Annotated in this window: 118 protein-coding genes, 1 tRNA gene and 1 pseudogene (2 of these 120 running past the window's edge); 59 read left to right on the top strand and 61 right to left on the bottom strand. The window is 63.4% G+C overall.

The annotated features are described in order from the left end of the window. On the bottom strand, positions 1-528 hold the start of the coding sequence (locus tag NKH49_RS12550; protein WP_352613075.1) for a caspase family protein. The gene continues 1674 nt to the left of window position 1, outside the view; only the first 528 of its 2202 coding nucleotides appear in the window; its start codon is at positions 526-528; the stop codon falls past the left edge of the window. 211 nt (positions 529-739) lie between these two features. Here NKH49_RS12550 and NKH49_RS12555 point away from each other — a divergent pair, with 211 nt between their 5' ends. Next, a complete protein-coding gene (locus tag NKH49_RS12555) occupies positions 740-1144 on the top strand; it encodes a Fur family transcriptional regulator (protein WP_023675234.1) in 405 nt (134 codons plus the stop codon). A 67-nt stretch (positions 1145-1211) separates the two neighbouring features. Here NKH49_RS12555 and NKH49_RS12560 read toward each other — a convergent pair whose 3' ends face one another. Both NKH49_RS12560 and polA read right to left on the bottom strand, forming a co-directional pair. Continuing rightward, complete coding sequence (locus tag NKH49_RS12560; RefSeq protein WP_352448351.1) at positions 1212-1493, bottom strand: type II toxin-antitoxin system RelE/ParE family toxin; 282 nt, start codon at positions 1491-1493, stop codon at positions 1212-1214. Between the two features lie 292 nt (positions 1494-1785). Further along, entirely contained in the window at positions 1786-4734 is a 2949-nt protein-coding gene (gene polA / locus NKH49_RS12565; RefSeq protein ID WP_352469411.1) for a DNA polymerase I, read from the bottom strand. A 443-nt stretch (positions 4735-5177) separates the two neighbouring features. Between polA and NKH49_RS12570 the strand changes: the two genes are divergently transcribed. The 6 genes from NKH49_RS12570 to NKH49_RS12595 all read left to right on the top strand — a co-directional run bounded on the left by NKH49_RS12570 (position 5178) and on the right by NKH49_RS12595 (position 11466). Beyond that, the gene (locus NKH49_RS12570; RefSeq protein ID WP_352613072.1) at positions 5178-6563 is read left to right on the top strand and encodes a M20/M25/M40 family metallo-hydrolase; all 1386 of its coding nucleotides are present in this window, start codon (positions 5178-5180) and stop codon (positions 6561-6563) included. Positions 6564-6666: 103 nt separating this feature from the next. Beyond that, a complete protein-coding gene (locus NKH49_RS12575; RefSeq protein ID WP_254816792.1) occupies positions 6667-7287 on the top strand; it encodes a ribonuclease D in 621 nt (206 codons plus the stop codon). Between the two features lie 203 nt (positions 7288-7490). Next, positions 7491-7742: a hypothetical protein gene (locus NKH49_RS12580; RefSeq protein WP_352613070.1), complete on the top strand. Its 252-nt coding sequence runs from the start codon at positions 7491-7493 to the stop codon at positions 7740-7742. A gap of 291 nt (positions 7743-8033) precedes the next feature. Further along, complete coding sequence (locus NKH49_RS12585) at positions 8034-10286, top strand: transglycosylase domain-containing protein (protein WP_352613068.1); 2253 nt, start codon at positions 8034-8036, stop codon at positions 10284-10286. Between the two features lie 3 nt (positions 10287-10289). Further along, positions 10290-10628, top strand: a complete 339-nt coding sequence (locus NKH49_RS12590) for a hypothetical protein (RefSeq protein ID WP_352613066.1) — start codon at positions 10290-10292, stop codon at positions 10626-10628. 85 nt (positions 10629-10713) lie between these two features. Further along, a complete protein-coding gene (locus tag NKH49_RS12595) occupies positions 10714-11466 on the top strand; it encodes an SDR family NAD(P)-dependent oxidoreductase (protein ID WP_023718933.1) in 753 nt (250 codons plus the stop codon). A gap of 112 nt (positions 11467-11578) precedes the next feature. Here the strand turns inward: NKH49_RS12595 and NKH49_RS12600 are convergent, their stop codons facing one another. Next, positions 11579-13351, bottom strand: a complete 1773-nt coding sequence (locus tag NKH49_RS12600) for a cation:proton antiporter domain-containing protein (protein WP_352684504.1) — start codon at positions 13349-13351, stop codon at positions 11579-11581. A gap of 227 nt (positions 13352-13578) precedes the next feature. Beyond that, positions 13579-14028 carry a baeRF12 domain-containing protein gene (locus NKH49_RS12605; protein ID WP_352448343.1) on the bottom strand — a complete coding sequence of 150 codons (450 nt, stop codon included), beginning with the start codon at positions 14026-14028 and terminating at the stop codon, positions 13579-13581. Between the two features lie 440 nt (positions 14029-14468). Between NKH49_RS12605 and cysG the strand changes: the two genes are divergently transcribed. From cysG to NKH49_RS12635, 6 genes are all read left to right on the top strand, one after another. Beyond that, a complete protein-coding gene (gene cysG / locus NKH49_RS12610; protein ID WP_352539422.1) occupies positions 14469-15920 on the top strand; it encodes a siroheme synthase CysG in 1452 nt (483 codons plus the stop codon). Next, positions 15917-16222, top strand: a complete 306-nt coding sequence (locus tag NKH49_RS12615) for a DUF2849 domain-containing protein (RefSeq protein ID WP_352613064.1) — start codon at positions 15917-15919, stop codon at positions 16220-16222. The genes cysG and NKH49_RS12615 overlap by 4 nt, the downstream gene beginning before the upstream one ends. A 73-nt stretch (positions 16223-16295) precedes the next feature. Beyond that, positions 16296-17966, top strand: coding sequence for a nitrite/sulfite reductase (locus NKH49_RS12620; RefSeq protein WP_352469418.1), 1671 nt, complete (start codon positions 16296-16298; stop codon positions 17964-17966). Then, positions 17941-18705 (top strand): phosphoadenylyl-sulfate reductase, encoded by a 765-nt coding sequence (locus NKH49_RS12625; RefSeq protein ID WP_352448339.1) that lies wholly within the window; start codon positions 17941-17943, stop codon positions 18703-18705. Before NKH49_RS12620 ends, NKH49_RS12625 begins: the two co-directional genes overlap by 26 nt. Before the next feature lie 202 nt (positions 18706-18907). Continuing rightward, positions 18908-19444: a DUF934 domain-containing protein gene (locus NKH49_RS12630; RefSeq protein WP_352613061.1), complete on the top strand. Its 537-nt coding sequence runs from the start codon at positions 18908-18910 to the stop codon at positions 19442-19444. Positions 19445-19581: 137 nt separating this feature from the next. Beyond that, positions 19582-20202 (top strand): DJ-1/PfpI family protein, encoded by a 621-nt coding sequence (locus NKH49_RS12635; protein WP_352539419.1) that lies wholly within the window; start codon positions 19582-19584, stop codon positions 20200-20202. A 147-nt stretch (positions 20203-20349) separates the two neighbouring features. Here NKH49_RS12635 and NKH49_RS12640 read toward each other — a convergent pair whose 3' ends face one another. Together NKH49_RS12640 and NKH49_RS12645 are read right to left on the bottom strand one after the other, a co-directional pair. Continuing rightward, complete coding sequence (locus NKH49_RS12640) at positions 20350-21372, bottom strand: fatty acid desaturase (protein WP_352469420.1); 1023 nt, start codon at positions 21370-21372, stop codon at positions 20350-20352. A gap of 126 nt (positions 21373-21498) precedes the next feature. Continuing rightward, positions 21499-21702, bottom strand: a complete 204-nt coding sequence (locus NKH49_RS12645) for a hypothetical protein (RefSeq protein WP_023675249.1) — start codon at positions 21700-21702, stop codon at positions 21499-21501. Positions 21703-21938: 236 nt separating this feature from the next. Between NKH49_RS12645 and grpE the strand changes: the two genes are divergently transcribed. Continuing rightward, positions 21939-22574 (top strand): nucleotide exchange factor GrpE, encoded by a 636-nt coding sequence (grpE, locus tag NKH49_RS12650; protein WP_023675250.1) that lies wholly within the window; start codon positions 21939-21941, stop codon positions 22572-22574. Between the two features lie 112 nt (positions 22575-22686). On the opposite strand, the gene olsB is transcribed toward grpE, so the two are convergent. The 7 genes from olsB to NKH49_RS12685 all read right to left on the bottom strand — a co-directional run bounded on the left by olsB (position 22687) and on the right by NKH49_RS12685 (position 30131). Next, positions 22687-23562 (bottom strand): l-ornithine N(alpha)-acyltransferase, encoded by an 876-nt coding sequence (olsB, locus tag NKH49_RS12655; RefSeq protein WP_023675251.1) that lies wholly within the window; start codon positions 23560-23562, stop codon positions 22687-22689. Between the two features lie 149 nt (positions 23563-23711). Continuing rightward, a complete protein-coding gene (locus NKH49_RS12660) occupies positions 23712-26000 on the bottom strand; it encodes a PAS domain-containing hybrid sensor histidine kinase/response regulator (protein WP_352926258.1) in 2289 nt (762 codons plus the stop codon). A gap of 87 nt (positions 26001-26087) precedes the next feature. Next, entirely contained in the window at positions 26088-27077 is a 990-nt protein-coding gene (acuI, locus tag NKH49_RS12665; protein WP_352613056.1) for an acrylyl-CoA reductase (NADPH), read from the bottom strand. 51 nt (positions 27078-27128) lie between these two features. Further along, on the bottom strand, positions 27129-27605 hold the full coding sequence (gene lspA / locus NKH49_RS12670) for a signal peptidase II (protein WP_352454178.1): 477 nt from the start codon (positions 27603-27605) through the stop codon (positions 27129-27131). Between the two features lie 26 nt (positions 27606-27631). Further along, positions 27632-28495 (bottom strand): TrmH family RNA methyltransferase, encoded by an 864-nt coding sequence (locus NKH49_RS12675; protein WP_352613054.1) that lies wholly within the window; start codon positions 28493-28495, stop codon positions 27632-27634. Beyond that, positions 28496-29557 carry an RsmD family RNA methyltransferase gene (locus tag NKH49_RS12680; protein ID WP_352613052.1) on the bottom strand — a complete coding sequence of 354 codons (1062 nt, stop codon included), beginning with the start codon at positions 29555-29557 and terminating at the stop codon, positions 28496-28498. Positions 29558-29645: 88 nt separating this feature from the next. Further along, positions 29646-30131 (bottom strand): DUF1772 domain-containing protein, encoded by a 486-nt coding sequence (locus NKH49_RS12685; RefSeq protein ID WP_352613050.1) that lies wholly within the window; start codon positions 30129-30131, stop codon positions 29646-29648. A 107-nt stretch (positions 30132-30238) separates the two neighbouring features. Here NKH49_RS12685 and NKH49_RS12690 point away from each other — a divergent pair, with 107 nt between their 5' ends. Together NKH49_RS12690 and NKH49_RS12695 are read left to right on the top strand one after the other, a co-directional pair. After that, positions 30239-30922: a helix-turn-helix transcriptional regulator gene (locus NKH49_RS12690; RefSeq protein ID WP_352468341.1), complete on the top strand. Its 684-nt coding sequence runs from the start codon at positions 30239-30241 to the stop codon at positions 30920-30922. An 86-nt stretch (positions 30923-31008) separates the two neighbouring features. Beyond that, positions 31009-31377: a VOC family protein gene (locus NKH49_RS12695; RefSeq protein WP_352469426.1), complete on the top strand. Its 369-nt coding sequence runs from the start codon at positions 31009-31011 to the stop codon at positions 31375-31377. An 88-nt stretch (positions 31378-31465) separates the two neighbouring features. Here the strand turns inward: NKH49_RS12695 and lhpI are convergent, their stop codons facing one another. The 4 genes from lhpI to sppA all read right to left on the bottom strand — a co-directional run bounded on the left by lhpI (position 31466) and on the right by sppA (position 34170). Beyond that, on the bottom strand, positions 31466-32434 hold the full coding sequence (gene lhpI / locus NKH49_RS12700) for a bifunctional Delta(1)-pyrroline-2-carboxylate/Delta(1)-piperideine-2-carboxylate reductase (RefSeq protein ID WP_352502646.1): 969 nt from the start codon (positions 32432-32434) through the stop codon (positions 31466-31468). A gap of 33 nt (positions 32435-32467) precedes the next feature. Next, positions 32468-32800, bottom strand: coding sequence for a LapA family protein (locus NKH49_RS12705; protein ID WP_352613047.1), 333 nt, complete (start codon positions 32798-32800; stop codon positions 32468-32470). 47 nt (positions 32801-32847) lie between these two features. Next, on the bottom strand, positions 32848-33132 hold the full coding sequence (locus tag NKH49_RS12710) for an integration host factor subunit beta (protein WP_023675261.1): 285 nt from the start codon (positions 33130-33132) through the stop codon (positions 32848-32850). An 81-nt stretch (positions 33133-33213) separates the two neighbouring features. After that, entirely contained in the window at positions 33214-34170 is a 957-nt protein-coding gene (gene sppA, locus NKH49_RS12715; RefSeq protein WP_352502648.1) for a signal peptide peptidase SppA, read from the bottom strand. Positions 34171-34476: 306 nt separating this feature from the next. On the opposite strand from sppA, the gene lptC reads away from it, so the two are divergent. From lptC to ptsN, 6 genes are all read left to right on the top strand, one after another. Then, positions 34477-35190 (top strand): LPS export ABC transporter periplasmic protein LptC, encoded by a 714-nt coding sequence (gene lptC / locus NKH49_RS12720; protein ID WP_352502649.1) that lies wholly within the window; start codon positions 34477-34479, stop codon positions 35188-35190. Continuing rightward, on the top strand, positions 35177-35785 hold the full coding sequence (locus tag NKH49_RS12725; RefSeq protein ID WP_292664963.1) for an LptA/OstA family protein: 609 nt from the start codon (positions 35177-35179) through the stop codon (positions 35783-35785). Before lptC ends, NKH49_RS12725 begins: the two co-directional genes overlap by 14 nt. After that, complete coding sequence (gene lptB / locus NKH49_RS12730) at positions 35785-36603, top strand: LPS export ABC transporter ATP-binding protein (protein ID WP_292664962.1); 819 nt, start codon at positions 35785-35787, stop codon at positions 36601-36603. Before NKH49_RS12725 ends, lptB begins: the two co-directional genes overlap by 1 nt. 197 nt (positions 36604-36800) lie before the next feature. Next, positions 36801-38327 carry an RNA polymerase factor sigma-54 gene (gene rpoN / locus NKH49_RS12735; protein WP_352926261.1) on the top strand — a complete coding sequence of 509 codons (1527 nt, stop codon included), beginning with the start codon at positions 36801-36803 and terminating at the stop codon, positions 38325-38327. A gap of 291 nt (positions 38328-38618) precedes the next feature. Continuing rightward, a complete protein-coding gene (gene hpf / locus NKH49_RS12740; protein WP_352613042.1) occupies positions 38619-39203 on the top strand; it encodes a ribosome hibernation-promoting factor, HPF/YfiA family in 585 nt (194 codons plus the stop codon). A gap of 59 nt (positions 39204-39262) precedes the next feature. Beyond that, positions 39263-39727, top strand: coding sequence for a PTS IIA-like nitrogen regulatory protein PtsN (gene ptsN / locus NKH49_RS12745; RefSeq protein WP_023675268.1), 465 nt, complete (start codon positions 39263-39265; stop codon positions 39725-39727). A 92-nt stretch (positions 39728-39819) separates the two neighbouring features. On the opposite strand, the gene NKH49_RS12750 is transcribed toward ptsN, so the two are convergent. Continuing rightward, entirely contained in the window at positions 39820-40077 is a 258-nt protein-coding gene (locus NKH49_RS12750; protein ID WP_023675269.1) for a BQ00720 family protein, read from the bottom strand. Positions 40078-40140: 63 nt separating this feature from the next. Then, positions 40141-40566, bottom strand: a complete 426-nt coding sequence (locus tag NKH49_RS12755) for an Hsp20 family protein (protein ID WP_023675270.1) — start codon at positions 40564-40566, stop codon at positions 40141-40143. Positions 40567-40710: 144 nt separating this feature from the next. Between NKH49_RS12755 and NKH49_RS12760 the strand changes: the two genes are divergently transcribed. Then, a complete protein-coding gene (locus NKH49_RS12760; RefSeq protein WP_352469434.1) occupies positions 40711-41652 on the top strand; it encodes a nucleoside hydrolase in 942 nt (313 codons plus the stop codon). 9 nt (positions 41653-41661) lie between these two features. Here the strand turns inward: NKH49_RS12760 and NKH49_RS12765 are convergent, their stop codons facing one another. The 6 genes from NKH49_RS12765 to NKH49_RS12790 form a co-directional block, all read right to left on the bottom strand. Beyond that, on the bottom strand, positions 41662-42021 hold the full coding sequence (locus NKH49_RS12765; RefSeq protein ID WP_352613039.1) for a hypothetical protein: 360 nt from the start codon (positions 42019-42021) through the stop codon (positions 41662-41664). A gap of 3 nt (positions 42022-42024) precedes the next feature. Next, positions 42025-42393 (bottom strand): hypothetical protein, encoded by a 369-nt coding sequence (locus tag NKH49_RS12770; RefSeq protein ID WP_352613037.1) that lies wholly within the window; start codon positions 42391-42393, stop codon positions 42025-42027. Positions 42394-42445: 52 nt separating this feature from the next. Then, the gene (locus tag NKH49_RS12775; protein ID WP_352613035.1) at positions 42446-43060 is read right to left on the bottom strand and encodes a LysE family translocator; all 615 of its coding nucleotides are present in this window, start codon (positions 43058-43060) and stop codon (positions 42446-42448) included. A gap of 103 nt (positions 43061-43163) precedes the next feature. Next, the gene (locus NKH49_RS12780; protein ID WP_352613033.1) at positions 43164-44624 is read right to left on the bottom strand and encodes an amidase; all 1461 of its coding nucleotides are present in this window, start codon (positions 44622-44624) and stop codon (positions 43164-43166) included. A 6-nt stretch (positions 44625-44630) separates the two neighbouring features. Continuing rightward, positions 44631-45539, bottom strand: coding sequence for a ribokinase (locus NKH49_RS12785; RefSeq protein WP_352926264.1), 909 nt, complete (start codon positions 45537-45539; stop codon positions 44631-44633). A gap of 116 nt (positions 45540-45655) precedes the next feature. Further along, entirely contained in the window at positions 45656-46549 is an 894-nt protein-coding gene (locus NKH49_RS12790) for a methylated-DNA--[protein]-cysteine S-methyltransferase (RefSeq protein ID WP_352453988.1), read from the bottom strand. Between the two features lie 115 nt (positions 46550-46664). Between NKH49_RS12790 and NKH49_RS12795 the strand changes: the two genes are divergently transcribed. Further along, entirely contained in the window at positions 46665-47480 is an 816-nt protein-coding gene (locus NKH49_RS12795) for a class I SAM-dependent methyltransferase (RefSeq protein ID WP_352613029.1), read from the top strand. A gap of 9 nt (positions 47481-47489) precedes the next feature. Here the strand turns inward: NKH49_RS12795 and NKH49_RS12800 are convergent, their stop codons facing one another. After that, entirely contained in the window at positions 47490-47984 is a 495-nt protein-coding gene (locus tag NKH49_RS12800) for a DUF2244 domain-containing protein (RefSeq protein ID WP_023675281.1), read from the bottom strand. Positions 47985-48006: 22 nt separating this feature from the next. On the opposite strand from NKH49_RS12800, the gene nth reads away from it, so the two are divergent. After that, complete coding sequence (nth, locus tag NKH49_RS12805) at positions 48007-48834, top strand: endonuclease III (RefSeq protein ID WP_352926266.1); 828 nt, start codon at positions 48007-48009, stop codon at positions 48832-48834. A gap of 28 nt (positions 48835-48862) precedes the next feature. Here nth and NKH49_RS12810 read toward each other — a convergent pair whose 3' ends face one another. From NKH49_RS12810 to NKH49_RS12825, 4 genes are all read right to left on the bottom strand, one after another. Then, a complete protein-coding gene (locus NKH49_RS12810) occupies positions 48863-50374 on the bottom strand; it encodes a tripartite tricarboxylate transporter permease (protein WP_352502656.1) in 1512 nt (503 codons plus the stop codon). Between the two features lie 9 nt (positions 50375-50383). Next, positions 50384-50851, bottom strand: coding sequence for a tripartite tricarboxylate transporter TctB family protein (locus tag NKH49_RS12815; protein ID WP_352469443.1), 468 nt, complete (start codon positions 50849-50851; stop codon positions 50384-50386). Positions 50852-50930: 79 nt separating this feature from the next. Beyond that, entirely contained in the window at positions 50931-51908 is a 978-nt protein-coding gene (locus tag NKH49_RS12820) for a tripartite tricarboxylate transporter substrate-binding protein (RefSeq protein ID WP_352469444.1), read from the bottom strand. A 185-nt stretch (positions 51909-52093) separates the two neighbouring features. After that, the gene (locus NKH49_RS12825) at positions 52094-52549 is read right to left on the bottom strand and encodes a DUF2214 family protein (protein ID WP_352469445.1); all 456 of its coding nucleotides are present in this window, start codon (positions 52547-52549) and stop codon (positions 52094-52096) included. A 218-nt stretch (positions 52550-52767) separates the two neighbouring features. On the opposite strand from NKH49_RS12825, the gene NKH49_RS12830 reads away from it, so the two are divergent. The 6 genes from NKH49_RS12830 (at position 52768) to NKH49_RS12855 (ending at position 58779) form a co-directional block, all read left to right on the top strand. Continuing rightward, positions 52768-53307: a GNAT family N-acetyltransferase gene (locus NKH49_RS12830; protein WP_352469446.1), complete on the top strand. Its 540-nt coding sequence runs from the start codon at positions 52768-52770 to the stop codon at positions 53305-53307. A gap of 207 nt (positions 53308-53514) precedes the next feature. Then, a complete protein-coding gene (locus NKH49_RS12835) occupies positions 53515-54492 on the top strand; it encodes a Bug family tripartite tricarboxylate transporter substrate binding protein (RefSeq protein WP_352453995.1) in 978 nt (325 codons plus the stop codon). Between the two features lie 154 nt (positions 54493-54646). Further along, complete coding sequence (locus tag NKH49_RS12840) at positions 54647-55180, top strand: tripartite tricarboxylate transporter TctB family protein (RefSeq protein ID WP_352502673.1); 534 nt, start codon at positions 54647-54649, stop codon at positions 55178-55180. A gap of 4 nt (positions 55181-55184) precedes the next feature. Continuing rightward, entirely contained in the window at positions 55185-56708 is a 1524-nt protein-coding gene (locus NKH49_RS12845) for a tripartite tricarboxylate transporter permease (protein WP_352565610.1), read from the top strand. Positions 56709-56723: 15 nt separating this feature from the next. Next, positions 56724-57908: a CaiB/BaiF CoA transferase family protein gene (locus NKH49_RS12850; protein ID WP_352926268.1), complete on the top strand. Its 1185-nt coding sequence runs from the start codon at positions 56724-56726 to the stop codon at positions 57906-57908. Positions 57909-57927: 19 nt separating this feature from the next. Continuing rightward, positions 57928-58779 carry a citryl-CoA lyase gene (locus NKH49_RS12855; protein ID WP_352469450.1) on the top strand — a complete coding sequence of 284 codons (852 nt, stop codon included), beginning with the start codon at positions 57928-57930 and terminating at the stop codon, positions 58777-58779. Between the two features lie 79 nt (positions 58780-58858). Here NKH49_RS12855 and NKH49_RS12860 read toward each other — a convergent pair whose 3' ends face one another. The 13 genes from NKH49_RS12860 to NKH49_RS12920 all read right to left on the bottom strand — a co-directional run bounded on the left by NKH49_RS12860 (position 58859) and on the right by NKH49_RS12920 (position 71680). After that, complete coding sequence (locus tag NKH49_RS12860; RefSeq protein ID WP_352502661.1) at positions 58859-59368, bottom strand: NUDIX hydrolase; 510 nt, start codon at positions 59366-59368, stop codon at positions 58859-58861. Positions 59369-59497: 129 nt separating this feature from the next. Next, positions 59498-59764, bottom strand: coding sequence for a hypothetical protein (locus NKH49_RS12865; protein WP_352502662.1), 267 nt, complete (start codon positions 59762-59764; stop codon positions 59498-59500). Positions 59765-59924: 160 nt separating this feature from the next. After that, positions 59925-60617, bottom strand: coding sequence for a response regulator transcription factor (locus tag NKH49_RS12870; RefSeq protein WP_352613024.1), 693 nt, complete (start codon positions 60615-60617; stop codon positions 59925-59927). Continuing rightward, a complete protein-coding gene (locus NKH49_RS12875) occupies positions 60614-63355 on the bottom strand; it encodes a DUF4118 domain-containing protein (protein WP_352613023.1) in 2742 nt (913 codons plus the stop codon). Before NKH49_RS12875 ends, NKH49_RS12870 begins: the two co-directional genes overlap by 4 nt. A 53-nt stretch (positions 63356-63408) precedes the next feature. After that, positions 63409-63978 carry a potassium-transporting ATPase subunit KdpC gene (gene kdpC / locus NKH49_RS12880; protein ID WP_352469455.1) on the bottom strand — a complete coding sequence of 190 codons (570 nt, stop codon included), beginning with the start codon at positions 63976-63978 and terminating at the stop codon, positions 63409-63411. Between the two features lie 12 nt (positions 63979-63990). Continuing rightward, a complete protein-coding gene (gene kdpB, locus NKH49_RS12885) occupies positions 63991-66084 on the bottom strand; it encodes a potassium-transporting ATPase subunit KdpB (protein ID WP_352613021.1) in 2094 nt (697 codons plus the stop codon). Positions 66085-66297: 213 nt separating this feature from the next. Further along, positions 66298-68001 carry a potassium-transporting ATPase subunit KdpA gene (gene kdpA, locus NKH49_RS12890; protein ID WP_352613019.1) on the bottom strand — a complete coding sequence of 568 codons (1704 nt, stop codon included), beginning with the start codon at positions 67999-68001 and terminating at the stop codon, positions 66298-66300. A gap of 25 nt (positions 68002-68026) precedes the next feature. After that, complete coding sequence (locus NKH49_RS12895; RefSeq protein ID WP_023675300.1) at positions 68027-68116, bottom strand: K(+)-transporting ATPase subunit F; 90 nt, start codon at positions 68114-68116, stop codon at positions 68027-68029. 333 nt (positions 68117-68449) lie between these two features. Further along, entirely contained in the window at positions 68450-69931 is a 1482-nt protein-coding gene (locus NKH49_RS12900) for a hypothetical protein (protein ID WP_352613017.1), read from the bottom strand. A gap of 107 nt (positions 69932-70038) precedes the next feature. Further along, positions 70039-70221: a hypothetical protein gene (locus tag NKH49_RS12905; protein ID WP_352469832.1), complete on the bottom strand. Its 183-nt coding sequence runs from the start codon at positions 70219-70221 to the stop codon at positions 70039-70041. Next, positions 70221-70409 (bottom strand): DUF3606 domain-containing protein, encoded by a 189-nt coding sequence (locus NKH49_RS12910; protein WP_352502669.1) that lies wholly within the window; start codon positions 70407-70409, stop codon positions 70221-70223. Before NKH49_RS12910 ends, NKH49_RS12905 begins: the two co-directional genes overlap by 1 nt. Positions 70410-70642: 233 nt before the next feature. Further along, complete coding sequence (locus tag NKH49_RS12915; protein ID WP_352469460.1) at positions 70643-70873, bottom strand: hypothetical protein; 231 nt, start codon at positions 70871-70873, stop codon at positions 70643-70645. A 372-nt stretch (positions 70874-71245) separates the two neighbouring features. Then, a complete protein-coding gene (locus NKH49_RS12920) occupies positions 71246-71680 on the bottom strand; it encodes a DUF3597 domain-containing protein (RefSeq protein ID WP_352539401.1) in 435 nt (144 codons plus the stop codon). A 392-nt stretch (positions 71681-72072) separates the two neighbouring features. Here NKH49_RS12920 and NKH49_RS12925 point away from each other — a divergent pair, with 392 nt between their 5' ends. From NKH49_RS12925 to NKH49_RS12940, 4 genes are all read left to right on the top strand, one after another. Continuing rightward, a complete protein-coding gene (locus NKH49_RS12925) occupies positions 72073-72426 on the top strand; it encodes a cupin domain-containing protein (protein ID WP_352613013.1) in 354 nt (117 codons plus the stop codon). Between the two features lie 120 nt (positions 72427-72546). Further along, the gene (locus tag NKH49_RS12930; protein WP_352501935.1) at positions 72547-73146 is read left to right on the top strand and encodes a YdeI/OmpD-associated family protein; all 600 of its coding nucleotides are present in this window, start codon (positions 72547-72549) and stop codon (positions 73144-73146) included. A gap of 462 nt (positions 73147-73608) precedes the next feature. Continuing rightward, the gene (locus tag NKH49_RS12935; protein WP_352469463.1) at positions 73609-73881 is read left to right on the top strand and encodes a hypothetical protein; all 273 of its coding nucleotides are present in this window, start codon (positions 73609-73611) and stop codon (positions 73879-73881) included. A gap of 269 nt (positions 73882-74150) precedes the next feature. Continuing rightward, on the top strand, positions 74151-74558 hold the full coding sequence (locus NKH49_RS12940) for a hypothetical protein (RefSeq protein ID WP_352501933.1): 408 nt from the start codon (positions 74151-74153) through the stop codon (positions 74556-74558). Positions 74559-74759: 201 nt separating this feature from the next. Here the strand turns inward: NKH49_RS12940 and NKH49_RS12945 are convergent. After that, positions 74760-74849, bottom strand: a tRNA-Ser gene (locus NKH49_RS12945). Between the two features lie 430 nt (positions 74850-75279). Here NKH49_RS12945 and NKH49_RS12950 point away from each other — a divergent pair. From NKH49_RS12950 to NKH49_RS12965, 4 genes are all read left to right on the top strand, one after another. Then, the gene (locus tag NKH49_RS12950) at positions 75280-75603 is read left to right on the top strand and encodes a hypothetical protein (protein ID WP_352469464.1); all 324 of its coding nucleotides are present in this window, start codon (positions 75280-75282) and stop codon (positions 75601-75603) included. A 66-nt stretch (positions 75604-75669) separates the two neighbouring features. Beyond that, positions 75670-76332, top strand: coding sequence for a peptide-methionine (S)-S-oxide reductase MsrA (gene msrA, locus NKH49_RS12955; RefSeq protein ID WP_352539398.1), 663 nt, complete (start codon positions 75670-75672; stop codon positions 76330-76332). Positions 76333-76547: 215 nt separating this feature from the next. Next, on the top strand, positions 76548-77537 hold the full coding sequence (locus NKH49_RS12960) for a BMP family lipoprotein (protein WP_352612982.1): 990 nt from the start codon (positions 76548-76550) through the stop codon (positions 77535-77537). Between the two features lie 113 nt (positions 77538-77650). Continuing rightward, entirely contained in the window at positions 77651-78091 is a 441-nt protein-coding gene (locus NKH49_RS12965; protein WP_352469467.1) for a GNAT family N-acetyltransferase, read from the top strand. A 12-nt stretch (positions 78092-78103) separates the two neighbouring features. On the opposite strand, the gene NKH49_RS12970 is transcribed toward NKH49_RS12965, so the two are convergent. Then, on the bottom strand, positions 78104-78313 hold the full coding sequence (locus tag NKH49_RS12970; RefSeq protein ID WP_352469468.1) for a SlyX family protein: 210 nt from the start codon (positions 78311-78313) through the stop codon (positions 78104-78106). Positions 78314-78493: 180 nt separating this feature from the next. Here NKH49_RS12970 and NKH49_RS12975 point away from each other — a divergent pair, with 180 nt between their 5' ends. The 6 genes from NKH49_RS12975 to deoA are packed head-to-tail and all read left to right on the top strand — an operon-like array spanning position 78494 to position 84668. After that, positions 78494-80026 (top strand): ABC transporter ATP-binding protein, encoded by a 1533-nt coding sequence (locus tag NKH49_RS12975; RefSeq protein WP_352612979.1) that lies wholly within the window; start codon positions 78494-78496, stop codon positions 80024-80026. Continuing rightward, complete coding sequence (locus NKH49_RS12980; RefSeq protein WP_352612977.1) at positions 80023-81162, top strand: ABC transporter permease; 1140 nt, start codon at positions 80023-80025, stop codon at positions 81160-81162. Before NKH49_RS12975 ends, NKH49_RS12980 begins: the two co-directional genes overlap by 4 nt. A gap of 1 nt (position 81163) precedes the next feature. Continuing rightward, the gene (locus tag NKH49_RS12985; protein ID WP_352469471.1) at positions 81164-82135 is read left to right on the top strand and encodes an ABC transporter permease; all 972 of its coding nucleotides are present in this window, start codon (positions 81164-81166) and stop codon (positions 82133-82135) included. Positions 82136-82141: 6 nt separating this feature from the next. Then, positions 82142-82534, top strand: a complete 393-nt coding sequence (cdd, locus tag NKH49_RS12990) for a cytidine deaminase (RefSeq protein WP_352469472.1) — start codon at positions 82142-82144, stop codon at positions 82532-82534. Next, complete coding sequence (locus NKH49_RS12995; protein ID WP_352612975.1) at positions 82531-83349, top strand: purine-nucleoside phosphorylase; 819 nt, start codon at positions 82531-82533, stop codon at positions 83347-83349. Before cdd ends, NKH49_RS12995 begins: the two co-directional genes overlap by 4 nt. Beyond that, complete coding sequence (deoA, locus tag NKH49_RS13000) at positions 83349-84668, top strand: thymidine phosphorylase (protein WP_352612973.1); 1320 nt, start codon at positions 83349-83351, stop codon at positions 84666-84668. Before NKH49_RS12995 ends, deoA begins: the two co-directional genes overlap by 1 nt. Positions 84669-84778: 110 nt before the next feature. Here deoA and NKH49_RS13005 read toward each other — a convergent pair whose 3' ends face one another. The 3 genes from NKH49_RS13005 to NKH49_RS13015 form a co-directional block, all read right to left on the bottom strand. Then, positions 84779-85339, bottom strand: a complete 561-nt coding sequence (locus NKH49_RS13005) for a TIGR02281 family clan AA aspartic protease (protein ID WP_352612971.1) — start codon at positions 85337-85339, stop codon at positions 84779-84781. A gap of 100 nt (positions 85340-85439) precedes the next feature. Next, the gene (upp, locus tag NKH49_RS13010; protein ID WP_023675320.1) at positions 85440-86069 is read right to left on the bottom strand and encodes a uracil phosphoribosyltransferase; all 630 of its coding nucleotides are present in this window, start codon (positions 86067-86069) and stop codon (positions 85440-85442) included. 128 nt (positions 86070-86197) lie between these two features. Then, positions 86198-87172, bottom strand: a complete 975-nt coding sequence (locus NKH49_RS13015) for an adenosine deaminase (RefSeq protein ID WP_352612969.1) — start codon at positions 87170-87172, stop codon at positions 86198-86200. Between the two features lie 167 nt (positions 87173-87339). On the opposite strand from NKH49_RS13015, the gene ubiE reads away from it, so the two are divergent. The 3 genes from ubiE to coaBC all read left to right on the top strand — a co-directional run bounded on the left by ubiE (position 87340) and on the right by coaBC (position 91278). Then, complete coding sequence (gene ubiE, locus NKH49_RS13020; RefSeq protein WP_352469477.1) at positions 87340-88116, top strand: bifunctional demethylmenaquinone methyltransferase/2-methoxy-6-polyprenyl-1,4-benzoquinol methylase UbiE; 777 nt, start codon at positions 87340-87342, stop codon at positions 88114-88116. Positions 88117-88180: 64 nt separating this feature from the next. Further along, positions 88181-89755, top strand: coding sequence for a 2-polyprenylphenol 6-hydroxylase (ubiB, locus tag NKH49_RS13025; protein WP_352612967.1), 1575 nt, complete (start codon positions 88181-88183; stop codon positions 89753-89755). Positions 89756-89820: 65 nt separating this feature from the next. Continuing rightward, a complete protein-coding gene (gene coaBC / locus NKH49_RS13030; RefSeq protein WP_352539390.1) occupies positions 89821-91278 on the top strand; it encodes a bifunctional phosphopantothenoylcysteine decarboxylase/phosphopantothenate--cysteine ligase CoaBC in 1458 nt (485 codons plus the stop codon). Here the strand turns inward: coaBC and NKH49_RS13035 are convergent. The 4 genes and pseudogenes from NKH49_RS13035 to rpsU form a co-directional block, all read right to left on the bottom strand. Then, a pseudogene (locus tag NKH49_RS13035) lies at positions 91275-92732 on the bottom strand (MFS transporter). The gene coaBC and the pseudogene NKH49_RS13035 sit on opposite strands and share 4 nt — an antisense overlap. Positions 92733-93142: 410 nt before the next feature. Next, on the bottom strand, positions 93143-93616 hold the full coding sequence (locus NKH49_RS13040) for a DUF992 domain-containing protein (RefSeq protein ID WP_352469481.1): 474 nt from the start codon (positions 93614-93616) through the stop codon (positions 93143-93145). 136 nt (positions 93617-93752) lie between these two features. Further along, positions 93753-94598 carry a tetratricopeptide repeat protein gene (locus NKH49_RS13045; RefSeq protein WP_352469482.1) on the bottom strand — a complete coding sequence of 282 codons (846 nt, stop codon included), beginning with the start codon at positions 94596-94598 and terminating at the stop codon, positions 93753-93755. A 161-nt stretch (positions 94599-94759) separates the two neighbouring features. Beyond that, positions 94760-95032, bottom strand: a complete 273-nt coding sequence (rpsU, locus tag NKH49_RS13050) for a 30S ribosomal protein S21 (RefSeq protein WP_023675331.1) — start codon at positions 95030-95032, stop codon at positions 94760-94762. Between the two features lie 207 nt (positions 95033-95239). Here rpsU and NKH49_RS13055 point away from each other — a divergent pair, with 207 nt between their 5' ends. After that, entirely contained in the window at positions 95240-95527 is a 288-nt protein-coding gene (locus NKH49_RS13055; RefSeq protein ID WP_352448269.1) for a type II toxin-antitoxin system RelE/ParE family toxin, read from the top strand. A gap of 1 nt (position 95528) precedes the next feature. Then, positions 95529-95819, top strand: a complete 291-nt coding sequence (locus tag NKH49_RS13060) for an addiction module antidote protein (protein WP_352448268.1) — start codon at positions 95529-95531, stop codon at positions 95817-95819. Between the two features lie 135 nt (positions 95820-95954). Here NKH49_RS13060 and NKH49_RS13065 read toward each other — a convergent pair whose 3' ends face one another. Both NKH49_RS13065 and NKH49_RS13070 read right to left on the bottom strand, forming a co-directional pair. Beyond that, positions 95955-96341 carry an SET domain-containing protein gene (locus tag NKH49_RS13065; protein ID WP_352454023.1) on the bottom strand — a complete coding sequence of 129 codons (387 nt, stop codon included), beginning with the start codon at positions 96339-96341 and terminating at the stop codon, positions 95955-95957. 128 nt (positions 96342-96469) lie between these two features. Beyond that, a complete protein-coding gene (locus NKH49_RS13070) occupies positions 96470-97228 on the bottom strand; it encodes an SDR family oxidoreductase (protein ID WP_352469483.1) in 759 nt (252 codons plus the stop codon). Between the two features lie 195 nt (positions 97229-97423). Here NKH49_RS13070 and NKH49_RS13075 point away from each other — a divergent pair, with 195 nt between their 5' ends. Next, positions 97424-98164 (top strand): hypothetical protein, encoded by a 741-nt coding sequence (locus NKH49_RS13075; protein WP_352612963.1) that lies wholly within the window; start codon positions 97424-97426, stop codon positions 98162-98164. A gap of 47 nt (positions 98165-98211) precedes the next feature. Here the strand turns inward: NKH49_RS13075 and NKH49_RS13080 are convergent, their stop codons facing one another. Further along, a complete protein-coding gene (locus tag NKH49_RS13080) occupies positions 98212-98580 on the bottom strand; it encodes a YrdB family protein (protein ID WP_352926275.1) in 369 nt (122 codons plus the stop codon). Between the two features lie 205 nt (positions 98581-98785). On the opposite strand from NKH49_RS13080, the gene NKH49_RS13085 reads away from it, so the two are divergent. Genes NKH49_RS13085 through NKH49_RS13110 form a run of 6 tightly spaced genes read left to right on the top strand, consistent with a single transcriptional unit; the run spans position 98786 to position 104623 of the window. After that, positions 98786-100039, top strand: a complete 1254-nt coding sequence (locus NKH49_RS13085; protein WP_352469485.1) for a sarcosine oxidase subunit beta — start codon at positions 98786-98788, stop codon at positions 100037-100039. After that, complete coding sequence (locus NKH49_RS13090; protein ID WP_352612959.1) at positions 100039-100461, top strand: hypothetical protein; 423 nt, start codon at positions 100039-100041, stop codon at positions 100459-100461. Before NKH49_RS13085 ends, NKH49_RS13090 begins: the two co-directional genes overlap by 1 nt. Positions 100462-100469: 8 nt before the next feature. Continuing rightward, positions 100470-100766, top strand: a complete 297-nt coding sequence (locus tag NKH49_RS13095) for a sarcosine oxidase subunit delta (RefSeq protein WP_023675338.1) — start codon at positions 100470-100472, stop codon at positions 100764-100766. Continuing rightward, the gene (locus NKH49_RS13100; protein ID WP_352926277.1) at positions 100763-103756 is read left to right on the top strand and encodes a sarcosine oxidase subunit alpha; all 2994 of its coding nucleotides are present in this window, start codon (positions 100763-100765) and stop codon (positions 103754-103756) included. Before NKH49_RS13095 ends, NKH49_RS13100 begins: the two co-directional genes overlap by 4 nt. Beyond that, complete coding sequence (locus NKH49_RS13105; protein WP_352612955.1) at positions 103749-104345, top strand: sarcosine oxidase subunit gamma; 597 nt, start codon at positions 103749-103751, stop codon at positions 104343-104345. The genes NKH49_RS13100 and NKH49_RS13105 overlap by 8 nt, the downstream gene beginning before the upstream one ends. Positions 104346-104398: 53 nt before the next feature. Then, positions 104399-104623: a hypothetical protein gene (locus tag NKH49_RS13110; protein WP_352539383.1), complete on the top strand. Its 225-nt coding sequence runs from the start codon at positions 104399-104401 to the stop codon at positions 104621-104623. 101 nt (positions 104624-104724) lie between these two features. Here the strand turns inward: NKH49_RS13110 and NKH49_RS13115 are convergent, their stop codons facing one another. Both NKH49_RS13115 and NKH49_RS13120 read right to left on the bottom strand, forming a co-directional pair. Next, complete coding sequence (locus NKH49_RS13115; RefSeq protein ID WP_352612953.1) at positions 104725-104964, bottom strand: DUF680 domain-containing protein; 240 nt, start codon at positions 104962-104964, stop codon at positions 104725-104727. Between the two features lie 177 nt (positions 104965-105141). After that, entirely contained in the window at positions 105142-105783 is a 642-nt protein-coding gene (locus NKH49_RS13120; protein WP_352469491.1) for a TetR/AcrR family transcriptional regulator, read from the bottom strand. A 189-nt stretch (positions 105784-105972) separates the two neighbouring features. Between NKH49_RS13120 and NKH49_RS13125 the strand changes: the two genes are divergently transcribed. After that, positions 105973-106674, top strand: coding sequence for a hypothetical protein (locus tag NKH49_RS13125; protein WP_352469493.1), 702 nt, complete (start codon positions 105973-105975; stop codon positions 106672-106674). A gap of 41 nt (positions 106675-106715) precedes the next feature. Here the strand turns inward: NKH49_RS13125 and NKH49_RS13130 are convergent, their stop codons facing one another. From NKH49_RS13130 to NKH49_RS13140, 3 genes are all read right to left on the bottom strand, one after another. After that, positions 106716-107210, bottom strand: a complete 495-nt coding sequence (locus NKH49_RS13130) for a MaoC family dehydratase (protein WP_031211357.1) — start codon at positions 107208-107210, stop codon at positions 106716-106718. A gap of 39 nt (positions 107211-107249) precedes the next feature. Next, positions 107250-108065 (bottom strand): SDR family oxidoreductase, encoded by an 816-nt coding sequence (locus NKH49_RS13135; RefSeq protein ID WP_352612950.1) that lies wholly within the window; start codon positions 108063-108065, stop codon positions 107250-107252. 505 nt (positions 108066-108570) lie between these two features. Next, positions 108571-109398 (bottom strand): MurR/RpiR family transcriptional regulator, encoded by an 828-nt coding sequence (locus NKH49_RS13140; protein WP_352469495.1) that lies wholly within the window; start codon positions 109396-109398, stop codon positions 108571-108573. A 146-nt stretch (positions 109399-109544) separates the two neighbouring features. On the opposite strand from NKH49_RS13140, the gene NKH49_RS13145 reads away from it, so the two are divergent. After that, positions 109545-109993, top strand: partial view of an N-formylglutamate amidohydrolase gene (locus NKH49_RS13145; RefSeq protein ID WP_352612948.1) — the 5' portion only. 376 nt of this gene lie beyond the right edge of the window; the window shows 449 of its 825 coding nt (coding positions 1-449); its start codon is at positions 109545-109547; its stop codon lies off the right edge, out of view.

Below are 109993 nucleotides of genomic sequence, written 5' to 3' on the forward strand. Positions count from 1 at the left end.
GCGGATAGCGTCGAGCGCGGTGCCGATCTCGTTGTCGACCAGCGCATTGGGCACGCCCTTTTCGCGGTTCACCCATTTGTCGATGTCGGACGGCAAGAAAATCTCGTCGAGGCCGTCCGTCTCGTCGCCCTTGTTCGCTGCCGGCTGCTGCGCGCCGTGACCGGACAAATGCAGGTAGACGAAATCGTCGCGCTGGACCTTGGCGGCAAGATCGGCCAACGCCGCCTTGATCGCCGCATGTGTCGGCGGTCCGTTGGCGCCTTCGACATCCTTGGCGAGCAGCGTGACGTTTTCGGCCAGGAATTTTACCGGCGCGGGCGTGTTCCCCAGGAGGTAATCGCGCACCAGGCCGGCATCGTTTTTCGGTCCGATCAGCCAGTTTTTCTTCGGCAGGTTCGGGTAATCGGTGCAGGCAACAAGCAGCGCATGGTAGGTGCGCGCCGCTGCGAATGCCCGAAACGGCACCAGGCCGGCAGCGGCCAGCGCGGACGTGCCGGCAAGCAGCGTCCGCCGCGTCACTTTGATCATGATTGCTTCCCCAAGCCCGATCGAATTTCCAAGCACGGCCAGCCTGGCCGAGGATTTTGTCAGTATTTTGAATATGGCGCCGCCGGCCAGCCGACCACCGGCTGCGAATAGAAACAGTAGCAAAAATGGCAGTTCGTCGCTATCTCAGTGGAAGAGGTCCGACTGCTTGCGAAATGGCAGCGATCGGCACGGAGCGGCTTGGAACAGGATCATGGCGGCAAGGGATGTACTGACGAAGAACCAGCTTTGCGTTCTCGAGAAGCTCGAGGCCGCCAGCGGCCCGCTCAGCGCCTATACGTTGCTCGACCAACTGCGCGAGCGCGGTTTTCGCGCGCCGCTGCAGGTCTACCGGGCGCTCGACACGCTGGTGAAATCCGGCTTCGTGCACAGGCTCGAAAGCCTCAATTCCTTCGTCGCCTGTGCCGAGCCGCACGACCACAGCCATTCGATGACGGCGTTTGCCATCTGCGACACCTGCGGCCAGGTGACCGAGTTCTCCGACCATGATGTCGGCCACCGGCTCGACGAATGGGTGCGCTCGACCGGCTTCGCCGCCAAGAAGGCGGTGATCGAGTTTCGTGGGACATGTGCGAAGTGTTTGGCCGAGGCGGCTTGAGGCCGGAGCAACGCGGCGAAGGCGGAGCAAGGTTTTCCGAGCCCTCGCCGGGTGTTCCCGGATCGGCTCAGTAGGGAAAGGGTCTCCTTGAGGTATGCCGGATGTGCAGGATCTCAATTGCGTCGGCACGGGCACGATAGAAGACCTTATAAGGGTAGCGGCCTATGAAGAGGACGCGAACGCCAGGGATGTCGGTCGCGTGACCGCTTTCGGGAAATTCGGCAAGTCGCGAAATCCCAGCGTGGATCCGAGAAATGACTGAAAGGGCGCCCTGAGGCGCCCGCTCTTCGAGGTAGTTGAAAATCGCCTCGCGTTCGGCAAAGGCTTGCCGCGTAAATCGGACCTTCATAGCCTGCGGCGGGTGTCGGCCGCGCGAACGGTATCCTCATCTACGAAAGTGCCGTGATCGGCCTCTGCTAGGCCCGCTGTGACCGCGCTGCGCTCTGATTCCGACATCGCATACACGCCAGTCCGCCGCGCCTCGATGACGCGGGCGTAATCAGCAAGCTCCTCCTGGTCTTCGCGAGGCCAAGCTTCCGCATGCCTTACCAGATTCTCAAGTGCCTTGGTGATCATACGGGCACTATAGCATACCGCTGCTGCTCGTGAACCTTGAACCGAACATGGCTCTGTGGCCCGCCTTAATGCGCCTCTTCCCAGTTGTTGGCTGCGCGGGCGTCGACGTGCAGCGGCACCGACATCGATACCGCCGGCATGGCGGCGTTCTCCATGACGTGGCAGACGACCGGGATCGTCGCCTCGACCTCGGCTTCGACCGTCTCGAAAACCAGCTCGTCATGCACCTGCAGCAGCATGCGGGCAGAAAGCCTGGCTTTTTCCAGCGCCTCGTCCATACGGATCATGGCGCGACGGATGATGTCGGCGGCGGTGCCCTGCAGGCGGGCGTTGATCGAGGCGCGCTCGTTGAAGGCACGGACCGAAGGGTTCGACGACCGTATCTCCGGATAGTGGATGCGGCGGCCGAAGATGGTCTCGACGAAGCCGTGCTCGCGGGCATAGGCCTTGGTCGCATCGATATAGTCGCGGATGCCGGGGAAGCGCTCGAAATATTTCTTGATGTAGTCGCCGGCTTCCTCGCGCGCGATCGACAGCTGGTTGGCGAGGCCAAAGGCCGAAATGCCGTAGATGATGCCGAAATTGATCGCCTTGGCACGGCGGCGCACTTCCGAAGGCATGCCCTCGACCGGCACGTTGAACATTTCAGACGCGGTGATGGCGTGGATGTCGGCGCCATCGGCGAAGGCCTGCTTGAGCTGCGGGATTTCGGCGACGTGGGCGAGCACGCGCAATTCGATCTGGCTGTAGTCGGCGGAAACCAGCTTGTTGCCCTTGTCGGCGATGAAGGCCGTCCTGATCTTTCGACCCTCGACGGTGCGCACCGGAATGTTCTGCAGATTGGGATCCGAGGACGACAGCCGCCCGGTCGTCGTCGCGGCAAGCGCGTAGGAGGTGTGGACGCGCTTGGTGTCGGGATGGATGAAGCCGGGCAGCGCATCGGTATAGGTCGATTTCAGCTTGGTCAGCTGGCGCCAGTCGACGATCTTGCGCGGCAATTCGTGGCCTTCGGCGGCGAGGTCTTCGAGAAGCTGCGCCGAGGTCGACCACTGGCCGGTCTTGGTTTTTGAACCGCCGGGCAGACCCATCCTGCCGAACAGGATGTCGCCGAGCTGTTTTGGCGAGCCGATGTTGATGCGTTCGCCGACCAGCTGGTAGATCTCGTCCTCGAGCCGTGCGGCACCCTGTGCCAGTTCTCCGGAGAGCCGCGACAGGATCTGCCGGTCGACGGAGATGCCGCGCTGCTCCATCCGTGCCAGGACCGGCACCAACGGCCGTTCAAGCCGTTCATAGACCGAGACCAGGCCCTTGGCGGCAAGCCGTGGCTTCAGCACCTGCCAGAGCCTGAGCGCGACGTCGGCGTGCTCGGCCCCGTAAGCCGTCGCCTTGCCGAGGTCGGCCTGATCGAGGCCGACGAAGCTTCTTCCCGAACCGGCCAGTTCCTTCAGCGGAATGGTCGCGTGGCCGAGCCATTTATCGGCCAGCGCCTCCAGGCCGTGGCCACCGTGGGTTCCGGCCTCGAGCACGTAGGAGATCAGCATGGTGTCGTCATAGGGGCCGATCTCGATGCCGTGACGGCTCATGACGACAAGGCGGTATTTCATGTCGTGCACGATCTTGAGGACGGATTTGTCCTCGAGCAGCGGCTTGAGCAACGCCAGCGCGTCGCGGATCGGGACCTGGTTTTCGACCGCGCCGCCGCCGAGCAGGTCGCCATTGCCGTTTTTGTGGGCAAGCGGCACATAGGCGGCGTGGCCGGGCGCGACGGCCATGGCAAGGCCGATCAGTTCGGCCCGCATCGGATCGGGCGAGGACGTCTTAACGTCGAAGGCGACGATGCCTCTCTCCATCGCCTCGGCGATCCAGGCCTTCAGCGTCGCGGCGTCGCGGATGCAGGTGTAGGCGCCGGTGTCGATCTTGCGGGCGGTGGCAGCCTCCAGGCGAAGCGCCGAAAGCAGGGATGGGGTGTCGCCTTGCTTGGCTGCGGCCGGAGCTTCGAGTGCCGCTTCGTCCGACGGCGGTGCGCTCTCGGCGGCCGCGGGCACGCCAAAACCCATATCGGGGCCATGCGCGGTATCGGCACGCTCTATGGTGACGGGGGTGGCTGGAACGTCGCCGGCGTCGGTTCCGGTCGCTTCGGCCACGCGGCGGGTCAGCGTCGAGAATTCCATGGTCTTGAGGAAGCCGATCAGCCTGGGGCCGTCCGGCGCATGCAATACGAATTCGTCAAGCCCTTCGGTCACCGGCACGTCGTTCTTCAGCCTCACCAGGTCACGCGAAATGCGTGCCTTGTCGGCATTGGCGATGATCGATTCGCGCCGCTTGTCCTGCTTGATCTCGCCGGCGCGGGCGAGCAGCGTGTCGAGGTCGCCGAACTGTTCGAGCAATTGCGCTGCCGTCTTCGGCCCGATGCCGGGCACGCCCGGCACATTGTCGACCGAATCGCCAGTCAGCGCCTGCAGGTCGATCATTTTCTGTGGCGGCACGCCCCATTTCTCGATCACCTCGGGAACACCGATCTGGCGGTCCTTCATCGGGTCGTACATGGCAACCGTTGGGCCGACCAGTTGCATCAGATCCTTGTCGGAAGAGATGATGGTGGTGTCGGCGCCGGCTTCGCAGGCAAGCCGGCAATAGGTGGCGATCAAATCGTCGGCCTCGTAGCCTTCCGTCTCAAGGCATGGCAGGTTGAAGGCCCTGGTCGCCTGGCGGATCAGGCCGAATTGCGGGATCAAATCTTCCGGCGGCGCCGAGCGGTTGGCCTTGTATTCGGGGTAGAGGTCGTTGCGGAAGGTCTTCGACGAATAGTCGAAAATCACGGCGAAATGCGTCGGCACGATGCCGACATCGGTGTTGCGGGCGTCCTGCGTCAGCTTCCAGACCATGTTGCAGAAGCCGAGCACGGCACTGGTCGGCAGCCCGTCGGACTTGCGGGACAGCGGCGGCAGCGCGTGATAGGCACGGAAGATGTAGCCGGAGCCGTCGACAAGGAAGAGATGATCGCCTTTTTTCATGGCACGAGGGAATAGCGCGGCGCAGCGCCGCGGTCCATGCCAAAGGCGGCTTCTGCCAAGGGTTCCGGCAACACCCTGACAAATGGCGTGCGAGCCTGGCCTGCCATGCGGCCCTGGCCGGAGCTTTGTTCGCTCACGCCTATGTTACAAAAGTGTAATTTTTGTGCCCTTGAATCGCCACGTTCGCAGACACAGATAAACGTCATCGGCAGTTTTCGCCGAAGTCCGGAGCAAGGCCCGTCCCCCGCCTATCCCGGACACTTGCGGCAGCCTATCCCCCCTCTCCGGGCTGCCGCATCGTTTCGAGTAGAGGCCGCCGTGGTTCCCTCCACCACGGCGGCATTTTTTTGCCTTTGGATAGGAAGCTGTGGCCCAACGGTCGCGGGCTTTCCGTTTCGCAACATGGGCTCTAGATTCGCCGCCAGAATCGAAAGGCCCGCCAGATGTCCGCAGTTTCCCCTGTTCTCGACCGCCTCGACAAGAACTTCGACCAGAGCCTGGAACGCCTGTTCGGCCTGCTCGGCATCAAGTCGATCTCCACCGATCCGGACTACGCCGCCGACTGCCGCAAGGCCGCCGAATGGCTGGTCGCCGAGCTCAAGCTGATCGGCTTCGACGCCAGCGTGCGCGACACACCAGGCCATCCGATGGTGGTCGCGCATCACGACGGGCCGGCGGGCGCGCCGCATTTGCTGTTTTACGGCCATTACGACGTGCAGCCGGTCGATCCGATCGAGCTGTGGGAAAGCGACCCGTTCGCACCGGCTGTCAAGGAGATCGAGCCCGGCCACAAGGTGATCACCGGCCGCGGCGCGGCCGACGACAAGGGCCAGCTGATGACCTTCGTCGAGGCCTGCCGCGCGTGGAAGCAGGTGCATGGCGGATTGCCGTGCCGAATCACAATCCTGTTCGAGGGCGAGGAGGAGTCCGGATCGCCGTCGCTGAAGCCGTTTCTCGAGGCGAATGCGGATGAGCTCAAGGCCGATTTCGCGCTGGTCTGCGACACCGGCATGTGGGACCGCGATACGCCGTCGATCTGCGTCTCGCTGCGCGGGCTGGTCGGCGAGGAGATCACGGTGACTGCCGCCGACCGCGACCTGCATTCCGGGCTCTATGGCGGTGCGGCCGCCAATCCGATCCGCATCCTGGCAAAGATCCTGGCCGACATCCACGATGCGGATGGTCACGTCACCATTCCGGGTTTTTATGACGGCGTCGAGGAAACGCCGTCGCAGATATTGCGGTCGTGGCTGTCGCTCGGCGAGACGGCCGAGACCTTCCTCGGCCCGATCGGCCTGTCGATTCCGTCCGGCGAAAAGGGCCGCTCGGTGCTCGAGCTGACCTGGGCGCGACCGACGGCCGAGTTCAACGGCATTATCGGCGGCTATACCGGCAAGGGCTTCAAGACGGTGATCGCCGCGCAAGCCTCGGCAAAAGTCTCCTTCCGCCTGGTCCACAAACAGGATCCGGAAAAAATCCGCGCCGCCTTCCAGGCATTTGCCAGGCAGCGCGTTCCGGCCGACTGCTCGGTCGAATTTCATCCGCATGGCGGCTCGCCGGCGATCCAGCTGTCCTACGACTCGCCCTTCCTCGCCAAGGCCAAGCAGGCGCTGTCCGACGAATGGCCGAAGCCGGCGGTGGTGACCGGCAGCGGCGGCTCGATCCCGGTGGTCGGCGATTTCCAGACTTATCTCGGCATGGAGTCGCTGCTCGTCGGTTTCGGCCTCGACGACGACCGCATCCACTCGCCGAACGAGAAGTACGAGATGAGCTCCTTCCACAAGGGCCAGCGCTCCTGGGCGCGCATTCTCGAGGCGCTGACACGCTGAAATTACGCCAGATTCAAGTTTTTGTTGATTTTTCGCCGGATCGCGGCAAGGACGGGCACGGTCCGTCGCGCATCGCTGCACGGGGCCGCGACCGGAGAAGACGATGAGCGACATACGTTTCCACAAAAACGATCTGCCCGGCCTGCTGCATTACGATGTCGGGGCGGTCGCCATCGACACCGAGACGCTGGGGCTGAACCCGCATCGCGACCGGCTCTGCGTCGTGCAGATCTCGCCGGGCGACGGCTCGGCCGACGTCATCCAGATCGCGCCCGGCCAGAAGAAGGCGCCGAACCTCGTCAGCCTGCTCAAGAACCGCAGCATCACCAAGCTGTTCCATTACGGCCGCTTCGATCTCGCCGTTCTCTACAACGCCTTCGGCGTCATGCCGGAGCCGGTGTTCTGCACCAAGATCGCGTCGCGGCTGACGCGCACCTACACCGACCGGCACGGGCTGAAGGACATCTGCTTCGAGCTTCTCGGGATCGGCCTGTCGAAGGCGCAGCAATCATCGGACTGGGCCGCCGAGACGCTGTCGCCCGAGCAGCTCGAATATGCCGCCTCCGACGTGCTCTATTTGCACCGGCTGCGCGACGTGCTGAGCGCGCGTCTGGCGCGCGACAACCGGACCAGGGAGGCCGATGCCTGCTTCCGCTTCCTGCCGACGCGTGCGAAACTCGACCTGATGGGCTGGGATGAAGAGGACATCTTCGCCCACAGCTGATGGCCTTCATGATAATTCTACTCCGACGGCCATCTGGCGCAGTTTTCTCCGCTTCCGGTGCTCACGGACCCAAATGTCCGCTGCGCTCCGGTTCTCGAAAAACCACGCCATATGTCTCGCCGGAGCGAATTCTCCTAAAGGCCATCGGCCAGGAACCGGACGCTTATCCCGGCGTTCCGTTCGCTTCACCGGGAGAAATGAAAATGGCTGCCCGAAAATCAATCGAAACGGCACCCAGGGACGGCTCCAAGGTCACCGTCTACTGGCAGGACAGCGACGGCGTGATGAACGAGAGCATCGCGCAATACCGTTCGCTCGACCGGCTGAAGGCGGCAGGCGGCGACTGGGACGAAAGCGATGCCGGCTGGTGGGCCTATACGGACGTCCATACGCAAAGGAAGATCGAGCCGATCAGCTGGCGGCCGGCCTCCGACGATGCGGATGCCGACGACTGAGGGTTGTCGCAACCGCCGAACTGAAGTGATTATTCTGAGGCAACGCGCATTTTGTTCTTGCTTTGTGCCGGCAGCTATGCTACTAATTTCGCTGTAGTGCTCATTGGCTCCAACGACCCGCCCGCCGAGGCGGGTTTTTCATTTCCGGCTTTGGCGCTGTCGCGGGCCGCAGCCCTTCGGCAAGCGACTGAATACAGTTTACTTCGATTTTTCCCGACTTAACCCGCCTTTAAACCGCCGCATCTAGTCTTCAACCCCAACGCCATAGGCATGGGGAAGACAGCACAGCGCATGGCGAACCGGAAAGACAGCCGCATCGAGCCCAGCTTCGAGGCATCGCCGGGGGCGAGGTCCTCGGCCGGTTTTTCGGTAAGCGAGGAGGACCGCGTCGTGCCGAGCAACCGAAAAGCCGCTGCAAAGCGCAAATCGTCCAAGGCCAAGCCGCCGCGCGGCGGGCGCGGCAAAAGCCGGCGCGGCGTGTTCGGCGTGCTTGCCCGGCTGTTCTACTGGTGCTTCGTGCTGGCCATCTGGGGCGGCATCGCCACTGCCGGCATCGTCGTCTATTACGGCGCGAAAATGCCGGCGGCCACCACCTGGGCTATTCCCGACCGCGCCCCCAACATCAAGATCGTCTCGGTCGACGGCCAGCTGCTTGGCAATCGCGGCATGAGCGGCGGCGAGGCCGTCGGCCTGCACGAAATGTCGCCCTATATTCCCGAAGCCGTCATCGCCATCGAAGACCGCCGCTTCTATTCGCATTTCGGCATCGATCCGATCGGCCTTTCCCGGGCCATGGTGACCAATGTTCTGGGCGGGCATTTTTCGCAGGGCGGCTCGACGCTGACCCAGCAGCTGGCCAAGAACCTGTTCCTGACGCCGGACCGCACGCTGGAACGCAAGGTGCAGGAAGTGCTTTTGGCGCTGTGGCTGGAGCACAAGCATACGAAGGACCAGATCCTCGAAATGTACCTCAACCGGGTTTATTTCGGCTCTGGCGCCTATGGTGTCGAAGCGGCCTCGCGCCGCTATTTCGGCAAGAGCGCGCGTGACGTCACGCTGTCGGAGGCCGCCCTTCTCGCCGGCCTGCTCAAGGCGCCGTCGCGGCTGTCGCCGGCGCGCGACCCGAAGGCGGCCGAGCAGCGCTCGCAGCTGGTGCTCGCTGCCATGCGCGACGAGGGCAAGATCAGCGCCAAGGAGCAGACCACGGCGATGAGCGCGCCGGCGACACGCGCGCCGTCCTACTGGACCGGCTCGGAAAACTACGTCGCCGATACGATCATGGAAGAACTGCCTGACCTGATCGGCGACGTGCGCCGCGACATCGTCGTCGACACGACCGTCGATCTGACGCTGCAGAAACTCGCCGAGCAATCGATCCGCCGGCTGATCGATCAGAGCGGCAAAAAGCTCAATGTCAGCCAGGGCGCGCTGGTGTCGATCGACAATTCCGGCGCGGTGCGCGCGATGGTCGGCGGTTACGACTATTCGACCAGCCAGTTCGACCGCGCCTCGGAAGCGCGCCGGCAGCCGGGCTCGGCGTTCAAGCCGTTCGTCTACATGGCGGCGCTGGAATCCGGCCGTACGCCCGACAGCGTGCGCAACGACGCGCCGATCAGGATCGGCAACTGGACGCCCGACAATTACGGCGGCAAATATTTCGGCAAGGTGACGCTGGCGACGGCGCTGGCAAAATCGCTGAATTCGGTTGCCGCGCAGCTGACCATGGAAGTCGGGCCGAATGCGGTGGTCGAGGCGGCGCACCGCATGGGCGTCCAGTCCGAGCTGACAGCCAACACCTCAATCGCGCTCGGCACCTCGGAAGTGACGCCGCTGGAACTGACCTCGGCCTATGTTCCCTTCGCCAATGGCGGTTATAAGCCCGACATCCATTTCATCCGCCGCGTCACGACGAGCGACGGCAAGGTGCTCTACGAAAACAATGGCGGCGGTGCGCCGCGCGTCGTCAAGCCCGATGTCGTCGGCATGATGAACTCGATGATGACCGGCACGGTCGAAATCGGCACGGCCAGGAAGGCGGCGTTCGCCTGGCCGGCGGCCGGCAAGACCGGCACCAGCCAGAATTCGCGCGACGCCTGGTTCATCGGCTATACCGCCAATCTGACCACCGGCGTCTGGTTCGGCAATGATGACGGCAGCGCGATGAAGAAGGTCACCGGCGGCGCGCTGCCGGCGCAGGCCTGGCATGAGTTCATGGTCGCCGCGCATGAGGGCGTGCCGGTGCGGCCGCTGCCCGGAACCTGGAAGTCGACGCCGCCCGACACCATCGTCCCGGACGAGATACCGTCCGATACGGCGCCGCCGGCGCCGGTCGCTTCCGTCGGCCAATCAGCGGCGCCTGCGGCAGCTACCCAGTCGGCTTCGCGCCCCGCGCGTCCTGCCGAGACGGTCGATGCCGGCGGCCTGGCCATGCCGGGCGTCGATAGCGCCACCGGATCGATCAAGCATCCGGTGCCGCCCGGCAATGTCGGCGGCCCGGTCAAGAAGCGGCAGACCTCGATCCTGGATATTCTGGGCGGAGGTTAGGCAATGTCCGGTGAACCGGCCAAGCCGGCTGATGTCAAAGGATACAAGCGTCTAAGCATGTGGCAGTGGCTCTTGCTGCTCGGGATGACTGTTTGTGTCGTGGTCATTCGGCATCTGCCATATCTCTATTTCCCCAATCCGGCATACCTCGATCAGGAAAGAATCGGAGCGGTATACGGCTCCGTCATCATGGGGCTTTTGTTGCCTTATGGGGTGGCCTGGGGCGTTGCGCGTCTGGCCGGGCGCTCGCGTGGCGCGTTCTTAGGGGTTATCTGGACGTTGGCGGCTCTGGTCTTTGTTGTCAATCTCGGCCTGTATGCGCAGTGTCCGACCTGCTATTGAACGGTTGCCATCAGCCACGCGACCGGCCCTGTGATCTTCTGGCGGCCTCTCGTCATTGTAACCATATTCGGCTAGAGACCGCGACATGGCTGAACCCGACACCAGAAAGACCATCGTGCTGACCGGCGCCAGCCGTGGCATCGGCCACGCCACGGTCAAGCGCTTTTCACGCGAAGGCTGGCGCGTCATCACCTGCTCGCGCCAGGCCTTTGCCGAGGACTGCCCGTGGCCGGCCGGCCCTGAAGACCACATCAAGGTCGATCTCGCCGACCAGGAGGATGTCGGCATCGCCATCTCCGAGATCCGCCACCGGCTAGAGGCGCATGGCGGACAGCTGCACGCGCTGGTCAACAATGCCGGTATCTCGCCGAAGCTCAAGGACGGCAACAGCCGCATGAACTCGATCGACACGCCGATGCATGTCTGGCGCGACGTCTTCCAGGTGAATTTCTTCGCGCCGATCATGCTGGCGCGCGGACTGTTCAAGGAACTGGCATCGGCCAAGGGCTCGATCGTCAACGTCACGTCGATCGCCGGCACCCGCGTGCATCCTTTCGCCGGTACCGCCTATGCGACGTCGAAGGCAGCACTCGGCTCGCTGACGCGCGAGATGGCGCATGATTTCGGCCCGCACGGCATTCGCGTCAACGCGATCGCACCGGGCGAGATCGACACCGCGATCCTGTCGCCGGGCACCGAAAAAATCGTCGAGACAATCCCGCTGAGAAGATTGGGCACCACGGCAGAAGTCGCCGACATCATCTTCTTCCTGTGCTCGCAGCAGGCGTCCTACGTGACCGGCTCGGAAATCCATATCAATGGCGGCCAGCACGTTTGAGCGGTTGGTTTTGATCAATCGTTGACGCTGCCCCTCATCCCCCTGCCGGGACCTTCTCCCGTGAAGAACGGGGAGAAGGGCTTGACCGCAACGCTGGCGGGGCGGCGCAGGCTTAGGCTGCCGTGGGCGCTTTCGGTGCTGCCAAAACCTCCTCGACGATGCCGCGGGCGATCTCGCGTTCGCCCATGATGACGGTGTCGGCACCAAGGTTTTTGAGGTGCTCGACCTCGGCATCGGAATGGGCGCGGGCGATGATTTCGATTGTCGGATTGGCGGCGCGGGCGCGCAGCACGACCTGCCCGGCCTCGAAGGCGTTGGGGATGGCGAGGATCAGCCGCTTTGCGCCCTCGGGATTGGATGCGGCGAACACGTCGCCACTCGCCGCGTTGCCGGGTACGGTTTCGACGCCTTCGGCCTTGAGCTTCGCCAACGTCTTGTCGGCATCCTCGATGACGAGGAAGGGCAGGGCGGCCTGCTTCAGCGCCGTGCCGACAAGGCTGCCGACGCGGCCGTAGCCGATCAGGATGGTGTGGCCGGTCAGCCTGGTCCTGGGCGGTGGGCCATCCTCGTTAGCAGGCGCCGCGACCGAAGCCACCTGGCCGGGCTCGGTCGCCGGGCCGATCGGCCTTGCTTCGCCGGACGGCGCCGTCCTGCCGGCGCGTGCTTCCAGCCAGGGTTTCATCCGGTCGACGGCAAAAAACATCAGCGGATTGAGGACGATCGACAGGATGGCGCCGGCGAGGATGAGGTCGCGGCCTTGTTCGGGCAGCAGTTTCAGCCCGACGCCGAGTTCAGCCAGGATGAACGAGAATTCGCCGATCTGGGCTAGGCTTGCCGAAATCATCAATGCGGTTGCCACCGGATAGCGGAAGACGACGACGATGACGAAGGCTGCCAGCGACTTGCCGACAACGATGATGGCCAGCGTCGCCAGGATCGGCCAGCCATTGCTGATCACGCTGAACGGGTCGAACAGCATGCCGACCGAAACGAAGAACAGCACGGAAAAGGCGTCGCGCAGCGGCAGCGATTCCTCGGCCGCCCGGTGGCTGAGCTCGGATTCGCTCATGATCATGCCGGCGAAGAAAGCGCCGAGAGCCAGCGACACGCCGAACAGCTTGGCCGCGCCGAAGGCGACGCCAAGCGCAATCGCAAGCACCGCCAACCGGAACAGTTCGCGCGATCCGGTATGGGCGACGTAGTGCAGGATCCAGGGGATAAGCCGGCGGCCGACCACCAGCATGACCAAGACAAAGGCCGCGACCTTGGCCAGTGTGATGGCGACGACGCCCCAGACGCCGTAGCTCGCCGGCAGCGACAGCAGACCGCTGGAGTGCACCTCAACCTGCTCTTGGCCGCCGAGCACGCCGGCCAACGCCGGCAAAAGCACCAGCGCCAGCACCATCGCCAGATCCTCGACGATCAGCCAGCCGACGGCGATGCGGCCGCGCTCGGTCTCGATCAGCCGCCGCTCCTGCAGGGCGCGCAACAGCACCACGGTCGAGGCCACGGAAAGCGCCAGGCCGAAGACCAGTCCCGCGCCCATCGACCAGCCGAGCATCCAGGCAAGGCCGGCGCCGAGGGCCGTCGCGAAGCCGATCTGCACAATGGCGCCGGGCACGGCGATGGCGCGGACCGACAACAGGTCCTTCAGCGAGAAATGCAGGCCGACGCCGAACATCAGCAGGATAACGCCGATCTCGGCAAGTTCATTGGCGAGGCCGGCATCGGCGACGAAACCCGGCGTGTTCGGTCCAACCAGAACGCCGGCGACGAGGTAGCCTACCAGCGGCGGCACGCGAAAACGGTTGGCAAGTGCGCCGAAGACGAAAGCCAGCCCCAGACCGGCGACGATGGTGGCGATAAGGGGCGTGTCATGCGGCATTGTCTATGGAGCACCTTCAGGAATCGCGATGTCGGATATGCGCCGTCCAAAAGCCGCCGCCTTGGCAGTATGGAGGCTGGGACAGTCGCGAGACAACCCGCAATTCCCATGAAATCGATGGCAAGGCGGCAAAAAGGCGTTGAGCCGGCAAGCGTTGCCACCCGGCGCGGCCTGCTCCAGGCAGGCGATTGCTACGGAAACGAAAGTTGCGCGCCGCCGATGCCCGATCAGGTCGCCTGCAGCAGGCTCTCGATATCGGGTATGCTGTGGTTGGTCAGCGTCTTTGGAATTTCGGCCGTTATCTTGTCGGTGACCTCCTTGTGCAGCTTCCTGCGCATGTCGCCCAGCACCGGCGGCGGCGCGATCAGCACGATCTCCTTGAAGCTGCCGCGATGCGCGAGCTTGTAGAGCCTGTCGGCAATCTCTTCGGCAAAACGCTCCTTGCCGAGACGGTGCCAGTCGGTGTCCTCGACCGCACTGCGGTGGACGGAAGGGCCGTCGCTGTAGCGGCCGGGGCGGTCCGTGCCTTGTTCTCGGGTTGCCGGATTTTCCTGCTCCATCTCGTGCACGACCTGAAGGTCGGGATATTGGACGTCTCCACGGTTCTCGAGGAACAGCGCCTTTTCGCCATCTGCCACCACGATCCATAGTCCGCGTTTCAGTCTGACGTTGCTCATGGGGCGCTCCTTTTTTGATTTTTCGAGCCCATCGCCGGGCCTTTGCCGCAGGGGTGTGACCGGGCCTGGGTCCATAGAGCAAACGCGTGCCGAGGCGGGAATGTTCCGGCACTCGGACCCGGTGCTCCGACAGGGGTCGGCGAGAGTGCGGGGCTGCCGTCGATCGCTCGGTCAGCATCCGGCGGCTTAATCTACTAAATTGATAGAATTTAGAAAAATCTGTTTTGTGGTTAGCTCCTCCGGCCGCTAAAAAGGCAGCGGATCAAGGGCTGCAACAGCAGCTTCAATCTGCCCCGCATTTGAATGTGGAATATTTTTCTCTTGGCCTTCATGCTTGCAGAAAAGAGATTGCCTGCTACGAAGCGATGCGCGAGTGGGTGCCTTCTGGTTTTTCGCGCCTCCGCGTAGAACTGACAAACGGTTCCAGGATTCCGCTCGTCATGCCGCAAGCCACACCCAAGCTCAATGCCTTTCCCGTCTTCATGCGGGTCGAGGGCGAAGCCATAGCCATCGTCGGCGGCGCAGAGGAAGCGCTGGCCAAGGCGCGGCTGCTCGCGCAGTCGAGCGCTGTGCTGCGCATCGTCAGCGATGAAACAAGCCCGGAGCTGCTGGCCTTTATCGCCGAGACGGGGGCCGCCCACATCGCCGACGTCTATGATGCAGCACATCTCAATGGTGCGGTGATGGTGTTTGCCGCCAGCGGCGACGAGGCGCTCGATCGCCGCGTTGCCGGGGATGCGCGCCGGCTGGGCATTCCGGTCAATGCCGTCGACCGGCCGGAGCTATGCGATTTCTTCACGCCGGCACTGGTCAACCGCGCGCCGGTCGCCATTGCCATCGGCACGGAAGGTGCCGGCCCGGTGCTGGCGCAGATGCTGCGCAGCCGCATCGACCGCATGCTGGCGCCCTCGCTCGGGCCGCTCGCAGCGCTCGCCGCATCGTTTCGCGACACCGCCGAAAGACTGCTGCCGAAGGGCAATGCCCGCCGCCGCTTCTGGAGCGATTTCTTTGGCGGCGCGCCGGCCCGCGCTGTCGAGGCAGGCGAGCTTTCGCAGGCGCATGATGCGGCCGTCGGCCTGCTGCTTTCGACAGAACCGGCATCGGGCCATATCGCGCTTGTAGGCGCCGGTCCAGGCGCCGAGGACCTTTTGACGCTGCGCGCCCATCGCCTGCTGATGGAAGCCGACGTGATCGTCCATGACGCGCTGGTGCCGGAGGCGATCGTCGCAATGGGCCGTCGCGATGCCGAGCGCCTGCCGGTCGGCAAGCGCAAGGGCTGCCATTCCAAGAGCCAGGCCGAGATCAATGCGCTGCTGGTCGAGCTTGGCCACGCCGGCAAGCGTGTCGTGCGGCTGAAGTCCGGCGACCCGCTGGTGTTCGGCCGGGCCGGCGAGGAGATGGCGGCACTTCGCGATGCCGGCGTCGCCTACGAAGTGGTTCCGGGCGTCACCGCGGCCTTCGCCGCCGCCGCCGATTTCGAACTGCCGCTGACGCTGCGCGGCGTGTCGTCGTCGATGGTGTTCACCACCGGCCATGACCTCAAGGGAAATTCGCTGCCCGACTGGGCAAAGCTCGCCATTTCCGGCGCGACGGTCGCCGTCTATATGGGCCGCTCGGTCGCCGCCGAGGTCGCCGGCCGGCTGATCGAAGCCGGCCTGTCGCCGGATACGGCCGTCGCCGTGGTCGAGAATGCCAGCCTTGCCAATCGCCGCCGTTTCCACGGCACACTCGCCGACCTGCCGTCGCTGGAGGCGCGCGCCGACCTCAGCGGCCCGGTGATGACCATCATCGGCGATGCGGTCGCCGGCGCCAATTTCGAACGGTCCGAGCCGCTGGCGGCACACAGGCAGGAAAGCGTGGCGAGTGCTGCCGCGCAAGGAGTGAGCCAATGAAAGTCCTGACCGCGAACCGCCTCGCCGACGGCATAGCCGTCTGGTACGCCAATGGCGGCTGGGCCGAGATCATCGACCATGCCGACATCGCCCATGACAAGGCGGCCGAGGACCGGCTGGAGGCAATCGGCGCCAAGGCCTCCGCGAACAACGAAGTGGTCGACGTCAGCCTGATAGACGTGACCGTGGCCAACGGCACGGTCGAAGCGGTCCGGCTACGTGAAAAGATCCGTGCCGCCGGCCCGACCACCCGCAACGACCTGGGCAAGCAGGCCCGTCCGCAAGCCGCACGTGCGGCATAGATGACACAAGCATGATCCCGATCATGCTCGAACGAAGAAAATAACGGGCGGACGCGCCCGGAAAGACCTGAATATGTACCGTTACGATGAGTTCGACCACGATTTCGTCAAGGCACGCGTCGCCGAGTTCAGCGACCAGGTTGCGCGGCGCCTTGCCGGCGAGATCACCGAGGACCAGTTCCGGCCGCTGCGACTGATGAACGGCGTCTATCTGCAACTGCATGCCTATATGCTGCGCATCGCGGTGCCCTACGGCACGCTGAACAGCAAGCAGCTGCGCATGCTCGGCCACATCGCCCGCAAATACGACAAAGGTTACGGCCATTTCACGACGCGCCAGAACATCCAGTTCAACTGGCCGGCGCTGTCGGACATCCCGGCGATCCTGGCTGATCTGGCAAGCGTCGAAATGCACGCCATCCAGACCAGCGGCAATTGCATCCGCAACGTCACCGCCGACCACTTCGCCGGCGCCGCCGCTGACGAGGTTGCCGATCCGCGCCCCTATGCCGAAATCCTGCGGCAATGGTCCTCGGTGCATCCGGAGTTCTCGTTCCTGCCGCGAAAATTCAAGATCGCGGTGACCGGCGCCGAGCGCGACCGCGCCGCCATCCAGACGCACGACATCGGCCTGCACCTGAAGAAGAACGCCGCCGGCGAGCTCGGTTTCGCCGTCTATGTCGGCGGCGGCCAGGGCCGCACGCCAATGGTCGCCAAGAAGATCCGCGATTTCCTGCCCGAAGCGGATTTGTTGTCCTACTGCACGGCGATCCTGCGCGTTTACAACCTCTATGGCCGGCGCGACAACAAGTTCAAGGCGCGCATCAAGATCCTGGTCCATGAGACCGGCGTCGAGGAGATCACCCGCCAGGTCGAGGCCGAATGGCAGGAGTTGAAGGACGCCGAGCTGAGGCTGCCGGAAGAAGACATCCGCGCCATCGATGCCTATTTCGCGCCGCCTCCGCTTGTCGACCGGCCGGAAGGCGACGAGGCGGTCAAGCTTGCCCGCCTCGACTCCAAGAGCTTTTCCGAATGGCTGGACCAGAATGTGGTCACCCATCGCCATCCCGACTACGCGGCAGTGACCATCTCGCTCAAGGGCATCGGCGAGACGCCGGGCGATGCCTCCGACAGCCAGATGGAAGCGGTCGCCGACATTGCCGAAAAATATTCATTCGACGAGCTGCGCGTCAGTCACGAGCAGAACCTGATCCTGCCGCATGTGGCGCGGGCCGACCTCAAGGCGGTCTATGATGCGCTTGTCGATATCGGGCTGGCGACGGCCAATTCCAACCTGATCAGCGACATCATCTCCTGCCCCGGCCTTGACTATTGCGCGCTGGCAACGGCGCGTTCCATTCCCGTGGCGCAGGAAATCTCGCGGCGCTTTGCTTCTCTGGAGCGCCAGCGCGACATCGGCGAATTGAAGCTGAAGATTTCCGGCTGCATCAATGCCTGCGGCCATCACCATGTCGGCCATATAGGCATCCTGGGCGTCGAGAAGAAAGGCGCCGAGCTTTACCAGGTGACGCTCGGCGGCTCGGCCGACGAGAACACCTCGGTCGGCGAGATCATCGGCCGCGGCTTCAGTTCGGAAGAGATCACCGATGCCATCGAGCAGATCGTCGAGACCTATCTCGGGCTTCGGCTGGACAGAAACGAAAGATTCATCGACGCCTACCGCCGAGTCGGTCCCGCGCCGTTCAAGGAGGCGCTCTATGCTGGCGAAGCCAAGGCCGCTTGACCGTATCGTCGACGTCGAGGCCGGCATCGCCGCCCAAGCGGCGGGTCTCGACGCGCTCTACGGCCATCTGAAGCCGCTGGAGATCATCGAGCGGTCGACCCGGGAGTTCTTTCACGGCGAAATTGCCGCCGTCTCGTCCTTCGGCGCGGATTCGGCGGTGCTGCTGCACATGATCGCCGAGATCGACCGCACGCTGCCGGTGATCTTTCTCGACACCGGCAAGCATTTCGAGGAGACGCTCGGCTATCGTGACGCGCTGGCCGCCGATTTCGGGCTGAGCGATATCCGGGTGATCAGGCCCGACGATGCGGCGCTGGCAAGGATCGACCCGACCGGCAATCTGAACGAGACCGACACCGACGCCTGCTGCGACGTGCGCAAGGTCGAGCCGCTGGCGCGCGGCGTCGAGCCGTTCCGCGCCTGGTTCACCGGCCGCAAGCGCTTCCAGGCGGCGACCCGGGCAGCGCTGCCGGTGTTCGAGGCGGTCGGCTCGCGCATCCGCATCAATCCGCTGGCGCACTGGACGACATCGGACCAGGCCGGCTACATGCGCGCGCATGCGCTGCGTGAAAACCCGCTGGTCGCCTATGGCTATCTGTCGATCGGCTGTTTCCCATGCACGCAGCCGGTGCAACCGGGCGACGATGCGCGCAGCGGCCGCTGGGCCGGGCACGCCAAGACCGAATGCGGCATCCACTTGTCGGGGCTGGAAAGGTCGCTGACCGACGCATCACTTTAGGGTATGTTGATATTCAGCCGGCCTGCAAACGGCGGCTTCCTGCGCTTCCGGCGCTCACGTACCCAAAGTACGCTCAGCTCCGGTTCTCGGAGGCCACGCAGTTTGGTCGCTTCGCGCCCGCCTTCGGCTCGGCCTGACCTGAATCTCAACGCACCCTGAGGTGTTTTGCACTTTAGAATCTTTGGACTTGGGAATTTTCTTGATGAGCGACTTGATAGCCGAAAACGCCATGCGGCTGTGGACACCGGATGGGTTCCGCGAGGACGAGTGGGTTCATGCCGAAAGCGCCGAGGCGCTGGTCGGCAATGGCCGTTTCATCCTGCCCTTGCAGGCGTTTCTAGGCCTCGATCCGGAGGTGCGGCGGTCGGCGAAGGAGCGCATCGGTGTGCTGCTGCAGCCCGGCGATCAGCTCGAGAAGATCGCAGGCCTGCTCGATCAGCTGTCGCTGGTTGCGCTGGCGTTTCCGGCGTTCAATGACGGCCGCTCGTTCTCCAAGGGCGAATTGCTGCGCAGCCGTTATCATTTTGCAGGCGCTATGCGCGCCACCGGGCAGGTGCTGATCGATCAGCTGCCGCATATGCTGCGCGTCGGCTTCGATGAATTCGAGGTATCGCACCCGGTGCTGCTGAAGCGGCTCGAGCAAGGCCGCACCGGCGGACTGCCGCTGTTCTATCAGCCGGCGGTGAAGCCGGAGGCCAAAGGCCCGAAATATTCCTGGCGGCGGGTTTGCGCCGGCTGATCCGCTCCAGAGGGCCAGAAGCCCTATCTGGTCGGACCACATTCCCGATTCAGCCTTTTATTTTGCGCCTCTCCGCCTTAGGATAGGCCCATTATTTCGCGATCCGAATAAATGTGGCCACAAGGGAGGAACCGGGTATGGCTGGCAAGAAGATATTGATGCTCGTTGGCGAGTTCAGCGAGGAGTACGAGATTTTCGTCTTTGAACAGGCCATGCATGCGGTGGGCCACACCGTCCACGTCGTTTGCCCCGACAAGAAGGCCGGCGATATCCTGAAGACCTCGCTGCACGACTTCGAGGGCCACCAGACCTATACGGAAAAGCTCGGCCACGACTACATCCTCAACAAGACGTTTTCCGAGGTCAATCCGGCCGACTACGATGCCGTCTACGCGGCGGGCGGGCGCGGGCCGGAATATATCCGCATCGACAAGCGCGTGCAGGCGCTGGTGCGGCATTTCCATGAGACGGGAAAACCGATCTTCACCATCTGCCACGGCGTGCAGATCCTGATCGCGGTCGACGGCGTGGTGCGCGGCAGGGAAGTCGCGGCGCTGCAATATTGCGAGCCGGAAGTCACGCTGGCCGGCGGCATCTATATCGATGTTGCGCCGACCGGCGCCCATGTCGACGGCAATCTGGTGTCGGCCAAGGGCTGGCCGGGCCTTGCCGCCTTCATGCGCGAATGCCTGAAAGTGCTGGGCACCGAGATCCGCCAGGGCGAGATCCTGATGCGCGACCAGCGCCGGGCGGCTTAAGCTCGGAATGTGGAGCCCGCCGCACCCCCAACGCATGTCACGCAAAAGTGTCAGCGGTTTTGCGATAACGGCATGCATAAACAATAACCTAAAGCGCGTCGCATGAGGCCGGTCGAGCGCGACGCGCTTTAGGTGCGGCGGTATGCTTTACACGGCCATCCGCGCTTCGCGGAACGATACCAGCTTGCTGCGACTCTCGTCCCACAGCGCCAGCTTGACGCAACGCAGGCTGTCGAGGAGTGTGACGCGGCCGATCTCACGCAGCTCCGGATAGTCCCTCAACACTTCCGGAAGCCGGTAGCATGGCACCTTGGCCGAGAGGTGATGCACGTGGTGGACGCCGATATTGCCGGTGATCCAGTTCAGCACCGGCGGCAGGTCGTAATAGGACGAACCGTGCAGGGCAGCGTGCTGGAATTCCCACTCGGAGTCCTTTGTCCACTCCGTCTCCTCGAACTGATGCTGGACATAAAACAGCCAGATGCCGGCCGATCCGGCGAGGATGACGATCGGCAAATGCACGACCAGGAACGCGCCGGGGCCAACGAACCAGATGAGCAGCGCGGCGATGACCGCGATGGCGAGATTGGTCGACATCGACGACACCCAGGGGGTGAAACCGCCCCGCATCATGCCCAAGGGCAGTCTCTGCTCGAAAATGAAGATCCATATCGGGCCAAGGCCAAACATCACCAGCGGATGGCGATAGAGGCGATAGGCGAGCCGGCCCCGCCATGACAGTTGCCGATATTCAGCGACCGTCAGTGTCTTGATGTCGCCGGTGCCGCGCTCGTCGAGATTGCCGGCGCTGGCGTGATGGGTTGCGTGGGCGCGGCGCCAGCAATCGTAGGGCGTCAGCGTCAACACGCCAAGCACGCGGCCGATCCAGTCGTCGGCATAGCGGTTGGCAAAGAAGGAGCCGTGGCCGCAATCGTGCTGGATCATGAAGATACGCACCAGAAAGCCGGCTGCCGGAAGGATGAGGACCAGACCCCACCAATGGCCATAGGCATAGGCGGCCGAGGACAGTGCCCACAGCGTGGCGAAGGGGATGAGGGTGATGGCGAGTTCGACGGCGCTGCGACGCCTGTCGGGCTTTTTATAGCGCGACAGGATCTTCAACCAGGCGCGCTTGCTGTTTGCCACAGCTTCGGGGGAAATCATGTTCATCATGAAACATAGGCGGAGCGGCGCGCTGCCGCAAGGCGGAGATCACGCAAAGTTACTGCGGGTAAATGTCGCGCGATGGCGAGGAATTGCGGCCGCAATCGCAGGTCGCGTTGCTGGCGACGGTGTCTACCGACGGCGCCCGCCTGCGACCACCTTGGCTTCGACGCCGTCCAGGCGGTCGAGCAATTCCTTCAGACGGTCGGGAATATCGGACTCCGTGCGGAAGGCCGGTAAGGTGCGCAGAAAGCGCTTGGTCGCCTCGGTGCCGAGCTGGCGCCGGATATCGGCGGCGAGCCCGTCGCGTTTTTCGCCATTCCTGCGGGGCATCATCCAAAATCCTGTGTCGGCTTCGAAACTCTTCCAAGGGAGGAATGGTTCCCGCATTGTAGTGTCCCGGCAAGCAAAGCCGTCGGGTACGGTAAAGTTTGAATTAAAATCGAAAGGTCTGCGCCGTCCGCCATCAAGCAGCGACAGCGGCTGCAGTATCGCTTGCCCCTTGATTTTTGGCCGCTAAACCTCGATATCGGGCGCAAATCCACACCATTCGAAAATGACGGGAAACGGCGATGAGCGACCAGGCAAAAGACGAACGCGCGCCCGATGAAGCCGAGAAGACCGAGGCTGCCGCGGAGCCAAGGGAAGGTGGCGTCGACGGCGACTATGAGGCGCTTGTGCGGCTTCTGAAGGAAAACGAAGAGCTGAAGGATCGCGCGCTGCGCGTCGCAGCCGACATGGAGAATTTGCGTCGCCGCACCGCCCGCGACGTCCACGATGCGCGCGCCTATGCGGTTGCCAATTTTGCCCGCGACATGCTTTCGGTGTCAGACAATCTGCGCCGTGCGCTGGATGCCATCCCGGAGGAGGCCAAGGCGTCGGGCGATGCCGGCTTCAAGGCGCTGATCGACGGCGTCGAGATCACCGAGCGCGCCATGCTGTCGGCGCTGGAACGCCACGGCGTGAAGAAGCTTGAGCCCGAGGGCGAGAAATTCGATCCGAATTTCCACCAGGCGATGTTCGAGGTGCCCAATCCCGACGTACCGGCCAACACGGTCGTGCAGGTCGTGCAGCCCGGCTATTCGATCGGCGAGCGTGTTCTGCGGCCGGCCATGGTCGGCGTCGCCAAGGGCGGCCCCAAGCATGTGGCGAGCGAAGCGCCGGTGGAGCCGGGGCCGGTCAACGAGCAGGCTGAGAAGGATGCGTAAGTTAGGGGAGTAGGGGAACAGGGCAGTACGGGAGTAGGGAATAGCGCTACGTCGGGCAAAGTAGAGCAATTGCCTACTCGCGCCCTTGCCTTCTCTCCGCCTACTCCCCTATTCAGGCCGCAAACCGCTGCGCTTCTCCGCCATAATAATTGACGTAGCGGGCACCGATCTCCTTGACCGGCATCACCACGAACACGTCGACCGTCGAGAATTCACGGTCGATGACGCAACCGTCGCCGATGCGCGCGCCGACGCGCAGATAGCCCTTGACCAGCGGCGGCATCGCGGCGATCGCCGCCTTGGTATTGACGGCCTCGATCGGCATCAGATCCATCGAACAATAGCGCCCGGCGACGGCACGCACGTCCCATGATGAATTCGTCCGGCAGTGGTGGGCAAGGTAGGTCAGCGCCTCTGCATGTGCCGCCGGCACGGTGCCGTGGAACGACGCGCAGCCGGTCATCACGCCAATGCCGTAATGGTTGATATAGGCCCAGATGCCTTGCCACAGCGCCTCGATGGTGCGCTTCGAGCGGTATTCGGGCAGAACACAGGAGCGGCCGAGCTCGAGGAAGCGCTGGCCAGGATGCCGCGCGATCAGCTTGGTCAGTTCGAATTCGCCTTCGGAATAGAAGCCGCCGGCGGCCGCGGCAATCTCCTGCCGCAGCAGGCGGTAGGTGCCGACGATGCGGCGATGCTCGGGGCCGGAAAGCGAAGTATCGAAGACCAGGAGATGATCGCAGAGGGGATCGAAGCGATCGGCATCGCGGCGGTCCTGCATCTGGAACAGGTCCTTCCTGGCACCAAGCTCGTCGTAGAACACCCGGTAGCGCACTTCCTGCGCGGCAGCGATCTCGGCCTCGTTGCGGGCGAGCCGCACTTCGAGATTGCCGATGCGGCCGAGCGATGCGCCTTTTATGACGGCATCGGCGTTCCGGCCGACGAGCAAAGGCCCGCTGGCGTTCGGCCGAGCATCACATTCCGGCATGACTGTATGCACGAGTGATTCTCCTTCGAGCCATCCCTCTTGGCACGGGGATACGGTGTAGGTGCAACAGGATTGTGACAGTACCGTGATACGGCTCTGCGGGCAATACTTCGTCGGCTGGGCAATCTATCAACCGTCGATGTTGTGCCTCAGGCGGCCGCTTGCCCTTCGACCGCATGAACCAGGGCATCGGGGTCGAGCGGCTTGGTGACGAAGCCGCTGGCACCGTGAGCGAGCACGGCGTGGCGGGTCTTTTCCTGGCTGTCGGCCGACAGCACCATGATCGGCACCGGCGGCACCGCGGTCTCCTCCTCATGGCGGCGGATGGCGGCGATGGCGTCCAGGCCGTCCATGACAGGCATATGCAAGTCCATCAGCACCACGTCGTAACGGTGCTTGTGGCCGGTGCTGATGACCGCCTCGACGGCGGCCTTGCCGTTGCCGACCACTTTCACGCGATGCCCGGCCTTCAGCAGCGTGGCGCGGGCCAGCATGGCGTTGATGTCGTTGTCCTCGGCGATCAGCACCGACAGGCCGTGCTGGCGGGCGCCAATGGCGTGCCCCGTCTGCGCGCCGCGCCTTTGCAGTTGCGGCTCGGCGACGACCGGCGCGTGGCTGGTCAAAAGCACGCGCAGCAATGTCTCACCGCGCACCGGCCTCGCAAGGAAGGTGGCGTAACCATTGGCACGGAACTCGCCAAGCATGCCACGGTCGGTCGGTGCGATCAGCGTCACTGCCTCGCAATCGGCAAATCCGCTCTGGCGCAGGCGCCTGAGCAGCCTGCCGTCGCTTTGCTCCATGGCAGCATCGATCAGCAGCACGTCGCAGCTCTCGGCGAAAGGGGTGGCCTGGGCGGCGGCGGTGGCCAGATCGACCGTGCCGCCATTGGCGCGAATGGTGCGGGCGAGGGCTTCGGCCTCGACCAGGTTCTTCGACACGATCACGGCATGCCGGCCCGACAGCGCGTCCTGGCGGATCTGCGGCGCCTCGACGGCGGAAATAGCGGGAATCTCGAAGACGAATTCGGACCCCTGGCCAAGCCGGCTTGACACAGAGATAGTGCCGCCCATGGCGGTCACCAGGCGCTTGGAAATGGCGAGACCGAGGCCGGCACCGCCATGCGCACGGGTCGAGGTGCCGTCAGCCTGTTCGAAGTCCTCGAATATGCGCTCCATGTCCTCCTCGCGCAGACCGGGGCCGGTGTCGGTGATGGTGAAGCGGATGCGGTCGGTGGTTTCGGTGCGGACGCGGGCGATGCTTGCCAGGACGCCGCCGCTGTCGGTGAACTTGACGGCGTTGCCGATGAGATTGAGCAGCACCTGCCTGACCCTGCCGGGGTCGGCGGTGATCAGCTGCGGCACGTCGGGTTCGACATGACAGCCGAGGCCGATATCCTTGGCAAAAGCCCGCGCCGCCAAAAGCTCGATGACATTGTCGGCGATCTCGCGCACCGACATCGGCTGCGGTTCGGGATCGAAGCGGCCGGCCTCGATCTTGGAGTAGTCGAGCAGGTCCTCGATCAGCGCCAGCAGCGCGCTGGCCGAGGTCGAGATGGCGCCGACATAGGTCCGCTGCTCGGGCGAAAGGCTGGTGTCGGCGAGAAGCCGGGCCATGCCCATGATGCCGTTCATCGGCGTGCGGATCTCGTGGCTGACGGTGGCGAGGAAGCGCGATTTGGCCTGGCTCGCATATTCGGCCCGCTCGCGGGCGGTGATCAGCGAGGATTCGGCGCGCTTGCGAGCGGTGATGTCGCGGGCGATGGCGCGATGCGAAACGGCGCCGCTGTCCTTGTCGCGCACCGACAGCTCGATCCAAGAGAACCAGCGTGGGCCGTCCGGCGTGCGAATGGCGACGTCGGTGGAACTCAGGCATTCATGGTCGGAAAACGCGGCGTCGGGGACGATGCCGACATCGATGCCTAGTTCGGCCAGGGTCTTGCCGGCAAGGTCGCGCTGGTCGGTTTCGACAAGGTCGGCGAAAACCTTGTTGGCGTAGACAATGTGGCCGTCGCGGTCACGATGGACGACGAGATCGCCGAGTGCATCGATCAGCCCGCGAAAGCGCTCCTCGCTCTCCTGCATCTCCCACATGCGGTCGGCCAGCGTCTCTATTTCGGCGCGGCTGCGGGCGGTCGTGGCATCGAGCAGGGCCACCGCGCGGCGCTCGGTGCGCCTGTTGCGCAGATGCATGGCGAGCCCGGCGATGGCTGTCGCCAAAAGGCCGATAGTGATGAAGATCGGCGCCCCGGTCAGATGCGAAAAGGCTGCCAGCACGACGATGGCGACGAGCGTCAGGAAGGGCAGGCCTTCGCGGTTGGAGGCCGGCAGTTCCGGCGCCAGCGGTGGCGCGGCGACAAGCTGCCGTCCTGGCGCCGCGGGGGCCGTCCCGTCGGCCCGTTCGGCTGGTTCCGCCTCTCTGATGCCGGGTTCCGCAATCATACGGAACTCCTGCCAGACAGAGCTTATCGAAGCTTGTGGTTGATCGCTCGAATTTTAGCGGTCGCTCTCTTTTTTATCCTTGGGGGCTCACATGTCCACCACCACGCGGCCGCGGATCTTGCCCTCGACGATGTCATGCGCGGCGCCGATGATGCCGTCGAAGCCGATGCTCGTCGACAGGCTGGCAAGCTTTGCGTGGTCGAGATCGGCGCTGATGCGGCGCCAGGCCTCGAGTCGGACCGCCTTCGGCGCCATCACCGAATCGATGCCGAGCAGCGAGACGCCGCGCAGGATGAAGGGGGCGACGCTTGCCGGCAGGTCCATGCCGCCGGCGAGGCCGCAAGCGGCGACGGCGCCGCCATAGGAGGTCATCGACAGAACGTTGGCCAGCGTGTGACTGCCGACCGCATCGACGCCGCCGGCCCAGCGTTCCTTGGCGAGCGGTTTTGCGGGCTGGGTGAGCTCGTCGCGTGAAATCACTTCCGCGGCGCCAAGGTCAATCAGATAGGGGCTTTCGGCAGCACGGCCGGTCGAGGCAATGACGTGATAGCCGAGGCTGGACAGGATCGAGACCGCGACCGAGCCGACGCCACCGGCAGCGCCGGTCACCACCACCGGGCCGCGGTCGGGCACGATGCCGTGCCGCTCCAGCGCGATGACGCAAAGCATGGCGGTGTAGCCGGCGGTGCCGACCGCCATCGCATCATGCGGGCTCATGCCGTCCGGCAGCGGCACCAGCCAGTCGCCCTTGACGCGGGCGCGCCCTGCAAAGGCGCCGAAATGCGTCTCGCCGACGCCCCAGCCGTTCAATATGACCTTGTCACCCTTGCGCCAGCCAGGATTGGAAGACGAGATGACGGTGCCGGCGAAATCGATGCCCGGCACCAGCGGCCAGCGGCGGATCACCGGCGCCTTGCCGGTAATTGCAAGACCGTCCTTGTAGTTCACCGTCGTCGCCTCGACCGCGACGGTGACGTCGCCCTCCATCAGGTCTGCCTCGGCAAGCTCGGTCACCGCGACCGACTGGTTTTTCTCGGCGTCGCGCGAAACGAGGATGGCTTTGAAGGTTTCGGGCATTTTTTCTCCTCGGGCTTGCAGATCAGAATGTGCGGCGCCAGGCGAGTGAGGTCAATCGCTCGACGCTCCGCGCCGCCAGCCAATGAGTTCGTCGAAGACGACCAGCACCGCACCAACCGAAATGAAGGCGTCGGCGAGGTTGAAGATCGCGAAGGACCAGACCGGCGTATGGAACAGGACATAGTCGATGACATGACCGTAGATTGCGCGATCAATCAGGTTGCCGAGCGCGCCGCCGACGATCAGTGCGAAGCCGATGCGGGCAAGCAGGTGGCCGGGCGGCGTGCGGGCCGCAAGATAGAGCACGAAAGCGACCACCAGAACCGCGACGACCACCAGGCCGGTGTCGCCGAAGGACGAAAACAGCGAGAACGCGATGCCGGTGTTGTAGGTGCGGTACAGCGCCAGGAACGGAAGAAGGTCGAGCCGTTCCTGAAAGGCAAGACCGGTTTCGACTAGGTATTTCACCCACTGGTCGAGCGCTATCGCGGCGACGACCAGAAGAGCATACGGCCTCCAGGACTTCATGGTTTGCAGTTTCACGGTTTGAGATGTCACGATCTGGCGTCCTCCGGGCCGAGCTTCAGCGCGCCGCGCCGGATCTCGAACAGCATGACGCCGGTGGCCACCGCAAGGTTGAGCGAATCGGCGCGGCCGGCCTGCGGTATCCGCAGCAGTTTGTCGCAGCTTGCGGCAAGCTCGTCAGGCAGACCTTGCTGCTCGTTACCCATCATCAAAAGCACCGGGCCTTTTGAAAAATCGACCGAGCGGTAGTCGACCGCACCTTTCAGATGGGTGCCGGCGACGAGGCCGGGAAAGCTCGATCGCCAGGCGAGAAAAGCTTCGGGCGACGCCTTGGCGACCGGCACGGCGAAAATCGAGCCCATGGTGGCGCGCACCGTTTCGACCGAAAAGGGATCGGTGGTCTCGCCGACCAAGATGACGCCCCTGGCCCCGACAGCGTCGACCGTGCGGATGACGGTGCCGAGATTGCCGGGGTCGCGGACGCGGTCGAGCGCCACCCAGACGTCGCCGTCACGGGCGCGGATGTCCTTCAACGGCAGGAATTTCTGCGAGAACACGCCGACGACCATCTGCGGATTGTCGCGGCGGGTGATGGCGACGAGCACTTTTTCCGAAACTTCAAGGACGGTGCCGCCGGCGGCGACCGTGCGCGCCGCGATCTTTTCAACCGCCGTATTGCCACGTCCGGCCTTGGCGAAGACCAATGTCCTGATCGACCAGCCGAGATCGAGCGCGTCGATGACCAGCTTCAGGCCTTCGGCCATGAAGGCATTCTGCTGGTCACGGAATTTCTTCAGCGCGAGCGCCTTGATGTCCTTGACCAGCGGGTTGGCGAGGCTGGTGACTTCCTTCACCTGCCCTGGCGCGCCCGCGTGCCGTTCGTACGCACTCATTCAGGCCACCCAGCGTGAGAACAGCGAGGTCGAAAGCGCCCGACCGGCAGACTTCTCGCGGATGATCAATTCACCCGACTCGACCGTGCCGCCCATGCCGGCGAAGGTGTCGCGCATCAGGGCATGGATGGCGAAAAAAGAGGCGCGGATCGAATAGGCGGTCAGTACCACGGCGAGCGGCTTCGGCGTCAGGATCGCGCGGCAGATATCGGTCAGCGCCGGCAGGTCCTCGAACAGCTGCCAGACCTCGCCCTTCGGTCCGCGGCCATAGGCGGGCGGGTCGAACAGGATGATGTCGTAGCGGCTGCCGCGGCGCTCCTCGCGCTCGGCGAATTTCACGGCATCGTCGACGATCCAGCGGATCGGCTTTTGCGACAAGCCCGCCATTTCCTGGTTTTCGCGCGCCCAGCCGATCGCCTTCTTGGAAGCATCGACGTGGGTGACCTCGGCGCCGGCACGCGCCGCCACCAAGGAGGCAAGGCCGGTGTAACCGAACAGGTTCAACACCTTCACCGGCCGTTTTGCCGCCGCGATCAGTCCGGCCATGTGGTCCCAGTGCGAGGCCTGCTCGGGAAAGACGCCGACATGGCGAAACGAAGTGAAGCGGCCGAGATAATCTATGCCGTCATGCTTCATCGGCCAGGTTTCGCCGAGCGGCGTCTTGGGGAAGCGCCAGCGGCCGATGCCTTCCTCGTCGGTATCGCCGGTGAAAATGGCGTCGGCGCGCTCCCAGTCCCTGGCCGGCAAAGCCTTTTGCCAGATCGCCTGGCCCTCCGGCCGAACGATGCGGTAGGGGCCGTATTGCTCGAGTTTTTCTCCGGCGCCGCTGTCGAGCAACGCGTAGTCCTGATTGGGGCCGACCTCGAGGATCAGCGGCAGATGTTCGGCAGGCAGCACGCCATCGCGACGGGATAGAGGGCGCGGCGCGGCTTTCGGCTCGGACCGGTCCTGCAGTTTAGGCTCCGAACCGGCGGTCAGGCCGGCGTAGCGCCGCCGCGGCTGCTCCGCCCCGCCCTTCGGGGGCGGGCGGCTGTCGCGGCGTTTGTCGCGAAAAGGTTTCAAGAAGGCGCATCTCCGGACGGCGGCTCGCCGCTTCTGCCACAGCACATTGACCGGCGCAACAAAAGGGCTGCCGACGTGTGCAACCGGATCAGCCGCGCCTGATCGCCAGCAGGCCGACTGCGAGCGCTATGAAACCAACGGCCTTGAAGCCGGTGACGACCATATGGCCGGTTTCCCAACTGCTCCGGATACTTTCGAAATTGTCCGGGATCGGTCCAGGCACCCAGGTGGCCAGGACATCGTTTGCCGGTTTGATCAGGGTAAACCACGCCACGAGGGCCATCAGATAAAGCACGGTGGCGGCCAAAATCCACCAGAATGCCGGGCGGTCGCTGCGCAGCATCCAGGCGAGAAGCCCCGGACAGGCGATCGCGGCCACGTCCAGCGGTGCGCCGACAACCGCGAAGAATTGGAACTCAGCGTTGAAGACAGTGGTTTCACGCCAGAGCGAAGGCGGCCAACTGGTCAGCCGCGGCACCGATTCCAGCACATGGGCGAAGGATGGTCCGAGGCTGAGCGCAGCGACGATGGCGGTCAAAACCGACCAGAACAACAGGAACCCGCGCATATCCATAGTGGCCAGACAACGGCGTCAGGACGCAGACGTTCCCGTCCGCCACCCATGTCGCTTGCCGCCGAAAGCGCTGGGGCTCTATCGTGATTGAAACCAGGTCATGATTCATGTCCCGTGCTGAACGCCTGCTCGACCTGATCCAGATCCTGCGCCGGCATCGCCGGCCGGTCAGCGGCCGCAGCCTTGCGGGCGAAATGGGTGTGTCGATCCGCACGCTCTATCGCGATATCGCCACGCTGCAGGGGCAGGGCGCGCCGATCGAGGGTGAGGCGGGGTTGGGTTACGTGCTCAGGCCCGGTTTCATGCTGCCGCCCTTGATGTTCACCGATGAGGAGATCGAGGCGATCGTGCTCGGTTCGCGCTGGGTGGCCAAGCAGCCGGACTGGCGGCTTGCGAACGCCGCCACCGACGCGCTGGCCAAGATCGCGGCGGTGCTGCCGGACGATTTGCGCGAAGAGCTCGACGCCTCGACGCTGCTGGTCGGGTCGCGCACCGAGGTCACCGAAGGCATCGATCTCGGCGTGGTGCGGCAGGCCATCCGCGAGGAGCGTAAGCTGAGCTTTGTCTATCGCGACGCCGGCGGCGCTGCCTCCGAGCGCACCGTCTGGCCGTTCGCACTCGGCTTCTTCGACAAGGTGCGCGTCGTCGCGGCCTGGTGCGAGATGCGCCAGGATTTCAGGCACTTTCGCGCCGACCGGATATCCGGCCTCAATGCCACCGAGATGCGCTATCCGCGCCGCCGTCAGGTGCTGCTCAAAGAATGGCGGGCGACGCTCGACACGCCAAGCTAAGGCTGCTGCTCAGTTGAGACTGCTGCCAGAATCTGGCAGTGGCGTACGGTATGCTCCTCCAGTCGAAACGATCTGGAGAGCAATTCATGACACCGCCCAATTTCGTCATCCTCTATGTCGACAAGCCTGAGCAAAGCGGCGCCTTCTATAGCGCGCTGCTTGGGCGGCAGCCGGTCGAGACCTCGCCGACCTTCGTGCTGTTCGTGCTCGACAACGGCTTCAAGCTCGGCCTCTGGTCGCGTCACACCGTGGAACCGGCCGCCGCGGCAGCAGGCGGTGGCGCCGAGATCGTCTTTGCGCTGGACACGCCGGAGGCGGTCGATGCCACCTACACCGATTGGGCCGGACGGGGTCTGAAAATCCTGCAGAGCCCGACCGACATGGATTTCGGCCGGACCTTCGTCGCGCTCGATCCCGACAATCATCGGCTGCGGGTTTATTGGCAAAGGGAGTAAGGCAGTAGGGCAGTAGGGGAGTACGTGACAGGAAATATAGCTGGCGCGGCGCCGCACGATCAGTGCGGTTTCCTACTGCCCTACTGCCCTACTGCCCTACGCTTGCGCGATACACGCCAATGCCGGCGGCGAGGTCCTCGAGGGCTGCGCCGACCGACTTGAACAGCGTGATCTCGTCGTCGTTCTGCCGGCCTTTTTTCTGGCCGCGCGTGAGTTCATAAAGGTCGGCGACGATGGCTTCCGGCTTCAACACGCCGGAGGCCAGCGGCTGGACGATGTCACCGGCTTCCTTGGTGGCGCCGGCGCGGGTGTCGACATAGACGCGGGCCCGCGCAACCGTGTCGTCGTCGCTTTCGCGCATCGCCGGAGTGAAGCCGCCGACGAGGTCGACATGCGTTCCGGGTCGCAACAAGGCGCCCTTGACCAGCGGTTCGGTGGTGATGGTCGCCGAGGAAATGATGTCGGCCTGGCCGAGTTCGGCGTCGAGATCGCCTGCGGCTTCGGCCGCAAAACCTTCCGCACGCAATCTTGCAGCGACCTTTTCGGCATTGGCCGGCGTGCGGTTCCAGATGCGGATGCTGGTGATCGGCCGCACAGCCGAATGCGCCTTCGCCAGGAACGGCGACAGCGCGCCGGCGCCTACCACGAGCAGCCGCGAGGCGTCCTCGCGGGCCAGGTAGGAGGCGGCCAGCGCCGAGGCGCAGGCCGTGCGCCACTGCGTCAGCCGCTGGCCGTCGATCATGGCCTGCGGCTCGCCGGTGGTGCCGTCGAGCAAGAGGTAAAGGCCCATCACCGCGGGTTTGCCGACAGCGTTGTTGTCGGGCGACACGGTGACGATCTTGATGCCGATGTGACCGCCGGCGGAGGTGCCAGCCGTGTTGAAGTCGGTCCAGGCCGGCATCAAAAGCAGCGTTGAAGCGGCGCCGTCGGGCCGCTCTATCGTATGATGGTGCCTCACCGGCTGTACGGCGCCGTCGCGAAAGGCGGCGCGGAGCGTCTCGATCAGGCCGGGAAAGGTCAGCGCGCTGTCGACCTCGGCGGCCGAAATGGTCAGCATGAAAGGCTCCGCGAAAGATATGTCAAAGACGCTTCAGTTTGTCGGCTTCGGCAAAGCCGGGCCCCGAGGCGCGGCAGGCGCGCGGCTTACCGCCTGGCGCAGATTCTCGGCCTCGGCACCGCGCTGGCGCGCCAGCTTGCGATAGCGCCCCTGCTTGATCCAGGTCGCCAGGCTGCCGACGATCATGCCGATGGCAAGGGCAAGGAACAGGAATATGAACAGCGGCAAGGTCAGCGTCAGCGCCGGGTTGCCCGGATTGAACGGGTCGAGCGTGAAGGCGACCGGTTCGCGGTTGGCAACGGCCAGCGCGATCAGGATGATGGCCAGCGGCACGAAGACCACGATGAGGATTAAGCGATTGAACATGTTTTTCCGTAGGGACTGCTATCGGAGCGGGACGGCGGGCGCGGCGCCTACTTGCCTCCGTTCAGCCTTTCACGCAATTCCTTGCCGGTCTTGAAGAACGGTACCCATTTCTCCTCGACCTCTACGGATTCGCCGGTGCGCGGGTTGCGGCCGGTGCGGGCAGGGCGATTTTTCACCGAAAACGCGCCGAAGCCGCGCAACTCGACCCGGTTGCCCTCGGCAAGCGCGTCGGTGATTTCATCGAAGATGGCGCTGACAATGTTTTCGACGTCGCGCAGGAAAAGATGCGGATTACGCGTGGCGATGATCTGCACAAGTTCGGATTTGATCATGAAAAGGCTCCCCGTAAAAGCAGTGCCGCCGAAATTATCAGAATGATTTTATTTGGTTTTTCACTCGTCCCAAGCGGTTCCTCAAGGGTGCCAGACGGAAACGAGACCGTCAAGAAACAAGCGGTCCGCTCCAATTTCGTGAAGGACGTCGCCGTCATGGCCGGCCAGGCCAAGCGCAGCACCGACGGTCTGCGCCATCGCTTTGGAGAACAGGAAACCGCCGCGTTTTTCCGTGTCCTTCCATTCCACCACCTTGAGCTTGGCATCGACACCCTTGCCTGCAAGCCAGTCGATTGCTTCGGCCTCGCCGCCGACCGCGTCGATCAATCTGTTGGTGACCGCCTGCCGGCCGGTGAAGATCGACCCGTCTGCGAGCGCCAGCACCTCCGGCTTGGTCATGTTGCGGCGCTCGGCGACGATGCCGACGAACCAGTCGTAGCTGTCGAGGATGAGCTTGCGGACCATGGCGCGCTCATCGTCATTGGTCGGCTTGAAGGGAGAAGGCGATGCCTTCAAGGGCGAGGATTTCACCTCCTCCAGCTTGACGCCGAGCTTGTCCATGAGGCCGCTGACATCCGGGTACTGGATCAGCACGCCGATCGAGCCGACGATCGAGGATTTGCGTGCGACAATATGGTCGGCCGCGGTGGCGATCATATAGCCCGCCGAAGCCGCGAGCGTGCCGACCTCGGCCACCACCGGCTTTTCGGCGGCAAGCTTGCGCACTGCCTCATAGATCGATTCGCCACCGACGGTGGTGCCGCCGGGTGAATCGATCGACAGGATCACAGCCTTGACGCGCGGCGACTGACGGATTGCCTCCAGCCGCTTGATCAGTTCTTCGTCTTCGGTGATGGTACCTTCGATCTTGACCTTGGCGATGTGGTCGACAGCCGCGCCGGTGAAGTCGTCACCATAGATCCATGCCGAGAAGGCGATCAGTCCGGCTGCTGCGACGATAATCGCCGCAACACGCCAGAATGTCAGCTTGCGGCGCAAGCGGCGGCGGTCGATCAGGTCGTCGGCTCTCAATACCATGGTCAGCCTCGTAGTCGGTGGGAGCAGATGCTTTTAAAGCAACCATTCGCGCCCGGCTACCGTTTCCTGACGGCCTTGCGCCAAAGGCCGTTAGGCATTCGCGGCAAGCCTCAACCTGTCACGTTCCACAGGCTCTAACACTGTGCGCCCATATCTGGTATGAGGTACAGGCTGCGCTGGGGCCATTTTCATTGTACAGGGGCGGCTGTCACATTTTTGCGGTTTTCCTCGGCTTGTGCTTGCTTGAGGGCGCCGGCACCCCACCTATAGGGCGGCCTGGCGGGCAGGGGTTTAGAAGAAGCAGTCATGTTAGCGGGACCAATCGAACCGACCAACACCGAGACGGAGTTGGCTCCCAAGGCCGCAGGCCGGGCGCGGGTCGACGCGTTTGACGTTGCGCAGCGTCATTCGCGCCGGGTCCGTGTCCTCAAGCTGGCCGTGCCGCTGGTCGCTGCCGTGATTGCGGTCGCGTTTCCCGTCTATTCCTATCTCATGGCTCCCGCTGCAATCGAGGTGCAGGCCGACGGCGGCGCCTTTGCCGATGGCAAGCTGGTGATGGCCAACCCCAAGCTCAACGGCTTCACCAAACAGAACCTGCCCTATTCGATGACAGCCCTGCGCGCCATACAGGATGTCAGCAAACAAGGCATCATCGATCTGGAGGGCATCAAGGCCAAGCTGCCGATTGCGACCGACAACACGGCCGCCATCGATGCCACGCACGGCACCTATGATCGCGACGGCAACACGCTCAGCCTGACCAGCGATGTGACCGTGTCGACCACGGATGGTGTGGTGGCAAAATTCAAATCAGTCTATCTCGACATGGGCGAAGGCACTATGAAGACAAGCGAGCCCGTCGATGTCAGCCGCGGCGGGTCGCGGATCAGGGCGGATTCGATGTCGGTCCAGGACAATGGCAAGGTCCTGGTTTTCGAGAACAAGGTGCGCGTCGACATCGATCCCGCCAGTTTGAAGGCGGCAGAGGCAAAGAGCGGAGAGACCAATGCGGTTCAGTAGTTCGGCACGGCGCCTCGCCGCGATTTCGGCGTTGACGCTCGGGTTGCCCTTGGGGCTGACCTTCGGGACGGCGCCGTCGCTGGCGCAATCCAGTGCCACCAGCCAAATGTCCGGCCTCAGGCTGTCGGGCGACAAGCCTATCCAGATCGAAAGCGACAAGCTCGAGGTGCGCCAGGCGGAAAGCGTCGCCGTCTTCACCGGCAACGTCAACGTCGTCCAGGGTCCAACCGTGCTCAAGGCCGGCAAAATGACGGTCTATTACGTCAGGGATGCAGGCGCCGCTAAAGGCGCCCAGCCCGCGGGTGCCGCGGCGATGACCGGATCCGCCAACATCGACCATCTCGAGGTCGACGATAAGGTCTACATCAAATCGGACAATCAGGTTGCCACCGGCGACCGCGGCACCTTCGACATGAAGACCGAAGTGCTGGTGCTTTCGGGCAGCAAGGTCGTGCTCTCGCAAGGCGATAACGTGCTTGTCGGCTGCAAGCTTACCGTGCAGATGAAGAGCGGCCTTGCCCAGGTCGACGCTTGCGGCGGCCGCGTCATGATGTCGATCACGCCGCCGGCGAAGTCTGGAGCAGCGAAACCCTGATGACCGGTATATCGTCGCTGCTGGCGCGTCTTCCAGGGCGCGCCGCCAGCAAACTTGCGGCACCGGCCAGGGTCACCGTCGAAGCGGCAAAGTTCAAGGGAACCTTGATCGCCAAGGGCCTGACCAAAAGCTACAAGGGCCGCAAAGTCGTCAGCGGCGTGACGCTGGGCGTGCGCGCCGGCGAGGCGGTTGGGCTGCTCGGCCCCAACGGCGCCGGCAAGACGACCTGTTTCTACATGGTAACCGGCCTGGTGCCGGTCGATGAAGGCACGATCGAAATCGACGGTTTCGACGTCACGTCGATGCCGATGTATCGCCGCGCCCGTCTCGGCATCGGCTATCTGCCGCAGGAAGCGTCGATTTTTCGCGGCCTGAATGTCGAGCAAAACATCCGGGCCGTGCTCGAGGTCGTCGAAAAGAGCCGCAAGGAGCGTGAGCGCCTGCTCGACGAATTGCTCGAGGAATTTCACATCAGCCATCTGCGCAAGGCTCCGTCGCTGTCGCTCTCCGGCGGTGAGCGGCGACGCCTCGAAATTGCCCGCGCCTTGGCAACCCGCCCCGCCTACATGCTGCTCGACGAACCTTTCGCCGGCATCGATCCGATCGCCGTCGCCGACATCCAGCAACTCGTGCGCCACTTGACGGCACGTGGCATCGGCGTTCTGATCACCGACCACAATGTCCGCGAGACACTTGGCCTGATCGACCGCGCCTACATCATCCATGCCGGCCAGGTGCTGACCCATGGTCGAGCCGACGAAGTGGTCGCAAATGCCGATGTGCGGCGGCTTTATCTCGGCGAGGGATTTACGCTCTAAGTGCGAAATTCCGGCTCGAGCGGGATTTCCGGCGTAGTCCAGCAGCTTTTTCTTCAATTTTCTGCCTGAAAACGTGCCGGCAGGCGAGTTTTGCCGCTCCTCGCCTTGACAAGCAAAAGCCGGGCCAGTTTCTATGCTGGCCTGGAAAATTCCTTCCAGCAGTGCGGGTGCGTAGACGGAGCGTTTGAAACCGAACCATGGCGTTGGCGGCAAAACTACAGCTACGACAGTCGCAGTCGCTGGTGATGACGCCGCAGCTGATGCAGTCGATCCGCCTGCTGCAGTTCACCCATCTCGAGTTGGAACGCTTCATCGACGACGAGATCGAACGCAATCCCCTGCTGGAACGCGCCGAACCGCAGGAGGACGCCGCCAGCGACCAGGCGCAGAAGGGCGACGCCGCATCGGAACCGGCTGCCGACGGCGACTGGTTCGAGGCGGAAACGGCGTGGAGCGCCGAGGCGATCTCGGAAAAGCTCGATACATCGCTGGAAAACCTGTTTCCCGATGATCCTGGTACGAGCGAGCGGCTCGGGCCCGACCTGACGGCACAATGGAAATCGGCGTCCGGCAACGGTTCCACCTCTTCCTCCGACGGCTTCGACGTCGCGGATATGGCGGCGGCGGCCATCACGCTGCGCGACCATGTCGGCGAGCAGGTGGCGCTCGCCTTTGCCGATCCGGCGGCGCGCCTGATCGCCGGCGAGCTTGCCGACGGCCTCGACGAGGCCGGCTACATGCGTGCCGACATGGCCGAGATCGCCGCCCGCCTCGGCACGGACGCCACGGCGGTGGCAAGGGTCCTGGCGGTCTGCCAGACATTCGAGCCCGCCGGCATATTCGCCCGCGACCTCGCCGAATGCCTGTTGCTGCAGCTGGCCGTGCGCGACCGGCTCGATCCGGCGATGAAGGCGCTGATCGCCAATCTCGAACTCCTGGCACGGCGCGATTTCCAGACGCTGAAGCGGATTTGCGGCGTCGACGAGGAGGATCTGCTCGACATGCTGGCCGAGATCCGGGCGCTCGACCCGCGGCCGGGAATGGCGTTTTCGCGCGGTGCCAGCGATGCGATCGTGGCCGACGTCGAGGTGCGCGCAGCCAATGACGGCAGCTGGACGGTCGAGCTCAATGCCGAGACGCTGCCGCGCGTGCTGGTCGATCACATCTATTTCGCCCAGGTCACGCCACATGCGAAAAACCAGGCGGAAAAGGATTTCCTCGCCGAATGCCTGCAGAACGCCAACTGGCTCACGCGCAGCCTCGACCAGCGGGCGAAGACCATTCTCAAGGTGGCCTCCGAGATCGTGCGCCAGCAGGACGCTTTTCTCGTCCACGGCGTGCGGCACCTGAAGCCGCTCAACCTGCGCACGGTGGCGGACGCCATCGGCATGCACGAATCAACGGTCAGCCGGGTCACGGCAAACAAATACATGCTGACGCCGCGCGGTGTGTTCGAGCTGCGCTATTTCTTCACCGCCTCGATCGCTTCGTCAGGTGGCGGCGATGCGCATTCGTCGGAAGCGGTGCGCGACCGCATAAAGCAGCTGATCGACGAGGAGAAAGCCATCGATGTGCTTTCCGACGATGCGATCGTGGACATGCTGCGGGAATGCGGCGTCGACATCGCCAGGCGCACGGTGGCCAAATACCGGGAAGGCATGAACATACCCTCTTCGGTGCAGCGGCGGCGCGAAAAACGCGCTTTGGCCAGCGCCGGCCGTTGATCTCCGGCGGAATTTCCACAGCTTTCGCCCTTCATTGACAAGCGGCGACGAAGTGGCTAGAAGCCCGCCCGCATGGGACGGGCTGGCGAGTGAATTTGAGTTCGCCGATGCCCGCACGAGAGATGGTCCGTCACGATGTAGGCCACGGGACGGCCAAGAAGGCGGCTTGTGATCAACCGGAAAGTTCGGATCTAAAATCGGCGCAAGTGACGCCGCAAAAGCTTGTGCGCGCGGACCACGAGTATAAACTCGGGACAGTTTGAAGCCTGAGCAAGGAAGGTCAGTTTTCAGATGACACTGCGCATATCGGGAAAACACATGGATATCGGCGATGCGTTCCGTACGCGCATCAACGACCGTGTCGGGGAAGTGATCGGGAAATATTTCGATCGGGGCTTTTCAGGGCAAATCGTCGTCGTCAAATCGGGGTCGCGCTACACGGCCGATTGCATGATCCGGCTGGACTCCGGTGCTTCGCTGCAGGCGACCGGCGATGCCCAGGATCCAACGCTTGCCTTCGATACTGCGGCGGACCGTCTGGAAACACGCCTCAGGCGCTACAAGCGCCGGCTGAAGTCGCACAATTCAGGCAATAGCAACGGCGAGGTCACCGACGTCGCCTATACGGTGATGGCGCCGCTTGCCGACGACGAGGAGGACATACCGGAGAATTTCGCGCCGGCCATCGTCGCCGAATCGACTATGACGCTGCGGACCATGTCGGTGGCGTCAGCAGTGATCGAACTCGACACCAAGGACAGCCCGGTCCTGGTCTTCCGCAATGCCGGAAACGACCATCTCAACATCGTCTATCGCCGGCCGGACGGGAATATTGGCTGGATCGACCCGTCCACGGCCAAGGTCGCGCAGGGGTAAAAACCAGCCGCACGCGAGCGTGGGGACTGGCGACGGCAGGCGAACAAGGGATTTCAAGCATGGATCTGAGCGATCTCGTCAGCGTTCCGGCAATCATGCCGGCGTTGAAGGCGAACTCCAAAAAGCAGCTGCTGCAATTGCTGTCCGAAAGGGCGGCGGCGATTTCCGGCATTCCGGAGCGAGAGGTGTTCGACACCATCCTGCAGCGCGAGCGGCTCGGCTCCACCGGCGTCGGCAACGGCATCGCCATTCCGCACGGCAAGCTGGCCGGGGTGAAGCGGATCGCCGGCGTTTTTGCCCGGCTGGAGACACCGGTGGACTTCGAGGCCCTCGATGATCAGCCGGTCGACCTGGTGTTTCTGCTTTTGGCTCCCGAAGGCGCCGGCGCCGACCACCTCAAGGCGCTGTCGCGCATTGCGCGGGTGCTGCGCGACGCCGACACGGTTGCCAAGATCAGGGGCACGCGCGACGCCGTAGCCATCCACGCGCTGCTGTCGGACACACAGGCCTCGCACGCCGCCTGAGGTTTTGATTAAATCCGTTGAAGTGCCGCCGTGAGCGGCCCTGTCCGTTTCCAACCAGATCTCTGCGCCGTATTTGTCAGTGGATAACGACGTTAGTGGATAGCGACCGGGGTCAGATCGTTTTCCAGCGCGCCAGCCAGTGCCCGGTCGCGAGCGTCCGAAAGCAGGATCGGCTGGCCATTGGCGGCAAACAGGGCCCACAGTTCCAGCCCGGGCGCGATTTCGCCGAGGCCCGGGAAACGGCCGCGCAGATCGTCGCTCGACACTTTCCTGAGATAGGCGACAGAACCTTCGCCGAGATGGGCGAATTCGCCGCTGGTCATGATGATATTTTCGTTAGTTCTGGTCATTTCAAGCCTCCTTGCCGCGAGATGCCGCTCAAGGCCATCCCGCATGAGAGCTATCGGCAAAAATCAGTCTTTCACCGATATGTTTATTTTTCGTACCAGCCGTTCGGATTCCGGCCGATCGAGATCGATCGACAGAAGGCCGTTCTTCAATTCCGCCGCAATCACCCGCATGCCGTCGGCCAGCACGAAACAGCGCTGAAACTGGCGCGCGGCGATGCCGCGGTGGAGGAATTCGCGCTCGGTGTCGTCGTTCTGACGGCCGCGCACGACCAACTGGTTCTCCTCCGTTGTGACATCGAGATCGCTTTCCGCGAAACCGGCGACGGCGAGCGTGATACGCAGCCTTTCGGTTTTACCGTCGGCACCGCTGAGGCGCTCGATGTTGTAGGGAGGATAGCTGTCACCGGACTTTGCCAACCGCTCCAGCGTCTTTTCCATGGAATCGAAACCGAGGAGAAGCGGGCTGGAAAAAGGCGTCATTCGGCTCATGTTACAGTGTCCTCTCAAGAGCGACATAAAGTGGAAAAACCCGGATGGCATTTTTCCCAATGGTCTTGATATGGTCCGCCGCCCGGCAGACTTCAAGCCGTCACACGTCCCGCCCAAAAAGACTTGCCAAAACAAGGAATTGAAATGCCCCAATCCCGCAGGATCATCATCGACACTGACCCCGGCCAGGACGATGCCGTCGCCATATTGCTGGCGCTGGGCAGCGCCGAGCTGGAGATCGTCGGCATCACCGCGGTGGCCGGCAACGTGCCGCTGAAACTTACCGAAAAAAACGCCCGCAAGATCTGCGAGCTGGCCGGCCGGCCGGACGTCAAGGTCTATGCAGGCGCCATCCGGCCGCTGGCGCGCGAACTCGTCACCGCCGAGGAAGTGCATGGCAAGACCGGCCTCAACGGGCCGCAACTGCCCGAACCAAAGATGAAACTGCAGGACGAGTATGCGGTTGATTTCATCGTTGAGACGCTGATGAACGAGGAGAGCGGCACGATCACGCTGTGCGCGCTCGGGCCGCTCACCAACGTTGCGCTGGCGCTGATCCGCGAGCCGAAAATCGCGCCGCGCATCAAGGAAATCGTGCTGATGGGCGGCGGCTTCTTCGAGGGCGGCAACGTCACGCCGACCGCCGAGTTCAACATCTATGTCGATCCGCATGCTGCCGATGTCGTGTTCAAATCCGGCATTCCGATCGTGATGATGCCGCTCGACGTCACCCACAAGGCGCTGACCACCGCCAAGCGTACGAAGGCCTTCCGCAAGCTCGGCACCAGGGTCGGCACGGCCACCGCGGACATGCTGGAATTCTTCGAACGTTTCGACGAGGAGAAATACGGTACCGACGGCGGCCCGCTGCACGATCCTTGCGTGATCGCGTATCTGCTGAAGCCGAAGCTGTTCAAGGGGCGCAACTGCAATGTCAGCGTGGAAACCGCCTCGGAGCTCACCATGGGCATGACGGTGATCGACTGGTGGGGGGTGACCAAGCGGCCGAAGAACGCCATGGTGATGCGCGACATCGACCATGATGCGTTTTTCGCGCTGTTGCTGGAAAGGCTGGGGCGGCTTTAGGGCCGTCTTTCATTCCCGAAGCAGACGATACGTTTCGGTGTCGTTCATGCGATGCTGTCGCTCGATCAAAACTTGCGAGCCGATGGCGCGCGGCGCGCGCGGGTCGCCATACACGAACACCAGGAGGTTACTTTCTTCGAGACGGATTCCATAGAGATAGCGGAATCCGTCACCGACCGCCCCTTCAGCATTGAGGACGTTAACCACCGTGCCTGTCACGCGCTCCACATCGACGACGGGGCTGCTCCGCCTTGCAATCAGTGCACCGATTGCCAAAATGCAGACGCCCACCACAAGGCTGGTGATAATGACGCCCCGGAGGTTTTCCCGCAGTATCAACAAGGTGAAGGCCAGCCGGGCTCTTGCCATGGTTCAATTTGCAAACCGGTAAAAGACGAAGCCATTGTCGCGCGTGACGCGCTCGATGCCTACGCGCGAGCCGATCAGATGCGGGAGGTCGTCGTAAACGAGGACCGTCGAACCGTTCTCAAGGACCAGCAGATATTGGATATTGCGCCCTTTACCCTGTCCACTTTCGATCGTTGCATCGACCGGGTCGACCGATCGGATCGGACTTGCGTCATTCGCCCACTTGTTCAGAGCCGACGGAACCATCGCCGCGAACAAAGCGATGAACAGGATCACGCCAAACGCGTTCCTTTTCAAATCCGCGTAAGTCCACGGCATAGACATGAATCCCCAACTGTCGATCCATGTGGTGGCCTGATGGCCGACTTTCAATCGGCCTTCCTATTCCAGGATGTTGCTGTTGGCGTCGCCGGGCTCGCGGCCGTTACTTCGCCTTGGAAAAGGCCAGCCACAGGCCGCCGCCGACCAGGAAGCTGCCGCTGATGCTCGACAAGAGCTTGATGCGGCCGGCCGACAGCAGGCGTCCGGCGCGGCCGGCGGCCAGCGCGTAGGTCGAATCCGAGACTGCGGCGAAGATCATCGCGGTGAGACCCATGACGCCGATCTGTAATGCGTAATTGCCTTCGGGAGCGATGAACTGCGGAAAGAAGGCGCCGAAGAACACTAGCGTCTTTGGATTGCTGATCGCCACCAGCAGGCCTTGCAGGAAGAAGCCGCCACGCGGCCTTTTTGCCGTTCCGTCGGCGTTCAGCTTGCCTTTCGAGCGGAACATCTGCACGCCCATCCAGATCAGGTAGGCGGCGCCGATCAGCCGGACCCACTCGAACCAGTGGCCCATGCCGGCGATCAGCGAAGTCAATCCGATGCCGACGATGGCGATCATGATGGCCAGCCCGGCCTGGGTGCCGGCGACATTGGCGAACCCGGCGCGCGAGCCGTGGCGGATGCTGTTGGCAATGATCAGCGTCACCGTCGGCCCCGGCACCAGGATGATGACGATGCAGGCGACGACATAGGTGGCGTAGAGTTCCAACGACATTTTTTCCCTCCACAGATGCCGCTCGTGCGGCGCGCTGTCGCGATCAATGCATGGCGATGAGTTGCGTGCAAGCCGGCGAGGCGCCGACAATGCGGAGTTGATTTCAGCAGGCGCCGGCCTGCCATGGCAGCGTTGTCTCATAGGCGGCAGCCGCCCTCAGCACGGAGAGGTCACCGCGCGGCCGCCCGATCAATTGCATGCCCATTGGCCTGCCCCTGGCGTCGAAGCCCGCCGGCACATTGATCGCCGGGCAGCCGCCCAGCGTGGCGAACGCTGAAACCTGCATCCAGCGATGATAGCTGTCCATGGCACGCCCGGCCACTTGCCTTGGCCAGTGGGTGACGACATCGAAGGGAAAGACCTGTGCGGCTGGCAGCGCAATCAGGTCGAAACGCTCGAAGAGCGATAGCAGCATTCGGTGCCAGGACGAGCGCCTCACCGTGGCGGCGTGGATCTGCGGCGCGGTGAGGCGCAGTGCATGTTCCACCTCCCACACGGCCTCCGGCTTCAGCAGGCTGCGTTTCGAGGGATCGTCGTAATGCGCCTTGAGCGCACAACCGCTGCTCGCCTGGCGAAGCGTTACAAAGGCTTGCCACAGCGCTTCGAAGTCGAATTTCGGCATCAGCGGCTCGGCCTCGAAGGATACATCCGCGAACCGGCCGAGTGCTGCCTCGCAAAGCTGTAGAATGCCTGCTTCAACCGGCAGATGGCCGTCGAGATCGCCGAGCCAGGCGATGCGCCCGCCGGCCGCCGGTGCGTCCAGCCCTTCGAGGAACGAGCCTGGCTTATCATGCGACAGCGGCGCGCGAGGATGATAGCCGGCCTGAACGTCGAGCAGCAACGCCATGTCACGCACGTTACGCCCCATCGGCCCTTCGACGCCCATTTGCGCAAGAAACACATCAAGGTCTGGGCCGGCCGGCACCAATCCCTGCGATGGACGGAAGCCATAGACATTGTTGTAGGCAGCGGGATTGCGCAGGGAACCGCCAAAATCGCTGCCATCGGCAACGGGAACCATGTCGAGCGCCAGCGCGACCGCCGCACCGCCGCTCGAGCCGCCGGCGGTCAGCGCCGGGTCAAATGCGTTGAGCGTCTGTCCGAACACGGTGTTGTAGGTGTTGGAGCCGAGCCCGAATTCGGGAACATTGGTCTTGCCGATGATGATCGCGCCGGCCTTGCGGACGCGCTCGACGAAGAAGTCGTCTTCCTCAGGCACAAAATCGGCGAAGATCGGCGAGCCGAAGGCGGTTCTCAGGCCTTTTGTCAGCGCAAGATCCTTGATCGCGATCGGCAGGCCGAACAGCGATCCGGTATCTCCACCTCGCGCCAGATGAGCGTCAGCGCTGTCGGCCTCGCGCAGGATGTCGGCACGCTCACGCAATGAAACGATAGCGTTGACCAGCGGGTTCACCGCCTCGATCCTGTCGAGGAATGCCGCGACCACTTCGCGCACCGAAAGCTGCCGGCGCCTGATCTTCCCGGCAAGCGCCACGGCAGACAGGCGGCAGATGTCGCCGGCGGGCGGCACCGCGTGCTTCGTCGTCGGGCGCATGGCTGTCATCCCGCTTTAGCCTGCAGATTTCTGCAGGGCGGCATCGACGTCCCTGGCCAGCGGGATGGCCGGCTGTGCACCGGCTTTCAGGCAGGCCAGCGAACCGGCTGCGGCAGCGCGGGCTAGCGCCTGGTCGAGCGGCAGGCCGGCTGCCAGCCCGGCTGCAAAATAGCCGCAGAACGTGTCGCCGGCACCGACCGTGTCGAGCGGGGTGATCTTCAGCGCCGGAACCATCAGGAGATCGTCCGGCGTTGCCGCCAGAACGCCGTCCGAGCCAAGCGTGACGACGATGGTGCGGCCGGTTCTCGCGGCATAGTCGCGCATCCGTGCCGGGCGGTCGCGGCCATTCAACGACAGCGCCTCGCCATAGAGGTCGAACTCGGTTTCGTTGGCGACGAGATAGTCGGCCTTGCCGAGGAAGCCGGACGCGTCGCCATGGAAAGGTGCGGTGTTGAGCACGGTGATCGCGGCGGCCGTGCTTGCCGCGTCGAGTGCTGCCTCGACGGTCTGCAGCGGGATCTCCAGTTGCAGCAGCACGACGTCGCCGTTTTTTACGAAAGCCTTGGAAAGGTCACCCGGCACGACCGAATCATTGGCGCCCGGCACAACGGCGATCACGTTCTCGCCGTCGGCGCCGACCATGATCAACGCGGTACCGGTCGAGGCAAAGGTCTCGCCGACGCCGGACAGGTCGATCTTGCCGTCGCGCAGCAGCGCCAGAGCGTCGCTGGCGAAGCTGTCCTTGCCGACCGCGCCGACCATGCGCACCTTGGCGCCGGCGCGGGCGGCGGCCAGCGCCTGGTTGGCGCCCTTGCCGCCGGGGGCAGTAGCGAAACCGGAGCCGCGCACGGTCTCGCCGGGACCGGGCAAGCGGTCGACACTGGCGATGAGATCGAGATTGATGGAGCCGATGACGACGATCAAGTAGTGCCTCCCGCTAGCGCATACCACTCTAATTGCGCGGGAAGCTACTCCGTAAGATCGCTGCTTGTCACCCTAGCGGTCCTTGCATCGCTCCAATCGTTCCATTCGTTGGCTATTCAAGAAGAGACCTGTCCCGCCTCCCAGCCGAGGATGGCGCGTTTGCGGGTCAGACCCCAATGGTAGCCGGTGAGTGCGCCGGACTTGCCGAGAGCCCGGTGGCACGGCACGACGAAGGACATCGGATTGGCACCGACCGCGGCACCGACAGCCCGGCTGGCACTCGGTGCGCCGATGCGCGCGGCGATCGAGGAATAGGTGCAGGCCTGGCCCATCGGAATGCGCAGCAAGGCCTCCCAGACACGGACCTGGAAGTCTGTGCCGATCATGACAACGCGCAGCGGCTGGTCGGCGCGCCACAGCGACGGATCGAAGATGCGCGCGGCATAGGGTGCCGTCGCCGCCATGTCCTCGACATAGGTCGCATTCGGCCAGCGGCTGGACATGTCGGCAAAGGCCGCACGCTCGCCGCCGGGGTCGTTGAAGGCGAGGCCGGCAAGGCCGCGGTCCGTCACCATGATCAGCGCGATGCCGAAAGGCGAGATATGATAGCCGTAGCGGATGGTGAGCCCTGCGCCGCGGGTCTTGTAATCGCCCGGCGACATCGCTTCGTGGGTGACGAACAGATCGTGCAGCCGGCCTGGGCCGGACATGCCGAGTTCGAACGAGGTTTCAAGCAGCGGCATGCCGGCATCGAGCAGCTTGCGCGCATGATCGAGGGTGACGGCCTGCAGAAAAGCCTTGGGCGACAGGCCGGCCCAGCGGGTGAACAGCTTCTGCAGCCCGGTCGGCGTCTCGCCGACCTCCTCGGCCAGCACTTCCAACGAAGGCTGGTCGCGATAGTCGAGGCTGATCTTTTCGATGGCACGACGGACGATTTCGTAGTCTCCACCTTCAGGCGTGATGTCTTTCTGAAGGATTGCTGTCGTTTTGAGAGGCATTTGGGCGTTCATGGCAGTATCTCCTTGAGTGCGAATATCGTCCTTCGCGGCGCCGATCACCACCCGAAACTTGCTTTCCCGCGGCATGTACCCAGATAGAGCTGGGCTTTGAATGGGGAGGACGGTCGTGGCTGGTGAAAAAGTAAACCTGACCGGGGCAAAGGAGACTTTGCTTTTGACACTTTACGGCAAGGCGCTGGAGAGCCGGCTGCCCAATTCGCTGCTCAGGGACTACTTTGCCGACGAGGCGGTGCGCAACATCGACTATGATTTCTCACGGCTCAAGGTCGACAACAATCTCGGCGTCGGTCTAGCAATCAGGGCAAAGACGCTGGACGTCTGCGTTCAGGACTTTCTCGCCCGAAATCCTGACGCCATCGTACTGCATCTCGGGTGTGGGCTCGATACGCGCGTATTCCGTATCGATCCGCCAGCCGGCGTGGACTGGTTCGACGTCGACTATCCCGAAGTCATCGACCTCAGGCGCAAGCTCTATCCCGTGCGGGATCACTACCACCTGATCGCTTCGTCGGTCACCGAACCGCGATGGCTGAACGAAGTACCTCGGGATCGCCCGGCCATAGTCGTGGCGGAAGGCCTGACTCCCTACCTGGGCGCCGAAGAGGGGCAGCAACTGTTTTCTCGTTTGGTGGGACATCTTTCGAGCGGCGAACTGGTTTTCGATGCCTATAGTCGCCTGGGCCTGAAGATCATTCGCCTCAATTTCTCCTTCCGCGCCACCGGTGCCGAGGTCCATTGGAGCATCGAGAACCCGCATGAGTTGGAGCGAGCCGTTCCGAAGCTGCGGTTCGTCGAGGACATCCCTGCCTATAAGCCGGAACATGCCGCTCGCATGCGCTGGTTCGCGAAACTGTTTGTTCGCCTTTGGAAATACATTCCAGCATTGCGCAAGATCGGCAGGCTGTTGCGCTATCGGTTCTGAAACGCTGGCTCAGCGCGCCTTGGCGGCTGCCAGAGCGCGCGAAAATGCGGTGGCAAAACTCTCGCGGTCGGCGGGGTTGAGAAAGCCGCCGATCGAGACGGTTTTTCCTTGCGCCTCGACCGCCATTCTGGTGATGCCGATCTCGGCGTGGCGGGCGATCGAAAAGCGCGCCCAGAACGGATTGAAGCGGTGTGCTTCCGATTTGCCTGACGGGGCAGTCTTGCGGATGTCGAGGCTGGTGCGCGACACCGATACCTCCTCGCGAGCCCGGGCGGCACGATAATTGGCGCGGAAGGCGATGTAGACGGCGATCACGTCGAGGCCGAAGAAGCCGAACACCGGCCAGGCGCCGCGCGACAGAAAAAAAGCTCCGGTCACCAGCCAGCCGAACAGCAGGGCGCCCATCAGTATGGCAAAGCCGGTCTTGCCCAGCGACCGGTGCGGTGTCAGCAGCGCCTGGAAAAATGGCTCGTCGGCCTGAAATGAGGCGTTTGTGTCGCTCATTGGGGAATATTATAGGAAGGCAATGACAAGCCCCAAGCCCAAAAACTCTTCTGCGCTAAAAAAAGACCTGTTGCCCGGCCGCCGCGACGGCTCGAACGCCAAGCGGCGTCCGCGGCCCGCAAGATCGCGGGCGCTTTACAGCGCGGCCGAGGTGCATGAGATTTTCCGGCGCTTTTCCGTTCAGCGGCCGGAACCGAGGGGCGAGCTCGAACATATCAACGCCTTCACGCTGTTGGTGGCGGTGGTGCTTTCGGCTCAGGCGACGGACGCCGGCGTCAACAAGGCGACGCGGGCGCTGTTCAAAATTGCCGACACGCCGCAAAAGATGCTGGCGCTGGGCGAGGCCAAGCTCGGCGACCATATCCGCACCATCGGGCTATGGCGCAACAAGGCCAAGAACGTCATCGCGCTGTCGGAGGCGCTGATCCGCGACCATGGCGGCGAGGTGCCTGAGGATCGCGATCAACTGGTCGAGCTGCCGGGTGTCGGCCGCAAGACCGCCAACGTCGTGCTCAATGTGGCATTCTGCCAGCATACGATGGCGGTCGACACGCACATCTTCCGCATCGGTAACAGGCTCGGCCTGGCGCCGGGCAAGACGCCGGAACAGGTCGAGCAAGGTTTCCTGAAGATCATTCCGGATGAATATATGCGGCACGCGCATCATTGGCTGATCCTGCACGGCCGCTATGTCTGCAAGGCGCGCAAGCCGGATTGCCCGGCCTGCGTCATCGCCGATATCTGCAAGGCCAAGGAAAAGACGACCAGCGTGCCTGCACCGCTGGTGGAGATCGCGCCGCTCGGGCCAGGAGAAGCGGCTACTGAGTCAGTGCCCGGCAAGCGACTGTGAAGTTCCTCGCATGTGGCGCCGTCCACGTTCAGGAACTCTCTTCGACAAACACCTCCTCGCGCTTCTTCTTGACCGCGGGGAGAAACACGATGACGAGCACGGCAAGCGCGATGAGGAGCAGGCTGGCGCTGATCGGCCGCGTCACGAAGGTGCTCGGATCGCCGCGCGAGAGGATCATGGCGCGGCGCAGGTTTTCCTCGAGCAGCGGGCCGAGCACGAAGCCGAGCAGCAGCGGCGCAGGTTCGCAGCGCAGCTTGGTCAGGAGGTAGCCAAGCAAGCCGAAGAAGGCGACGGCATAGAGGTCGTAGACGTTGGTGTTGACGCTGTAAACGCCGATCGAGCAGAACGCCATGATGATCGGGAAGAGCACGTAGTAGGGGATGGTAAGAAGTTTCACCCAAAGCCCGATCAGCGGCAGGTTCAAGATGATCAGCATCAGATTGCCGATCCACATCGAGGTGATGATACCCCAAAACAGCGCAGGCTGTTCGATGGCGACATTGGGGCCGGGCACGATGCCCTGGATGATCATAGCGCCGATCATCAGCGCCATTACCGGGTTGGCCGGAATGCCGAGCGTCAGCATCGGGATGAAGGAGGTTTGGGCGCCGGCATTGTTGGCCGATTCCGGTCCGGCGACGCCTTCGATGGCGCCCTTGCCGAATTCCCCGGGATTTTTCGAGACACGTTTTTCGACGGTGTAGGAGGCAAAGGCGGCAAGGATCGCGCCGCCTCCCGGCAGGATGCCGAGCGCCGAACCGATGATCGTTCCGCGCACGATGGGAGCCGCCATGCGCCGAAAATCTTCGCGGGTCGGCATAAGGCCGGAGATCTTTCGGATCAGCACGGAACGCTCATGCTCGTTTTCGAGGTTGCGCAGTATCTCGGCGACGCCGAAGACACCGACCGCCACTGCGACGAAATTCAGCCCGTCGGCATATTCGCGGATGCCGAGCGTGAAACGGGGTGTACCGGTGTAGATATCGGTGCCGACAAGGCCGAGCAGCAGGCCGAGCACGACCATGGCCAGCGCCTTGACGATCGAGCCGTGGGCGAGCGCGACGGACGAGACCAGACCGACAATCATCAGCGAAAAATACTCGGCAGCACCGAATTTCAACGCTATCGCCGTCAGCGGCGGGGCAAAGATGGCGACGAGGAAGGTCGACACCGTGCCGGCAAAGAACGAGCCTATCGCCGCGGTCGCCAGTGCCGCCCCGGCGCGGCCTTTCCTGGCCATCTGGTAGCCGTCGATGGCGGTGACGGCCGACGAGGATTCGCCGGGCATGTTGATGAGAATAGCGGTAGTCGAGCCGCCATACTGCGCGCCGTAATAGATGCCGGCGAGCATGATCAGGGAGGAAACCGGATCGCCGATCTGGAAGGTGATCGGCAACAGCATGGCAATGGTTGCGGTGGCGCCGATACCGGGCAGGACACCAATCAGCGTGCCGAGAAGGACACCGATCAGGCAGAAACCGAGGTTTGCCAAAGATGTGGCCGTCGAAAAGCCGAGTGCGAGATTGTTGAGGAGTTCCATTTCATCTCCTCACAACGACAGTGGCAACCACGGGCCGAAACGCCGGAACGGCAGGCCGAGTGCGTAGCTGAAGATGGCGAACGCGAACAGCGTCAGGCCGGCCGACAGCACGAGCGCGGTCAGCGGCTTCATGCGGCCGCTGGCAAACGATGCGATCAGCGCCGCCAGGAAGATCGATGGGATGAAGCCGAGGCCGCGCACCGTCAGGCCGAAGAAGATCGGAGCAGGCAGGATGAACAGCATGCCGCGCCACGCAATGTAACCGATCGGCTCACTCTCGAAGCGCACTGCCTCGACTAGGATGACGGCGCCGAGCAGAATGAGCACGATCGCCAGAACCAGGGGGAAATAGCCCGGCCCCATGCGAAAGGCGGTGCCGATTTCGAGGCCCAGCGACTGCAGCGCGAAAAAGACGCCAATAAAGATCAACAGCGCGGCGCATATGCCGTTGGCTCTGTCGATTGCGAAAGGTTTCATGACGTCCTCCCGGCCCGCCTCACGGGCGTGCCGATGCCGGTGTAAAAACGGGGCGCCGGCGGCGCCCCGTTAAAAACCTTTAGTCGGCGTACTGGCCGGCCGCTTCGATGATCGGCTTCCAGCGCGCAATCTCACTTTCCAGCTTGGCCTTGAGCGCGGCCGGCGTGGCATCGGCCTCGGGCGACGGCTTGGTGCCGAGTTCGGCAAATCGGGCGACGACGTTCTGGTCCTTCAGCGCCACCTGCAGAGATTTCGACAGGCGTTCGGTGATCTCGGCCGGCGTGCCCTTGGGTGCATAGATGCCGTGCCAGATGCCGACCTGCACCTGGGGAAGACCGGCCTCTATCGTCGTCGGCACGTCCGGCAGCACGTCTAGCCGTTGCGGCGAGGTTACGGCATAAGCCTTGATCGTGCCGCCCTGGATCTGCTTGGTGGTATTGGTCGTCTGGTCGCACATGATGTCGACCTGGCCGCCGAGAAGATCGGTCATGGCCGGGCCGGTGCCCTTATATGGTACGGTGACCAGCGGCGTGCCGATGGCGCTCATAAACAGCATGCCGCACAGATGCGAGGCGGCACCGATCCCGGCATTGGCAACGGTGATGCTGTCCTTGTTAGCCTTGGCGTAGTCGACCAGCCCCTTCAGATCGGTCGGCTCGAGGTCCTTGCGGCCGACGATGGTCATCGGCACCTCGGTGACGAGGCCGACATATTCGAATGCGTTCAGCGTGTCGTAGGCGAGCTTTCTGTAGAGCGTAGCACTTGTCGCCATGCCGATGTGATGGAGGAGCAGCGTGTAGCCGTCAGGCTCGGCATTTGCGACGCGGCCCGCGCCCAGTGTGCCGCCGGCGCCGCCGACATTCTCGACGATGACCTGCTGGCCGAGGTCCTTCGACATGGCTTCCGCGACAAGACGCGTGACGGTGTCAGTCGGGCCGCCGGCCGAAAACGGCACGACAATGCTGATCGTGCGTTCGGGGTAGGTCTGCGCGCCAGCGGCCGGTGGGTAAAGCATGGCGGCCGCAACGGCAGCCAGCGCGGCGACGAATTTTCTCATCGTGATTCCTCCCAGGATACGAATTACCAACCGCTGCGCGGAGTTCCTCTCAAAACCGAATGTAGATGGAGCAATAACTAGCGCAACCCGACAAATGACAATCAGCCTCGAACGGCAAACTGCACGTTTGTCCGCGCAAATGAGTGGAAAGGTTGGGCCGCGCGATGCCCTTCCTCCGACCTATCTTAATAACCGTAGCCGCGCGCCATCGCCGCCGCGAACACCGGGATCAAGAGGAAGATGAAGGCCTCGGTGCGGACATAGCTGCGAACGGACGCTAGCTCCGCCGCAGGCACCTGGAAGCCGGGACTGGCGCTCGCCTGCCTATTCCAGGACAGGAATCGGACGGTCGGGATAATCGACAACAGGCCGACAATTGCGAAGGCGGCCATCTTTGCCCAGAACATCCAGTTGTAGACGTAGAATTCCCAGCCCTTGAGACCATAGATGACGCGGCCGATGCCTGCGACGATGATCAGCATGGCGATGATGCCGTAGTGGCGATCGATGCCGACAAGCCGCTTCAGCGTCGCGGCGGACAAGTCGCTGCGGATCAGGACGAACTCGGCGCCGATGATGCCTGCCAGCGAAAACACCAGCAGATGATGGAAGATGGCAAGCACAAGGTCGGTCGTGTCCATGCTGTTTTCCCTCTGTCGGACGGCAGCGCCGAAACCCAACGCGCCTGAACCAGTACTGGAGAAAAACTAACACCGCCTGGCAGGATTCACATCAGCCTGGAAGATGATCTACACAGCCTTGGCTCTTGTTTTTCGCAACGGATTTGGATTTCCCGTCTCGGGCGTGTCGCTGTCCCCACTTTTGGAAGACCTGCACGGGCAACAACCGAGACATGACCATGGCCAGTCCGCATACAATTGTCGCCCCAGTAATTGAGACCTCGCGCACGGTCCTGCGGCCGCACCGGCTTGACGATTTCGACGCCTATGTCGCGATGTGGGCCGATCCCGCCGTCACCCGCTTTATCGGCGGCAAGCCGCGCACGCGGGAGGAAAGCTGGATGCGCTTCCTGCGCCACGCCGGCCTGTGGTCGCTTCTGGGCTACGGCTTCTGGGCGATCGAGGAAAAAGCGACTGGCCGCTTCATCGGCGAGGCCGGCTTTCATGATCTGAAACGCGACATGACGCCGTCGATCGAGGGCATTCCGGAGGCCGGCTGGGCTCTGGTTTTGGGCGCGCATGGCCACGGGTTGGCCAGCGAAGTCGTCGCACGGGTGCTTGCCTGGGGCGACGAGACGTTCGGCGCCGCGAAGACCGTCTGCATCATCGATCCGGAAAACACCGGATCGCTGAACGTCGCGGCAAAATGTGGTTATGGCGAAGTGCTGCGAACCGTCTACCAAGGCAAGCCGACCATCCTGCTGGAGCGGCAACCCTGACGGATGTTGTTTGGCACTGCCTGCCACGTCGTCTTCGGGCGTCCGGTTCGCCAGCCTGAAAATCGCGCAGGCCGATTGTGCCGCATGCGGCGTGTTCTGTCTTTGACAGGAAGACGCAAACTCTGCATGAATTTTATCGAGCGGGTCTGAAGGCAGGCCACGTTTCTGGCAGGCACCGGAGGAGGTGTCGCGATTTGGAGGAATCCCATGCTGAACAGACGCCGATTCTTGATGAGCACCGCGGCAGCGGGTGCTGCCGGACTCGCGGCATCGCATTTTATCCCCGCCTTCGCGCAGGACGCGCCGCAGCTGCAGATTTTCGTGCCAGCGGCGCCGGGCGGCGGCTGGGACCAGACGGCGCGCGCCATGGACCAGGTGCTGCGCAGCGAAAAACTGATCTCCGGCTCGCAGATCACCAATGTCGGCGGCGCCGGCGGTACTGTCGGCCTGCCGCAATTCGTCAACCAGTGGAAGGGCAAGGGCAACGCGCTGATGGTGGCTGGCATGGTCATGGTCGGCGCGATCATCGCCAACAAGGCGGCTAACAACCTTACCGAGGTCACGCCAATCGCCCGCCTTACTGGCGAGTTCGAGGCGCTTGTGGTGCCGGCCGCCTCGCCATTCAAGACTGCGGCCGACTTTGTTGCCGCCCTCAAAGCCGACCCGACGCAGGTTCCGGTCGCCGGCGGTTCGGCTGGCGGCTCGGACCACATCTTGTTCGGCCTCATCGCCAAGACCGTCGGTGTTCCGGCCACCAATCTCTCCTATGTGCCGTTTGCCGGCGGCGGCGAGGCGCTGTCGGCGCTGCTCGGCAACCAGGTCGCGGCCGGCATCTCCGGCTATGGCGAGTTCGCCGAACAGGTCAAGGCGGGTGCGCTGCGGCTGCTGGCCATCTCCGCGGATAAACGCCAGGAGGGAATTGATGCGCCGACGATGAAGGAAGCCGGCATCGATGTCGAGCTGTTCAACTGGCGCGGCGTCTTCGCACCGCCCGGCGTCTCGGACGCCGACAAGGCAGCAATGATCAAGCTGATCGAGACCATGGCCAAGAGCGACGCCTGGGCCACCGAATGCAAGAACCGTAACTGGACGCAGATCCTGCTCACCGGTGACGATTATGCGAAATTCGTCGCCGAAGACACGGCCCGCATCGGGACGATCCTCAAGGACCTCGGCCTGGCGTGATGCTCTCGGCAAGGGGCGGCCTGCGCCAACCCTTGCCGACTTTCGCCAGCCGCATGGACATACGCGGCGCCGGAGGTGAAACTAGGCCGAGATCGGCCGAGTGAGACCAGTCCAGGGAGAACCGGCCCTCGGGGCTGGCATTGGGAGGACGATGATGAGCACCAGCGACCAGCAGGCGCCGCCGCGCCTTGCAGTGCCCGAACTGCTGATCGGCGTTGGGCTCCTCGCCTGTGCGGGTGCGGTTGCCTGGCAGACGCTGGCAATCCCGGTCTCGCCGCTCTATTCCAAGGTCGGTCCGACCGTCTTTCCCTACATCACCATGACCGGGATGATGATCCTGTCGCTGCTGCTCATCATTGCCGCCTTGCGGGGCGGATGGCAGCCGGAGGACGAAAAGGAGACGCCGACCGACTGGAAGGCGATGGGCATCGTCGCCCTCGGACTGATCGCCAATCTGGTGCTGATCCAGCCGCTCGGCTTTACCGCTGCATCTGTCATCATGTTCGTTCTCATCTGCCACGGTTTCGGCAGCCGGCGTCCGCTGCGTGACGTGCTGCTCGGGCTGATCCTGGCGCTGGCCGCCTATTTCGGCTTTGCCAGGGCGCTTGGCGTCAATATCGGTGCCGGCTTCATCGAAAACCAGCTGAATGCGATCGTCGATTCGGTCGTCGCCATGCTGAGGGGCTGACGCCATGGAAACGCTCGGCCATCTCGCGCACGGATTTTCGGTCGCCTTCTCGCCGATCAATCTCATATGGTGCCTGGTCGGCACCACGCTGGGGACTGCGATCGGCGTGCTGCCCGGCCTCGGGCCGGCTCTGACCATCGCGCTGCTGTTGCCGATCACCTACCAGGTGGCGCCGGAGGCGTCGTTCATCCTGTTTGCCGGCATCTACTACGGCGCCATGTATGGCGGCTCGACGACATCGATCCTGCTCAACACGCCTGGCGAAAGCGCCACCATCGTCACCGCGCTGGAAGGCAACCGGATGGCCCGCTCCGGCCGCGGCGGTGCGGCCCTGGCAACCTCGGCGATCGGCTCCTTCGTCGCCGGCACGCTGGGCACCATCGGCGTTGCCTTCCTGGCGCCGATCGTCGTCAAATTCGCGCTGGCCTTCGGCCCGGCCGAATATTTCTCGCTGATGGTGCTGGCCTTCATCACGGTTTCGGCAGTGCTCGGCTCGTCGTCGGTGCGCGGCCTGACCAGCCTGTTCGTCGGCTTCGTTGTCGGCATGATAGGCGTCGACCTGCAGACGGGGCAGCCGCGCTTCACCTTCGGCATGAGCGAATTGTTGGACGGCGTCGACGTCATCGTCGTCGCCGTTGGCCTGTTCGCCGTTGGCGAGACGCTTTACATGGCCTCACGCCGCTATGCCGGCAAGGACGACATCGTGCCGTTGAAAGGGTCGCTCTACATGACCGCGGCTGAATGGTCGCGCTCGTGGAGGCCATGGCTGCGCGGCTCCCTGATCGGCTTCCCGATCGGCGCCATGCCGGCCGGCGGCGCCGAAATCCCGACCTTCCTCTCCTATGCTATCGAGAAGAAACTCTCCAGACACAAGGAGGAGTTCGGCACGGTCGGCGCCATTGAGGGCGTTGCCGGGCCGGAAGCGGCCAACAATGCATCCGCGGCCGGCGTGCTGGTGCCGATGCTGACGCTCGGCCTGCCGACCTCGGCGACGGCCGCGATCATGCTGTCGGCGTTCCAGAGCTACGGTATCAATCCGGGGCCGCTGCTGCTGACGACGCAGGCCGACCTGGTGTGGGGGCTGATCGCCAGCCTGTTCATCGCCAATGTCATCCTCGTCGTCCTCAACCTGCCGCTGATCGGGCTCTGGGTGCGATTGCTGAAGATCCCGGCGCCGCAGCTCTATGCCGGCATCCTGGTGTTCGCCACGGTCGGCACCTACGGCATCTCGCAATCGCCGATCGACCTCGTCATCCTCTATCTGCTCGGTGCCGCCGGCTTCCTGATGAGGCGTTTCGATTTCCCGACCGCGCCGGTCATCATCGGCATGATTCTCGGGCCGCTTGCCGAAACGCAGTTCCGCCGCGCGATGACCATCTCCAACGGCGATTGGACGGTGTTCTACAAGCATCCGCTGTCGCTGACGCTGCTGACGCTGGCCTTCATCGGGCTGGTTGGACCGCATATCTGGGCCTACATCGAGCACAGGCGCATGCGTGGACCGGAGCACGTGCCGGGCGATGCCTGAGCTGTTCGTGACGTCATGACAGACCTGCTTTCCGGCATCCGCGTCCTTGACCTGACCAATGTGCTGGCCGGCCCCTATTGCGCCTACCAGCTGGCGTTGCTCGGGGCCGACGTCATCAAGGTCGAGACGCCGCAAGGTGGTGATCTGGCGCGCCAGCTCGGCGCCTCGCCGGAGCTCAACCGGGCGGGCATGGGCGCTTCGTTCCTGGCGCAGAATGCCGGCAAACGCTCGGTGGCGCTCGATCTCAAGCAGGAGGCCGACCGCGAACGCTTCCTCGATCTGGTCGCTTCGGCCGACGCGCTGGTCGAGAATTTCCGCCCCGGCGTAATGGACCGGCTGGGGCTTGGCCATGCCAGGCTGAAGGAGGTCCGGCCAAGCCTTGTCTACTGTGCGATATCGGGCTTCGGCCAGACCGGGCCGATGCGCGACAATCCAGCCTACGACCAGATTATCCAGGGTCTTTCCGGCATCATGAGCATCACCGGTACACCGGAAACGGCGCCGCTGCGTGTCGGCTATCCCGTCGCCGATACGCTTGGCGGGCTGGTCGGAGCCTTCGCCATTACCGCCGCACTGGTCAAGCAGAAGACGACTGGCGAGGGCGCGTTCCTCGACGTGTCGATGCTCGAATGCACGCTTTCTGCGCTCGGCTGGCCGGTGTCGAACTATCTGACGGCGGACGTCGAGCCGCAGCCGATGGGCAATGAAAACATGACGGCCGCACCGTCTGGCGCGTTTCGCACCGGCGACGGCTTGCTCAACATCGCCGCCAACAAGCAAGAGCAGTTCGTCACACTGTGCCGGTTGATCGGTCGGCCGGAGTTGGCGTCGGATTCCCGCTTTGCCGAGCGCGAAACGCGCAAGCAGAACCGCATTGCATTGAAAGCGCTGATCGAGGATGCCTTGGCGAGCGGCTCGGCCGCCGCCTGGGAGGAGACGTTCAATCGCGCCGGCGTGCCGGCAGGCCGGGTGCTGACAATCCCGCAGGTACTGCAAGAGAGACAAGTGATCGAGCGCGGCATGACGGTACGCTTCCAGGCCGTGTCCGGGATAGCTAGGCCGCTGACCGTGGTGCGCGGCGGCTTCATGGTCGATGGCGAGGCACCTTTGCCGAGCAGGCCGCCGCCGGGGCTGGGCGAGCATATGGACGAAGTTTTTGCCAACCTGCCGCCACGCGCCAAGAAAAGAGCGAAGGCATGAGCGGCACGGAAAAGAAGCCATGAGCGACACGGAAAACAAGGCTGGCCGCGCGCGCGGCGAGGAATGGTGGCAGACCGGCATCATCGAGATGCGCCCCGGCGTCATCCGGCTGCGCGGCTATGAAATCCAGGATCTGATCGGTCGCGTCAGCTTTCCGGCAATGATCTGGCTCATGCTGCGCGGCGAACTGCCGAGCGAGGAGCAGGCGGCGCTGCTCGGCATCGCGCTGGGTGCTGCCGTCGACCATGGGCCGCAGGCGCCGTCGATCGCCATCGCCCGCATGGCGATCACGTGCGGCGTCGGCATCAACAGCGCCATGGCATCTGCCATCAACGTGCTTGGCGATGTGCATGGCGGCGCCGGCGAACAGGCGCTTTCCTTCTACGGCGACATCGCCGCTGAAGTGGACGCCGGCGTGCCCCTCACGGGCGCCGTGTCGCTGCGGGTTGATCATTTCCTTGCTGGGGAGGACGGTTATGTGCCCGGGCTCGGCCATCGCTTCCACCCGGTCGACCCGCGGGCGCCCCGCCTCATCGAGCTGACCCGTGACTTTGCCGCGCGCGGCGTCGTCAGCGGGCGCTTCGCCGATATCGCCGAGATGGTCGAGGCCGAGGTTTCGCGGCGCAAGGGCAAAAAAATCCCGCTCAATATCGACGGCGCCACGGCCGTCATCTACGGCGAGCTCGGCTTCCCGCCGCCGCTGACGCGGGGCCTTTTCGTGCTGTCGCGCTCCGTCGGCATCCTCGCACATGCATGGGAACAGTCGCAGGAGAGCGAACGCAACAAAGGGCCACTGCCGCGCGAATGGCTGTGGGCCTATACCGGCACGCCGGCGCGGCCTCTGCCCGAGGAAGACGATGGCAGTCAGTGAGGCATCGGTTCAAGAGACGGGGGCGGCGGGCGCTGGAAACCAATTCCATCCCGACACAGTCGGGGCATGCCTCCATCTTCTATTGAGCGGGATCTTTTCCGAACGCCGGACTCTGCTTTTTGGGATTATGCTCCAGTTCGGCAATCCTGATGTTCCTCACCAGCGTCGAAAGATCCGGCTCGTCGATCAGCAACGCCGCGTCGGTCGGCGTCAGCCATGCCCGCTGCCGTCTCTTGGCTTCTTGCCACTTGGCAAGTTCCTCGGTTACCTCAAGCAAATAGACGACGACATCGACGCGAACGAAGCGGTTCGCCAGCCGCTTCCAGTAGTGGTAGGTGCCGGCAGGCTGTTTCAGTGTCTTGCCGAGAACACCGGCTTCTTCCTGTGCTTCGATGGTGGCTGCCTTGCGGCCGCTCTTGCCCTTCATCGGCCAGCCCTTCGGTACGATGAAGCGCCTCGTCGTTCGCGATGTGACCAGCATCACCTCGACATCGCCATGCTCGTTCACCCGAAAGGGAATCGCCGCGACCTGGCGAACCCCGTCGCCCTTCCTTGCCTTGCGTACAACCTTCTTCTTGCTGGCTGCCATTCGATAATCCAGTCAAATCGGTGCCCAGACGGCAAGGGCAGCGTTGGAAACCCGCCCGTTTTCAATGGGGCGCAGGCGGAGCGGTTCCCCAGTATATAAGTCGGCTAAATAAATGAAAGGGACCGGTCGTCAGCGGCAGGTGCTGACAAAGCCGCTCCCCGACGGCAGCAACTGGCAAGTTGGCCTCATCTGCGGCACCTCCTGCCGTTGCGGTATTGGGATTTGGCGATCCTGGGCACGGTACTGCTGTTGCTGCTGCTGGTATTGCTGCCGCCGCAGCCTGTTCTCCAACATCTGCAACTGGTCTTGCTGGATCAACACGTTGCGATCGGCGGGACTGCCGACCTGTGCCGATGCAGCTGGATTTACGCCCGACAGCATCGCCGCAGTCAGCATTGCCGACCCTAGAAACGTCAATAGACGAAGCCGTGGCATTCGTTCATTCCCGCACAAAACCAATCTTCGCTTAATATAGGGCTTTTGTCCGGCGACGCCATGGCCGCCGCTGATTTGAAGCGGATTGGAAGGGGCATTTCCGCTTCGGATGCTCGTCCCGTCAATCGACTTCGCGCAGCCGGTATCCGACGCCGGTCTCGGTCGTGATATAGCGGGGCTGGTCGGGCGTCTTCTCAATCTTTAGCCTGAGTTGCCGGACATAGACTCTGAGATATTGAACGTCGGTGGAATCGCCCCAGACCTGCTTCAGCAGGAACTGGTGGGTGAGAACCTTGCCGGCGTGCTGCACCAAGGTGCGAAGAATGTCGTATTCCTTCGGCGAGAGCTTTATCTCCTTGTCCTCGACCTTGACGATGCGCTTCACCAGATCGACGGAGAGGTCGCCGGTCTGGAACACCGGTCTCTCACCCTGCTGCTGGAACTTGTGGCGAAGCGCGACGCGGATGCGTGCGACAAGCTCGTTCATACCGAACGGCTTGGTGACATAGTCGTCGGCGCCGAGTTCAAGGGCGGACACGATGCCGGCCTCATCAGTGCGGCTGGAAAGAATAACCACGGGAATGTCCAGGCCATCATCCCGCCATTTGCGCAGCAAATCATGGCCGCTCATGCCGGGGAGGCCGAGATCGAGCAGGACAAGGTCCGGCTTTTCCGTCGCGATGAGTTCAATCGCCGCCCTGGCGTTCGGCGCCTCGCTGATCGCATAGCCTTGGCTGCCAAGCCCGACGCGAAGCAGTTTCCGGATCGGCGGTTCGTCGTCGACCACCAATATCCTGACATCTAGGCTCGTCATGCCAGATCGTCCATATTTTGATGGCCCGTCTCGGGTTCGCCGAGGTTGGGCAGCTCTGTCGGCACCACCTGCATCCTGATGGTGAAAACCGCCCCCGAGCGGTCGGACCTGTTTGCCGCCGAGAGCGTCCCGCCCATCGCTTCGATGAAGCCGCGGCAAATCGACAGGCCGAGCCCGGTGCCGGCACGCACCTGGTCGCCCTTGCGCACACGGTAGAAAGTGTCGAAAACGCGGTCTAGATCCGCTGACGGGATGCCTGGTCCCTCATCCATGATCTGCAGGATGACGAAGCCATTGTCGGCCCAGGCCTGCAGGCGGATCGTCGAACCTGGCGGCGCGTATTTTGCACCATTGTCGAGGAGGTTGAACAGCACCTGTTCGAACAGAACGGGGTCGACCCGCAACATCGGCAGATTCGATGGAATATCGATCTCGGTCTTGTGCTCGCCGACGATTTTGCGGGCCCGACGCAGGGCTGAGCCGACAATGTCGCCGAGATAGTGAAACGCATAGTTCGGCTCCATAGTGCCGGATTCGATCTTGGTCATATCGAGTAGGTTGGCGATGAAGCGGTTAAGCCTCTCCGCTTCATCGAGCACGGTCGACAGCAGTTCCGCCCGGTCCTGCTCGGGAAGTGCGGCCTCGAAGTCCCTGAGTGTTCCGGCTGCGCCCATGATGGCGGCAAGCGGCGTTTTCAAATCGTGGGAAATGGAGGTGAGCAAGGCCGAGCGCAGACGGTCTGCCTCGGCCGCGAGCTTGGCCCGGTCAACATCGGCGACGAGCTGGATGCGTTCGATGGCGACCGCCGCCTGGTCGGCGAGCGCATCGAGCAGACGCTGCTGCTCGGGTGTCAGCAGCGGACCTTGCTTGTCGTTGTCGAGGCCAACGACGCCCACCGCCGTGCGTCCGGTCCGCAGGGGCAGATAGAGGCGCTTTGCTCCGGGCAGCGTGTCGGCGCCGCGCCCGGCGGCGCGGTTATGCTCCCACGCCCAACGGGCTGCTGCGATGTCGGCCTCGGCCAGCGTGTCGTCGGGTGGGTAGCCGGCCTTGACCGCAATCGTGCCGTTCTCCGGCAGAAGCAGCACCACGCGCAGCTTCAGCATCGAGGCGATCTGGAAGGCAGTCGCCCAGAGAACGTCATCAAGCGTCCCAGCGCCGGCGAGCTTCTTTGAGAAGAGATAAATATCTTCTGTGGCGCGTGCCCGCGAGCGCGCGGCGACCGCCTGACGCTGCACGCGCGCTGTTAGATTGCTGCCAATGACCGCAACAACCAGGAAGACAGCCAGCGCAACGATGCTCTCCGGATCCTCGATCGTCAGCGTGTAGCGTGGTTCCAGGAAGAAATAGTTGAAGGCAATGGCGCTGATGAGGCAGGCATACAAAGCCGGCCAGAGACCGCCGGTCACCGCCGACGTCAGGACCCCAATGAGAAAGATGATCGCCAGATTGCGGACGTCGAGAAACTGGTCGAGAAGGACGGCGAAGGCGAGCGAGCCAACAACATAGGCCGTGGCCCTGAGATAGGGCCAGATCTCGAACTGCCACTGCTCGTCCGCCGCCTTGACGGTCCTCGAAGTCGCCTCGGCGTTGCGTTCGTTTCCCGAAATGACATGGACGCTGATGTCGCCGGCATTGCGGATGAGATCGTAAGTGAGCGAGCCTTCGATCAATTCCCGCCAACGCGATCGGGTCGGCCTGCCGATCACGATATGGGTGAAGTTGTTCGCCGTCGCATGCCGAACGATGTCTTGCGCGACGTTCTGACCCGGAATGGTCGTCACCTCGGCACCGAGCTGCTCGGCAAGGCGCAGCTGCGTCGCCAGCCGATCCTTGTCCTCCTCGGGCATGGCCGCTGAATGAGGGGTATCGACATGAAGCGCCGTCCAAGGGGCGCGGAGCCGGTCGGCCAACCTCCGCGCATAGCGTACACGGGCCGCCCCGCCCGGACGCGCATCGACGCAGACGAGAACCCTTTCCCCCGCCGCCCAAGGCCCGGGTATCGCGTGGGCCCGCATGTGGGTCAGCAACTGCTCGTCGACCCGCTGGGCAGTGCGGCGGAGCGCCAATTCCCGGAGCGCCGTCAGATTGCCCGGCGAGAAATAGTTCTCGATGGCGCGCTGGGCGGTGCTGGGGATGTAGACCTTGCCTTCCTCAAGCCGTTTGATCAGATCGTCGGGGGTGAGGTCGATGATCTCGATGTCGTCGGCCTGGTCGATTATGGAGTCGGGGACAGTTTCCCGCACCCTGACGCGGGTGATCTGCGCCACGACATCGTTCAGGCTCTCGACGTGCTGGATATTCAGCGTCGTGTAGACATCGATGCCGTGCGTCAGGATTTCCTGGACGTCGAGATAGCGCTTGGGGTGACGGCTGCCGGCGACGTTGGTGTGGGCGAGTTCGTCTACCAGAACTAGCGCCGGGTGCCGGGCGAGGATGGCGTCGAGATTCATCTCCTCAAGGATCCGCCCCTTGTAATCGATCTCAAGGCGAGGAATGACCTCGTAGCCTTCGACCAGCGTCTGGGTTTCCTTGCGGCCGTGCGTCTCGACGATGCCGATCACCACGTCGACCCCGTCGGCCAGCCTGGCGCGGCCCGACATCAGCATCTCGTAGGTCTTGCCGACACCGGGGGCGGCGCCGAGAAATATCCTCAGGCGGCCGCGCTCCTCCCGCTCGGCATGCTCGAGCAGCGCGTCGGGAGAGGGCCTGGTTTCGGCGGTGCGTCTGTCGTCTGGCATACGGGTCAATCATGAACGGCGCCGGCTTCGGTGTCGATCCCGGCGCCGGTCCTTCACTGTTTCATGGCATCGTCCAGCGCAAGGTTGAGGGCCAGCACATTGACTACCGGCTCGCCGATGAATCCCAATTCGCGATCTTCGACATGGCTGTCGACAAGCGATTTGATCCTGGATTCATCGACGCCCCTGGCCTTGGCCACCCTGGCAACCTGAAAATAGGCCGCATCGGGGCTCATATGCGGATCGAGGCCGCTGCCGGACGTGGTGACCAGATTCATCGGTACCGGCTGGCTCGGGTTTTCGGCTCTCAGCTTTTCGGCGTCGCTCTTGATCCTGTCGATGAGCTTCGGGTTGGTCGGGCCGAGATTCGAGCCGCCCGAGGCGGCGGCATTGTAGCCGTCGCCAGCAGCCGAAGGGCGGCCATGGAAGTAGCGGTCGCTTTCGAAAGCCTGGCCGATCAGCTCGGAACCGACGAGCTTGCCGTCCTTCTCGATCAGGCTGCCATTGGCCTGGCGCGAAAACAGCGCCTGGGCAATGCCGGTCATGCCGATCGGATAGACCAAACCCGTCAGAATGGTGAAGAAGACGATCATGACGATCGCGGGCCTGATTTGATTGAGCATCGACGTGGTTCCTTAGGCGAGACCGAGAGCGGTGATGGCCATGTCGATCATCTTGATGCCAACGAAGGGCACTACGACGCCGCCAAGGCCATAGACAATGAGATTGCGGCTGAGCAGCGCACCGGCGCCGACCGCGCGGTATTTGACGCCCCTCAGCGACAGCGGGATCAGCGCAATGATGATCAGCGCGTTGAAGATGATGGCCGAGAGGATAGCGCTCTGCGGCGTCGCCAGATGCATGACATTGAGCGCTTGCAGCGGCCCGGCGGTCTGGCCCGGGGCGATGTAGAAGACGGCGAATATTGCCGGGATGATGGCAAAATACTTGGCCACGTCGTTGGCGATGGAGAAGGTGGTCAGCGAGCCACGCGTCATCAGCAGCGCCTTGCCGATTTCGACGATCTCGATCAGCTTGGTCGGATCGCTGTCGAGATCGACCATGTTGCCGGCCTCGCGCGCCGCGACCGTGCCGGTGTTCATGGCAACGCCGACATCGGCCTGCGCAAGGGCCGGCGCATCGTTGGTGCCATCGCCGCACATCGCGACCAGTTTGCCTTTGGCCTGCTCGTCGCGGATCAGCTTCAACTTGTCCTCGGGCGTCGCCTGGGCAAGGAAGTCGTCGACGCCGGCTTCCGCCGCGATCGCCGCCGCGGTCATCGGATTATCGCCGGTGATCATCACCGTGCGGATGCCCATGCGGCGCAATTCGGCAAAGCGTTCTGCGATGCCGCCCTTGACGATGTCCTTCAGATGGACGACGCCGAGCAGGCGCCCGTCGCGCTCGACCGCGAGTGGAGTGCCACCCGATTTGGCGATCTCGTCGGCGATCGCCTGAAGGTCGCGGACGGTGTCGCTGCCGGGGCGCATACTGCCTGTGGCAACGGTCGAGAGGTTGACGTGGGCAAGTACCGCATCGACTGCGCCCTTGCGGACCGAGGAGCCTTCCAGATCGACACCGCTCATGCGGGTTTGCGCGGTGAAGGGCACGAAAGTCGCGTGCAGGCTTGCCATGTCGCGGGCGCGGATAGCGTATTTTTCCTTCGCCAGGACGACGATCGAGCGGCCTTCCGGCGTTTCGTCGGCAAGCGAGGCAAGCTGAGCCGCGTCGGCCAGTTCCTGTTCGGTGACGCCCTTGACCGGACGAAATGCCGTCGCCTGACGGTTGCCCAGCGTGATGGTTCCGGTCTTGTCGAGCAGCAGCGTGTCGACATCGCCGGCCGCCTCGACGGCGCGGCCCGACATGGCGAGCACGTTGAAGCGCACCAGGCGGTCCATGCCGGCAATGCCGATAGCCGACAGCAGGGCGCCAATTGTGGTCGGGATCAGGGTAACGAACAGGGCGACCAGCACGGTCACCGGGATATAGCCGCCCGAATACGAGGCGAAGCTCGGGATCGTCGCCGTCGCCAGCACGAAGATCAGCGTCATGCCGACGAGCAGGATGTTGAGCGCGATCTCGTTGGGTGTCTTCTGGCGCTCGGCGCCCTCGACCAGCGAGATCATGCGGTCGAGGAACGTATGACCGGCAGCCGCAGTGATGCGCACGCGGATCCAGTCGGACAAGACCTGCGTGCCGCCGGTCACCGCCGAACGATCGCCTCCGGATTCGCGGATGACCGGTGCGGATTCGCCGGTGATGGCCGCCTCGTTGACCGACGCCACGCCTTCGACCACCTCGCCGTCCGAGGGGATGATGTCGCCGGCTTCGACAAGCACGGTGTCGCCGACCTTCAGGCTGGTGCCGGGCACCAGTTTGAACTTGCTGCGGTCGCCACCGTTCAACAGCTTGGCCTGCGTCTCGGTTCGCGCCCGACGCAGCGAGTCAGCTTGCGCCTTGCCGCGGCCTTCGGCCACCGCTTCGGCGAAATTGGCGAAGAGCACGGTGAACCACAGCCAGATGATGATCTGCAGCGTGAAGCCAAGATCGCCGCCGCTGGTAACGAGATCCTTGACGAACAGCACGGTGGTGAGCGCCGAGACGACGGCGACGACGAACATCACCGGGTTTCGCATCAAGATGCGCGGGTTCAGTTTTCTGAAGGAACCGCCGATAGCGGGCCACAGAATGCGGGTATCCATGATGCTCACGGATTTCGACGGGCTCATTTGGTAGCTCCAGTGTCGATGTTGTTGACCGGTCGATCGTGTGCCGAACGAAGGTGCGGCGGCCCGTAAGCCAGCAGCCAGATCATGATCAAGGCTGCCGCAATAGCGAGGAATGTGGACAGCGTCGGGAAAGGAGGGGGCGTTTTCTCCCCCTCCGGCTCGGGGCGATGCCGGACCTTTCGAGGTATGATCTTGAACCAGGGCATCGCCGTTTCAGAATGTCTGACCGTGAATCATCGCCAGGTACTCGACGATCGGTCCGACCGCCAGGGCCGGGAAGAAGGTCAGGCCGCCGACGATCAGGATGACACCGGCCAGCAGCCCGACGAACAGCGGACCATCGGTCGGGAAGGTGCCGGCGGAGGCAGGGACGGTCTTCTTCGCAACCAGCGAGCCAGCAATCGCCAACGCCGGAATAATGACCAGGAACCGGCCCATCAGCATGCCGATGCCGAGCGTTACGTTGTACCAGGGCGTGTTGCCGCTGAGGCCGCCAAAGGCGGAGCCATTGTTCGCCGCGGCCGAGGTGTAGGCATAGAGAACCTCGGAGAAGCCATGCGGGCCGGCATTGGCGATGGAAGCAACGCCGGTCGGCAGCACCACCGCGATAGCAGTGAAGATCAGCATTGCAAGCGGCAGGCAGAGCACGGCCAGCATAGCCATCTTGACCTCCTTGGCCTCGATCTTCTTGCCGAGATATTCGGGCGTGCGTCCGACCATCAGCCCGGCGACGAAAACGGCAATGACGATGAACATCAGGATACCGTAGAAGCCGGCGCCGACGCCGCCGACAATGACCTCGCCGAGCTGCATGTTGATGATGGGGATCATGCCGCCGAGTGCGGTGAAGCTGTCATGCATGGCGTTGACGGCGCCGCAGGATGCGGCCGTGGTGATGACGGCAAACAGTGCCGACAGGGCGATGCCGAAGCGGCTCTCCTTGCCCTCCATGTTGCCGCCGTCGACACCCAGCGCATGAACAAGCGGATTGCCGGCGGCTTCCGCCCAGTAGCAGACGGCAACGCCAGCGATGAACAGCACGCCCATCGCCGACAGAATTGCCCAGCCCTGGCGCTGGTTGCCTACCATGCGGCCGAAGACATTGGTCAGCGCCGCGCCGAGGGCAAAGATCGTCACCATCTGGATCAGGTTCGAGATCGCGTCGGGATTTTCGAACGGGTGCGCGGCATTGGCGTTGAAGAAACCGCCGCCGTTGGTGCCGAGCATCTTGATGGCAACCTGGGAAGCGACCGGCCCGACCGCGATAGTCTGTTGCGCGCCTTCGAGCGTCGTCGCGTTGACGTAGGCAGCGAACGTTTGCGGCATGCCGAGATAGACATAGACAAGAGTCAACACGATGCAAAAGGGCAAAAGCAGGTAGAGCGTGCCGCGGGTCATATCGACCCAGAAATTGCCGATCGATTTGCCTGAGGCTCTAGCAAAGCCGCGGATCAATGCGACCGCAATGGCGACGCCAGTCGCCGCCGACAGAAAATTCTGTACGGTCAAGCCGGCCATCTGCACGAGATAGGACATCGTGCTTTCGCCGCCGTAGTTCTGCCAGTTGGTGTTGGTCATGAAGCTGGCGGCGGTGTTGAAGGCCAGCCCAGGTTCGACGGCGGTCATGCCGGCCGGATTGTAGGGCAGGCCGCCTTGCAGCCGTTGCAGCAAATAGAGCACCAGGAAGCCGGCCAGGTTAAAGAACAGCAGGGCCGCCGCATAGGAGGTCCAGTGCTGCTCCTCGCGCTCGCTGGTCCCTGATATGCGGTAGAGCCCGCGCTCGAGCGGGGCCAGAATTGACGACAGGAATGTGCGCTCGCCGCTGAAAACGCGATGCATGTAGCCGCCGAGCGGCTTGGCCAGCAGAACGACGATCCCGCAATAGACGAGGATCTGCAGCCATCCGTTGATTGTCATGGGTTTGGCTCCTTGCCAGTGGAGATCAGAAGCGTTCCGGGCGAACGAGGGCGTATGTCAGGTAGGCGAGAAGAAACAAGGTCACGGCGCCGCCGAGGATATAGTCGAAAAGCATGTTATGATCACCTAAACTTACAGCTTGTCGCAAGCGTTGATATAGCCGAAGCATAGAGCAAAGAACGCGATTCCAATCGCGACAACAAATATGTCCATAATGCATTTTCCTATATCGTGTTTGTTCTTTTAATTTGGACAAAACTGCCCAACCCGTCGCCGCATCATATCGGCGGCTGGATACATCGCTCCGGCGAATATGGATCAAAGTGCCATAAAGGTTCGAGACGGAACGCGGAGCAAAGAAATCAAAATCCCATAAGGATTTCGCCGCCTCGGCGCTGGCCGAAGCTTCAGGAGGGAGGTGCGCACCGGCGCGCGAAGCTGCCGGGGCTCAGTCCGCGCGGGTGTAGATCACCGCGTAATCGTCCGCATAGGCCCGCTTCCAGCCCAGTTCGTCGAAGAACGGAATGCGGCTGTCGTCGGCGGTCAACAACGCCCAGCCTATCGTATATTTGTCGAGTTGGGCTTTCAGGATCGGCTTGCCCCGGCTGTGCCCCGTCTGCTCGTCCGTTTCCGTAAAGCCATTCAGGAAGAGCTGATCCGCGCGGCCGTCGATAAACGTCCTGATGCCATGGAAAATCAGCGTGCCGCCGAAATCGTAGGAGTTCAGCAGATTGCCCGACAGATTATGGGTTTGGGCAAAGGCCAGTGCGTCCCTCGCCGAGGTCTTCTGGCTCGGCGCGACCGGATAGCTCGTCAAGGCGGCAGCCGCCAAAACCAGCAAAACGGCAAGTCCAGCACAAATCCTGGAAAATTGCCGTGCGAAAAATTGTTCAAGTCCGTCACGCTTTTCCGCCGCCCATTTCTCGGCTGAAAGCGCTGGATATTGTTGCGCGACCTCGACGGCAAGGACCACCGGCACGAGAAGAAAGAACAGGTACATGAACCGTATGTGGGTGAGATAGACGTGCAACGTGAAGACAAGGAACAGCGCCTTGGCCCAGCCAATGCGCAATCTCGACACGAGCAGCCCGAAAAGCGCCACCAGCAGGGCCACCTCCTGGAGGGTGTGCCGCGCGGCGTCGAAGGGCTGCCACTCCGCAATGTAAGGCACCGCCTCATTGCCATAGGCCACGGTGAATGTGGCGAGTATGGCTTTGACGCCATAGGGATTGAGCAGGCTGACCAGCGGGCAAAGCAGCCCGAAAGCGATCCACTTGGCCAGCAGCCGGGGGTTCGACAAGCGTGTGCGCATGACGAGATCGAGGCCGGCGAAGGCGGCGATGACGAAACCGAAGGTGAAGGTGGCATGGAGATTGGCCCACAGGCAAAGCAGCGCCAGCAGCCATAAGGGCGGTGCTTTCTCGTTGCGTGCGGCCTGGAAAAGACCGGCGGTCCAGACGACGATGATGGGCAAGGTAAAGATGTGCGGCCGGGCGATATAGATTGGCCCGATCAAGAGCGCGAGAACCAGCGTCAGTCCTATCGCCAGCGTCGGCTTCAACCACGCGCTGAGATACCACGACGTCAAGAAGGCCGTAAGCGCGATTACTGCAGTCGCCAGCAGCACCACGCCGTTCCAGCCGCCGGCTTGAAAGGCAATTGCAAGGAGGACCTGGCTAAGCCATTCCTTGGCGATCCATGGCTGGCCGGCAAAAGTATAGGAATAGATGTCGACGGTGGGGAATGTGCGGCGTGCCAGCATATCCATGCCGACCTTGATGTGCCACCAGCTATCGGGATCCTGCAGGAGGGAGTGGGCAAAGGCGAGGAGCGCCGCCGCCATCACGACCGCCGCCACCAGGCAAAACATCAGCCTCACATGCCGTATGTCGTCTATCGACGGCCTCGCCCCACCAGATATCCCGCGCATATGGCATCCCTGAGCCGCGATAGCGGAAGGGATAGGCCGAATTTGTTAGAAAACCGATAAGCCGCAGGATCGCGGCCCCATGCCGCGCGTCCAACCGGCTGGGCGGCTCAGCCCTCGGCCTTGAAGTTCTTGGCTTCCTTCTCGACCTTCGGGCTGTCCTTGCCGTGCTTGCGCATCAGATCCTTCGCCTGCTTCGGCGAAACGTCGGTGGTTTCGGCCAGGCGCAGAGCCTCCTTTTCGTCCAGATCGCGCGTCTTGCGGTCGGCCATTGCGGTTTTCTTGTCAGCCATTACGACGCTCTTATGCTCTCGGCGATTTCGTTCAGCACCTTGCGGTCGGTGCCGTGGCGCTTGATCAGCGTGCGCGCCTGCTCAGGGGTAATGCCCGCTTCCTCGGCGAAGTGACGTACCTCGTAGTCTTCGCCGCCCGCCACTCGTGAGCGGTCGCGACTGTCGGTCTTGGTTTTGTCGTCGGCCATGGCAGCTCTCCTCATCTCAACGAGAGCATAACGGGCAAGATTTCAGCGAGTTCCTTCGAGCGTGTCGCCCAACTACCGGCTTCGGGCATGACCCGGCATGAGCAGCGGTTTTGCTCAAAGCAATGGCTTGGTGCCAGGCCGACCTTCACGCACAAACAGGCCGGCCTCTTTGGCGGCGCTGCCACCGCCCGCCACTGCTCCTGGGCGCAGCCTGATGTTCGTTCCAGATTGTTTTAATGGGAGCGATGGTCGAACACGACGCCCATGGTCCTACCAACCGCCGTCATGACGATAAGCTCGACCAGATCGTCGTCACTGTTGCCGCAGGCCGGAGCCGTCCTGCGAACGATGTCCAGCATCGCCCTCGTCGATATGGTGTCGCCGGCACCGAACCGTGAAAGCGCAGATGAAACAAGCTCTTGGGCTGTCAAGTCGGCGACCGTCACCCGCTTCACCACGTTCATTGGCTTCCTCCCACCATGAACCCTCTCCCGGGAGAATGATACGCCGAACGTCTCGTTTCGCCAGCAAAATGGTGGTCCTACCAGCGCGTGGGCAGCGACCGAAATCGTCGGTTTTGCGGGAGGCAATCCGGGCGCGAGGCGGCGGCGCTTTGTGCCATGCGACTTCCCATGGACCCAATCCCGGCGGCCGGGATCGGTCTCAGTTTTATCTAATGGCAGTCTGATGCTTGGCAGTGTGGTCTGCTCGGTTGCGGCCGAAGCCGGCGCAGCAAGAACCACGGTGCGGGCAGAACCGGTCTGTCTTTTTCGTTTGACGCAATTCCGCACGGAAAACCGTTCACACGTTTTCCTGGAATTGCTTGTCTTGTGACTCTAGGCGGCCAGGTCGCTCGGAAGCTTGCCGCCGTTCTCGGCCAGCTTTTTCATCAGTGCGTCGTGCAGCCACAGATTCATCGTTACAGTGTCGTTCATATCGCCGGTGTAGTTCAGCTCGTGGGCAAGCTCCTTGCGGGCGCCGAGGCTGCTGTCGATATTCAGAGCCTTCATCAGGTCGACGATCGAATTCTTCCAGTTGAGTTTCTGCCCCCTCGCGGCCACCGCCTTGTCGAGAATGGCAGCGATGTCCGGGGCAGAGGACGGCGCGGCCGGCGCGGCCGGAGCCGGGGTTGCAGCCGGGGCGGATCGGGTAGGCGCCGTCGGCTGGGTGGCCGTGCTCGAAGCAGGCGCGGGAGACGGTTGCGCCGGCGGCGCTTCGCCCGCAACCGCGTTTCCGAAAATCGCACCTTTGATACTGTCGAAAATGCCCATTGCTATCTCCTGTATTGGCTCGACGGTGTGTTGCCCTGACGGTCGGTGAGGCGACCGTTGCCGAATGCCGCATTGAGCGCCCTGGTTGTACCGGACCACGAACGCAACGCAGGGGCAACTCAAAACTGACTAAAAGGTAAAGGCTTGGTTGCATTGGGGTATCGGCTCAGTGATCCGGCCCGAGAGTAGAATAGGTCGGATCGCGGCCCGACAAATCGTCACGCGCAATGCACGAGGGAACGGTCAGCAGCCAGTTTTGCTGACGCAGACCAGAAAAATCATCTAGATTCGTGTTCGCAATTCGCTGAGAGGAACGAAGCCATGACAGCAGTCGTCGCATCCGACAGGCTCGAACGTTCGCTGGTTTGGGCAGAGGACGATCCGTCGGTCAAATGGGCCGGCGCTTTCGCGGTTTACGGCGGGCATGGCACCACCCAGTCCTCGGTCTTGTCTACGAGATCGAGCCCGGCAAGCGGCTCGGCTGGCACAGCGACGCCACCGAAGAGACGCAATACATCATCGCCGGCACCGGCGAGCTACACATTGAGGGCGGCACCACCCACCCGGTCGGGCCGGGCAGCGTCCTGGTACTTCCGACGCCGGTCAGGCACGACCTCGTCAACACCGGCACCGAAACCCTGCGCGCCGTCGCTTTCTTTGCGGCGGCGATGTTCACGCAGACATTCGACAACGTCATGCTGCCGCCGAAATCCCATGTCCTCGGAACGCCCAATCGTGCGGGCTGAATGCGTGCCGGCGAGAATCACCAGGCCTGCGGATTGCGGACTCGGAGCTGAGGTGAGCGCGCGCGCGGCCGGCAAGCGGTTTGGCGTCGTTACGCGCTCGCGTCATGGGCGGACCGGCTGATGGCGCCCGTCAAGGTCGACCCCGCCAAGGTGCGCGAGTTCAGGGATGCCGAAAGCTTCCATGCCTGGCTTGGCGAGCATCACGACAGCGAGGACGAAGTCTGGATCAAGATCCATAAGCTCGATTCGGGACTGCCGTCGATCACGCCGAAGCAAGCCATCGACGCGGCGTTGTGCTGGGGCTGGATCGATGCAGTGCGCAAGGCCTTGGACGGCAAAAGCTACCTGCAGCGCTACACCCCGCGCGGCAGGAAGAGCACCTGGAGCCAGATCAATGTCGACAATGTCGCCCGGCTGATCGAGGAGGGCCGGATGACCGAGCACGGGCTGAGGCAGGTCGATGCGGCCAAGGCCGACGGCCGCTGGGCGCGCGCCTACAAGAGCGGCAAGGAGATGAAGATCCCCGACGACCTCCAGGCGGCAATAGACGCCGAGCCCACGGCGAAAGAGATGCTGGCAAAGCTCAGCGGGCAAAACCGCTTCGCACTCGCCTTCCGCATCCACAACATGAAAACCGAAGCCGGACGCAAGAAGAAGATCGCGGCGTTCGTGGAGATGCTGAAGCGCGGCGAGACGATCTATCCGCAGGGCAGAAAGTAACATCTGACGAGGCGTGCCGGCGCTGCGTCTTGTGCTTGTCCCTGTCGGCGAGCCCCGAATGCGGCCGGATCACTGCTCAGGCCCACCTTCGATCCAGGCGATGTCGCCGACGATTTGTTTTCGACGAGCGTCGCCCGGCACTTCGACACCAACTCTCATTCGTTTAGTTGATGCAGGAAAAAGTCTCGTCCTCACAGTCGGCATAGTATATTAGCAGGCGCTGTTATGAGGTTTTTGCCCGTTCAGGAGCCGACTGGCACGTGGGCCGTGTTTGATGCGACCGTGGATGTGCCTGCGGATTTCGCTGGCAGTTGCCTTATCGGCTTGCCGCGGGAGCGGGCGGAATGGCTCGCAGCAAGAGCCAATCGAGATGCTGCAAAAGGCACTTCGATTTGCCGGTTGTCAGCTGCCGGATCGGCACAAGCCGCGGTTCTTAGACTTAGACCGATAGGAGAGATTTCGATGATGCAAGAAAGGGTAATGGCGGCTGCGTTGGCAGCCAGGAATCAGGAAGCGGATATTCGTGGTGTCTTCGATATCACCAACAAAACCGATGCGCCAATTGGCCCCCGCCGATTGGGCGAGGCTATCCACTTTGTCGCCAATGCACCTATCGTTGGCTATGATGTTCACGCCGCCGTCATCAGATATGGCCCAGTCGGAACCCCCAGCCTCAGAGCAACAGATTGCGCACAGCTGTGGGAGAAGTTCGGCGAGGCCTTGCTGCAACACTGACGGGCAGACCTTTGGCGCGTATGGCACCACCATCGTGCAGGACACTTCCCTGGCGAGAACGACATGCAAGCCTGGCCGGTAATGTTGCAATTAAATTAGCGTGAGTGCATATTTTTTGCTGGCTGGACTCGCAACCGGCCAGGCCCGGCGGCCGGCCGCCAACGGGCTGTCAGGCCGGCGACAAATGGCTCCGCAGGCCCGACGGTCCCTTGGCAAGATCGCCGGAACCACAGCATGATGCGGCGGCAAAACGGGTTTGGGAGAATGACATGCCTAAGGTTTCGGAACTCTTTTTCAAGACAGCCATCATCTTTCTTATTCTGGGAATTGCAGCTGGCCTGCAGATGGCAATTTCAGGCGATCACGGCGCGTTTCCGGCTCACGCGCACATCAATCTGCTGGGGTGGGTCACCAGTGCAATATTCGGCGGCTATTATGCGCTGAACCCGGCGAAGGCTGCCCGCAGGAGCGCGATGATCCACTATGGCGTCTACAATCTCGGCCTGGTCGTGATGCTGCCGGCGCTTTACCTGATGCTGCAGGGAAATCCGGCGCTCGAGCCGATCGTCGCCACCGGCTCAATGATTGTCGCTGCCGCCGTGCTGATCTTTGCCTTCGTGGTTTTCTCCGCCGAAACAGAGCGCTCGGTCTCGGGAATACAAGCGGTCCCGCGCTAGACGGGGCAGCGACGGTGCCGAGTCGACCAAGCCCGTGCTTCTGGTGAAGCGCGGGCCGATCGGTTGTAGGCTGATCTGAGGTAAGAGTGCGGCGAAGATGAAAGCCGCTCGCGCCCCCCTCTGCCTGCCTCAAGATACTGCATCGCAGCGGCAGTCGCCGTCCAGTGTCCCTTCAGACTCGGCGAGCCGGTGAGATTTAACTGGCGGAGAGAGCGGGATTCGAACCCGCGTTACGGTTTCCCGTAAACACACTTTCCAGGCGTGCGCCTTCAACCACTCGGCCACCTCTCCGTCTCTTTAGCATTTTCGACGCGGCCGGTTTCGCCGCGCGGGTTGGGGAGATGCATCTCCTTTGGGATTCCGGTGCCGGAATTCCGGCCGTGGGCGCCGTCAACCAGCGGATACCCTTTCCCCGCACCTGAGCCGTCAAAGCAACAGGCGCGGGGCTCATCTAGTCGATCCGGTGCCGAATGCCAAGACATAACGACAGTCTATTCGCTTTGCCGGATACGGATGCTCAGCCCATGCCGCTGGGGCACCCGTTGGGAGCCTATCGAAAGGAGCGGCGGAGGTGTGCTTGCCGTCCCCGGCGCGCCACCGGTCCCGGCGAACCGGCGGCCGCAGGTTCAACTTCGCGTGTCGCGATTGCGGATAAAGCACGCAGATCCTATTTAACAGTCCACACGACATTCTGATAAACTCCTGGGGAGGAAGGGTCCGGATGTTCCGCTTTATCTTCCGTCTTGCCGCAATGATCGCGCTTTCGGTTTCGGTCATCATGGCCGTGCTCGATGCGACCCGCTCGGTGGCGGCTTCGGCGCTGGTGATGACTCCGCTCAACACCAGCTGGCTCGCGGTTTCGCCGGATACGCGCAGCGCCTTCGAAAGCTTCGTCCGCGACAAGGTCAACCCGCTGCTGTGGGACGGTGCCATCGCCTGGGTGCTCAGCCAGCCCGGCTTTGCCGTGTTCGCGGTGCTAGCGTTCATTCTTTATGCCATCGGTTACAGGCGGCAGCGCCCCAGCGGGCGGTTCGCCGCAACCTGACATTTCCAGCCTGACCCGGTGATCCCGTACCAGGAAGGCTCAACCAAGAAGAAAAGGAAGCCACACATGTTTCTCAGCGACATGCTGAACAAGAAGCTCAACCTGCCGAAACCCTCCGAGGCGTTGCCCGGCCGCGACCGGCCGATCCCGACGGCATCGAAGCACTTTGTCTCGAACAGGCCGCTCAAGGGTCCTTATCCCGAAGGGATGGAAATGGCGATGTTCGGGCTGGGCTGCTTCTGGGGCGCCGAGCGCCTGTTCTGGCAAGTCGAGGGCGTATGGGTCACGGCGGCCGGCTATGCCGGCGGCGTCACGCCCAACCCGACCTATCAGGAAACCTGCACGGGCCTGACAGGCCATGCCGAAGTCGTGCTCGTCATCTACGATCCCAAGATCGTGTCCTATGCCGAGCTCTTGAAGCTGTTCTGGGAAAGCCACGACCCGACGCAAGGCATGCGCCAGGGCAATGATGTCGGCACCACCTACCGTTCGGCGATCTATACGTTCAACGACGCGCAGTACCAGGCGGCGCTCGCCTCGCGCGATGCCTACGAGGCTTCGCTGCGCGGTGCCGGACGCGGCAAGATCACCACCGAGATCGCGCCGGCGCCGGAATTCTACTTCGCCGAGGAAGACCACCAGCAATATCTGGCGAAGAACCCTTACGGCTATTGCGGCCTGCAGGGAACCGGCGTCACCTGCGCCATTCCGGCCGCCGTCTCCGCCTGATTTTATGCCCCTGACGCAAGGAATATGCTGTGGCGCCGCGATGCGGCGCCATGCTTTTCCAAAGGGTCAAAATTCCACGTGAATTTTGTTTCGGGCCGTGCCAGATTGACCCGAAGCGGGAGGAAGACACTCCTGCCCGACACCGTATGCCTGCCGGAGAACCGGGCCGGCATGCGGTGCATAATGGACAAATAACCGACAGGGGTGTGGATCACATGAAACGTATCGTTCTCGGCCTCATGGCCGCAGCTGCAATGGTTCTTCCGGCCTTCGCCACGGACATTCAACCCGCGATCCTCTACGATCTCGGCGGCAAGTTTGACAAGTCGTTCAACGAGGCGTCCTTCCACGGCGCTGAAAAGTTCAAGACCGAGACCGGCATCCCCTATGTGGAATTCGAGGTCAGCAACGCCACCCAGCGCGAGCAGGCGCTGCGCCGTTTCGCCGAGGACGGTCGCAACCCGATCGTCATGGCGGGCTTCTCGTGGGCTGACGCGCTTGACAAGATCGCCACCGAGTTCCCCGAGACCAAATTCGCCATCATCGACATGGTCGTCGACAAGCCCAATGTCCGCTCCCTGGTCTATAAGGAGCAGGAAGGCTCGTACCTCGTCGGCGTGATGGCGGCGATGGCTTCCAAGACCAAGAAGGTCGGCTTCGTCGGCGGCATGGATATTCCGCTGATCCGCAGGTTCGGCTGCGGCTATGTCGGCGGCGCCAAGGCGGCCGGGGCCACCGACGTCATCCAGAACATGACCGGCGATACGCCGGCAGCCTGGAACGATCCGGCCAAGGGCGGCGAGATCGCCAAGACGCAAATCGACCAGGGCGCCGACGTAATCTACGCAGCGGCGGGCGGCACCGGTGTCGGTGTGCTGCAGGCAGCGGCCGACGCCGGCAAGCTCGGCATCGGCGTTGATTCCAACCAGAACGGCCTGCAGCCCGGCAAGGTGCTGACCTCGATGGTCAAGCGCGTCGACGTTGCCGTCTACAACACCTTCATGGATGCCAAGAACGACAAGTTCACGGCGGGCGTCAACGATCTCGGCCTCAAGGAAGGCGGCGTCGACTACGCCATGGACGACAACAACAAGGCGCTTGTCGACGATGCGATGAAAGCGGCGGTCGAAAAAGCCAAGGCCGACATCATCGCCGGCACCATCAAGGTGCACGACTACATGTCGGACAATGCCTGCCCGTATTGATCCGCCGGCACTGATTGCGAACCGCCGGGCGTGGTCCCGGCGGTTTTGTTTTGGCAAACGCCGGTGAACCATCAACCCCCCCGGGGACGCAGATGCAGCCGACAGTCGAACCGATGCGCGAGCGCGATGTTGAGGCAGTCGCGCAATTGCGCCTTGCCGCCTTTTTTGATGGCACCGCAAGGACGCTCGAAGATGACATCGCCGGCCTTCGCAAGCTGCTGGCTGGTGACGGATTCGAGACTTCCCTGGTTGCCCGGATCGGTGATGTCCCAGTCGGTACGTGTTTGCTGGTCCGCCGTGAACTGGAGCTGGCGCATGAACTGACGCCATGGCTAGCCGGGCTGGCTGTCGCTCCGAAGCACCAGCACCAAGGGATCGGCACGGCACTGGTTAGGGCGACCGAAGCGCGCGCAGCATCGGCCGGCGTTGTCGAATTCTATCTTTATACCTGGCAGGCGCGCGATTTCTATGCGGCGCTGGGCTGGATGACGGTCGAAACGTTCGAACAAGATTGCGCACCCATGTTGCTGATGTCGCGAAGGCCCAGCCTATAACCGTTGCTCGCCTCACCAGTGCGGCGGCTTGGTCACCGGCACGTCGGGCGCGGCCTGTTCCTCCAGCGCCAGGAAGCGCTCGGCCAGCGCGTCCAGCTTGCGCTGCATGCGCTCGATCACCTTCCACTGCTCGGCGATCTGGCCGGACAGTTCCTCGATGATCTTCTCCTGCTCGGCGGCGCGGATTTCCAGCGTCGTCAGCCGGTCCTCGGGCATGGTCATTTGAATCCTCGATCAGGCGATTGTGCAGGGTGCGGCCACGTTGGAAATTGACAAGCATGGCGGGATTTGTCGAGAGTGAACCCTGCTCCGGCCAATTGGTAGGGACCCAATTGGCACAGACTGGGCGTCATGCTAGGCGTTTGACCAAGCGGTAAAAAAATAACAGTGGGAACAGGCTGCATGGCGCAAGCCGCAATCGAGCTGATCGGCATCGACAAGAGCTTTGGCGCCGTGCGCGCCAACCGCGACATCAATCTGGAGATTATGCGCGGCACTATCCATGGCATCGTCGGCGAAAACGGCGCCGGCAAGTCGACGCTGATGTCGATCCTCTATGGTTTCTACCAGGCCGATTCCGGCGAGATCCGTGTCGGCGGCCAGCCGGCATCGATCAAGACGCCGAACGATGCGATCGCGCTCGGCATCGGCATGGTGCATCAGCATTTCATGCTGGTCGACAATTTCTCGGTGCTGGAAAACGTCATTCTCGGCGCCGAAAGCGATGCGCTGCTGAAGAAGAGCATTGCCAAGGCGCGTTCCGAGCTGGAGCGGCTCGAGCGCGAATACGGGCTCGAAGTCGATCCCGACGCCATCATCGAGGAGTTGCCGGTCGGCCTGCAGCAACGCGTCGAAATCCTCAAGGCGCTCTATCGCGGCGCCGAGATCCTGATCCTCGACGAGCCGACAGGCGTGCTGACGCCGGCCGAGGCCGACCACCTGTTCCGCATCCTCAAGCAGTTGAAGGAGCAGGGCAAGACGATCGTGCTGATCACCCACAAGCTGCGCGAGATCATGGCGATCACCGACACGGTCTCGGTGATGCGCCAGGGCACCATGGTGGCGACACGCGAAACCAGGAAGACCACGGTCGAGGAGCTGGCCGAGCTGATGGTCGGCCGGCGCGTGCTGCTGCGCGTCGAAAAGGGCGAGGCGAAGGCCGGCGGCGTCAAGCTTGCGGTCAAGAACCTGACGGTCAAGGATTCCCGCGGCGTCACCATGGTCGACGACGTCTCCTTCGACGTCCATGCCGGCGAGATCGTCGGCATTGCCGGCGTCGCCGGCAACGGGCAGTCCGAATTGCTCGAGGCGATTTCCGGCATCAGGCATGCCGTTTCGGGCTCGGTCATGCTCGACGGCAAGCCGATCGACCTCACCGGCGCCGCCGACCCTGGCGAGTTGCGCGAGCGCGGCCTTGCCCATGTGCCGGAGGACCGCCATCATGTCGGGCTCGTGCTGGCCTTCGAGGAGAACGAGAATTCGATCCTCGGTTATCAGGACGACGCGCGCTATCTGAAGGGGCCGTTCCTCGACATCGATGCCATCCGTAACGATGCCAGGGACAAGATCGTCAAATATGACATCCGCCCGGCGGACTGCCGCCTCAAGACCGCCAATTTCTCCGGCGGCAACCAGCAGAAGATCGTGCTGGCGCGGGAAATGGAACAAGATCCCGGCGTGTTGATCGTCGGCCAGCCGACACGCGGCGTCGATGTCGGCGCCATCGAATTCATCCATAAGCGCCTCATAGCCATGCGCGACCAGGGCAAGGCGGTGCTGGTGGTTTCGGTCGAGCTCGACGAGATCCGCTCGCTGTCCGACCGCATCCTGGTGATGTTTGCCGGCCGCGTCGTCGGCGAACGCGGCCCCGACGCGACCGAGGGCGAGCTCGGCCTGCTGATGGCCGGCGTCGAGCACCGGGAGGCCGCCGAGTGAGCACCCCCTATGCCAAGCTGCCGGCCTGGGCCGATTACGTGCTGATCCCGCTGATCAATCTGTTCGTCGCATTCGTCGTCGCCGGCTTCGTCGTCATATTGGTCGGCGAGAACCCGCTGCGTGCAGCCGTCATCCTGGTCGAGGGTGCCTTCGGCCGCGGCCAAGGCATCGCGTTCACGCTTTTCTATGCCACCACCTTCATCTTCAGTGGGCTTTCGGTGGCGGTTGCGGCGCATTGCGGCCTGTTCAACATCGGTGGCGAGGGCCAGGGCTATATCGCCGGTCTCGGCATCGGCATTGTTTGCCTGGCCTTCGACAGCGTGCTGCCCTGGTGGCTGACCTTCCCGATCGCCATTATCGCCGCCGCGGCGATGGGCGCGCTGTGGGCGCTGATCCCGGCCTATCTGCAGGCCAAGCGCGGCTCGCACATCGTCATCACCACCATCATGTTCAATTTCATCGCCGCCAGCGTCATGGTCTATGCGCTGGTGGGGATGCTGAAGCCGCCCGGCTCGATGGCGCCGCAGACGCGCACCTTCCTCGAAGGCGCGCAATTGCCGAAGCTCAACTGGGTCATCGAATTGTTCGGCGCCAAAATCCGTTCGGCGCCATTCAACGTCAGTTCCCTGCTGGCGCTAGCCATGGCCTTTCTGGTGTGGGTGCTGATCTGGCGCACGAAGCTCGGCTACGAGATGCGCACCTATGGCCACAGCCCGAAAGCGGCGCGTTATGCCGGCATTTCGGAGATCCGCATCATCATCATTGCGATGATGATCTCGGGCGCGCTGGCCGGCATGATGGCGCTCAACCCGACGATGGGCGACCAGCACAATGTCGCGCTCGAATTCGTTTCGGGCGCCGGTTTCGTCGGCATCGCGGTGGCACTGATGGGACGCCTGCACCCGGTCGGCATCGTGCTGGCGGCGGTCCTGTTCGGCATGCTCTACCAGGGCGGCGCCGAGCTCGCCTTCGAGATGCCGGCGATCAGCCGCGACATGATCGTCATCATCCAGGGCCTTGTGATCCTGTTCGCCGGCGCGCTCGAGCATATGTTCCGGCCCTATGTCCAGGCGCTGTTCGCCTCGCTCAGCCCGAGATCAGTCGGCATGGAAGCGGTCAAGGGGAAGGGCGCCTGAGATGGATTTCTTCAACGCTATCGTGCAGGTCCTGGACTCGACCATCCGCCTTTCGGTCCCCTTGCTGCTCGCCTGCCTCGCCGGCCTCTATTCGGAGCGGGCCGGCGTCTTCGACATCGGGCTCGAGGGCAAGATGCTTGTCGGAGCCTTCGCCGGTGCGGCCGCCGCCTCGGTCTTCCACTCGGCCTATCTCGGCCTCGGCATGGCCATCCTCATCTCGGTCGCCTTCGCGCTGATCCACGGCTTTGCCTCGATCACCCATCGCGGCAACCAGATCGTCTCCGGCGTCGCGATCAATTTCATTGCCGCCGGATCGACGATCATGCTCGGCCAGGCCTGGTTCCAGCAAGGCGGGCGCACGCCGGCGCTGGCCGCCGGCGAGCGCTTCGAGGCAATCATCTGGCCGGGCGCAGAGGCGCTCAGGAGCGTTCCGATTCTCGGGCCGATCTATTCGGAACTCATCTCCGGCCATTCCGTGCTGGTCTATCTCGCCTTCCTGGCCGTGCCGTTCACCTGGTGGGTGCTGTTTCGCACCCGCTTCGGCTTGCGCCTGCGCGCCGTCGGCGAGAACCCGGCCGCGGTCGACACCGCCGGCATATCAGTCGCCTGGCTGCGCTATCGGGCGCTGATCTGCACCGGCGTGCTCACCGGCATTGCCGGAGCCTATCTGTCGATGGTGCAGAATGGCGGCTTCGTGAAGGACATGACCGCCGGCAAGGGCTATATCGCGCTGGCCGCGCTGATCTTCGCCAAATGGAAACCGGTCAACGCCATGTTCGCCTGCCTGCTGTTCGGCTTCCTCGACGCCGCGTCGATCCGCCTGCAAGGCACGCCGCTGCCGCTGATCGGCAAGGTGCCGGTGCAATTCATGCAGGCGCTGCCCTATGTGCTGACCGTCATCCTGCTTGCCGGCTTCATCGGCAAGGCAATCCCGCCGCGCGCCGGCGGCGTGCCTTATGTCAAGGAACGCTGATCTGTTATGGCTCATGATCTGTTCGAAGCGGCGAAAGCCGCCATGGCCAAGGCCTATGCGCCCTATTCGAAATTTCCGGTCGGCGCGGCGTTGCGCACCGAGGACGGCCGTGTCTTTGCCGGCGCCAATGTCGAGATCGCGTCCTATCCGGAGGGCTGGTGCGCCGAAACCACCGCACTTGCCAACTACATCATGGGCGGCGGCGGCAAGATCACGGAAGTCGCCGTGATCGCCGAACGCGTGGCAAAATGCTCGCCCTGCGGCGGCTGCCGGCAGCGGCTGGCGGAATTCTGCCGGCCGGAGACGAAGTTCTATCTCTGCGATGATAGCGGCGTGGTCGAAACCGTGACCATGGGCGAGTTGTTGCCATACGGGTTTGAAGGCGATGTGCTGAAATGAAGGAAGCGCTCGATCACCTCGTCGAAAGGCTGGACGGGCTGGCGCCGACCACCGCCTTGGTGCTGGGGTCAGGGCTTGGCGGGCTTGTCGACCAGGTCGAGGATGCGGTGCGCATCTCCTACGCCGACTTGCCGGGGTTTCCCCGAAGCGGAGTCAGCGGCCATGCCGGCGAGGTGGTGGCGGGGCTCTTTGCCGGCACGCCGGTGCTGATGCTGTCCGGCCGGGCGCATTATTACGAGCACGGCAACGCGGCGGCGATGCGGCCGGCACTCGAGGTGCTCGCCGGCCTCGGCATCTCCAGGCTGATCCTCACCAACGCCGCCGGTTCGGTCGATCCCGGGATGGGCCCGGGCTCGGTGATGCTGATCACCGACCACATCAATTTCTCGGGCTCCAACCCGCTGATCGGCGAACCGAGCGACCGCCGTTTCGTCGGCCTGACCGAAGCCTATGACGCCGGTCTCCGCTCCGCCATCGAGCAGGCGGCGAAGGCCACCGGTACCACGCTGCACAAGGGCGTCTATATGTGGTTCTCCGGCCCATGCTTCGAGACGCCCGCCGAGATCCGCATGGCGCGCGTCATGGGCGCCAACGCGGTCGGAATGTCGACGGTGCCGGAGGTCATTCTCGCCCGCTTCCTTGGGCTGCGCGTCGCCGCCTGTTCGGTCGTGACCAACCTTGCTGCCGGCCTGACCGGAGCCGAGCTGTCGCACCAGGAGACCAAGGACATGGCGCCGGTTGGCGGTGCGCGGCTGGCGACCATTCTGCAGCGTGTTTTTCAGGACGGGCTTCCGGAGCACAGGGTCGACGCCTGATGCTTCCCCAGGAAATCATCCGCCGCAAGCGCGACGGCCAGAAGCTCTCGGCTGAGGAGACAGCGTTCTTTATCGAGGGTCTGACCGCCGGCACAGTCACCGACGCGCAGGTCGGCGCCTTTGCCATGGCGGTGTTCTTCAACGGCATGAGCCGCGACGAGGCGGTGGCGCTGACTATGGCGATGCGCGATTCCGGCGATGTGCTCGACTGGTCGGATCTGCCCGGCCCGGTCACCGACAAGCATTCGACCGGCGGCGTCGGCGACAATGTCTCCTTGATGCTGGCGCCGATCGTCGCTGCCTGCGGCGCCTATGTGCCGATGATTTCCGGCAGGGGTCTGGGCCATACCGGCGGCACGCTGGACAAGATGGATGCCATCCCCGGCTATATCAGCCAGCCGGATGTTGCGCGCTTCCGCAAGACGTTGCTCGAAACCGGCTGCGCCATCATCGGCCAGACCGCCGATCTCGCACCCGCCGACGCCAGGCTCTACGCGATCCGCGATGTGACGGGAACGGTCGAATCGGTGCCGCTGATCACTGCTTCGATCCTGTCGAAGAAGCTGGCCGCCGGCCTCAATTCGCTGGTGCTTGACGTCAAGGTCGGCAACGGGGCCTTCATGGAGAAATCGCGCGACGCAACCGCACTGGCCAACAGCCTGGTCGACGTCGCCAATGGCGCCGGCCTTAAGGCCTCGGCGCTGGTCACCGGCATGAACGAGCCCCTGGCGTCCGCCGCCGGCAATGCGGTCGAGGTGCGCAACGCCGCCGATTTTCTCACCGGCCGCTTTCGCGACCGGCGGCTGGAGGACGTGACGCTGGCGCTGGCCGCCGAGATGCTGCAATCGGCAGGCCTGGTGTCGTCCAACCAGGACGGCCTGCGCCGCGCCGCCGAGACGCTGGCCGGCGGCCGCGCCGCTTCCATCTTCGCGCGCATGGTGGCGGCACTGGGCGGTCCCGTCGACTTTGTCGACAATCCGGAAAAATATCTGCCGAAAGCGGCAACGGAATTCGCGGTCAAGGCGAGCGCGAACGGCTTTGTCACCGGCATCGCGACCCGCGAGATCGGGCTTGCCGTGGTCGGGCTTGGCGGCGGGCGGACGCGGCCCGACGACAGGATCGATCACGCCGTTGGCATCACCAGGCTGTTGCCGGTCGGCGCTGAAGTGCGGGCCGGCGAAGCGCTGGCGCTGGTCCATGCCCGCAATACCGGGGATGCCGAAGCGGCCGCGGCCGCCGTGCTTTCGGCGTATACCATCGGCACTTCCAAACCGGCCACGGAGAAAACCGTCATCCGGCGGATCCTGCCGCGCGGGTAGAGCCATTCCGACGGTATCGGATGGGTTCTATCTTTCTTTGGACCACGATCTTGTCCGAAGACTGGTCCCCAACTTTTCGCTGGCGCGAACCTGCGGTTCGGGATCACGTTCTACTGAACCAGCAGCAGCTTGCCGCCTTCGACCTGGTATTTTTCGAGCCGCTGCAGAAAGCTCATGCCGATCAGGTTGGTGTGCAGCGCCCTGTCGTCGAGCACGACGGCCTCGACGCCCTCGACGGTGATCTTGCCGATCTGCAGGCGATCAATCGTCACCACGGCGGCCTTGATCGCACCATTGGCGGTGTTGACCTGATGGCTGAAGTCCGTCGAATTGAGCGAGATGCCGATCCTGCGCGCGGTCGAGGTGTTGATGGCGACGAGCGTCGCACCGGTGTCGATCATGCCGTCGACCTGGCGATCGTTCAACTTGAAGACCGACATGAAATGCCCGCGCGCGTCCGCGGTGACGACGACCTTGCGGCCGAGCGGCTGCGGCGTTGCCGGCCTGTCCGGGACGGCGGCGAGATTCAGGTTGGTTTGTGTGTCGGCCGGCCTGGCTCCGATGGCGGATTTCAACAGCCGCTCGATTACCTGTGAATTGGACTGATACACGATCGGCAGCGATGCCGACGTTCCGGCAAACACGCCAAGGATGAGGAGCTTGCGCAGCATGGACCGGCCTTTGTGGTTGCCGATCCTTAGTCCGACATGGTGATTGCCGCTTTAACGAGTGCGGAAACCAGCCGTTTGCGTAAACAATCGGTAAACGGATCTATTTGGTGCCGTACATGCGGTCGCCGGCATCGCCGAGACCCGGCATGATGTAGCCCTTTTCGTTGAGTTGGCGGTCGATGGAAGCGGTGAAGACCGGAACATCTGGATGCGCCTGGGTAAACCGCTCGAGGCCCTCTGGTGCCGCCAGCAGGCAGAGGAAGCGGATGTTGGTGGCACCGCGGCCTTTCAGCTTGTCGATCGCCGCGATCGCCGAATTGGCGGTCGCCAGCATCGGGTCGACGACGATCACCAGTCGGTCGGCGAGGTCGCCCGGCGCCTTGAAGAAATACTCGACCGCTTCCAGCGTCTCATGGTCGCGATAGAGGCCGATATGGGCGACACGCGCCGCCGGCACCAGATCGAGCAGGCCTTCGAGCAAGCCGTTGCCGGCGCGCAGCACCGAGGCGAAGACCAGTTTCTTGCCCTCCAGCGTCGGCGCCTCCATCGTTTCGATCGGCGTCTCGATGGTCGTCGTCGTCAGTTCCAGGTTGCGGGTGACCTCGTAGCCGAGCAGCAGCGAGATCTCGCGCAGCAGCCGCCGGAAGCCGGCCGTCGAGGTTTCCTTCTTGCGCATGATGGTCAGCTTGTGCTGGACAAGCGGATGGTCGACGACGGTGACGCCCTTCATGGTGTTCTCCAACTGCGCAAGTGAATGGTGAATGGTGAATAGTGAATAGTGAACTGGTTTGCGAGTCCTTGGTTGCGCGGAAAAACTCGCGGCTGACGGACCGAAGCGCCGGGTGAACCATTCACCATTCACCTGCCCTTGGCGCCGAGCCTGCCCAGCAGCACCGCCCTGGTCTTCCTGTCGACGAAGGCTGCCTCGATGGCCGTCCTGGTGACGGCGGTGAGCGCCTTGTCGTCCATCGCAAAATGCTCGGCAGCGATGTCGTATTCGCGTTTCAGCGAGGTCCAGAAGTAGGGCGGGTCATCGGAGTTGAGCGTCACCTTGCAGCCCGCTGCCCGCAAGGCGGGGAAGGGATGGTCGGCGAAGCTGTCGAAGATTTTCAGGGCGATGTTGGAGCCAGGGCAGCATTCGAGCACGACGCCTTCGTCGGCGATACGCCGCACAAGCTCGGGGTTCTCGATGGCGCGCACGCCATGGCCGATGCGAGACGGGCGGATGTGATCAAGTGCCGCCTCGACGCTCTCCCAGCCCATCAATTCGCCGGCATGGACGGTGATGCCGAGGCCGGCCTCGCGGGCGATCTCGAAGGCCCTGACATAATCTTCCAGGTCGCCTATCCGCTCGTCGCCGGCGACGCCGAAACCGGTGACCAGCGGATGCCCGCAGCGCGCGGCGAAACGCGCCGCCCGCTCGATCGATTCGACACCGAAATTGCGCACGCCGGTGACGATCATGCGGCCTTCGATGCCGGTCTTCGCCTTGGCGCGGGCCATGCCTTCGCCGAGCGCGTCGGTATAGGCCTTCGGCGACAGCCCGGCCTTGCTGGCATGGTCGGGCGAGGTGAAAACCTCGGAATAGATGGCGCCGTCGCGGGCGAGGCTGGTCAGGTAATGATCGGCCAGCCGCGCATAGTCTTCTTCGGTGCGGAACAGGTCCGACGAGAAGTCGTAGGCGGCGAGGAAAGAGGTGAAGTCGCGCCAGACGAAGGAGCCGTCCTGGATGTAAGGCGAGGCATCCTTGCCGTATTTCTCAGCTTGGCGGAGGACGAGTTCAGGCGCCGCTGCCCCTTCGATGTGGCAGTGCAGTTCTGCTTTCAAAGGCATTCAATTATCCCGTCAGGCTTTTTCTTATGACGCAAGTTCCTGTCGGAAAACCGTGTGACACTTTTCCGGAACCTGCTTCGAAGCGCGGCCGAACACCGCGCCTTAAACAATAGCGCCCGCACCATCGATCGGCTATGGTCCCGCCGATTTTATGGCGGATCAAAACGATGTCGGTTGAAAGAACCACTGCTGCGGGCGGCATGGAAACCTCCTATGGTTTCAAGCGGGTAGGGCCAGGCGACAAGCAGTCCCTGGTCAATGATGTTTTCCACAAGGTGGCGAACCGCTACGACCTGATGAACGACCTGATGTCGGCCGGCTTGCATCGATTGTGGAAGGACGCCATGGTCGCCTGGCTCAATCCACCGAAGCGGCCGGGCTGGAGCGTTCTCGACGTTGCCGGCGGCACCGGCGATGTCGCCTTCCGCATCGTCGAGGCGAGCGGCAGGCACGCTCATGCAACGGTTCTCGATATCAACGGCTCGATGCTCGCCGTCGGCCGCGACCGGGCCGAGAAAAAAGGCCTGTCGGCAAATACCGATTTCGTCGAAGCCAATGCCGAGGAACTGCCTTTTGCCGACGCTACTTTCGACGCCTACACCATCGCTTTCGGCATCCGCAACGTGCCGCGCATCGATGTGGCGCTTGCCGAAGCCTATCGCGTGCTGAAGCCTGGCGGGCGCTTTCTCTGCCTTGAATTCTCCGAGGTCGAGATGCCGCTGCTCGACAAGGTCTATGAAGCATGGTCGTTCAACGCCATTCCGCGGATCGGCAAGGTGGTGACCGGCGATGACGAGCCCTATTCCTATCTGGTCGAATCGATCCGCAAGTTTCCCAATCAGCAGAATTTCGCGGCGATGATTTCGCGCGCAGGCTTCGAGCGCGCCTCGTTCCGCAATTATTCCGGCGGCATCGCCGCGCTTCATTCGGGCTGGAAGCTTTGAGGCTGGCCCGCATTTTCCGACGTGCCTTGCGCCAGTTCAGGAAACCGGCAGGGCAAAGCCAGCCATGAGCAGCATCGGCGCTGGTTTCAGGCTCGTGCGGGCCGGCTGGGTGCTTGTGCGCGAGGGCGTCATCGCGGCTTTGCCCGGTGACGAGCTCTTCGGCTTGCCGAAATTCGGCTGGCGCATGGCCCGGCTATTCACCCGCCGTCGGGCGCTTGCCTATGAGCGCGGCGACAGGCTGGCCAAGGCGGTCGTGCGGCTCGGCCCATCCTACGTCAAGCTCGGCCAGTTCCTGGCGACACGGCCGGATGTCGTCGGCAACGATATCGCGCTTGATCTTGCCATGCTGCAGGACAAGATGCAGACCTTTCCCAAGGCCGAGGCCATAGCGGCGATAGAAGCATCGCTCGGACGCAAGGTCGGTGAGCTCTATGCCAGTTTTGGCGAGGCCGTCGCCGCCGCCTCGATCGCCCAGGTCCATACCGCTGAAACCCTGCAGGACGGCGTCGTTAGGCGAGTGGCGGTGAAGGTCATCCGGCCGGGCGTGCGCCGCCGCTTCTTTCGCGATCTCGAAAGCTATTTCCTCGCCGCCCGGCTGCAGGAAAAGTACATCCCGTCGTCGCGCCGGCTGCGGCCGGTCGAGGTGACGGAGACGCTGGCCCAGACTACCAAGATCGAAATGGATTTGAGGCTGGAGGCAGCGGCTTTTTCGGAGCTCGGCGAGAATACCAAGGACGATCCGGGCTTCCGTGTGCCGTCGGTCGACTGGGAGCGCACCGGTCGTGACGTGCTGACCATGGAATGGGTCGACGGCATCAAGATGAACGATATTGCCGGCCTGACCGCCGCCGGCCACGACCTGAAGGCGATTGCCGCCAACCTCGTTCAGTCGTTTCTGCGCCATACGCTGCGTGACGGTTTCTTCCACGCCGACATGCACCCGGGCAACCTGTTTATAGAAGCCAATGGCACCATCGTCGCCGTCGATCTTGGCATTGCCGGCCGGCTCGGCAAAAAGGAGCGCCGCTTCCTCGCCGAAATCCTCTATGGCTTCATCACGCGCGATTACCAGCGCGTCGCCGAGGTGCATTTCGAGGCCGGCTACGTGCCGCGCCAGCACAATGTCGCCGCCTTCGCCCAGGCGATCCGGGCGATCGGCGAACCGATCCACGGCCAGCCTGCCGAGACCATCTCGATGGCCAAGCTGCTGACGCTGCTGTTCGAAGTGACCGACCTCTTCGACATGGCGACGCGGTCCGAGCTGGTGCTGCTGCAGAAGACCATGGTCGTCGTCGAAGGCGTCGCCCGCACGCTCGACCCGGCCTTCAACATGTGGAAGACGTCGGAGCCGGTGGTGAGCGGCTGGATTGCCCGCAACCTCGGCCCGCGCGCCCTGCTGGCCGATGCGCGCGACGGTGCCAACGCGCTGCTGGCGCTGGCCCGCCAGGCACCGGACCTCGCCGCCCGCACCGAGCGGCTGTCGCGTGAGATCGACCTGATGGCCGAACACGGCCTGCGCTTCGACGAAAGGACCGCACGCGCGATCGGCAAGGCCGAGGCGCGCTACACCCGCTCCGGCCGGCTGGCGCTGTGGGTGATCGCATTGACGCTGGTGTATATCGCCTGGCGTATTTTCTAGCGCTTGTTGCAAAGTGATTGCATTGCTATCATTGCACTCAGCAATTCCGGGCAAGGTGCAATCAGATGGCCAGCATCACGATCCGCAACCTTGATGACGAGGTCAAGGACCTGCTGCGCCGACTGGCGGCGGAGAATGGCCGGTCGATGGAAGACCAGGCGCGGGTGATGATCCGCGCAGCGGTCGAAGGTCAGTTCGGTTCGGCCGGTCGCATCGACCAGATCGAGAAAACACTGCGCGAACTGACGAGTTCGCAGAGTCCAGCAGCGCCGGTGGTCGCCGTCTCCAGCCCGCGAGGCATCCTCTCCGGCAAGCGCATCCTGCTGATCATCGGCGGCGGCATCGCCGCCTACAAGGCACTCGACCTGATCCGCCGGCTGCGCGAGCGCGGTGCGGCAGTGCGGGTGGTGATGACCGCGGCGGCGCAGGAGTTCGTCACTACGCTGTCGGCGGGGGCGCTGTCGGCCGACCACGTCTTCACCGAATTGTTCGACCGGCAGGACGAGCACGACATCGGCCATATCAGGCTGTCGCGCGAGGCCGACCTTTTGGTCGTGGCGCCGGCCACCGCCGACCTGATGGCAAAGCTCGCCAATGGCCATGCCAACGACCTTGCCTCGACCGTGCTCATCGCCACCGACAAGCGAGTTTTGGTGGCGCCGGCGATGAACCCGAAAATGTGGGCGCATCCGGCGGTCCGCCGCAACCGTGCGACGCTGAGCAAGGACGGCGTCGCATTCGTCGGCCCGGCGAAGGGCGAGATGGCCGAGAGCAACGAGGTGGGCGAGGGCCGGATGGCCGAGCCGCTGGAGATCGTCGCCGCGATCGAGGCGCTGCTCGACAGCCGGCCAAAGCCGCTGGCGGGCAGGAAGATCATCGTCACCTCCGGGCCGACGCATGAACCGATCGACCCGGTCCGCTACATCGCCAACCGGTCGTCGGGCAAGCAGGGCCACGCCATCGCGGTGGCGCTGGCCAGGCTCGGTGCCGACGTGCGTCTCGTCTCCGGCCCGGTCGGCATTGCCGATCCGGCCGGCGTCGCCACGCTGCACGTCGAAACGGCCGTCGAGATGAAGGACGCCGTCGAGCAGCTGCTGCCGGCCGACGCGGCAGTGTTCGTCGCGGCTGTCGCCGACTGGCGCACTCAAAATTCGGCCGGGGAGAAGATCAAGAAGGTGGCGGGCGAGGGGCCACCGGCGCTGCAGATGGTGGAAAATCCCGATATTCTCGCCGGTGTCGGGCATCACAAAAAGCGGCCGATGCTGGTGGTCGGTTTCGCCGCGGAGACGCAGGACCTGGTCAGGAACGCCGAGGCCAAGCTTGCAAAAAAGGGTGCCGATCTTATCGTTGCCAATGATGTCTCGCATGAAGATGGTTCCCCGGGCGTGATGGGCGGCGACCGCAACAAGGTGCGGATCGTCTCGAAGGCCGGCGTCGAGGAATGGCCGGAGATGAGCAAGGACGAGGTGGCGACGCGGCTCGCGGCGCTGATCGCCGACCGGATGAAGACGGTCGTTGTCTAGTCAATCTCCCCCACGGAGATTGACAGCTTCGCCGGCTTCGTGTCGGTCGCCCCCGAAATCCGCAAGGCGGCAAGGCATCCCAGGATTCCGAGCGGGATAAACGCCAGGAACAGCCAGGCGGCGACACTTGCCGCGGCCTCACGGTTCAGGCCTTCGGAAAAGCCGCTGGCGTTGGCGACGATGCCGGTCAGTGCCGCCCCCACGGCATAACCGATGCGCTGCATGGTCGGCACAGCGGCCGAGGCGATCGTCTGCTCGCCTTCCTTGGCCGATGCCACGATGACACGCGTGACGAACGGCCAGGCGATGCCGAAACCGCCGCCTTGCAGCAAGGCACAAAGCAGGATCAACGGGATAGAGCCGGCCGGCACCGTATAGGCGAAACCGGCGACGCCCGTGGCGATCATCAGCGCCCCGCCGACGATGATCAGCCGCTCGCGTTCCGGCGGCGCATTGGCGACGAGGATCGACAGGATCGACCAGGCGATCGATTCGGCGGCGATGATGTAGCCGGTGGTCAGGATCGGAATGCCGTGCAGGCTGGTCAGAAGCAGCGGACCGTAGACGGTAAAGGAGCAGGTCGCCACCGAAAACGCCGCGACCATGGTCATGCCCGCGCCGACCGGCGAGCGCCACGAGAACAGCCGCGACGGGAACAGGCGCGAGCGCGGCTTCAGTGCGTCGATATAGATAAACAGCGCCAGGCCGATCAGGCCGAGGGTGAGCAGCAGCGACGAGCGCAGCAGGGCGATGTCGACGCCGGCGGTGGCAATCAGCACGACGCTGACGGCGAGGCAGCCAAGCGCCGCAAAGGGAAAGGGCGGCGCCGAGCCGCCCGTCGCCTGCGGCCTTGTCGCTTCAGGTGTATCGAGCACGATGAAGCTTGCCAGCGCCATCGCCGTGCCGCCGAGGGTGAAGACGCCGAAGGCCTAGCGCCAGGACAGCAATTCGGTCATGACCGCGCCGAGCACGGGGCCGCTGAAGGCGGCGACGCCCCAGATCGCCGACATGACGCCGAAAAGCTGCGGCCAGATCGCGCGGGCAAACAGCCGCTCGACCGAGACGAAGGCCAGCGACACCAGCGCGCCGCCACCGAGCCCTTCGATCAGGCGGCCGCAGAGGAACAGCGGCATCGAAGGCGCGGTGGCGCAGACCAGCGCGCCGGCGGCATAGAGCATTGCGGCGACCATCATGTTGGTGCGCAGCGCGACATAGCTCACCAGCCGTCCGGCGGCCGCACCGGCAACGATGGCGCCGAGCTCGTAGATCGCCAGCGACCAGCCGACCAGTTGCACGCCGGCGAGTTCGCCGACCATGGCCGGCATGACCGTTGCCACCATGGTTTCGTTGGTGGCGTGCAGCAGGATGCCGAGGCTGATGAAGCAGAAGCGCGCCAGGTCGCCGCTCGCCCACAGCGCGCGCCAGTCGACCCTGTTTGTGCTTGTCTTGGTCATCCGGTCCCCCAGGCTTTCTCAGACGCTGGTCTGAAGTATTGGAGCGTTCTTCACGTCCAAATGAGTACATGCCGCAGTATGGGAGGACTTCTAGAACCTCAACCGTAGTTGAGATCAAGCGGTCTTGATCGCCGTTGACGTGGCGGATTTCAAAATTGTGCGATGGGGGACGATCACGAGGCGTTGAGATTCTGGTCAGACCGAAGACAAGCAATATTGGATCGCCGCAATCTTCGGTCACGGTAACGGCATGAACACAGTTGCCATGCCGTGATCTTCGAGCGCCCCAACTTTGAACATCAGGGCGGCCCGTCCTCTGCGGAGTGGGCCTGCCGGAATCTATGAGCCTTCGGCAGCTATTCGCAGGCCGACACCTACGCTCCCCGCCGCTCGGGAGCCATGCTGCGCCGTTATTTGAACGAGTGGATCAGGTCGAGCGAGGTGACGGCGACCGCCAGGTTGACGCCGGTCTGTGCCTGGACACTGAGCGGCTGCAGCGAAAAGGCGCTGTCGAGGCCGCCGACCAGGAGATTGGCGCCGCCACCGGTGACCACGCTGGCCTCGGCGTTCACGCCATAGTAGCTGCCGGCAAGGTCGCCTTCATCGTGGTTGCGGGTCGCCGCCAGAACCGCCCATACCAGCTGGCCCTGATGCGTCCGGCCGACATCGACGCCGAGCTTGGAAATCACACCGGTATAGACTTCAGAGGGGCCGCCACGATGCGGACGAAAGACACAGGAAACACCCTTGTTGGAAGTGACGAGATAGGCCGTGCCGCCGTCGATGGTGCAGTCGAGCACGCCGAGCTGGAGTTTGCTGGCGCTGGCGGGAGCGGCAACGACGGTCGTGGCGAGAACAGCGGCACAAGCGAGTTTCTTGATCATGGCAGGGTCCTTTCGAAATTGCCTTGTACAAACGGCTGAGCACGCCGAGCGTTCCGCCGAAAACTTGGCGCCAGCAAGGCGAAGCTAAACGCAGGGTTGTCGGAGTGCGGAAACGGAGGCCCGATTAACCGGCCGCTCAGCCGGCACTGGTGCGGGCCAGGCCGTCCTTGGCCGGCTGGTAGGTCGGATTGAGGTGCACGGCCTCGCGGTAGGATTTCGCGGCCCTGACCTTGTCGCCGCGCCGCTCGTAGATCAACGCCTGGTTGGACCAGGCCTCAGCATTCTTGCCGTCGAGCTTGATCGCCATGTTGAAGTCGGCGAAGGCATTGTCCTCGTCGTTCATGGCAAGGTAGGAGAGGCCGCGCCCGTTGTAAGGCTCGGAGGCGTCCGGCGCCAACGAAATGGCGGTCGAGAAATCCTCGATGGCAAAGGCGTGCTGGCCCTGACTCTGGTAGATCAGGCCGCGATTGTGATAGGCGCGCGCATCGGTCGTGTCGAGCTGGATGGCTTTCTGGAAATCGTTGAAGGCTTCCTGGACCCGGCCCGCCCTGCGGTAGAGATTGCCGCGGCCGATATAGGCGGCGTCATAGTTGGAATTGATCTGGATCGAGCGATTGTAGTCGGCGAGCGCGCTCGCCTGATCGCCGAGGAAGCGCTGGATGAGCGCACGGTTCGAATAGGCCTGGTAAAAATTCGGATTGAGCTGGATGGCGGTGTTGAAGTCCTTCAGCGCCGCCTGGTACTGGCCGCCGCGGCCATAGGCCGAGCCGCGCACATTGTAGGCTTCCGGATCCTGGGGGTTGCGCTGGATCACCGCCGACAGCGAGGAGATGTTCTCGCTCGAGCCTTGCGCCTTGTCGATGTTGTTGAACTCGCCGGTCGGAACACTCTGGCAGCTGGCAAGCGCCATCCCGGAAAGCAGGGCTGCCGTCAGGGCGAGGCCGCGCCACGCGGTTCTGCGCTCTACGGTGATTGCGTCCATGTCTGCCCTGTCCTTACTGCGCCGTCTGGTCCGTTCCCCCTCCGAACCGGCATCTCTCCCAACCGGTCCTCTCGGACCGGGTCGAACTCACAACAAAAAGGTGGCGGCGATTCCGCATCGCGCCACCTTGGATATCCTTGGAAAAGGACGAAAAATTGACGTCAGAACCGCGGCGGACGCGGAGCACCGGCACCGGCAGCACCGGCCGCGACCGGACGCGGCGTCATCGGCAGCAGGCCTTCGCGCTGGGCGCGCTTGCGGGCCAGCTTGCGGGCACGGCGCACGGCTTCCGCCTTTTCACGGGCGCGCTTCTCGGAGGGCTTTTCGTAATGTCCGCGCATCTTCATTTCGCGGAAGATGCCTTCGCGCTGCATCTTTTTCTTGAGCGCGCGAAGCGCCTGATCAACATTGTTGTCGCGGACGAGTACCTGCACGTGCAATCCTGTCTTTCGGGTTTGAAATCAACAGGCAAGCGGCCATAGCCGCAAGCCTCCGCGGCGCGTTACACCACGAATTGGGGCGGCTGATAGCAGAATCAAGGGGCTCTGTCCACAGCCGATTGAGAGGCGGTGCCGTCCGGGCGGGCACGACAGTCCCACATGGCGGCTTGATTTTTTCAATCTGTGAACTATAGTTCACGAGTGACCATCGTTGAGCAAACCGCCGAGTTCCGGGACTGGCTCAAGGGTCTAAACGATATGCGGGCGGCCGAGCGGATTGCGATCCGCGTGGCACGTATCCAGTCCGGACTGATGGGAGACGTGAAGTTCTTCGATGGCATCGGCGAGCTTCGGATAGACTACGGTCCCGGTTACCGACTGTACTTCGTCAAGCGCGGCAGCGCGCTCGTTATCCTGCTCTGCGGCGGCGACAAGTCCTCGCAGAAGCGCGATATCAGGAAGGCCATTGAAATGGCCAAGGAGATCTGAAATGCCCCACGAGACCTTGCCTTTTGATCCTGCCGAACATCTCGGCCGCGCGGAGGCCCAGGCCGAACTTCTTGCCGACGCCTTTGCCACGGGCGATACCGGCTATATCGCGAATGCTCTCGGCATAGTTGCCCGCGCGCGTGGCATGTCCAAGGTGGCGAAAGATGCCGGCGTCACCCGGGAGGCCCTGTACAAGGCACTGAGCCCCGATGGCGACCCGCGCCTCTCGACATTGCTTGGCGTGGTGAAGGCCTTAGGGGTGAAACTCACCGCCGAAAAGACCGAAGCCTGAGGCCGCCGAATCCCGAAACGAAAAAACCCGCCTCGGCGGCGGGTCGCTGGTGTGAATCAGCACCGTAGAGAAATTAATAGCATAGCTGCCGGCACAAAGCAAGAACAAAATTCGCCTTGGGCCAGATAGGCGCCGCTACGCCGTGGCCAGGTGGAGCTGCTCGAAACCCTCGAAGAACTCGCCGTAGTCGCAGGTTATTTCCTCGCCGGCGGCGATGTCGCGGGTCGCGGTGGCCCCGCCATATTGCGAAAAGTCGGTGTTCGGCTTGTCGGCGTGGTTCATGAAGCGGCCATTGTCGACCTCATACACCATGAAGCCCGGCCGGTCCGGACTGGGATAGGCATATCTGTCGAGCAATTCCTTGAGGTGCGGCGGCGCCGTCTCGTATCTTTCCATCGGGATCAGCCGGTCGAAGTCCGGATCGAGCCGCCAGATTTGCGCCCCTTTCCGGATCGGCTCGGCGGCGAACACGCCGACGCCTTCGATTGCGCTTGCAGCGATATAGGTCCTGATCAGCAGCATGTTTCCAACCCGTTTTCGAGGAGAAGACGGAATCGTCAAATCGCCGGGAAAAGCAAGACCGGTTTTTCCGGCATTGCGGCTGGCGGCCGACATTGCGGCTGGCGGGCCGACGCCAACCGCGAAACGCTTCACGTGCGGGTGATCGAGACACCGCCGTCGGCGAACAGTGCCGTGCCGGTGGTGAAGCTCGATGCATCGGAAGCCAGGTAAAGCGCCGAGCGGGCGATCTCCTCTGGCTCGGCGACGCGCTTCAAGGCATGCAGGTTTTCGACGAACGCCCGCGATTCAGGTGTGTTGAATGTCGCCGAAGGCGTGTCGGTGCCGCCCGGCAGCAGCGCGTTGACCCGGACGCCCTTGGCGCCAAATTCGGCGGCCAGCACCTGCGTCAATCCGATCAGTCCGGCCTTGCTCGCGGCATAGCTGGTCATGCCGGGCATGCCGACCGTGTAGCCGACGAAGGTTGAGGTGAAGATCAACGAGCCGCCGCCGCGTTCGACCATCGCCGGCACCTGGTATTTCGCGCCGAGAAAGGCGCTGGTCAGATTGGTATCGAGTGTCTCGCGCCAGCCCTCCAGCGACAGCTCAGAAACCGGCCCCATCCTGCCGACGGAGCCGGCATTGTTGAAGGCGATGTCGAGCCCGCCGAATTTCTCGACCGCCAGGTCGACCAGGACTTTCGCGTAGGCCTCGTCACGGACATCGCCGGCAAGAGCGATAGCCGTGCCGTCGGCGTCTTCGATTTCGGCAACCAGCGCATCGAGTTCCGCCTGGCGGCGGGCGGCGACGACGAGCCTGGCGCCTTCCTCGGCAAAGAGCTTTGCCGTGGCGCGGCCGATGCCGGAACTGGCGCCGGTGACGATGGCGACTTTGTTGGTGAGTGTGAACATTTTCTGCATCCTTTTTTCGCGCCGGTTCTGGCCGGCAATTGGATGCTTGGTCGCAAATCGGGGCGGTGCGGACCACCCGATACTTGCGCTGTTTTCAACAGCGCTCCTTGACGTCCGTTGGCCACCAAGTTACGGATCATCATCCAAAACTCGCGGGTGGACGCGCCACCCATTCCAATGACCCCCCAAGACATAATGATCAAGTTGTTGGCCCCCGGCTTCGAGGGCGACAGCGAGTTGACGATCGCCCTTCAATCGGAATTTGGCAAAGGCTTTCCCCTTGAAAACCTCCGGCCGCTGCTGACGTCCGGCAACCTTCATACACAGGCCGCTGCCGCGTACTTGGTGGCCGAAGCCAATTCCAAAATGAGTTACAAGATGAATTGCGTCGTCGCGGAGATCGCCGATCTGCTCGACAGTGAATCTTCGGGTATCCGGTTCGACGCGATCGAGGCGCTTCTGGGATGCACGACGCCGGCCGATGGAGCCGTTCTCGGTCGCCTCATGCTGCGGCTGGATGACGAACATGCCGGTGTGCGGTGGAGGGTCGTCCAGTTCATCTGCCTTGCGGAGCGCTGGCAGCTAAGGCTTGCGGTGGAAAATGCCGCTACCCTGCGTCCGGACTCGGCTTTCAAGACACTGGTCAATGCTTATGGTCAATATAACATGCCGAGCGCCAAGGACCTGCCACGGTTGCTCGCGCATCCGGATGCCGTGTTGAGGCGCTTTGCTGCGGCAGTGGCTATTAGGCCGCGCCAGGTGATCGTCGAGCGCTTCGTGGCCATGGTGGAGCAGTCAGACGATGCGGAAATTCGTAAAATCGCCGCCGATTGCCGTGAGGGTTATTTGCGGCCGATCTATGCAATCGGGCCGTGCATCCTGAAGCGTGCTCCGGCTGACCCGTCAAAAGGCGAAGCTCAGAACAGCGATCAGTGAAAGCACGGCGCAAAACGGCAAGCGCCGTCGCAAACGGTGCAAGGCGACTATTGCCTGAGCAGCCAGCCGAGCCGATCGAGCGAAAATGCGTAGCTGACGGCGATCAGCAGGGCGACGGCAATGCCGGCTGTCGTGTAACCGGCCAGGTGGAATCCGGCAGCGCCGCCGAACAGGATGACGAGCTCGAGCACCAGCCGCACACCGCCCGGCACCGGAACCGGCGCCCGCCCCGACCGGCTCGGATCGTTCGGCACCGCGAAGATTCCCCAGAGCGCGGCGGCAACGAACGGCAATGACATGGCAAGGATCCAGCGCCACATGCCCGCTGAGAGGCTCCAGCCCGCCATGCCGAGGCCGAGCAAAGCGGCGAGCTCCAGCAAGAAGCGCAATGTCAGATTCCACCAGACGTTACCCACCGCCATAATCCTCCGATCGTCAGGCGACGGATAGCGGTGGAAGGCAATTGCATCAACCTGCCGGATGCGGCTTTTTCACCACGGCGCAAAACGGCAAGCGCCGTCGCAAACAGTGCAAGGCTGGCAGCACGGCTTCGCTAGTGATACAAGCTCGCGCGCCGGGGTTCGAGTGGATGCCCGGCCGTCATTTGCGAGGCCTGCGACGTTGAAGAAATACTCGGTATTCGCCATCGCCCGCGAGGCCATGCGCGGTCACAAGGGCTGGGAGGAACAATGGTCCTCGCCGGAGCCGAAGAAGGAGTACGACGTCATCATCGTCGGCGCCGGCGGCCACGGCCTGGCCACCGCCTATTATCTCGCCACCGTGCACGGCATCACCAACGTCGCGGTATTGGAAAAAGGCTGGCTGGGCGGCGGCAATACCGGGCGCAACACCACCATCATCCGCTCGAACTATCTCTACGACGAGAGCGCCGGCATCTACGATCATGCGCTGAAGCTGTGGGACGGGCTCAGCCAGGAGCTCAACTACAACGTCATGTATTCGCCGCGCGGCGTCATGATGCTCGCCCATAACATCCATGACATCCAGGTCCTGAAGCGGCACGTCCATGCCAACCGGCTGAACGGCATCGACAATGAATGGCTGACGCCGGAGCAGGCCAAGGAATTCTGCCCGCCGCTCAACATTTCGCGCAATGCGCGCTATCCGGTGATGGGCGCCTCCCTGCAGCGCCGCGGCGGCACGGCGCGGCACGATGCCGTCGCCTGGGGCTATGCGCGCGGCGCCTCGGCGCGCGGCGTCCACATCATCCAGAATTGCGAGGTCACCGGCGTCAAACGGGCGCCGAACGGCGCGGTCACCGGTGTCGAGACGACGCGCGGCTTCATCGGTGCCAGGAAGGTCGGCGTGGTTGCCGCCGGGCACTCATCGGTGATCATGAACATGGCTGGCGTGCGCATGCCGCTGGAAAGCTATCCGCTGCAGGCGCTGGTGTCGGAGCCGGTCAAGCCGGTGGTGCCTTGCGTGGTGATGTCGAACACCGTGCATGCCTATATCTCGCAGTCCGACAAGGGCGAACTGGTCATCGGCGCCGGCACCGACCAATATGTCTCCTATTCGCAGACCGGCGGGCTGCACATTTTGCAGCATACGCTGGACGCCATCTGCGAGATGTTCCCGATCTTCACGCGCATGAAGATGCTGCGCTCATGGGGCGGCATCGTCGATGTGACGCCGGACCGTTCGCCGATCCTGGCCAAGACGCCGGTGCCCGGCCTCTATGTCAATTGCGGCTGGGGCACAGGCGGCTTCAAGGCGACGCCGGGTTCGGGCCATGTCTTTGCCCATACGATCGCCAGAGACGATCCGCACCCGATCAACGCGCCCTTCACCATCGAGCGCTTCCGCACCGGCCGCCTCATCGACGAGGCGGCGGCGGCAGCGGTGGCGCACTGATGATGACCGAGATGGCCGTCGCCATGCCGCTGATGCTCGCCGGCGAGCAAGGCCCGTTCCATATCCCCACGCCAGAGGAGGTGCGCCTGCAGCCCATCAGCCGCGCCGGCAATGAAGCAGATTGGCCGTTTTCCGTCGACGAGGGTGTACTCGCCTGCGCCTGGAGCGCCGGTCAGAGAGTGGTCACCTTTATGGAGAACCGGCCAGCCGATCTCGAGGAGGGCGAAAAATTCGAGCGGCGCTACGTCATCGTGACGACCGAACCGATGACGCTTTCGGTCGGCAATATGGCGTATCGCGACCTTTTCCGCCCGGTAGCCAGCATCGAGGAGCGCATCCGGCTGGTCGCGCCCTTCGTGACGATGGGCCAGAGGCTTTGCGACCAACCTGCCGGCGCTCGCGTCGGCCACGGCGAACTGTAGGACCAACCATGCTTCTCATCCGCTGCCCCTATTGCGAGGAAGAGCGTCCGGAGCTCGAATTCCGCAACGCCGGCGAGGCGCATATCGCGCGTTCCCCAAACATCGCCAGCGAGAGCGACGACGATTTTGAAAAGTTCTTCTTCATCCGCTCAAACCCCAAGGGGATCATCTATGAGCGCTGGCGGCACATGCATGGCTGCGCGCGGTTCTTCAACGCCGTGCGCGACACCGTCAGCGACAGGTTCCTGATGACCTACAAGGCCGGCGAGCCGAAGCCCGTAAAGCTGCCGGGAGCCGCCAAATGAGCGCCACGTTCCGCATTGCCGGCGCCGGGCGGCTCAAACAGGCAAAGATAGCTGGCTTCAGCTTCGACGGCCGCCCCTATACCGGCATCGAGGGCGATACGTTGGCCTCGGCGCTGCTTGCAAACGGCGTCCATCTCGTCGGCCGCTCGTTCAAGTACCACCGGCCGCGCGGTTTTCTGTCGGCCGGCGCCGAAGAGCCGAACGCGCTGGTCGAGATCAAGCGCGACGCGGCACGCAAGACGCCGAACGTGCGTGCCACGGTGCAGGAGCTCTATGACGGATTGACCGCACAGTCGCAGAACCGATGGCCGTCGCTCGCTTTCGACGTCGGTGCGGTCAGCAGTATTGCCTCGCCGATGCTTTCGGCCGGCTTCTACTACAAGACCTTCATGTGGCCGAAGGCTGCGTGGAAAAACCTCTACGAACCCAAGATCCGCGCCGCCGCCGGTCTTGGCGTCGCTCCTGACCAGCCGGATCCCGACCAGTATTCGGCGCGCTTCGCCCATTGCGAGGTGCTGGTGCTTGGCGGCGGTGCCGCGGGCATCGCCGCGGCATTGGCCGCGGCCGAGACCGGCGCGCGCGTCATCCTTGCCGACGAGCAGGCGGAATTCGGCGGCAACCTGCGCTTCGAGAGCGGCGCGAAGATCGAAGGCCAGGACGGTTTTTCCTGGGCGCAATCGGCTCTCGCCAAGTTGAGCGCGATGGACAATGTCCGCGTGCTGACGCGTACCACGGCCTTCGGCTATTACGCGCAGAATTTCGTCGGGCTGGTCGAGCGCGTCAGCGACCATCTGCAGAACCCCGGCCGCGACCTTCCGCGCGAGCGGCTGTGGCAGGTTCGCGCCAAACGCGTGGTGCTGGCGACCGGCGCCATCGAGCGCCACATGGTGTTTGCCGACAACGACCGGCCGGGCATCATGCTGGCGTCGGCGGCGCGCACCTATCTCAACCATTATGGCGTCGCCGTCGGCAGGAATGTCGGCGTCTATACGGCGAACGATTCCGCCTATGCGGCGGCGATCGACCTGAAAAAGGCCGGCATCAACGTAGCGGCGATCGTCGACCTGCGCGACAACCCGACCGGGCCGGCGATCGACGAGGCGAGGGCGCTCGGCATCGAGGTCAATTTCGGCCGCGCGGTGATCCGCGCCGGCGGCAAATTGCGGGTGTCGTCGATGACTGTGCAGCCGAAGAATGGCGGCGGCGAGCGCACCATCCCGGTTGACGCGATTCTGATGTCGGCCGGCTGGACGCCATCGGTGCATCTGTTCTCGCAATCGCGCGGCAAGGTCGCCTTCAATGACGAGACCAAGCGCTTCGTGCCCGGAATCTATGCGCAGGACTGCGTCTCGGTCGGCGCCTGCAACGGTACCGACGGGCTGTCGGCGACGATCGACGAGGCCTATGCAGCGGGCGCCAAGGCGGCCAAGGACGCCGGCAGCAGGCCGGCCAAGGGCACCAAGCCGAAGGTCGACGCCGGCGAGAGCTGGTCGCGCGGCATGCTGGGTGCAGCACCCGGTGCCGGATCGGATACGACGGTCAAGGCCTTTGTCGACTTCCAGAACGACGTCACCGCTAAGGACATCCGCCAGGCAGTGCATGAGGGCATGCGCTCGATCGAGCACGTCAAGCGCTTCACCACCAATGGCATGGCGACCGACCAGGGCAAGACCTCCAACATGCACGGCCTGGCGATTGCCGCCGAGACGCTGGGCAAGCCGATCCCGCAGGTCGGGCTGACGACGTTCCGGGCGCCCTATACGCCGGTGACATTCGGCTCGATCGTCGGCCACGCGCGGGGTCCCCTGTTCGACCCGACCCGCAAGACGGCGATCCATCCCTGGGCCGAGCGCCAGGGCGCTGTATTCGAGGATGTCGGCCAATGGAAGCGCGCCTGGTATTTCCCGAAGCCGGGCGAGGACATACATGCCGCCGTCGACCGCGAATGCGTCACGGTGCGCAAGACGGCCGGCCTGTTTGACGCCTCGACGCTGGGCAAGATCGAGGTGGTCGGGCCGGATGCGGCCAAATTCATGGAACTGCTCTACACCAATCCATGGGAGAAGCTCGAGCCCGGCCGCTGCCGTTACGGCATCATGCTGCGCGAGGACGGCTTCATCTATGACGACGGTGTCGTCGGCAGGCTTGCACCCGACCGTTTCCATGTGACGACGACGACCGGCGGCGCGCCGCGCGTCATGAACCATATGGAGGACTATCTCCAGACGGAGTTCCCGCACCTCAACGTCTGGCTGACCTCGATCACCGAGCAATGGGCGGTCATTGCCGTACAGGGACCGAAGTCTCGCGAGATCATCGCGCCGCTGGTCGAGGGCATCGACATGTCAGACGAGGCGCTGCCGCATATGTCGGTGCGCGAAGGCAGGATCTGCGGCGTGCCGACAAGGCTGTTTCGCATGTCGTTCAGCGGTGAGCGCGGCTTCGAGGTCAACGTGCCGGCCGATTATGGCGAGGCGGTCTGGGAAGCGCTATGGGCCGAGGGCCAGAAGCACGGAGCCTGTGCCTACGGCACCGAGTCGATGCATGTGCTGCGCGCCGAAAAGGGCTACATCATCGTCGGCCAGGATACCGACGGGACGGTGACGCCGAACGATGCCGGGCTCGACTGGGCCGTCGGCAAGAAGAAGACCGATTTCGTCGGCATTCGCGGCATGGCGCGGCCGGACCTGGTCGCCAAGGGCCGCAAGCAGCTTGTCGGCCTGAAGACCAGGGATCCCAAGGTGGTGCTGGAGGAGGGCGCGCAGATCGTCGCGGACCCGAAGCAGGCAATCCCGATGAAGATGATTGGCCATGTCACCTCGAGCTATTGGTCGCAAAATTGCGGCCGCTCGATCGCGCTGGGGCTGGTCGCCGGCGGCCGCGATCGCACGGGCGAGACGCTCTATGTGCCGATGCCGGACGGGATGATCGAGGTGGAGGTCACCGGCATGGTGTTCTTCGACGAGAAGGGGGAGCGCCTCAATGGCTAAAGCCGCTTTGAAGGCTAAAGCCGCTTTGAAAACCGACGCCGCCGGACCCTCAGTCGAACGCCGTCCAGCTCTCGCCGGCCAGTCGCTTTCCGCCGCCGGCGTTACACTTGCCGTGCTGCCGCCGGCCGAGCGCATATCGCTGCGCGCGCCGGAAGCCTCGATTGCGGCACTTTCGAAAGCGCTCGGCGTCGTCCTGCCGCAAAGGCCGAAAACCTCGGCGGCAAAGGCCGGACGCACGGCCTTGTGGCTCGGGCCGGACGAATGGCTGGTCATCGACGAGAGCGGAAAAGATCCGCTCGCCGACTGCGCCAGCATTTCCGTACTGCATTCGGCGGTCGGCATCTCGCACCGCAACGTCGCCATATCGGTTACCGGTCCGGCTGCCGCGGCGACGATCAATGCCGGCTGCCCGCAGGATCTGTCGCTCGACGTCTTTCCGGTCGGGGCGGCGTCGCGTACCATTCTCGGCAAGGTCGAAATCGTGCTGTTGCGCACGGCGGCCGACGCGTTCCGCGTCGAATGCTGGCGTTCCTTTTCCGATTATGTCTTTACTTTTCTGTCGGAGGCGGCGCGCGACGCGGCAGCATAGGCATGTTCGCCGCGCCCGCCCGTTCTGCGACAGCGAGCCGAGGGAGAACGCAAATGCCGCCGAACTCCGCGCCGAAGTCGCCGGTCAAGACGCCGGCCGTGCGCTCTTTCGAAGACGAGCAGCGCACTGGGACGGATATCGAAGAGGAACTCGAGGAAGGCCTCGAGGATACATTCCCGGCCAGCGATCCGGTATCGATCACCGGAACGGCCATTCCCGGCGCACCGGCAAGACCCGGCAAGCCCAAAAGGGTGGTGGGACAGAAGCGCAAGAAGTGATCTGCGCGGGGTGACAAAAAGCAGGGCTGAGGCAGCACGATGGGCGGCCGGTAATTGCTGCCGCCCTTTCGGTTCATCACCGCGTGTTGTCGCCCGTCGGCTCAGAAGCTGCTTGGCACGATCCACGGGTCGATGCCGATGCCGAGCCTCGGGCCCTTGCTGCCGGCCTTGTGGGCCGCGGCATCGGCGTTTTCAAGCGATCCGGTCGGCGCGCAATCGAGCTTCACATCAGCCTTGGTGTCGATGCAGGCCGCTTCTTGCTTGCCTGTCTGACTGCTGCCGGCAAATGCGGCGCTAGAGAGCGCCAGCAGGGCGGCGAGCGTGAGGATTGCCTTCTTCATCGTCGGTCTCCGGTTCAGCTATTGAATTTCTCGTACTTGTACGGTATTGCGTACAGATACGCCCTGGACTCCCGATGTTCAAGCAGAATCATACGCGTACGGAGAATTGCCGAACGCTCGGCGCTGTGGCGCGGATCGTTCGGAGAAGATCCTGCAGATCGGGAGGAGCGCCGCTCTTCAGCAGTTGACGGGCGGCGTGAGCGGCGCAATCTCGTGCGCGGCGATGGCTTCGAGCATGATGTCGCCGATCCGTGTGATGAACGTCGTCTGGTCGCCGAACGGGTAGAACGGGAAGGTGATCAGCAGCGAGATGGCGCCGTGGCCGACCGCCCACAGCATGGTGGCGATGGCGCGTGGATCGCCTTTGAGCCTGCCGGCGGCAACGCAGGCTTCGACCCTCTCGATCAGCACTTTCATCGCCGGGTTGCCGCCTTCCATCTCGGCAAAGGTCTTGCCGGTCGGCGGCTTGACTTTTTCGGTCATGAAGACGGTGCGGTACTCGTTGGGATTTTCCAGCCCGAAGGCGGCGTATTCGACAAGCACCGCCTTGAGCGCCTCGATCGGGTCGTCGGCCGTATGATTTGCGATGCGCCTGGCCAGGGTCTCGAAGGCATCCTCGGCCAGCGCGAACAGGATGTCCTGCTTGTCGGCGAAATAGGAATAGACCGACATCGGCGCATAGCCGACGCGCTTGGCGAGCTTGCGGATGGTGAGGCCGTCATAGCCTTCTTCCTGGACAAGCTTGTGCGCGGCGTCGACAAGTTCGGAACGCAGTTCGGCCTTTTGTTTTTCGCGGCGCTCCTGGACGCTTAGCTGCAACTTTCTACTGCCTTATGACTGATGCTGGATGCAGCATATATACGCTGTACGGCGTCGGGCAAGGGCGGTGTGAAGCAGAGGCTTGACCTCACAAAACGATGTAACCAGGCAATAAAGCCGGCAACATCGGACTGTTACAGACAAAGACTAATTCGCGGCTCTGCAAAAATTTCGTTTCGGGAGGCCGTTATGACCGGAACTGAGCTTTCGTCCGGCGTGCCGGACGTGGACCCGCTTTCTCATCGCGCCAGGATGGCGCTCAGGCGCGTCGTCATGGTCGCATGGCTGGCGATCGCGCTCGGCTTCGCCATGGAAGCTCTCATTCTGACCGTCAGATTTGCGGCAGGTGCCTACCCGGCGACGACGCAGGTTCTGATCGAACTGGCGCAAGGCGTGACCTGGTCGTTCTTCGTCTGCGCGGGCGTCAGCCTCGGCACGGCGCTCACCAAGGTGCGAGCCTCGCTCGGTGGCCTGATCGGTGCGATTTCGGCGCCACTGGCGATGGGCATCGCCAAAGGGACGCAAAAGGTTATGGTCAGCGCGCTGGACGCGGCGGCAAAGCCGGCCATCCTGTCGCTCACGACGCTCGGTGTGCTGCGGGCGATCGAATACGGGCTGCTCGGCTGGGCACTGGCGTCGCTGGCATCGAAGGAAGAACCGCGTCCGCTCCATTTCGCGCTGGCAGGCGCCCTGATAGGCGCGGTATTCGGCGGCGGCATCACGGTGCTGACCATCGAGACGGCCGCGGCGAACGACGCTGCTCTCGCAATGCCACAGGCGATCGCAACCGGCCTCAACGAGATCGTGTTCCCAATCGGTTGTTCACTGGTCGTCTACATTGCGCTGCAGGTCAGCCGTCACATGAAGTACGTCGCGGCCGAAGCCAAATAGATTTGGCACAGATAGATTTGGGCTTCTCCGCCCGACGAGAGTCAGACCGCTTCCGGCTGGCGTTCGATCAGCGTCAGCGTCAGCCAGCGCGCGGTCAGCGCCGGTTTTTTCGAGCCCTCGATCTCGATCGTCACGTCGTGCGCCGTCTGCACCCACCCCGACGGCCTGACCTTGACGTCGGCCAGCACGAAACGGGTGCGGATGCGCGAGCCGGTCTTCACCGGCGCCAGGAAGCGCAGCGAATCGAAGCCGTGATTGACGCCCATTTTGCTGTTTTCCAGCGGCGGCATGGTTTCGAAGGTCATCGCCGACAACAGCGAAAGCGACAGGAAGCCATGCGCGATGGTGCCGCCGAACGGCGTTTCGCGGCTGGCACGTTCCGGATCGCAATGGATGAACTGATGGTCGTCGGTGGCATCGGCGAACTGGTCGATCATGCGCTGGGTGACGACCCGCCATGGCGACACGCCGACTTCCTTGCCGACGTTGGCCAGAAGCACATCGAGACTGATCGGTTCCACGCTGATGTCCTCCATCTTCACCCCCGGCATTTCACTCGCCGGATGGCGTGCGTCTCATTCCTTGAACAATGTCAGCCCGTGTTGCACCGACTGCCCGCCATCGATCGGCAGGATGGCGCCGGTGACATAGCTGCCGGCCCGGCTGCACAAATAGAGCGTTGCGCCGGCAATGTCATCCGGTGCGCCGATGCGGCCGATCGGAACGTAGTTGCCGATATGTCTTGCCTGGTCCTCGGTGCCGGTGGCGAAGGCCGTCATCCGGCTCCGGAAAGGGCCAGGCGCAAAGGCGTTGACGGTGATGCGGCGGGCGGCGAACTCGATCGCCAGGATGCGCGTCAGATGGTGAACCGCGGCCTTCGAGGCCGAGTAGGAGTAGGCATCTTCGGCCAAAGGCTGCGTGCCCATCACCGATCCGAGGTTGATCACCCGGGCCGGGTCGGCATCGCTGGCGGCGGCCTCGAGCAGAGGCAGCAATTCGCGCGTCAGGTGGAAGACCGCGGTGACGTTGACGCCGAACACCTTGGCCCAGGCATGGTAGGGAAAGCTTTCCAGCGGCGCGCCCCAGGAGATGCCGGCATTGTTGACCAGGATATGCAGCCGCTCGGTCCGCGCCCTGACCTCGGCCACAAGCGCCGCAATGCCGGCCTCGCTGGAGACGTCGCCGGCAAAACCTTCCGCCCGGCCGGATGCGCCAAGTCCGTTCAACTCGCCGGCAACCTTGGCGCAGTCCTCGCCCTTGCGCGAGGCAATCATCACCGAGGCGCCAGCCATGACCAGAGCGGTCGCCGCCATGCGGCCGATGCCGGTCGCGGCGCCGGTGACCAGCGCTGTCTTGCGGGCGACTGAGAACAGCTCGTCCAGATAGCTCATCGTACCCTCCGCGCAGTTCACCGCGCTTTGGTTCAAGGAAGCGGCTTCACGTCGACAAGGCTAGCCGAACTTCGATCATGCTTGCCATGGGTAAAGTAGCTGGGGTGGGGCACGCTTAGCGGCTGAATGGTTAAGCCCGAAATGCAAGGTGGTGATTCGGCCGTGACATGGGTCGGATGAATGATGCGGCCGTGCCCGTTAGCGAGCACCTTGGTAAGCGGTTCATTTCGCACGTGAACCAGTCGTCATTACTCCTCCGCCCCAGCCGCAGGCGGGTCTTGAGGAGTTGGGAGGTGGCCGAGCAGTGGGGCGGGACTGATATTCGCAGTCGTGGACGGGGACTATGCTGTCGGGGGGAAAGCCATGGGTAAGAAACAACGCACCGTCCTGCTGACAGCGGTGGTTGCGACTGTCTTCGGCGTCCTTTTGCTGATCCTGATCCTGCAGATGATCAGTTTTCTAGTGGACTAGAGCGAAGCGAAAGGCGTGCCTTTCCGGAGGGGCTCTACCGCAGGCTTTCCAGTTCGCGGATGCGTTTGGCGCCGTCGGCTTCGAGCTGCCTTGTGACCGCGCCGATCAGCGCTTCGGCAACGACGAAAAGCGCGGCGGATGAGTCCCAGGCCGAAGGCACGGCGGTGCGCCCGGCGATGACATGGCGGGCGAAGCGGGCGATCGGCGACAGCCACTGGTCGGTAAACAGCACGATCTGCACGCCGCGCTGGTTGGCCGTCTCGGCGAAACGGACCAGGCTGTCCTGATAGCGCCTGATGTCGAAGATCACCAGCACGTCGCGCTTGCCCATGTCGATCAGTCGGTCGCGCCAGACGCTTTCCTGCCCGCCGAGGTGAAAAACGTTGGGCTGGATGATGGCGAGGTGGGCGGCCATGTAGCGCGCCAGCGGGTCGGTGAAGCGGCCGCCGATCAGGAATGTCTTGCCGCGCCGGTCGGCTAGCTTGGCGACGATGTCGGCAAGCTGTTTGTCCGAGAGATGCCGGAATGTCTCGCGCATGTTGTCGAGGGTCGCCTCCAGCATCGGCGACACGGCGCTGCTGCCCTGCGATGGCGGATTGAGCGTGCGCGAAGCCGGCGACTGCAATTGCGCCGCCAGCTCGTCTTGCAGCGCCGACTGGAATTCCGGATAGTTCTGGAAGCCGAGCCGGGCGACGAAACGCAGGATCGTCGGCGATGATACGCCGGCCGTAGCCGAGAATTCGGCGACTGTCTTCAGCCCGATCAGCGGATAGCTGGCGATCAGCGCTTGCGCTGCGCGCCGCTCGCCGGCCGGCATGGTGCCGATACGGTCGGAGATCAGTTCGGCAATGCTCGAAACCATGCTTTTTCCCCACCCTGGCCGTGCCGTTAGCGCATTATCGAAATCGCGTTTGACAAAGCCGGCCAAACTGTATGAAATCATCCGCAGGGACGCAATGAGGCAAAATACGTAACATACGATACAGCGCTCCCCGGGGACAGCAGACAATGGAGACAGCACGGCCCGCCAGCCTTGCATCGCCTGAAACCGTAAGGGTGACGAACCCCGGCGGATCAAGCCCTTTCGTGCTGACCTGCGACCACGCCTCCAATTTCCTGCCACCGGAATTCGGAACGCTCGGCCTTGCCGCCGAGGAACTTTCCCGCCACATCGCCTGGGATCCCGGCGCCTTGCCGGTGGCGCGCCGGATGGCCGAGGTGCTTGATGCGACGCTGGTCGAGACCTGCGTCTCGCGGCTCGTCATCGACTGCAACCGGCCGATCGACGCGCCGGACCTGATAGTGACGGTCAGCGCCAGCGAAAAAACCGTGATCCCGGCCAACCAGGGGCTTTCCGCCGACCAGCGGGAGGCGCGCATCGCTCTGGCGTGGCGGCCGTTTCACGAGAGGATCGCAACGGTCATCGACGAGCGCCTGGCGGCCGGGCGGGAGACCAG

The organism is Mesorhizobium sp. M1088 (genome assembly GCF_040318575.1).
In the GTDB taxonomy this organism is placed as follows: Bacteria; Pseudomonadota; Alphaproteobacteria; order Rhizobiales; family Rhizobiaceae; genus Mesorhizobium.

Coding starts and splice junctions, on each gene's coding strand:
- NKH49_RS12555 (WP_023675234.1), top strand. CDS start 740: ATGGCGGCAAGGGATGTACTGACGAAGAACCAGCTTTGCGTTCTCGAG.
- NKH49_RS12560 (WP_352448351.1), bottom strand. CDS start 1,493: ATGAAGGTCCGATTTACGCGGCAAGCCTTTGCCGAACGCGAGGCGATT.
- polA (WP_352469411.1), bottom strand. CDS start 4,734: ATGAAAAAAGGCGATCATCTCTTCCTTGTCGACGGCTCCGGCTACATC.
- NKH49_RS12570 (WP_352613072.1), top strand. CDS start 5,178: ATGTCCGCAGTTTCCCCTGTTCTCGACCGCCTCGACAAGAACTTCGAC.
- NKH49_RS12575 (WP_254816792.1), top strand. CDS start 6,667: ATGAGCGACATACGTTTCCACAAAAACGATCTGCCCGGCCTGCTGCAT.
- NKH49_RS12580 (WP_352613070.1), top strand. CDS start 7,491: ATGGCTGCCCGAAAATCAATCGAAACGGCACCCAGGGACGGCTCCAAG.
- NKH49_RS12585 (WP_352613068.1), top strand. CDS start 8,034: ATGGCGAACCGGAAAGACAGCCGCATCGAGCCCAGCTTCGAGGCATCG.
- NKH49_RS12590 (WP_352613066.1), top strand. CDS start 10,290: ATGTCCGGTGAACCGGCCAAGCCGGCTGATGTCAAAGGATACAAGCGT.
- NKH49_RS12595 (WP_023718933.1), top strand. CDS start 10,714: ATGGCTGAACCCGACACCAGAAAGACCATCGTGCTGACCGGCGCCAGC.
- NKH49_RS12600 (WP_352684504.1), bottom strand. CDS start 13,351: ATGCCGCATGACACGCCCCTTATCGCCACCATCGTCGCCGGTCTGGGG.
- NKH49_RS12605 (WP_352448343.1), bottom strand. CDS start 14,028: ATGAGCAACGTCAGACTGAAACGCGGACTATGGATCGTGGTGGCAGAT.
- cysG (WP_352539422.1), top strand. CDS start 14,469: ATGCCGCAAGCCACACCCAAGCTCAATGCCTTTCCCGTCTTCATGCGG.
- NKH49_RS12615 (WP_352613064.1), top strand. CDS start 15,917: ATGAAAGTCCTGACCGCGAACCGCCTCGCCGACGGCATAGCCGTCTGG.
- NKH49_RS12620 (WP_352469418.1), top strand. CDS start 16,296: ATGTACCGTTACGATGAGTTCGACCACGATTTCGTCAAGGCACGCGTC.
- NKH49_RS12625 (WP_352448339.1), top strand. CDS start 17,941: ATGCTGGCGAAGCCAAGGCCGCTTGACCGTATCGTCGACGTCGAGGCC.
- NKH49_RS12630 (WP_352613061.1), top strand. CDS start 18,908: ATGAGCGACTTGATAGCCGAAAACGCCATGCGGCTGTGGACACCGGAT.
- NKH49_RS12635 (WP_352539419.1), top strand. CDS start 19,582: ATGGCTGGCAAGAAGATATTGATGCTCGTTGGCGAGTTCAGCGAGGAG.
- NKH49_RS12640 (WP_352469420.1), bottom strand. CDS start 21,372: ATGAACATGATTTCCCCCGAAGCTGTGGCAAACAGCAAGCGCGCCTGG.
- NKH49_RS12645 (WP_023675249.1), bottom strand. CDS start 21,702: ATGATGCCCCGCAGGAATGGCGAAAAACGCGACGGGCTCGCCGCCGAT.
- grpE (WP_023675250.1), top strand. CDS start 21,939: ATGAGCGACCAGGCAAAAGACGAACGCGCGCCCGATGAAGCCGAGAAG.
- olsB (WP_023675251.1), bottom strand. CDS start 23,562: ATGCCGGAATGTGATGCTCGGCCGAACGCCAGCGGGCCTTTGCTCGTC.
- NKH49_RS12660 (WP_352926258.1), bottom strand. CDS start 26,000: ATGATTGCGGAACCCGGCATCAGAGAGGCGGAACCAGCCGAACGGGCC.
- acuI (WP_352613056.1), bottom strand. CDS start 27,077: ATGCCCGAAACCTTCAAAGCCATCCTCGTTTCGCGCGACGCCGAGAAA.
- lspA (WP_352454178.1), bottom strand. CDS start 27,605: ATGAAGTCCTGGAGGCCGTATGCTCTTCTGGTCGTCGCCGCGATAGCG.
- NKH49_RS12675 (WP_352613054.1), bottom strand. CDS start 28,495: ATGAGTGCGTACGAACGGCACGCGGGCGCGCCAGGGCAGGTGAAGGAA.
- NKH49_RS12685 (WP_352613050.1), bottom strand. CDS start 30,131: ATGGATATGCGCGGGTTCCTGTTGTTCTGGTCGGTTTTGACCGCCATC.
- NKH49_RS12690 (WP_352468341.1), top strand. CDS start 30,239: ATGTCCCGTGCTGAACGCCTGCTCGACCTGATCCAGATCCTGCGCCGG.
- NKH49_RS12695 (WP_352469426.1), top strand. CDS start 31,009: ATGACACCGCCCAATTTCGTCATCCTCTATGTCGACAAGCCTGAGCAA.
- lhpI (WP_352502646.1), bottom strand. CDS start 32,434: ATGCTGACCATTTCGGCCGCCGAGGTCGACAGCGCGCTGACCTTTCCC.
- NKH49_RS12705 (WP_352613047.1), bottom strand. CDS start 32,800: ATGTTCAATCGCTTAATCCTCATCGTGGTCTTCGTGCCGCTGGCCATC.
- NKH49_RS12710 (WP_023675261.1), bottom strand. CDS start 33,132: ATGATCAAATCCGAACTTGTGCAGATCATCGCCACGCGTAATCCGCAT.
- sppA (WP_352502648.1), bottom strand. CDS start 34,170: ATGGTATTGAGAGCCGACGACCTGATCGACCGCCGCCGCTTGCGCCGC.
- lptC (WP_352502649.1), top strand. CDS start 34,477: ATGTTAGCGGGACCAATCGAACCGACCAACACCGAGACGGAGTTGGCT.
- NKH49_RS12725 (WP_292664963.1), top strand. CDS start 35,177: ATGCGGTTCAGTAGTTCGGCACGGCGCCTCGCCGCGATTTCGGCGTTG.
- lptB (WP_292664962.1), top strand. CDS start 35,785: ATGACCGGTATATCGTCGCTGCTGGCGCGTCTTCCAGGGCGCGCCGCC.
- rpoN (WP_352926261.1), top strand. CDS start 36,801: ATGGCGTTGGCGGCAAAACTACAGCTACGACAGTCGCAGTCGCTGGTG.
- hpf (WP_352613042.1), top strand. CDS start 38,619: ATGACACTGCGCATATCGGGAAAACACATGGATATCGGCGATGCGTTC.
- ptsN (WP_023675268.1), top strand. CDS start 39,263: ATGGATCTGAGCGATCTCGTCAGCGTTCCGGCAATCATGCCGGCGTTG.
- NKH49_RS12750 (WP_023675269.1), bottom strand. CDS start 40,077: ATGACCAGAACTAACGAAAATATCATCATGACCAGCGGCGAATTCGCC.
- NKH49_RS12755 (WP_023675270.1), bottom strand. CDS start 40,566: ATGAGCCGAATGACGCCTTTTTCCAGCCCGCTTCTCCTCGGTTTCGAT.
- NKH49_RS12760 (WP_352469434.1), top strand. CDS start 40,711: ATGCCCCAATCCCGCAGGATCATCATCGACACTGACCCCGGCCAGGAC.
- NKH49_RS12765 (WP_352613039.1), bottom strand. CDS start 42,021: ATGGCAAGAGCCCGGCTGGCCTTCACCTTGTTGATACTGCGGGAAAAC.
- NKH49_RS12775 (WP_352613035.1), bottom strand. CDS start 43,060: ATGTCGTTGGAACTCTACGCCACCTATGTCGTCGCCTGCATCGTCATC.
- NKH49_RS12780 (WP_352613033.1), bottom strand. CDS start 44,624: ATGACAGCCATGCGCCCGACGACGAAGCACGCGGTGCCGCCCGCCGGC.
- NKH49_RS12790 (WP_352453988.1), bottom strand. CDS start 46,549: ATGAACGCCCAAATGCCTCTCAAAACGACAGCAATCCTTCAGAAAGAC.
- NKH49_RS12800 (WP_023675281.1), bottom strand. CDS start 47,984: ATGAGCGACACAAACGCCTCATTTCAGGCCGACGAGCCATTTTTCCAG.
- nth (WP_352926266.1), top strand. CDS start 48,007: ATGACAAGCCCCAAGCCCAAAAACTCTTCTGCGCTAAAAAAAGACCTG.
- NKH49_RS12810 (WP_352502656.1), bottom strand. CDS start 50,374: ATGGAACTCCTCAACAATCTCGCACTCGGCTTTTCGACGGCCACATCT.
- NKH49_RS12815 (WP_352469443.1), bottom strand. CDS start 50,851: ATGAAACCTTTCGCAATCGACAGAGCCAACGGCATATGCGCCGCGCTG.
- NKH49_RS12820 (WP_352469444.1), bottom strand. CDS start 51,908: ATGAGAAAATTCGTCGCCGCGCTGGCTGCCGTTGCGGCCGCCATGCTT.
- NKH49_RS12825 (WP_352469445.1), bottom strand. CDS start 52,549: ATGGACACGACCGACCTTGTGCTTGCCATCTTCCATCATCTGCTGGTG.
- NKH49_RS12830 (WP_352469446.1), top strand. CDS start 52,768: ATGGCCAGTCCGCATACAATTGTCGCCCCAGTAATTGAGACCTCGCGC.
- NKH49_RS12835 (WP_352453995.1), top strand. CDS start 53,515: ATGCTGAACAGACGCCGATTCTTGATGAGCACCGCGGCAGCGGGTGCT.
- NKH49_RS12840 (WP_352502673.1), top strand. CDS start 54,647: ATGAGCACCAGCGACCAGCAGGCGCCGCCGCGCCTTGCAGTGCCCGAA.
- NKH49_RS12845 (WP_352565610.1), top strand. CDS start 55,185: ATGGAAACGCTCGGCCATCTCGCGCACGGATTTTCGGTCGCCTTCTCG.
- NKH49_RS12850 (WP_352926268.1), top strand. CDS start 56,724: ATGACAGACCTGCTTTCCGGCATCCGCGTCCTTGACCTGACCAATGTG.
- NKH49_RS12855 (WP_352469450.1), top strand. CDS start 57,928: ATGAGCGACACGGAAAACAAGGCTGGCCGCGCGCGCGGCGAGGAATGG.
- NKH49_RS12860 (WP_352502661.1), bottom strand. CDS start 59,368: ATGGCAGCCAGCAAGAAGAAGGTTGTACGCAAGGCAAGGAAGGGCGAC.
- NKH49_RS12865 (WP_352502662.1), bottom strand. CDS start 59,764: ATGCTGACTGCGGCGATGCTGTCGGGCGTAAATCCAGCTGCATCGGCA.
- NKH49_RS12870 (WP_352613024.1), bottom strand. CDS start 60,617: ATGACGAGCCTAGATGTCAGGATATTGGTGGTCGACGACGAACCGCCG.
- NKH49_RS12875 (WP_352613023.1), bottom strand. CDS start 63,355: ATGCCAGACGACAGACGCACCGCCGAAACCAGGCCCTCTCCCGACGCG.
- kdpC (WP_352469455.1), bottom strand. CDS start 63,978: ATGCTCAATCAAATCAGGCCCGCGATCGTCATGATCGTCTTCTTCACC.
- kdpB (WP_352613021.1), bottom strand. CDS start 66,084: ATGAGCCCGTCGAAATCCGTGAGCATCATGGATACCCGCATTCTGTGG.
- kdpA (WP_352613019.1), bottom strand. CDS start 68,001: ATGACAATCAACGGATGGCTGCAGATCCTCGTCTATTGCGGGATCGTC.
- NKH49_RS12895 (WP_023675300.1), bottom strand. CDS start 68,116: ATGCTTTTCGACTATATCCTCGGCGGCGCCGTGACCTTGTTTCTTCTC.
- NKH49_RS12900 (WP_352613017.1), bottom strand. CDS start 69,931: ATGCGCGGGATATCTGGTGGGGCGAGGCCGTCGATAGACGACATACGG.
- NKH49_RS12905 (WP_352469832.1), bottom strand. CDS start 70,221: ATGGCTGACAAGAAAACCGCAATGGCCGACCGCAAGACGCGCGATCTG.
- NKH49_RS12910 (WP_352502669.1), bottom strand. CDS start 70,409: ATGGCCGACGACAAAACCAAGACCGACAGTCGCGACCGCTCACGAGTG.
- NKH49_RS12915 (WP_352469460.1), bottom strand. CDS start 70,873: ATGAACGTGGTGAAGCGGGTGACGGTCGCCGACTTGACAGCCCAAGAG.
- NKH49_RS12920 (WP_352539401.1), bottom strand. CDS start 71,680: ATGGGCATTTTCGACAGTATCAAAGGTGCGATTTTCGGAAACGCGGTT.
- NKH49_RS12925 (WP_352613013.1), top strand. CDS start 72,073: ATGGGCCGGCGCTTTCGCGGTTTACGGCGGGCATGGCACCACCCAGTC.
- NKH49_RS12930 (WP_352501935.1), top strand. CDS start 72,547: ATGGCGCCCGTCAAGGTCGACCCCGCCAAGGTGCGCGAGTTCAGGGAT.
- NKH49_RS12935 (WP_352469463.1), top strand. CDS start 73,609: ATGATGCAAGAAAGGGTAATGGCGGCTGCGTTGGCAGCCAGGAATCAG.
- NKH49_RS12940 (WP_352501933.1), top strand. CDS start 74,151: ATGCCTAAGGTTTCGGAACTCTTTTTCAAGACAGCCATCATCTTTCTT.
- NKH49_RS12950 (WP_352469464.1), top strand. CDS start 75,280: ATGTTCCGCTTTATCTTCCGTCTTGCCGCAATGATCGCGCTTTCGGTT.
- msrA (WP_352539398.1), top strand. CDS start 75,670: ATGTTTCTCAGCGACATGCTGAACAAGAAGCTCAACCTGCCGAAACCC.
- NKH49_RS12960 (WP_352612982.1), top strand. CDS start 76,548: ATGAAACGTATCGTTCTCGGCCTCATGGCCGCAGCTGCAATGGTTCTT.
- NKH49_RS12965 (WP_352469467.1), top strand. CDS start 77,651: ATGCGCGAGCGCGATGTTGAGGCAGTCGCGCAATTGCGCCTTGCCGCC.
- NKH49_RS12970 (WP_352469468.1), bottom strand. CDS start 78,313: ATGACCATGCCCGAGGACCGGCTGACGACGCTGGAAATCCGCGCCGCC.
- NKH49_RS12975 (WP_352612979.1), top strand. CDS start 78,494: ATGGCGCAAGCCGCAATCGAGCTGATCGGCATCGACAAGAGCTTTGGC.
- NKH49_RS12985 (WP_352469471.1), top strand. CDS start 81,164: ATGGATTTCTTCAACGCTATCGTGCAGGTCCTGGACTCGACCATCCGC.
- cdd (WP_352469472.1), top strand. CDS start 82,142: ATGGCTCATGATCTGTTCGAAGCGGCGAAAGCCGCCATGGCCAAGGCC.
- NKH49_RS12995 (WP_352612975.1), top strand. CDS start 82,531: ATGAAGGAAGCGCTCGATCACCTCGTCGAAAGGCTGGACGGGCTGGCG.
- deoA (WP_352612973.1), top strand. CDS start 83,349: ATGCTTCCCCAGGAAATCATCCGCCGCAAGCGCGACGGCCAGAAGCTC.
- NKH49_RS13005 (WP_352612971.1), bottom strand. CDS start 85,339: ATGCTGCGCAAGCTCCTCATCCTTGGCGTGTTTGCCGGAACGTCGGCA.
- upp (WP_023675320.1), bottom strand. CDS start 86,069: ATGAAGGGCGTCACCGTCGTCGACCATCCGCTTGTCCAGCACAAGCTG.
- NKH49_RS13015 (WP_352612969.1), bottom strand. CDS start 87,172: ATGCCTTTGAAAGCAGAACTGCACTGCCACATCGAAGGGGCAGCGGCG.
- ubiE (WP_352469477.1), top strand. CDS start 87,340: ATGTCGGTTGAAAGAACCACTGCTGCGGGCGGCATGGAAACCTCCTAT.
- ubiB (WP_352612967.1), top strand. CDS start 88,181: ATGAGCAGCATCGGCGCTGGTTTCAGGCTCGTGCGGGCCGGCTGGGTG.
- coaBC (WP_352539390.1), top strand. CDS start 89,821: ATGGCCAGCATCACGATCCGCAACCTTGATGACGAGGTCAAGGACCTG.
- NKH49_RS13040 (WP_352469481.1), bottom strand. CDS start 93,616: ATGATCAAGAAACTCGCTTGTGCCGCTGTTCTCGCCACGACCGTCGTT.
- NKH49_RS13045 (WP_352469482.1), bottom strand. CDS start 94,598: ATGGACGCAATCACCGTAGAGCGCAGAACCGCGTGGCGCGGCCTCGCC.
- NKH49_RS13060 (WP_352448268.1), top strand. CDS start 95,529: ATGCCCCACGAGACCTTGCCTTTTGATCCTGCCGAACATCTCGGCCGC.
- NKH49_RS13065 (WP_352454023.1), bottom strand. CDS start 96,341: ATGCTGCTGATCAGGACCTATATCGCTGCAAGCGCAATCGAAGGCGTC.
- NKH49_RS13070 (WP_352469483.1), bottom strand. CDS start 97,228: ATGTTCACACTCACCAACAAAGTCGCCATCGTCACCGGCGCCAGTTCC.
- NKH49_RS13075 (WP_352612963.1), top strand. CDS start 97,424: ATGATCAAGTTGTTGGCCCCCGGCTTCGAGGGCGACAGCGAGTTGACG.
- NKH49_RS13090 (WP_352612959.1), top strand. CDS start 100,039: ATGATGACCGAGATGGCCGTCGCCATGCCGCTGATGCTCGCCGGCGAG.
- NKH49_RS13095 (WP_023675338.1), top strand. CDS start 100,470: ATGCTTCTCATCCGCTGCCCCTATTGCGAGGAAGAGCGTCCGGAGCTC.
- NKH49_RS13100 (WP_352926277.1), top strand. CDS start 100,763: ATGAGCGCCACGTTCCGCATTGCCGGCGCCGGGCGGCTCAAACAGGCA.
- NKH49_RS13105 (WP_352612955.1), top strand. CDS start 103,749: ATGGCTAAAGCCGCTTTGAAGGCTAAAGCCGCTTTGAAAACCGACGCC.
- NKH49_RS13110 (WP_352539383.1), top strand. CDS start 104,399: ATGCCGCCGAACTCCGCGCCGAAGTCGCCGGTCAAGACGCCGGCCGTG.
- NKH49_RS13115 (WP_352612953.1), bottom strand. CDS start 104,964: ATGAAGAAGGCAATCCTCACGCTCGCCGCCCTGCTGGCGCTCTCTAGC.
- NKH49_RS13125 (WP_352469493.1), top strand. CDS start 105,973: ATGACCGGAACTGAGCTTTCGTCCGGCGTGCCGGACGTGGACCCGCTT.
- NKH49_RS13130 (WP_031211357.1), bottom strand. CDS start 107,210: ATGGAGGACATCAGCGTGGAACCGATCAGTCTCGATGTGCTTCTGGCC.
- NKH49_RS13135 (WP_352612950.1), bottom strand. CDS start 108,065: ATGAGCTATCTGGACGAGCTGTTCTCAGTCGCCCGCAAGACAGCGCTG.
- NKH49_RS13140 (WP_352469495.1), bottom strand. CDS start 109,398: ATGGTTTCGAGCATTGCCGAACTGATCTCCGACCGTATCGGCACCATG.